General features: G+C 69.8%; 102 protein-coding genes (2 of these 102 running past the window's edge). 82 read left to right on the top strand and 20 right to left on the bottom strand.

Annotated elements, in window-relative coordinates; genetic code table 11:
• Together BKK81_RS20910 and BKK81_RS20905 are read left to right on the top strand one after the other, a co-directional pair.
• Positions 1–602, top strand: partial view of a LysR substrate-binding domain-containing protein gene (locus BKK81_RS20910; RefSeq protein ID WP_071017377.1) — the 3' portion only. 313 nt of this gene lie to the left of the window's left edge; the window shows 602 of its 915 coding nt (coding positions 314–915); its start codon lies beyond the left edge, outside the window; it ends in the stop codon at positions 600–602.
• Positions 603–740: 138 nt separating this feature from the next.
• The gene (locus BKK81_RS20905) at positions 741–947 is read left to right on the top strand and encodes a dodecin (protein ID WP_071017376.1); all 207 of its coding nucleotides are present in this window, start codon (positions 741–743) and stop codon (positions 945–947) included.
• 27 nt (positions 948–974) lie between these two features.
• Here the strand turns inward: BKK81_RS20905 and BKK81_RS20900 are convergent, their stop codons facing one another.
• From BKK81_RS20900 to BKK81_RS20885, 4 genes are all read right to left on the bottom strand, one after another.
• Complete coding sequence (locus BKK81_RS20900) at positions 975–1,748, bottom strand: tetratricopeptide repeat protein (RefSeq protein ID WP_083384313.1); 774 nt, start codon at positions 1,746–1,748, stop codon at positions 975–977.
• Between the two features lie 94 nt (positions 1,749–1,842).
• Positions 1,843–4,059, bottom strand: coding sequence for a TonB-dependent siderophore receptor (locus BKK81_RS20895; protein ID WP_083384312.1), 2,217 nt, complete (start codon positions 4,057–4,059; stop codon positions 1,843–1,845).
• Positions 4,060–4,398: 339 nt separating this feature from the next.
• Positions 4,399–6,063, bottom strand: coding sequence for a ShlB/FhaC/HecB family hemolysin secretion/activation protein (locus BKK81_RS20890; RefSeq protein ID WP_071017372.1), 1,665 nt, complete (start codon positions 6,061–6,063; stop codon positions 4,399–4,401).
• Between the two features lie 170 nt (positions 6,064–6,233).
• Entirely contained in the window at positions 6,234–7,769 is a 1,536-nt protein-coding gene (locus BKK81_RS20885; protein ID WP_071017370.1) for a collagen-like triple helix repeat-containing protein, read from the bottom strand.
• Between the two features lie 684 nt (positions 7,770–8,453).
• Between BKK81_RS20885 and BKK81_RS20880 the strand changes: the two genes are divergently transcribed.
• The 14 genes from BKK81_RS20880 to BKK81_RS20815 all read left to right on the top strand — a co-directional run bounded on the left by BKK81_RS20880 (position 8,454) and on the right by BKK81_RS20815 (position 23,052).
• The gene (locus tag BKK81_RS20880; RefSeq protein ID WP_071017368.1) at positions 8,454–9,758 is read left to right on the top strand and encodes a collagen-like triple helix repeat-containing protein; all 1,305 of its coding nucleotides are present in this window, start codon (positions 8,454–8,456) and stop codon (positions 9,756–9,758) included.
• Between the two features lie 371 nt (positions 9,759–10,129).
• On the top strand, positions 10,130–10,324 hold the full coding sequence (locus tag BKK81_RS20875; RefSeq protein ID WP_071017366.1) for a Flp family type IVb pilin: 195 nt from the start codon (positions 10,130–10,132) through the stop codon (positions 10,322–10,324).
• Between the two features lie 21 nt (positions 10,325–10,345).
• The gene (locus BKK81_RS20870) at positions 10,346–10,846 is read left to right on the top strand and encodes an A24 family peptidase (protein WP_071017364.1); all 501 of its coding nucleotides are present in this window, start codon (positions 10,346–10,348) and stop codon (positions 10,844–10,846) included.
• A gap of 195 nt (positions 10,847–11,041) precedes the next feature.
• Complete coding sequence (locus BKK81_RS20865) at positions 11,042–11,506, top strand: TadE/TadG family type IV pilus assembly protein (protein ID WP_071017363.1); 465 nt, start codon at positions 11,042–11,044, stop codon at positions 11,504–11,506.
• Between the two features lie 82 nt (positions 11,507–11,588).
• Positions 11,589–12,512, top strand: a complete 924-nt coding sequence (gene cpaB / locus BKK81_RS20860) for a Flp pilus assembly protein CpaB (protein ID WP_071017361.1) — start codon at positions 11,589–11,591, stop codon at positions 12,510–12,512.
• An 85-nt stretch (positions 12,513–12,597) separates the two neighbouring features.
• Positions 12,598–14,043, top strand: coding sequence for a type II and III secretion system protein family protein (locus BKK81_RS20855; protein ID WP_083384311.1), 1,446 nt, complete (start codon positions 12,598–12,600; stop codon positions 14,041–14,043).
• Positions 14,044–14,108: 65 nt separating this feature from the next.
• The gene (locus BKK81_RS20850; protein WP_071017360.1) at positions 14,109–15,338 is read left to right on the top strand and encodes a pilus assembly protein; all 1,230 of its coding nucleotides are present in this window, start codon (positions 14,109–14,111) and stop codon (positions 15,336–15,338) included.
• 1 nt (position 15,339) lies between these two features.
• A complete protein-coding gene (locus tag BKK81_RS20845; RefSeq protein WP_071017358.1) occupies positions 15,340–16,656 on the top strand; it encodes a CpaF family protein in 1,317 nt (438 codons plus the stop codon).
• The gene (locus BKK81_RS20840; protein WP_071017356.1) at positions 16,649–17,575 is read left to right on the top strand and encodes a type II secretion system F family protein; all 927 of its coding nucleotides are present in this window, start codon (positions 16,649–16,651) and stop codon (positions 17,573–17,575) included. The genes BKK81_RS20845 and BKK81_RS20840 overlap by 8 nt, the downstream gene beginning before the upstream one ends.
• An 8-nt stretch (positions 17,576–17,583) precedes the next feature.
• Positions 17,584–18,609, top strand: coding sequence for a type II secretion system F family protein (locus tag BKK81_RS20835; RefSeq protein ID WP_071017354.1), 1,026 nt, complete (start codon positions 17,584–17,586; stop codon positions 18,607–18,609).
• A gap of 2 nt (positions 18,610–18,611) precedes the next feature.
• Complete coding sequence (locus BKK81_RS20830) at positions 18,612–19,469, top strand: tetratricopeptide repeat protein (RefSeq protein ID WP_197524061.1); 858 nt, start codon at positions 18,612–18,614, stop codon at positions 19,467–19,469.
• Positions 19,470–19,512: 43 nt separating this feature from the next.
• Positions 19,513–19,893 carry a DUF3613 domain-containing protein gene (locus BKK81_RS20825; protein ID WP_071017350.1) on the top strand — a complete coding sequence of 127 codons (381 nt, stop codon included), beginning with the start codon at positions 19,513–19,515 and terminating at the stop codon, positions 19,891–19,893.
• Entirely contained in the window at positions 19,890–21,632 is a 1,743-nt protein-coding gene (locus BKK81_RS20820; protein WP_071017348.1) for a TadG family pilus assembly protein, read from the top strand. Before BKK81_RS20825 ends, BKK81_RS20820 begins: the two co-directional genes overlap by 4 nt.
• A 49-nt stretch (positions 21,633–21,681) precedes the next feature.
• The gene (locus BKK81_RS20815; protein WP_071017347.1) at positions 21,682–23,052 is read left to right on the top strand and encodes a sigma 54-interacting transcriptional regulator; all 1,371 of its coding nucleotides are present in this window, start codon (positions 21,682–21,684) and stop codon (positions 23,050–23,052) included.
• Positions 23,053–23,083: 31 nt separating this feature from the next.
• On the opposite strand, the gene BKK81_RS20810 is transcribed toward BKK81_RS20815, so the two are convergent.
• Positions 23,084–23,446, bottom strand: a complete 363-nt coding sequence (locus BKK81_RS20810; RefSeq protein WP_071017345.1) for a YgiW/YdeI family stress tolerance OB fold protein — start codon at positions 23,444–23,446, stop codon at positions 23,084–23,086.
• A gap of 190 nt (positions 23,447–23,636) precedes the next feature.
• Between BKK81_RS20810 and BKK81_RS20805 the strand changes: the two genes are divergently transcribed.
• The 7 genes from BKK81_RS20805 to BKK81_RS20775 all read left to right on the top strand — a co-directional run bounded on the left by BKK81_RS20805 (position 23,637) and on the right by BKK81_RS20775 (position 32,838).
• Positions 23,637–24,791, top strand: a complete 1,155-nt coding sequence (locus BKK81_RS20805; protein WP_071017343.1) for an exonuclease SbcCD subunit D — start codon at positions 23,637–23,639, stop codon at positions 24,789–24,791.
• Positions 24,788–27,847: an AAA family ATPase gene (locus tag BKK81_RS20800; protein ID WP_071017341.1), complete on the top strand. Its 3,060-nt coding sequence runs from the start codon at positions 24,788–24,790 to the stop codon at positions 27,845–27,847. Before BKK81_RS20805 ends, BKK81_RS20800 begins: the two co-directional genes overlap by 4 nt.
• A gap of 332 nt (positions 27,848–28,179) precedes the next feature.
• On the top strand, positions 28,180–28,863 hold the full coding sequence (locus tag BKK81_RS20795; protein ID WP_071017339.1) for a 3-oxoacid CoA-transferase subunit A: 684 nt from the start codon (positions 28,180–28,182) through the stop codon (positions 28,861–28,863).
• Between the two features lie 28 nt (positions 28,864–28,891).
• Complete coding sequence (locus tag BKK81_RS20790) at positions 28,892–29,536, top strand: 3-oxoacid CoA-transferase subunit B (RefSeq protein WP_071017338.1); 645 nt, start codon at positions 28,892–28,894, stop codon at positions 29,534–29,536.
• 44 nt (positions 29,537–29,580) lie between these two features.
• Complete coding sequence (gene pcaF / locus BKK81_RS20785) at positions 29,581–30,783, top strand: 3-oxoadipyl-CoA thiolase (RefSeq protein WP_071017336.1); 1,203 nt, start codon at positions 29,581–29,583, stop codon at positions 30,781–30,783.
• 227 nt (positions 30,784–31,010) lie between these two features.
• On the top strand, positions 31,011–31,742 hold the full coding sequence (locus BKK81_RS20780; RefSeq protein WP_071017334.1) for an SDR family NAD(P)-dependent oxidoreductase: 732 nt from the start codon (positions 31,011–31,013) through the stop codon (positions 31,740–31,742).
• A 79-nt stretch (positions 31,743–31,821) separates the two neighbouring features.
• Positions 31,822–32,838: a Bug family tripartite tricarboxylate transporter substrate binding protein gene (locus BKK81_RS20775; RefSeq protein WP_071017332.1), complete on the top strand. Its 1,017-nt coding sequence runs from the start codon at positions 31,822–31,824 to the stop codon at positions 32,836–32,838.
• 190 nt (positions 32,839–33,028) lie between these two features.
• Here BKK81_RS20775 and BKK81_RS20770 read toward each other — a convergent pair whose 3' ends face one another.
• Positions 33,029–33,241, bottom strand: a complete 213-nt coding sequence (locus tag BKK81_RS20770; protein ID WP_071017330.1) for a hypothetical protein — start codon at positions 33,239–33,241, stop codon at positions 33,029–33,031.
• A gap of 329 nt (positions 33,242–33,570) precedes the next feature.
• On the opposite strand from BKK81_RS20770, the gene BKK81_RS20765 reads away from it, so the two are divergent.
• Together BKK81_RS20765 and galE are read left to right on the top strand one after the other, a co-directional pair.
• Positions 33,571–34,581: a tyrosine-type recombinase/integrase gene (locus BKK81_RS20765; protein ID WP_071017328.1), complete on the top strand. Its 1,011-nt coding sequence runs from the start codon at positions 33,571–33,573 to the stop codon at positions 34,579–34,581.
• A 54-nt stretch (positions 34,582–34,635) separates the two neighbouring features.
• Positions 34,636–35,658 (top strand): UDP-glucose 4-epimerase GalE, encoded by a 1,023-nt coding sequence (gene galE / locus BKK81_RS20760; RefSeq protein ID WP_071017326.1) that lies wholly within the window; start codon positions 34,636–34,638, stop codon positions 35,656–35,658.
• Between the two features lie 292 nt (positions 35,659–35,950).
• On the opposite strand, the gene BKK81_RS20755 is transcribed toward galE, so the two are convergent.
• Positions 35,951–36,256 carry an H-NS histone family protein gene (locus BKK81_RS20755; RefSeq protein ID WP_071017325.1) on the bottom strand — a complete coding sequence of 102 codons (306 nt, stop codon included), beginning with the start codon at positions 36,254–36,256 and terminating at the stop codon, positions 35,951–35,953.
• Positions 36,257–37,143: 887 nt separating this feature from the next.
• Between BKK81_RS20755 and BKK81_RS20750 the strand changes: the two genes are divergently transcribed.
• The 17 genes from BKK81_RS20750 (at position 37,144) to cheZ (ending at position 54,726) form a co-directional block, all read left to right on the top strand.
• A complete protein-coding gene (locus BKK81_RS20750; protein WP_442873413.1) occupies positions 37,144–39,087 on the top strand; it encodes a putative bifunctional diguanylate cyclase/phosphodiesterase in 1,944 nt (647 codons plus the stop codon).
• Positions 39,088–39,295: 208 nt separating this feature from the next.
• A complete protein-coding gene (locus tag BKK81_RS20745; protein WP_071017321.1) occupies positions 39,296–39,679 on the top strand; it encodes a response regulator in 384 nt (127 codons plus the stop codon).
• A gap of 145 nt (positions 39,680–39,824) precedes the next feature.
• Positions 39,825–40,307, top strand: coding sequence for a chemotaxis protein CheW (locus tag BKK81_RS20740; protein WP_071017319.1), 483 nt, complete (start codon positions 39,825–39,827; stop codon positions 40,305–40,307).
• Between the two features lie 42 nt (positions 40,308–40,349).
• A complete protein-coding gene (locus tag BKK81_RS20735; RefSeq protein ID WP_071017318.1) occupies positions 40,350–41,993 on the top strand; it encodes a methyl-accepting chemotaxis protein in 1,644 nt (547 codons plus the stop codon).
• A 258-nt stretch (positions 41,994–42,251) separates the two neighbouring features.
• Positions 42,252–44,030, top strand: a complete 1,779-nt coding sequence (locus BKK81_RS20730; protein ID WP_071017316.1) for a methyl-accepting chemotaxis protein — start codon at positions 42,252–42,254, stop codon at positions 44,028–44,030.
• Between the two features lie 95 nt (positions 44,031–44,125).
• Positions 44,126–44,878, top strand: coding sequence for a DUF4088 family protein (locus BKK81_RS20725; protein WP_071017314.1), 753 nt, complete (start codon positions 44,126–44,128; stop codon positions 44,876–44,878).
• 389 nt (positions 44,879–45,267) lie between these two features.
• Complete coding sequence (flhD, locus tag BKK81_RS20720) at positions 45,268–45,585, top strand: flagellar transcriptional regulator FlhD (RefSeq protein WP_071017312.1); 318 nt, start codon at positions 45,268–45,270, stop codon at positions 45,583–45,585.
• Entirely contained in the window at positions 45,582–46,187 is a 606-nt protein-coding gene (gene flhC / locus BKK81_RS20715; RefSeq protein ID WP_071017310.1) for a flagellar transcriptional regulator FlhC, read from the top strand. The genes flhD and flhC overlap by 4 nt, the downstream gene beginning before the upstream one ends.
• A 115-nt stretch (positions 46,188–46,302) precedes the next feature.
• On the top strand, positions 46,303–47,166 hold the full coding sequence (motA, locus tag BKK81_RS20710; RefSeq protein ID WP_071017309.1) for a flagellar motor stator protein MotA: 864 nt from the start codon (positions 46,303–46,305) through the stop codon (positions 47,164–47,166).
• 18 nt (positions 47,167–47,184) lie between these two features.
• Positions 47,185–48,147 (top strand): flagellar motor protein MotB, encoded by a 963-nt coding sequence (gene motB, locus BKK81_RS20705; RefSeq protein WP_071017307.1) that lies wholly within the window; start codon positions 47,185–47,187, stop codon positions 48,145–48,147.
• A 65-nt stretch (positions 48,148–48,212) separates the two neighbouring features.
• Positions 48,213–50,264 (top strand): chemotaxis protein CheA, encoded by a 2,052-nt coding sequence (gene cheA / locus BKK81_RS20700; RefSeq protein ID WP_071017305.1) that lies wholly within the window; start codon positions 48,213–48,215, stop codon positions 50,262–50,264.
• A 34-nt stretch (positions 50,265–50,298) separates the two neighbouring features.
• Positions 50,299–50,793: a chemotaxis protein CheW gene (gene cheW / locus BKK81_RS20695; protein ID WP_071017303.1), complete on the top strand. Its 495-nt coding sequence runs from the start codon at positions 50,299–50,301 to the stop codon at positions 50,791–50,793.
• Positions 50,794–50,854: 61 nt separating this feature from the next.
• Positions 50,855–51,763: a CheR family methyltransferase gene (locus BKK81_RS20690; protein ID WP_071017301.1), complete on the top strand. Its 909-nt coding sequence runs from the start codon at positions 50,855–50,857 to the stop codon at positions 51,761–51,763.
• A complete protein-coding gene (gene cheD / locus BKK81_RS20685; RefSeq protein ID WP_071021927.1) occupies positions 51,763–52,410 on the top strand; it encodes a chemoreceptor glutamine deamidase CheD in 648 nt (215 codons plus the stop codon). Before BKK81_RS20690 ends, cheD begins: the two co-directional genes overlap by 1 nt.
• A 22-nt stretch (positions 52,411–52,432) precedes the next feature.
• Positions 52,433–53,515 (top strand): protein-glutamate methylesterase/protein-glutamine glutaminase, encoded by a 1,083-nt coding sequence (locus BKK81_RS20680; protein WP_071017299.1) that lies wholly within the window; start codon positions 52,433–52,435, stop codon positions 53,513–53,515.
• 169 nt (positions 53,516–53,684) lie between these two features.
• Entirely contained in the window at positions 53,685–54,080 is a 396-nt protein-coding gene (gene cheY, locus BKK81_RS20675) for a chemotaxis response regulator CheY (RefSeq protein ID WP_071017297.1), read from the top strand.
• Positions 54,081–54,090: 10 nt separating this feature from the next.
• Entirely contained in the window at positions 54,091–54,726 is a 636-nt protein-coding gene (cheZ, locus tag BKK81_RS20670; RefSeq protein ID WP_071017295.1) for a protein phosphatase CheZ, read from the top strand.
• Positions 54,727–55,014: 288 nt separating this feature from the next.
• Here the strand turns inward: cheZ and BKK81_RS20665 are convergent, their stop codons facing one another.
• Entirely contained in the window at positions 55,015–56,109 is a 1,095-nt protein-coding gene (locus tag BKK81_RS20665) for a porin (RefSeq protein WP_071017294.1), read from the bottom strand.
• Between the two features lie 596 nt (positions 56,110–56,705).
• Between BKK81_RS20665 and BKK81_RS20660 the strand changes: the two genes are divergently transcribed.
• The 15 genes from BKK81_RS20660 to BKK81_RS20590 all read left to right on the top strand — a co-directional run bounded on the left by BKK81_RS20660 (position 56,706) and on the right by BKK81_RS20590 (position 72,899).
• A complete protein-coding gene (locus tag BKK81_RS20660) occupies positions 56,706–57,146 on the top strand; it encodes a (2Fe-2S)-binding protein (protein WP_071017292.1) in 441 nt (146 codons plus the stop codon).
• The gene (locus tag BKK81_RS20655) at positions 57,130–59,328 is read left to right on the top strand and encodes a xanthine dehydrogenase family protein molybdopterin-binding subunit (protein WP_071017290.1); all 2,199 of its coding nucleotides are present in this window, start codon (positions 57,130–57,132) and stop codon (positions 59,326–59,328) included. The genes BKK81_RS20660 and BKK81_RS20655 overlap by 17 nt, the downstream gene beginning before the upstream one ends.
• Before the next feature lie 413 nt (positions 59,329–59,741).
• Positions 59,742–60,047 carry a recombinase-like helix-turn-helix domain-containing protein gene (locus BKK81_RS20650; RefSeq protein WP_071017289.1) on the top strand — a complete coding sequence of 102 codons (306 nt, stop codon included), beginning with the start codon at positions 59,742–59,744 and terminating at the stop codon, positions 60,045–60,047.
• A gap of 50 nt (positions 60,048–60,097) precedes the next feature.
• Positions 60,098–61,153, top strand: a complete 1,056-nt coding sequence (locus BKK81_RS20645) for an aromatic ring-hydroxylating oxygenase subunit alpha (protein WP_071021924.1) — start codon at positions 60,098–60,100, stop codon at positions 61,151–61,153.
• Positions 61,146–61,916 (top strand): SDR family oxidoreductase, encoded by a 771-nt coding sequence (locus BKK81_RS20640; RefSeq protein ID WP_071017287.1) that lies wholly within the window; start codon positions 61,146–61,148, stop codon positions 61,914–61,916. Before BKK81_RS20645 ends, BKK81_RS20640 begins: the two co-directional genes overlap by 8 nt.
• A gap of 18 nt (positions 61,917–61,934) precedes the next feature.
• Positions 61,935–62,474 carry a cupin domain-containing protein gene (locus tag BKK81_RS20635; protein WP_071017285.1) on the top strand — a complete coding sequence of 180 codons (540 nt, stop codon included), beginning with the start codon at positions 61,935–61,937 and terminating at the stop codon, positions 62,472–62,474.
• Positions 62,475–62,544: 70 nt separating this feature from the next.
• Positions 62,545–63,411: an alpha/beta fold hydrolase gene (locus BKK81_RS20630; RefSeq protein ID WP_071021921.1), complete on the top strand. Its 867-nt coding sequence runs from the start codon at positions 62,545–62,547 to the stop codon at positions 63,409–63,411.
• A gap of 37 nt (positions 63,412–63,448) precedes the next feature.
• Positions 63,449–64,279 carry an IclR family transcriptional regulator gene (locus BKK81_RS20625; RefSeq protein WP_071017283.1) on the top strand — a complete coding sequence of 277 codons (831 nt, stop codon included), beginning with the start codon at positions 63,449–63,451 and terminating at the stop codon, positions 64,277–64,279.
• 16 nt (positions 64,280–64,295) lie between these two features.
• Entirely contained in the window at positions 64,296–65,099 is an 804-nt protein-coding gene (locus tag BKK81_RS20620) for an SDR family oxidoreductase (protein ID WP_071017281.1), read from the top strand.
• Positions 65,092–66,819 carry a thiamine pyrophosphate-binding protein gene (locus BKK81_RS20615; RefSeq protein ID WP_071017280.1) on the top strand — a complete coding sequence of 576 codons (1,728 nt, stop codon included), beginning with the start codon at positions 65,092–65,094 and terminating at the stop codon, positions 66,817–66,819. Before BKK81_RS20620 ends, BKK81_RS20615 begins: the two co-directional genes overlap by 8 nt.
• 16 nt (positions 66,820–66,835) lie before the next feature.
• Positions 66,836–67,636 carry an aspartate dehydrogenase gene (locus BKK81_RS20610; protein ID WP_071017278.1) on the top strand — a complete coding sequence of 267 codons (801 nt, stop codon included), beginning with the start codon at positions 66,836–66,838 and terminating at the stop codon, positions 67,634–67,636.
• A 45-nt stretch (positions 67,637–67,681) separates the two neighbouring features.
• A complete protein-coding gene (locus tag BKK81_RS20605) occupies positions 67,682–69,157 on the top strand; it encodes an aldehyde dehydrogenase (RefSeq protein ID WP_071017276.1) in 1,476 nt (491 codons plus the stop codon).
• A 37-nt stretch (positions 69,158–69,194) separates the two neighbouring features.
• A complete protein-coding gene (locus BKK81_RS20600) occupies positions 69,195–70,157 on the top strand; it encodes a VOC family protein (RefSeq protein ID WP_071017274.1) in 963 nt (320 codons plus the stop codon).
• A 93-nt stretch (positions 70,158–70,250) separates the two neighbouring features.
• The gene (locus BKK81_RS20595; RefSeq protein ID WP_071017272.1) at positions 70,251–71,207 is read left to right on the top strand and encodes a PDR/VanB family oxidoreductase; all 957 of its coding nucleotides are present in this window, start codon (positions 70,251–70,253) and stop codon (positions 71,205–71,207) included.
• Positions 71,208–71,522: 315 nt separating this feature from the next.
• Positions 71,523–72,899 (top strand): MFS transporter, encoded by a 1,377-nt coding sequence (locus tag BKK81_RS20590; protein ID WP_071021918.1) that lies wholly within the window; start codon positions 71,523–71,525, stop codon positions 72,897–72,899.
• Between the two features lie 113 nt (positions 72,900–73,012).
• On the opposite strand, the gene BKK81_RS20585 is transcribed toward BKK81_RS20590, so the two are convergent.
• Positions 73,013–74,338, bottom strand: coding sequence for an NAD(P)/FAD-dependent oxidoreductase (locus BKK81_RS20585; protein WP_071017271.1), 1,326 nt, complete (start codon positions 74,336–74,338; stop codon positions 73,013–73,015).
• Positions 74,339–74,482: 144 nt separating this feature from the next.
• Here BKK81_RS20585 and BKK81_RS20580 point away from each other — a divergent pair, with 144 nt between their 5' ends.
• The gene (locus BKK81_RS20580) at positions 74,483–75,466 is read left to right on the top strand and encodes a LysR family transcriptional regulator (RefSeq protein WP_071017270.1); all 984 of its coding nucleotides are present in this window, start codon (positions 74,483–74,485) and stop codon (positions 75,464–75,466) included.
• A 34-nt stretch (positions 75,467–75,500) separates the two neighbouring features.
• Here the strand turns inward: BKK81_RS20580 and BKK81_RS20575 are convergent, their stop codons facing one another.
• From BKK81_RS20575 to BKK81_RS20560, 4 genes are all read right to left on the bottom strand, one after another.
• Positions 75,501–76,415 (bottom strand): HpcH/HpaI aldolase/citrate lyase family protein, encoded by a 915-nt coding sequence (locus BKK81_RS20575; RefSeq protein WP_071017269.1) that lies wholly within the window; start codon positions 76,413–76,415, stop codon positions 75,501–75,503.
• Positions 76,416–76,425: 10 nt separating this feature from the next.
• A complete protein-coding gene (locus BKK81_RS20570) occupies positions 76,426–77,070 on the bottom strand; it encodes an RraA family protein (protein ID WP_071017267.1) in 645 nt (214 codons plus the stop codon).
• 42 nt (positions 77,071–77,112) lie between these two features.
• Positions 77,113–78,465 (bottom strand): MFS transporter, encoded by a 1,353-nt coding sequence (locus tag BKK81_RS20565; protein ID WP_071017266.1) that lies wholly within the window; start codon positions 78,463–78,465, stop codon positions 77,113–77,115.
• A gap of 451 nt (positions 78,466–78,916) precedes the next feature.
• Positions 78,917–79,684, bottom strand: a complete 768-nt coding sequence (locus tag BKK81_RS20560) for a FadR/GntR family transcriptional regulator (RefSeq protein WP_071017264.1) — start codon at positions 79,682–79,684, stop codon at positions 78,917–78,919.
• A 510-nt stretch (positions 79,685–80,194) separates the two neighbouring features.
• On the opposite strand from BKK81_RS20560, the gene gabT reads away from it, so the two are divergent.
• From gabT to BKK81_RS20530, 6 genes are all read left to right on the top strand, one after another.
• Positions 80,195–81,457 (top strand): 4-aminobutyrate--2-oxoglutarate transaminase, encoded by a 1,263-nt coding sequence (gene gabT / locus BKK81_RS20555; protein ID WP_071021915.1) that lies wholly within the window; start codon positions 80,195–80,197, stop codon positions 81,455–81,457.
• 79 nt (positions 81,458–81,536) lie between these two features.
• Positions 81,537–83,003, top strand: coding sequence for an NAD-dependent succinate-semialdehyde dehydrogenase (locus BKK81_RS20550; RefSeq protein WP_071021913.1), 1,467 nt, complete (start codon positions 81,537–81,539; stop codon positions 83,001–83,003).
• Positions 83,004–83,089: 86 nt separating this feature from the next.
• Positions 83,090–84,844 (top strand): thiamine pyrophosphate-binding protein, encoded by a 1,755-nt coding sequence (locus tag BKK81_RS20545; RefSeq protein WP_071017262.1) that lies wholly within the window; start codon positions 83,090–83,092, stop codon positions 84,842–84,844.
• A 24-nt stretch (positions 84,845–84,868) separates the two neighbouring features.
• Positions 84,869–86,122 (top strand): Zn-dependent hydrolase, encoded by a 1,254-nt coding sequence (locus BKK81_RS20540; RefSeq protein ID WP_071017260.1) that lies wholly within the window; start codon positions 84,869–84,871, stop codon positions 86,120–86,122.
• A 39-nt stretch (positions 86,123–86,161) separates the two neighbouring features.
• Positions 86,162–87,661: an aldehyde dehydrogenase gene (locus tag BKK81_RS20535; protein ID WP_071017258.1), complete on the top strand. Its 1,500-nt coding sequence runs from the start codon at positions 86,162–86,164 to the stop codon at positions 87,659–87,661.
• Complete coding sequence (locus BKK81_RS20530) at positions 87,654–87,884, top strand: hypothetical protein (RefSeq protein WP_156811411.1); 231 nt, start codon at positions 87,654–87,656, stop codon at positions 87,882–87,884. The genes BKK81_RS20535 and BKK81_RS20530 overlap by 8 nt, the downstream gene beginning before the upstream one ends.
• Before the next feature lie 60 nt (positions 87,885–87,944).
• On the opposite strand, the gene alr is transcribed toward BKK81_RS20530, so the two are convergent.
• The 5 genes from alr to BKK81_RS20505 all read right to left on the bottom strand — a co-directional run bounded on the left by alr (position 87,945) and on the right by BKK81_RS20505 (position 93,862).
• Positions 87,945–89,078 carry an alanine racemase gene (gene alr / locus BKK81_RS20525; RefSeq protein WP_071017252.1) on the bottom strand — a complete coding sequence of 378 codons (1,134 nt, stop codon included), beginning with the start codon at positions 89,076–89,078 and terminating at the stop codon, positions 87,945–87,947.
• 100 nt (positions 89,079–89,178) lie between these two features.
• Positions 89,179–90,582, bottom strand: coding sequence for an N-succinylarginine dihydrolase (gene astB, locus BKK81_RS20520; RefSeq protein WP_083384310.1), 1,404 nt, complete (start codon positions 90,580–90,582; stop codon positions 89,179–89,181).
• Complete coding sequence (gene astA / locus BKK81_RS20515) at positions 90,575–91,633, bottom strand: arginine N-succinyltransferase (protein ID WP_071017250.1); 1,059 nt, start codon at positions 91,631–91,633, stop codon at positions 90,575–90,577. Before astA ends, astB begins: the two co-directional genes overlap by 8 nt.
• A gap of 18 nt (positions 91,634–91,651) precedes the next feature.
• The gene (locus tag BKK81_RS20510) at positions 91,652–92,677 is read right to left on the bottom strand and encodes an arginine N-succinyltransferase (RefSeq protein ID WP_071017248.1); all 1,026 of its coding nucleotides are present in this window, start codon (positions 92,675–92,677) and stop codon (positions 91,652–91,654) included.
• A 222-nt stretch (positions 92,678–92,899) separates the two neighbouring features.
• Positions 92,900–93,862, bottom strand: coding sequence for a GlxA family transcriptional regulator (locus BKK81_RS20505; RefSeq protein WP_071017246.1), 963 nt, complete (start codon positions 93,860–93,862; stop codon positions 92,900–92,902).
• A 449-nt stretch (positions 93,863–94,311) separates the two neighbouring features.
• Between BKK81_RS20505 and BKK81_RS20500 the strand changes: the two genes are divergently transcribed.
• From BKK81_RS20500 to BKK81_RS20425, 16 genes are all read left to right on the top strand, one after another.
• Entirely contained in the window at positions 94,312–95,100 is a 789-nt protein-coding gene (locus BKK81_RS20500; RefSeq protein ID WP_071017245.1) for a transporter substrate-binding domain-containing protein, read from the top strand.
• 72 nt (positions 95,101–95,172) lie between these two features.
• Positions 95,173–96,417, top strand: a complete 1,245-nt coding sequence (locus BKK81_RS20495; protein WP_071017243.1) for an NAD(P)/FAD-dependent oxidoreductase — start codon at positions 95,173–95,175, stop codon at positions 96,415–96,417.
• 123 nt (positions 96,418–96,540) lie between these two features.
• On the top strand, positions 96,541–97,227 hold the full coding sequence (locus BKK81_RS20490) for an ABC transporter permease (RefSeq protein ID WP_071017241.1): 687 nt from the start codon (positions 96,541–96,543) through the stop codon (positions 97,225–97,227).
• Positions 97,224–97,943 (top strand): ABC transporter permease, encoded by a 720-nt coding sequence (locus BKK81_RS20485; protein WP_071021907.1) that lies wholly within the window; start codon positions 97,224–97,226, stop codon positions 97,941–97,943. Before BKK81_RS20490 ends, BKK81_RS20485 begins: the two co-directional genes overlap by 4 nt.
• The gene (locus BKK81_RS20480) at positions 97,940–98,803 is read left to right on the top strand and encodes an ABC transporter ATP-binding protein (RefSeq protein WP_231908183.1); all 864 of its coding nucleotides are present in this window, start codon (positions 97,940–97,942) and stop codon (positions 98,801–98,803) included. The genes BKK81_RS20485 and BKK81_RS20480 overlap by 4 nt, the downstream gene beginning before the upstream one ends.
• Before the next feature lie 131 nt (positions 98,804–98,934).
• Entirely contained in the window at positions 98,935–99,588 is a 654-nt protein-coding gene (locus tag BKK81_RS20475; protein ID WP_071017240.1) for a helix-turn-helix transcriptional regulator, read from the top strand.
• Positions 99,589–99,676: 88 nt separating this feature from the next.
• Entirely contained in the window at positions 99,677–100,144 is a 468-nt protein-coding gene (locus BKK81_RS20470) for a RidA family protein (RefSeq protein WP_071017238.1), read from the top strand.
• A 431-nt stretch (positions 100,145–100,575) separates the two neighbouring features.
• Positions 100,576–101,763, top strand: coding sequence for an alpha/beta hydrolase (locus tag BKK81_RS20465; protein ID WP_071021903.1), 1,188 nt, complete (start codon positions 100,576–100,578; stop codon positions 101,761–101,763).
• Between the two features lie 77 nt (positions 101,764–101,840).
• A complete protein-coding gene (locus BKK81_RS20460) occupies positions 101,841–103,574 on the top strand; it encodes an AMP-binding protein (RefSeq protein ID WP_071017236.1) in 1,734 nt (577 codons plus the stop codon).
• Between the two features lies 1 nt (position 103,575).
• Entirely contained in the window at positions 103,576–104,484 is a 909-nt protein-coding gene (locus tag BKK81_RS20455; protein ID WP_071017234.1) for a VOC family protein, read from the top strand.
• A complete protein-coding gene (locus BKK81_RS20450; protein ID WP_071017233.1) occupies positions 104,481–105,638 on the top strand; it encodes an FAD-dependent monooxygenase in 1,158 nt (385 codons plus the stop codon). Before BKK81_RS20455 ends, BKK81_RS20450 begins: the two co-directional genes overlap by 4 nt.
• Entirely contained in the window at positions 105,635–106,132 is a 498-nt protein-coding gene (locus BKK81_RS20445; RefSeq protein WP_071017231.1) for an acyl-CoA thioesterase, read from the top strand. Before BKK81_RS20450 ends, BKK81_RS20445 begins: the two co-directional genes overlap by 4 nt.
• 25 nt (positions 106,133–106,157) lie before the next feature.
• Positions 106,158–106,913, top strand: a complete 756-nt coding sequence (locus BKK81_RS20440) for a maleate cis-trans isomerase family protein (protein WP_071017229.1) — start codon at positions 106,158–106,160, stop codon at positions 106,911–106,913.
• A 77-nt stretch (positions 106,914–106,990) separates the two neighbouring features.
• Entirely contained in the window at positions 106,991–108,250 is a 1,260-nt protein-coding gene (locus tag BKK81_RS20435; RefSeq protein WP_071017227.1) for an MFS transporter, read from the top strand.
• 111 nt (positions 108,251–108,361) lie between these two features.
• Positions 108,362–109,162, top strand: coding sequence for a TetR/AcrR family transcriptional regulator (locus BKK81_RS20430; RefSeq protein ID WP_071017226.1), 801 nt, complete (start codon positions 108,362–108,364; stop codon positions 109,160–109,162).
• A 407-nt stretch (positions 109,163–109,569) separates the two neighbouring features.
• Positions 109,570–110,745 carry a porin gene (locus tag BKK81_RS20425; RefSeq protein WP_071017224.1) on the top strand — a complete coding sequence of 392 codons (1,176 nt, stop codon included), beginning with the start codon at positions 109,570–109,572 and terminating at the stop codon, positions 110,743–110,745.
• 52 nt (positions 110,746–110,797) lie between these two features.
• Here BKK81_RS20425 and BKK81_RS20420 read toward each other — a convergent pair whose 3' ends face one another.
• A complete protein-coding gene (locus BKK81_RS20420) occupies positions 110,798–111,685 on the bottom strand; it encodes a hypothetical protein (protein ID WP_071017222.1) in 888 nt (295 codons plus the stop codon).
• A gap of 402 nt (positions 111,686–112,087) precedes the next feature.
• Between BKK81_RS20420 and BKK81_RS20415 the strand changes: the two genes are divergently transcribed.
• Positions 112,088–113,095 (top strand): helix-turn-helix domain-containing protein, encoded by a 1,008-nt coding sequence (locus tag BKK81_RS20415; RefSeq protein ID WP_071017220.1) that lies wholly within the window; start codon positions 112,088–112,090, stop codon positions 113,093–113,095.
• 253 nt (positions 113,096–113,348) lie between these two features.
• Positions 113,349–114,173 carry an alpha/beta fold hydrolase gene (locus BKK81_RS20410; protein ID WP_071017218.1) on the top strand — a complete coding sequence of 275 codons (825 nt, stop codon included), beginning with the start codon at positions 113,349–113,351 and terminating at the stop codon, positions 114,171–114,173.
• A 19-nt stretch (positions 114,174–114,192) separates the two neighbouring features.
• Here BKK81_RS20410 and BKK81_RS20405 read toward each other — a convergent pair whose 3' ends face one another.
• Positions 114,193–114,560, bottom strand: partial view of a LysR family transcriptional regulator gene (locus tag BKK81_RS20405; protein WP_083384308.1) — the end only. It continues 646 nt past the right edge of the window; the window shows 368 of its 1,014 coding nt (coding positions 647–1,014); its start codon lies beyond the right edge, outside the window — the gene reads right to left on this strand; the stop codon is at positions 114,193–114,195.

The raw sequence follows: 114,560 nt of genomic DNA, 5'->3' as shown, positions 1-114,560 counted from the left end.
TCGGCCGCAATGTGGTGGCACCGGCCATCTCGCAGCTGGTGCGGCAGTATCCGGCGCTGCAGGTGCGCTTCGAGGTGTTCGACCGCCTGGTCGACGTGGCCACCGAGGGCTTCGACCTCGACATCCGCGTGGGCGACGAGATCGCCCCGCACCATATCGCGCGGCGCCTGGGCTCCAACCATCGCGTGCTGTGCGCGGCGCCGGCCTACCTGGCCCGGCGCGGGCAGCCGCGCACGCTGGCCGAACTGGCCAGCCACGACTGCCTGGTGATCAAGGAGCGCGACCACCCCTTCGGGGTCTGGAAGCTGCGCGACGGACAGCAGGAGCAGACCGTCAAGGTGACCGGGCCGTTGTCGTCCAACAACGGCGAGATCGTGGTGCGCTGGGCGGTGGACGGCCACGGCATCGCGCTGCGCTCCACCTGGGATGTCGGGCCGCAACTGGCCAGCGGCGCGCTGGTGCAGGTGCTGCCGGACTACCGGCAGGACGCCAATATCTGGGCGGTCTATCCGTCGCGGCTGACCACCTCGGCCAAGATCCGCGTCTGCGTGGAGTTCTTCGAGGCTTATTTCCGCCAGCGCGGCGATCCGGCGGCGGCCTGAGCACGGCCGGCACGGCACGCTGCGGCTGGGCATTGTCCGCGACGCTGCCTATGATGGAGACGGCGCGGCGCGCGCGGCCCCATTGCTGTGGTGCGCGGCCGTGTGCCGTCACCGCATTGCAGCCAAGACGAGGGCGCCATGTCAAACCATACCTACAAGCTGGTGGAGATCGTCGGTTCCTCGCCGGAGGGCACGGACAAGGCCATCCAGAATGCCATCGCCAAGGCGAGCGAAACCATCAAGCATATCGACTGGTTCGAGATGGTGGAGATGCGCGGCCACATCGTCGACGGTACGGTGGCGCACTTCCAGGTGACGCTGAAGATCGGCTTCCGCGTCGACTGAGCGAGCGCGGCGGGAGCGGCGCGGCGCTCAGCCGCGCGCGGCGTGCGGCAAGGCGTCGTGCAGCGGGCCGTAGAGGCGGCGTAGCGCCGGCTGTGGCGCCTCGCGCAGGTAGGCCAGCGTCTTCTCGAGGAAGGCGGGCGTGGCGCTGTCCGGCACGCGCCGGATCCACCTGCCGGCCTCGGCCTCGCGGCCTTGCAGCGCGAGCAGGCGCGCGTGGTTGAACTGCCCGCGGAAGTCGCCGCCCTCGGCGGCGCGGCGGTAGTGCTCGGCCGCCTGGGCCAGGTCGCGCTCGACTTCCCAGCCGTCTTCGTAGAAGCCGCCGATGATATTGAGCGACTTGGCATGGCCGAGTGCCGCCGCGCGCCGGTACCAGTCCAGCGCCTGCGCGCGCTCGGGTGCGACGCCGCGGCCCAGCGTCAGCGCGGTGGCCAGGTTGTACATGCCCCAGTCCGAACCGCGCTCCGCCGCCAGCTGGTACCAGCGCGCGGCGGCGTGCGCGTCCTGCGGCGTGCCCCAGCCATTCTCGTAGCAGCGTCCCGCCAGATTGGCGGCGCCGGCGTGGCCGGCGTGCGCGGCATGCTTGAACCAGGCGAAGGCGCGCGCTTCGTCGCGCGCCAGTCCGCGCCCGGCGAGGAACCACTGGCCCAGCAGGGCCTGCGCGTCGAGATGGCCGGCCAGCGCGGCGGCGCCGAGCCAGGGCAGTGCCTGGGCGGCGGGACCGCACAGCTTGTCGCGCAGGGCGGCGGGGCCGAGCTGTTCGAGTTCACCAGGGGTGGCGGGGCGGAAGGGCAGGTCGAGCATGGCGGAGAAGGCAGGCGCCCCGGCCCCGCCGCAAGGCAGGACCGGGGCACCGGACACGCGGCGCGTGCCGCAGGCGGTCGGGCCGGTCGGGCGTTCAGAAGCGCACGTTGGCGCTGAAGATGAAGGCGCGGCCGGGCGCCATGGTGGCGTAGTGGCTGGCGTAGGCCTGGCTGTAGTAGACCTTGTCGGTCAGGTTCTGCACGTTGAGCTGCAGCGCCAGGTTCTTGTTGACCCGATAGCTGGCCATGGCGTCGAAGCGCCAGTACGACGGCACCCATTTGTTGGTCGACTCGTTGCCCCAGATCTTGGATACGTAGTAGGCGCCGCCGCCCAGCGTGAACTTGGGCAGCACCTGGTAGGTGGTCCACAGGCTGAAGCTGTCGTCCGGCGTGTTGGGGAAGGAGGTGCCGTTGGCGAGGCCGAAGGCCGCGCCGGCGCCGCCCGCGTTGCGCAGTTCACTCTTCAGGTGGGTGTAGCCGCCGAACACCGCCCAGTCGTTGGTGACGTTGCCGGAGAAGCCCAGCTCGAAGCCCTGCACGCGCTTGTCGCCGGCCATGGCCGCGGTGCCGTCCTGCAAGGTGATGCGGGCATTGGTGGTGTCGATGCGGAACAGCGCGGCGGTCAGGGCCAGGCGTCGCTGCAGCGGCTCCCACTTGGCGCCCACTTCGTAGGCGCGGTTCTTCTCGGGCGCCAGCATGGCGCCAATGTTGCCGCTGCGGTCCGGGCCCAGCGCATTGCCGTCGCTGCCCTGGGTCAGGAAGGAGCCTGCCGGGGTCGACGAGGTGCCGAAGGAGGCGTACAGGCTGACCGTCTCGACCGGCTTGAAGACGATGCCCAACTGGTAGTTGAACAGATTGTCGGTGCGGCCGAAGTCGGTGCGCACGCCCTTGCTGTCCGCGGCGGAGGTGAAGTTGGCGTCGTAGCGGTCGTAGCGGATGCCGCCGTTGACCAGCCAGTGCTTGCCCAGCTCGACCGAGTCGAACAGGTAGACCGCCGCCGTGTTGGTCTTCGAGTTGGTCGGGTTGTTGGCGCGCGAGATGGCGCCGGACCACGGATCGAAGGGATTCGGGTTGAGCAGCGTGGTGCAGTTGTAGCCGCCGGCGGCGCCCGGGCCGCTGGGGCAGCGGTTGCTGCCGGTGGCCACGTTGTAGCTGTCGTTCTCGCTCTTCTCCTGCGCGAACTCGATGCCGAAGGCGTACTTGTGCTTGGCGAAGCCCGTCTGCACGGTGCCGGACAGGTCGGTCTGGTTGGCGATGGTGTTGACCGTGGAGACGCGCGTGTTGGCGCGGCGCCAGACCATGCCGTAGTAGATGTTGCCCTGGCTGTCGTCGGGCTGGGTCCAGATGAAGTCCTGGTGGGTGCGGGCCACGCGCGTCTGGTTGCGGAACTTGAGCGCCGGGCTGAAATCGTGCTCGAAGCGGATCGTGCCCATGTCGGTCTGGTCCTTGCGGAAATCGCGGTTGGCCAGGCCGTAGTAGGTGTTGCGCGGCACGCTGATCGGCGAGCCGTCGCCGGCAAAGCTGGTACGGGCGATGCTGTCGCTGCGCCGGTTGAAGGTCGGGTTGTTGTACGGGATCCCGGTGTCCGGGATGTCGTTGGACTGCATGTGGTAGTACGCCAGCGTCAGGCGCGTGTCGGTGCCCAGGCCGAAGGCGACGGTCGGCGCGATGCCCCAGCGCGACTGGTTGGCCACGTCGCGGCCCGGCACGTCCTGGTCATGCACCATGGCGTTGAGGCGGAAGGCCCCGTGGTCGGAGAACTTCCAGTTGCCGTCGGCGGTGGCGCGCTTGTAGTCGGCGTTGCCGAGACTGACATTGCCCTCGGCGAAGTTCTCCAGGCGCGGCGCCTTGCTGGTGATGTTGATGCTGCCGCCGGCGGAGCCGCGGCCGTCGTAGGCGCCGGCCGGACCCTTGGTCACTTCCACCGTCTCGACGTTGAAGATCTCGCGCGATTGCGAGCCGATGTCGCGGAAGCCGTCGAGGAAGGTGCTGGCCTGCGCGTCGTAGCCGCGGATGAAGGGGCGGTCGCCGACCGGGTTGCCGCCCTCGCCGGCGCCGAAGGCGATGCCGGGCACGGTGCGCAGCACGTCGGTGAGGCTGGCCGAGGCGGTGCTCTGGATCACTTCCTGCGGAATCACGGTGATCGAGCGCGGCGTGTCGAGCAGCTTGTCCGGGTTCTTGATCGAAGAGGTGGAGTCGACCTTGAAGTTGCTGTCGCCGGTGCCGCTGACCGTCACCGCCGGCAGTTCAGCCGCGGCCACCGTGGCGCTGCCGGCCGACTGCGCGGCCACCGGTGCTGCCGCCACCGCCATGCCGACGGCGCCGGTCAGGCGCGGAACGGCGTGCTTCCTCTTGCTTCTGCTGACAACCACTGCAGTCGACACGATCCTTCCCTCTTTAGTTTTGTGAATCATATTAAGAATGAGAAGGATTATCATTTGCTGCCTGGATGTAAGTCAAGTGATACATCCAGGGCCGATGTGTCGTCTATGTATCGAGAATGGGTGACAAGGCCTGCACTTGACGTGGTGGTGGAAGCACGTGCGGGCATCCTGCGCCGGCCTGTGCCATCACCTGCCGCCACCACGTCATGCGCATGCCGCGAGGCGGGGCCGCCGGCCGAGGCAGCCGGCGCGCGGCCCCGGCGGGCCTCAGTCGAACTGGTAGGAGTAGATCGCGTTCAGCCGCGGCGAGCGGTGCGACGCGTTGATGGGCTTGTCGCCGACCGGTTGTGCGATCGACAGGTCCAGCGTGTAGTAGCGGCGGTCGGAGAAGCGCACGCCGAGTCCTACCGAGGCCAGCGAACGGTGCGTCAGCACAACGCTGTTGGAGAGCACGCGCGCCATGTCGCCGATGACGTAGGGCTGGACCGTCTTCAGGTAGGCCATGTCGAGCGTGAACAGACGATTGAATTCGAGCGAGGCGCCCCAGCCCTTGTCGCCCGCCACTTCGCCGGCCGGATAGCCCAGGCCGAACATGCGGCCGCCGAAGCTGATCTGTTCGCTCGAGGCCAGCCGCTGCGCGCTGAACTGGCCCGCCGCCGACACGGTCATGCCGAAGCCGGCCGGCAGGTCGTTCGACTGCGAGGCCTGCAGCCGGGTGCGGAAGAAGCTGAGGTCGTTGGTGGTGTTCTCGCGCGAGGCGCCGAGCCCGGCGATGCCCTGGTACAGGCCCAGCATCAGGGTGCGCGTCTGGCCCTGGCTGCGCTGCACGTAGTTGGCCTCGGCGCTGACCACGCGCACGCGCGTGCCCAGTGTCACCTGCTGCCCGGTGGCCGTGCCGGTATAGCGTTCGAACTGGTCGACGCCGTAGATGCCGCCGGTGGCGATCAGTGTCTGCGCGTTGCTGAGCAGCAGCGGGTAGGCGAGGCTGGCGCCGATGCGCTTGTTGTCGTTGACATAGCGCGGATCGATGCCGAGCGGCGCCAGCGTCGCGTTCTCGGGCACGCCGCGGTAGTGCGAGGCGGTCACGCGCGCCACCATGCCCTCGGTGCCGATCGGCTGCGCGTAGTTGGCCGCGTAGTACTCTTCCTTGTTCGGGCCCTTGGGAAACAGGGCTGACACCGAGACCTGTTCACCCAGCGGCGACAGGCTGTTGGCGGTGAGCGTGGAGATCGCGCGCAGCCCCGGCGACATGTACTCGATGCCGGTGCCGAAGGTGACGGGCTTGCGCTTGATGTCGAGCACCAGCTCGCAGGCGCCATCGGTGGTCTGCGGCGGCTGCACGGTGGCCGCCACCTGCATGCCCGGCTGCAGGCCGAGCACGTTGGCATAGTGTTCGAAGGTCTCGCGGCGCAGTGGCTTGTCCTGCATCAGCCGTTCGCCGATCGCGCGCAGGCGGTCCTCGGCCGCGCCGGCCTTGCCGCGGATGGTGATGGTCTTGACATAGCCTTCGACCACCGTGACCAGGACGTTGCCGTTCTCGAAAGTCTGCGCCGGCACGAAGGCGAACGAAAGCGGGTAGCCGCGCTGCTGGTACATCTGCGTGACTTCGTTGGCGGCTTCCAGCAGTTGTGCGACGGTGATCTCGTGGCCGGCCAGCGGCGCGAACTTCGCGGCGATCTCGGCGAAGGGGATGGTCTTGACCCCTTCGATCTGGAACTTCTGCGGCGTCAGCCGGCTTTGCAGCAGGTGCTGCAGCGCGGCATCGGGACGTTCCACCTGGATCGTGACGTTGCTGCCGGCGGGCCGGCTCGGCTCGATCTTCGGCAGGGTCTGGGTCGGGTCGCCCTGGACCGGGCTGCGCGGATCGGAATAAGAGGCCTGGCAGACGCCGAGGCCGATCAAAAGCGTGGCGACACGAGTACGTGCTCGCATGGTGATACCCCTGTTTCTAAAGTGTCGCGGCTATGACGCGATGTGCCGCTGAAGACGGGGGTGCCGCTGTCCCCGCCTTCTCCTTGCGGCCATCGCGCTGTTCTACGGATCGACTGCTTTCCTGATTGCCTTGCCGGTGACCGCCGGCGCCTGCGGCGCCGGCGTGCCGCCTAGTGCTTGCTGCCGCCCAGGCCGCCGAGCAGGCCGCCGAGCAGGTTGGTGACGGGCGCCAGCGCGCCGCCGCTGCCCGACGTGCCGGACGAACCGCCGGTGCTGCCGGTGCTGCCCGACGTGGCGGCGCCGACGCCGCTCGTGAGGCTGGAGACCAGGTTGGTCACCGGCGCCAGTGCACCGCCGCCGGCGCCGGCGGTGCTGCCGACCGACCCCACCGCTCCGACCGCGCCGGTGACCGTGCCGACCACGTTGCCGACCAGGCTGGTGACCGGCGCGAGCGCGCCGCTGCCGGTATTGCCGCCGGTGGCGCTGCCGAGGGCGCCGGTCAGGCTCGAGACCAGGCTGGTGACCGGCGCCAGGGGGCCGCTGCCGGCGCTGCCGCCGGTAGCGCTGCCGAGGCTGCCGGTCAGGCCCGAGACGAGGCCGGTGACAGGGGCCAGCGGGCCCGAGCTGCTGCCCGAGCCGCCGGCCAGGCCGCCGAGGCCGCCGAGGCCGCCCAGTAGGCTGGTCACCGGTGCCAGCGGGCTGCTGCCCGAGCTGCTGCCGTTGGCGTTGTAGAGCACGCCGCCCAGCGACGCGACCGTGGTGCCGGTGCCGGTCACGATGCCGCCCACGCCCGATACCACCGGCGTATTGGTCTGCTTGAGCGAAGTGCCGGCGACGGCGAGCGCGCCGCCGACCGTGGCCAGCAGGCCGTTGACCGGCTGGCCGAGGCCGGTCGCGGCGCCCAGCGTCTGGGTGGTGCTGGTCAGTTGCGAGGTCAGCGGCACGATGGCCTTGCTGACACCGCTGGTGAGCTGTTCGACCGGGCCGGTCGACAGCACGGTGCCGAGCTGGGTGCCCACGTTGCCCACCGTGCCGCCCAGCTGCGTCACCAGCGAGCCGACCGGCGTGGTCACCGGCGCCAGCGGCGAGAGCGGGCCGCTGCCCAGGCCGCTGACCGCGCTGCCGACGTTGCTGACGGCGTTGCCGACCTGGTTCACCACATTACCGGTGCTCGCCAGCGTCGTGCCGAGCGGGTTGGCCGCGTTGGGCATGTTGCCCAGGCCGTTCTGCAGGCCGGTCCCCAGCGCGTTGACGGCGGCGCCAAGCGAGCCGACCGCGTTGCCCAGGCCCGTCTGGGTCTGCGACGACACCACCGGCAGGCTGGCGCCGGAGATCGCCTGGCCGAGCTGGCCGACCGTGCTGCCGGCCGCGTTCACGACCGAGCCGGTGCTGTTGACGATGGAGCTGGTGGGCGTCAGCGAAGTGGTGGAGCCGCCATTGTTGCCGCCGTTGTTGCCGCCGTTGTTGCCGCCGTTGTTGCCGCCGTTGTTGCCACCGTTGTTGCCACCGTTGTTGCCACCGTTGTTGCTGCCGCTGCCACCCGTTCCGTTGCTGCCGCTACCGTTGCTGCCCGTGCCGTTGCTGCCCGTGCTCGAACTACCGCCGGAGTCCGTGCCGAGGGAGGTGGAGCCGCTGCCGCTGGCGCAGCCGCCCAGTGCCAGCAGCGTGGTCAGCAGCGATGCCAGGACGATGTGTTGTTTGCGCATGATGTTCTACCCCTCGAAATGGATGTGAATCTCTTGACGTGTGCGCGCCCTGTTTGCGGCGCGTGTGGCGGGGTAGAGCGCAAACGCTGTGCCAGCGCGTGCGTGGCGGCTGGCCGGGCCGGGCGGCGGCGCCGGGCGGTTGGCCGTAATGCCTTGTGCTGCAAGGGTTTACGGCTGGCAGGCAAGCATCGTTGAGGGTGGTTTGAAACGGTCGCGAGCGGTTGTTCCGCCGTTACGTGTTACGTAACGTCGCGGCCAATCTCCGAAACATCGGCGTGCTCGCAGGTCTGCTGCACACGGCGACGGCATGGCGGGGCTGCCGCATCGCCATGCGCTGGTGTGTTTCGTGGCGAGGGGAACATGTTACGTAGCACGTAACGTCCGCCGAGCTGTCGGGCACCGCTCTTTGCATGCCCGTGAGAACCCCCCTTAACGTCGGGGAAGCCGCATGGCGCAAGGCCGCGCGGGTAGCGGGCCGGGCCGCCGCCGATGCGCTCGGCGTGGTTGGCACGCTGCTTGCGGCTGTGGACTCCGACGAGTCTGCACCCCGGGGTGATTCGGATGCGAAACCCGCCTGACCAGGGCGATCGCGCAGGGGGCGGCGAACTCGCCCGCGGACCAGCCGCACCGATCAGACAGCGCCCCCTTGGCAAAGACGTGGCGGGGGAGACAAAGGAGAAAACCATGAACGCATCGATCCGACCCATTTCCACGCAACCCGCGCAGCGCGTGCTGGCACTTGCCTGTGCCGCGGCCCTCGCCATGCTGGCGGGCTGCTCTTCCGGCGGCTCCGGCAGCGGCGCGACGCAGGATTCCCAGACCACGCCGACCACGCCCGTCAATCCGCCGAACGTGACGACGCAGAGCACGCCGCTCGGCCAGGTGTCCAGCGGCGCCGGCAATACCGTCATCGCCGCCGGCAATGCCGTCACCGATATCGGCAAGCAGTTGCAGAACACCGCGCTGCCGGTGGTGCCGACCGCCGCGCGCAATGCGCTGGGCGATACCGTGGCCAATGCCGGCGGCGCGGTGGGCGCGCTCGGCGCCGGGGTGCGCGATGGCCTGGGCAAGATGGGCTCGGTCAGCGATCCGCTTGGCGTGACGGTGGCCAGCACCGGCAACGTCGTGACCAAGCTGGGCAACACGGTGTCGAGCGCAGGCAATGTGGTGACCGGCCTGGGCACCGAGACGCTGTCGCCGCTGGCGCCGGTGACCACGCCGGTCGGCAGCCTGGTGAGCCAGGTCGGGGCGGTCGTCGCCGATGGCGGCGGCAAGCTCGGCAGCGTGCTGTCCACCGGGCCGGTGGCGCAGCTCACCAGCACGGCCAGCAAGGCCATCGTACCGCTGACCACGCAGCTTACCAATGCCACCCAGGGCATCGGCGCCGCCACCGGCCTCGGCCAGCCGGTCAACAGCCTGCTGGGCACCGTGGGCAACAACCTGGCCAGCGTGGGCAGCCTGGTCACCAACAGCAATGCGCCGCTGGTGTCGAGCCTGGGCGGCGTCGTCACCGAAGCGGGCAGGACCGTGGCCGGCGCGGGCGTCCTGCTGCATGGCGACGGCAGCACCACCAATCCGCTCGGCGGCCTGCTCGGCGCGCTGCCGCTCAGCGGCCTGACGGGCAGCGGCGCCAGCAGCAATCCGCTGGCGCCGGTGACCGGCCTGCTCGGCGGACTCACCGGCGGCAGCACGGGCGGCAATCCTCTGTCTCCCGTCACCAGCCTGCTGGGCGGCCTCGGCGGAAGCTCCAGCGGCTCGAACCCGCTGGCGCCCGTGACCAACCTCGTGTCGAGCCTGACCAGCGGCCTCGGCGGTGCCGCCGGTGCCGCCGGTGGCGGCAGCGGTGCACTGCCGGTGAAGACCGTGCTCACGCCGGTCACCGGCCTGCTCGGCAGCGCCACCGGTGCGGCAGGCAGCGCCACTACGGGCACGACCGGCACCACCGGATTGCCCCTCGTGTCGAGCCTGCTGGGCGGCCTCAGCCACTGAGCGCTACCGCATCACCCGAATGCGGTAGACCCCGACGACTTCATGGTGCGTTGACGTCTTTACCCCGCGGCGGCGCATCCTTTTCTTCCCTCCCATGCATGCAGTGCCGGTCTTCGCGGGCCGGTACTGTGGCAGGGGTCCGTTCGCACATCATTCAAACTCTGATTTCAAACGGGTGTCCTCTTAGGTGTCCTCTTCTAAGCTGTTCCCCGCCCCCTCGACTAGGGGGTGTATAAGGCAGGCGGCGTGACATATAAAGATGGCACCAGTGGTATCGCTCGCTGTGACAGCCTGGCCATAAGAGCCAGGCGACAGCGAACAGATAAGCGGACGCTGGATGATGCAGTGCTTATTTTTGGGAGTGTGACCTCATGAAAAATTCCATTCAGCGTTTCCTTCGGGACGAGCGCGGCGCAACGGCCATCGAGTATGGTCTGATCGCCGGTCTGATCGCTATCGCGATCGCCACCGCAGTCAGCGGCCTCGGCACCAACCTCACGACATTCTTCAACGGACTGGCCGGCAAGGTTTCGGCCTGGGCATCAGGCGCCACCAGCGCAGGCTGAGGCCACGCCACTGTCGCCCTGATGCTGTTCGTTGCCGTGCTGTTCTGCGCGGCAATCGTCTGGACCGACTTCTTACACCGTAGAGTTCCCAACACCGTGCTGGCCGCGGCGCTTGCCGCCGCCTGCATGGCGCTGGTGTTCGGCCCTTCGTCGCAGCCGGCGCTGTCATCGCGCCTGCTGGGGATGGGGCTGGGCTTCGTCGTCACCTTGCCGGTCTACGCCCTCGGGCGCATGGGCGCGGGTGATGTGAAGTTCCTCGCGGTGGCGGGTCTGTTCAGCGGTGCCGCCGGCCTGCCTGCCGTCTGGATCGTGGGCAGCCTGCTTGCGCTGGTGCATGCGCTGCTGGCGCGATCCGACCGGGTCGCGCTGGTGGTTGCGCGCGCTTCGCAATGGCGCAGTCGCACGCACGGCAACGCGCAGCATCAGGTCCGCCTTCCTCAACCGTTCGACGCCCGGCGCGGCATTCCCTACGCGGCCTATCTCGCCATGGGACTGCTCGCGTGGCTGCTGCGCGCGCAGTAGCGCGTGCCGCAGCACATGCCGCGAGGTGCGCGCTGCAGCAAGGCGCGGCACCGCGCGGCGCCTGATGCGCGATGAAGCGGCACGATGAAGCGACACACCACGGAACGCGGTAAAGCCTGAACGATCCAGGCCGATATCTGCAGCAGGATCGGCGCCGCCGGTTCGGCGCGGCAAGACTCATCAACCGGATAGCGTATGCCTTTGCGGGGATCGTCAATCACGCGCGCACGCACCTCGGGCGTGGCGGCGCTGGAATTCGCCCTCATCCTGCCATTGATGCTGACCATCATCGTCGGCATTGTCTACTACGGCGTGGTGATGGCCTTGCAGCAGGTGCTGACGCTGGCGGCCGAAGAGGGCGCGCGTGCCGCGCTGCGCTACCCCAGCGGGGCCAGCGCCAACACGGCGGCAGCCACGCAGGCGCTGCGGGTCAGCGCCGCCTCGGCCACCGCGGTCGCCGCGCTGCCCACCTCGCTGGCTTCGCTGCTGTCGAGCAGCAACGTGGCCCAGGCCGCCAACTGCACGGCGCCGGCCGGCGCGGTCTGCGTCAACGTCACGCTGAACCTGCCGACCAGCAGCATCCTGCCCACCATTCCGCTGATGCCGGTGCCGGCCACGCTGACCGGAACGGCCGTGGTGCAACTGTCGCCAGACACATGATGGCCGGACACATGACGAAGACACCTGCCGCGGCGGCGCCTGGCCTGCCGCCACGAACCTGCTCCCCGAACCGGATTCCAGCATGACCAGCAAACAGATCAAGATCATGGCCATCGTGCTGCTCGCGCTTGCCGCGTTGCTCGCGCTGATGGCCTGGCAGGTGGGACGCAAGCCGCATGAGCCTGCGGCGCCGGCGCAGGCGGTGGCGGCACGGCATCCGGTGGTGGTGACCGCCAAGGCGATCGAGGCCGGCAAGCCGGTGCCGGCCGACGCCCTCAAGGTGGAGATGCTGCCGATCGAGCCGGCGGACTCCTACGCCGAGGTCGGCAAGGTGGCCGGCAAGGTGCCGCTGGTCGCGCTAGGGGCGAACGTGCCCGTGCTCGCTTCCCATCTGCTGCGCGGCCTGGCCGCGCAGGTGCTGCAGGGCGAGCGTGCGGTGGCGATCAACGTGGACGAGATGGTCGGCGTCGGCAACCAGGTCCAGCCGGGCGATTTCGTCGATGTCTTCCTGGTGCTGCGGCGCGACAACCAGGAAGTCGACGGCAGCCAGGCGCGCCTGCTGCTGTCGCGCCTGCGCGTGCTGGCCTATGGCGCCAGCACGGTGACGCAGACGGCCCAGCCGCAGGAACAGATGATGGTGCGCCAGGAAGGCGCCAAGACCGCCGTGCTGGCGGTGCCGGTGGAGCAGGTCAACAAGCTGGCGATCGGGCAGCAGGCCGGGCGCCTGCTGCTGGCGCTGCGCAATCCGAAGGACGAGACCACGCCCGATGCGGGCCTGTTCGCCGAGCCGCCGCCGGTGCTGAAGGCGAAGGGCAAGGCCGGCGACGACGGCCTCGCGCCTGCGGACCGCGCCGCCGCCGGGCTTGCGCTGAGCGGGCTGGTCGGCGCTTCCGCACCGCATGCGGCCGCGCGCCCGCTGCCGGCCGCTGTGCCGCGCCCGCCGCGTTCCGCCGCCGCGCCGTCGGGCGTGGAGGTGATCCGCGCCGGCAAGCGCGATATCGAATGAAGGCGGCCTTGCCATGACATACGCGGGCCGCCACGCCATCCACGCACCACACGATTCACGTTACGCCGCCCAGCGCGGGATACAGATGCTCCAGCCCAAGACACGACGGGACACCGGATCGGTCGGCGCCGCCTGCGCCGCCGTCTCTATCGCCATCGCCGCCGCCGCGGCGGCCTGCGCCTGGCCCGTGCTGGCCGCCACCGTGCAGGAAGCCCGCCTGCCCGCGCGCGCCATCAAGCTGCTGGCCGGCGCGCAGCAGGAAGTGCGCCTGGGCCAGCCGCTCGAGCGCGTGGCGGTGGGCAATCCGGCGGTGGCCGATGCCTTGCTGCTGAAGAACGGCACGGGCCCCGCCAGCGTGCTGGTGGTGGCACGCAGTCCCGGCGTGACGGACCTGATGATCTGGCCGCGCGGCGGCGCGCCGGTGCGCTACGCCGTCGAGGTGGCCGCGGTGGCGCCCGATGCCGACGCCCCGTCGGTCACGTCGTCGGCGGCGGGCGTCTCGATCGATGGGCAGTCGCCGGACGCGCTCGTGGCTGCGCGCGCGCAGGCCGCGGCACGCGCCACGCAGGGCGGCAGGGAAGGCAAGGATGGCAAGGATGGCAAGGGCGGCGGCGTCGTCGTTGACCGCTCCGTGGTGCCCCTGAGCGCTACCGTGCAGGTCGACGTCAAGGTGGTCGAGGTCAGCAAGTCGGTGCTCAAGGAGGTCGGGCTGAACTTCTTCCGCGCCAATGGCGGCTTCTCCTTCGGCACCTTCTCGCCGTCTTCGCTGAACAAGTTCACGGCGGGTTCCTTCAGTTCGGGCTCCAGCAGCTCCGGCAGCGGTTCCGCCAGCGTGGACAGCGGCCTGCCGATCGGCAACGCCTTCAACCTGGTGGCGGCCTCGGTCTCGCACGGCATCTTCGCCAATATCAGCGTGCTGGAAAGCAACGGCCTGGCGCGCGTGCTGGCCGAGCCCAGCCTGGTGGCGCTGTCCGGCCAGAGCGCGAGCTTCCTGGCCGGCGGCGAGATCCCGATCCCGGTGCCGCAGGCGCTCGGCACCACCACCATCCAGTTCAAGCCCTTCGGCATCGGCCTGACCGTGACGCCGACGGTGCTGGCCGCGAACCGCATCGCGCTCAAGGTCGCGCCGGAGGCGAGCGATCTCGACTTCACGCGCAGCGTGTCGATCAACGGCGCTTCGGTGCCGGCCATCATCACGCGCCGCGCCGATACCACCATCGAACTGGGCGACGGCGAAAGCTTCGTCATCGGCGGCCTGGTCAACCGCAACACCGTGAGCAGTGTCAGCAAGGTGCCCGTGCTCGGCGACCTGCCCATCATCGGCGCCTTCTTCAAGAACCTGAACTACACCCAGGACGAGCGCGAGCTGGTGATCATGGTCTCGCCGCGCCTGGTCAAGCCGCTGGCCAAGGGCTCGGCGGCGGCGGCAGCGGTGGGCAACGATGGCCGTACCAGCGCCGATCCCAATGTCTGGGGCTGGTACATGCTCGGCGAGTATGCCGATCCGACGCTGCCGGGCTTTTCGAAGTAGCAGGCGGGGGACACGTGCGGAATGACGGAATGGCGGCACCACAGAGAAGACAGCGGTAACGGTAGATGGACTATTTCCTGTTGAACTCCCCGCAGGGCGGGCTGGCGCAATGGCTGGGCGGCGTGCTGCACGGTGCCGGCACGCTGCTGCTGGACGACGGCGCGCAGGAGTCCTTCGTCGACAAGATCACGACGGCGAATCCGGCGCTGGTGTTCCTCGATTTCTCGCCGGCGCAGGCTGCGGACTCGGCACGCCTGGCCGCGCAGCTCGGCCGCCTGTTTCCCACCGTGCCGCTGGTGGCCGTGGGCAATGCCGCGGAGCCTGCGGCGCCGCTGGCCGCGCTGCGCGCCGGCATGAGGGATTTCGTCGATATCGGCGCGCCGGCGCAGGAGGCGATGGAGGTGATCCGGCGCCTGCTGGCCGCGCGGCTGCAGGTGCAGGTACCGGCGCTGGTCGCGGAGCCGTCCCGGCGCGGCAAGGTGCTGGCCGTGCTGGGCGCGCGCGCCGGCGTGGGCACCTCCACGCTGGCGGTCAACCTGGCCACCGCCGTGCGGCGCGGCTCCGGAGCAGAGGTGCTGCTGCTGGATCTCGGGCTGCCGGCGCGCGATGGCGCGCTCTACATGAACATCAGCCCAGGCTTCCACTTCGTCGAGGCCGTGCGCAACCTGCGCCGCTTCGACCAGGTCTTCGTGCAGACGGCACTGGCGCGCCATGCCAACGGCGTCTCGGTGCTGCCGCTGCCGACCACGCTGGCCGAGCTGCGCGACATCTCCTATTCGGAGGCGCTGGCGCTGCTGGAGCGCCTGCGCGGCTTCTTCGATCTGCAGGTGATCGATCTCGGCGGCTTCAGCAACGCCGACTTCATGGCGCAGATCGTCAAGGCGGCCGACACGGTGATGATGGTCACCGAACAGAGCGTCGGCGCCATCGTGTCCGCCGCCGAGCTGGTGCAGGAACTGAAGAAACGCGACGTAGAGCGCGAAGACATAGAGCTGGTGGTATCGCGCTTCGATGCACGCCTGGGGCTGGAGGCCGGGGAGATCGCGCAGCGGGTCGGCATGTCCGGCGCTGTCGAACTGCCCGACCGGCGCGAGGCCCTGGTGCTGGCGATGAACCGTGGCGCGCTGCTGGCGGATGACAAGCCGGGGGATCCCTACATGCTGGCTCTCGGCGGCTTGACTGAGCAGCTCGGATTCCGCGCCCCGCGCGCGTCCCAGGCCAGCCTGTTGCACAAACTGAAGGACAGGCTGCCAGACGCGCTGCGTGCGGTGCGCGTGGCAAGAACCGGAAACTGAAATGACGCAACCGATCGAATTCTCGGATAACGCCGCAGCGCCCTTTCCCGTCTCCCAGGAGTTCCACAACATCAAGGAGGCGGCGCACGAACACCTGCTGACGCGCATCGAGGAGCTGGGCGCCGAGTTCGGCCGCTGGTCGCGCACGGCCATCCAGCGCTTCGTCGACCTGGAGCTGGAGGGCTTCACGCGGCTGCGCCGCATCCCCATCAACGAATCCGAGCTGCGCCAGATCGCCGAGGCCTTGACCAAGGAGCTGGCCGGCTTCGGCCCGATCGAGGACCTGCTCAACGATCCCGCGGTGGAAGACATCCTGATCAACGGCCACATGGATGTCTATGTGTCGCGCCACGGCGTGCTCGAACGCATCCCGGTGCGCTTCGCCGACGCGGGCCACCTGCTGCGCATCGTGCGCCGCATCCTGGCGCCGATCGGGCGCCGGCTGGACGAATCGAACCCGATGGTCGACGCGCGCCTGCCCGACGGCGGCCGCATCAACGTGGTGATCCCGCCGCTGGCCCTGGAGGGGCCGGTGGTCTCGATCCGCAAGTTCCGCAAGGATCCGCTGACGCCGGCCGACCTGCAGCAGCTCGGCAGCATGAGCCCCGAGATCTGCGAGCTGCTGGAGGCCGCGGTCAAGGCCCGCTGCAATATCCTGGTCAGCGGCGGCACCAGTTCCGGCAAGACCTCGCTGCTCAATGCGCTGGCCACCTTCGTGCCGCTCACGGAGCGCGTCATCACCATCGAAGACACGGCCGAGCTGGCGCTCAACCATCCGCACGTGGTGCGGCTGGAGAGCCGCCCCGGCGGCTTCGAGGGTACCGGCGTGGTGTCCATCCGCGACCTGCTGCGCAACAGCCTGCGCATGCGTCCCGACCGCATCATCGTGGGCGAAGTGCGCGGCGGCGAAGTGCTGGAGATGCTGCAGGCCATGAGCACCGGCCACGATGGCTCGATGGGCACCATCCACGCCAGCAGCCCGCGCGAGTGCCTGTACCGCCTGGAGATGCTGGCCGGCTTCGCCGGCTTCCAGGGCAGCGAGGTCAGCCTGCGCCGGCAGATCGCCAACGCCATCGACTTCATCGTGCAGATCGGCCGCCTGTCCAACGGCAAGCGGCGCATCCTGTCGATCACCGAGGTGACCGGCCTGGGCGACAACATCATCTCGACGCAGGAGCTGTACCGCCACGAGGTCACGCCCGGGCCGGACGGCACCGAGAACGAGCGCTGGGTGTCGCTGGGCATCCTGCCGCATTCGCCCAAGCTGGCGCGCATGCGCCCGGCCAACTTCCTGATGGATGACCGCTTCGATGTCTAGCCCGGCCCTGTTCATCGCCGCGCTGGCCCTGCTGCTGCTGGGCCTGGGCCTGCTGCTGCTGGCCGGCAGCCGTGGCCGCGCGCGGCACGAACAGGCCAGCGCCCACCTGCAGGCGCAGACCGAGCAGGTGCGCGCGCGCTACGCGAGCGTGGTGGAACTCGACGTGCAGGCCGGCAACCGCAAGCTGAGCCATCACTGGAAGGAGTTGCTGCGGCGTGCCGACCTGGCGCCGACGCGCCGTACCTACCTGTTGTGGGGCGGGCCGGGCTTGCTGGCCATCGTGGCGGCGATGGCCACGGGCGGCCTGCTGGCCGGCGTGGCGGCCGCGGTGGTCTGCGTGGCCGTGGCGGCCTTCCTGGTCTGGAACCGCGTGCAGCGCATCCGCATGAAGCTGCTGATGCAGCTGCCCGGTTTCCTGGATGGCGTGGTGCGCTTGATGAGCATCGGCAGCAGCGTGCCGGCGGCCTTCCAGAACGCCATCCTGAACACCGAGGCGCCGCTGCGCCAATGTCTGGTACAGGCGGTGCACCTGCAGCGCGCGGGCAAGGAACTCGAGCAGGCGGTGCAGCTGATCGGCCGCATCTACCGGCTCGACGAGCTGGTGATGGTGGCCTCGGTGCTGCGCCTGTCGGTGCGCTACGGCGGCCGCGCCGACATCGTGATGGAGCGTACCGCGGCGTTCATGCGGGATCGCGAGTCGGCGCAGCGCGAGCTGCGCGCACTGTCGTCGGAGACACGCTTGTCGGCCTGGATTCTCGGACTGCTGCCGCTGGTGGTGGCCGGCGGGCTGTTCACGCTGAATGCCGGCTACATCCTGATGATGTGGCATGACTCGGCCGGCAAGGCGATGCTGCTGTCGGCCGCGGGGCTGGAAGTGGCCGGCGCGGTCATTCTGTACCGCCTCGCCAAGGCGATCTAGGAGCGCACATGGATGCCAACACGCTGATCGTGCTGAGCCTGGTCATCGCGGCCTGCGGAGTGCTTGCGCTGGCGCTGCCATTGCTGAAGCGCTGGCGCTTGCAACGGGGCGCAGCGCGCACGCTCGATTCGGCGCTGGCGCGCCAGCGGGCGGAAGCCCATGGCGCAGCAGCATCGGCAGCATCGGCGTCGGCATCGGCCCCGGGCGTCCAGGCCGATGCCGGACGCAAGGACGGCGCCGCGCTGAGCGCCAAGCTGGGCGCGCGAGTCGGCAACCGGCTGCTCGAACGCTTCAACCAGCGCTGGCTGGAATCACCGCTGGGCCGCGCCGTGGTGACCGCGGAGGAACAGGCGCTGCTCGAACAGTGCGGCTTCTATGGCGTGCGCGCGCGCGCGGTGTTCGGCGCGCTGCGCCTGCTGCTGCCGACCGTGGCCGCGGTGCTGGCTTTCCTCTGGCGCCTACCGCAGGATGGACTGTCAGCCGTGGTCTGGGCCTTCGCGGCGTTTGCCGCACTCTATCTGGGCAGCAAGGCCGCCTTGCGGCGGCGCGCCGCGCAGCGCCTGGTCCAGCTCGAAGAAGAGCTGCCTGTGCTGGTCGACATCCTCCGCCTGCTGCAAGGCGTGGGGCTGTCGATCGACCAGAGCCTGCAAGTGATCGTCAGCGAGTTCGGCAGCATGCTGCACGTGCTCGGCCCCGAGCTGAACCGCGCCAACCAGCAGTTCGCCTCGGGCCGCTCGCGCGAGCAGACCCTGCAGCGCATCGGCCGGCTGTTCGACAGCGAGGACCTGCGCAACCTGATCATGCTGCTCAGCCAGGTCGACCGCTTCGGCGGCGCGGTGCAGGAACCGCTGCGCCTGTTCGGGCTGAGGTTGCAGGAGACGCGCAAGGCCAACCTGAAGGACAAGATCGGCCGGTTGACGGTGAAGATGACGGCGGTGATGGTGGTCACGCTGCTGCCGGTGCTGTTGATCCTGACCGCCGGGCCCGGCTTCCTGGGCGTGATACGGATGATGTCGAAGGTGGGCGGAACATGATGATGAAAACCTGGATCCAGGGTATGCAGCGGCGCTGGTGGACCGGCCTGTTGCCGGTGGCGCTGGCGGGCTGCTCCGCCCTCGCCAACAGCAACTCGGCGGCCATGCTGGAGCAGCAGGCACAGGCGCAGTCCGAGCTGATCAAGGCGCAGAACAAGGAAGCGCGCGCCGAGTACAACGACAAGGCGCTTTATCTCGCGCTGATCGAGAAGATGCAGCAGCAGGACCTCTACTTCGCCTCGCTCGCGCATATCGATGCTTTCCAGCAGCGCTTCGGCGCAGGCCCGGAGATCCTGGCGCTGCGCGCCGAGGCCCTGCGCGAGACCGGGCAGGACGCGGCCGCCACCGAGGCCTACCAGGCGCTCGCCAGGCAGGGCGGGGCCGCGCGCGCCCACCATGGCCTGGGCCTGATCGCCGGGCGCCAGGGCGACTTCGGCAAGGCCGTGCAGGAACTGCGCCAGGCCAGTGCGGCGGACCCGACCAATCCGCGCATCGCCAGCGACCTCGGCTACGCGCTGATGCGCACCGGCGCGCTGCAGGAAGCGCGCGTGCCGGTGATGCAGGCGCTGCAGCTGGACGGCAGCAACCCGAAGGTGGTGGGCAATGCCGCGGTGTGGCTGATCGCGGACGGCAAGCGAGGCCAGGCGACCGCGCTGATGCAGAAGGCCGCGCTGCCGGAAGCATCGCGCAGCGCCATCCGGCGCGAGGCCGAACGCATCGCGCGGGCAAGCAGTACGCGCGAGCGCGCGGCCGTGGTCTGGCCGGGCGCCTCGGCGCTGGCGCGGCTGGCGCAGCCGGCGCCCGCCGCGGTGGCGGCCGGTGCCGCCGCGCCGGCAGATCCGGGCGGCAGCGGCCAGTGAGCCGGCGTCCCCCACAGCAAGATTCGAACAGGAAGAGAGCGAGATGACACGCAACCAACGCCATGCCAGCCGCCCGCGCGGCATCCGCATCGCCCTGCTGCTGGCGCTGGGCCTGCCCGGCGCGCTGGCCTGGGCGCAGGCGCCCGCCGGCGGCGGCGAGGCCGCGCCGCCGGAACTGACCGGCCGCCCGGCGCTGCGCCCCATCGGTGAGAACACGCGCTACGTGCTCGAGGTCCAGCGCAGCGGCGCGGAAGCCGGCCCGCTGCTGCCCATGCGCGGCGAGCAGGCCGCGCTTGGCTACCTGCGCTATATGCAGAGCTTCCGCTACCAGATTCCCGAGTTCTATAGCGGACAGACCTCGTCGAGCGGCCTGCGCGGCTCGGCCGCCAATTCGAGCGGCACGCTCCCGGCGACGGCGCAATGATCCGCAGGCCGCGTTCCGGGCAGCGCGGCGCCGTCAGCGTGCTGGCGGTGCTGCTGATCGCCACCATCGCCATGGCGGCGCTGGTGTCGATCGACCTCGGCAACGTCTTCTACCGCCAGCGCCAGCTGCAGAGCATGGTCGACCTGGCGGCGCTGAGCGCGGCGCAGCAGTTGAAGCAGGCGGGGACCACAGCCGCGCAGACGGCCAGCACCCTCGCCTCGGCGCAGGCGATCGGGCGTGGCAACGGTTATCCGGGGGCGGCCAGCACCGACTGCAGCTTGCCGGGTGCGGGCGGGGCCGATGGCATGAAGGTCTGCCTGGGGGTGTGGGATCCGAGCTATAGCGTGGCGGGCGATGCGTCCCATTTCAATGCGAGCTACAACACCAGCGCCACCACGGCCAACGCCGTGCGCGTCACCGCCACGCAGACGGTGCCGGTGCTGTTCGTGATCCCGGGCTCCTCTTCGCGCCAGCTGCGCGCGCAGGCGGTCGCGGTCGGCAGTCCGCCGACCGCCTCGTTCTCCATCGGCAGCGGCCTGCTCGATGTCGGCACGGCGAACAGCCTGTTGTCGCTGCTGCTGGGACGCACGGTGCAATTGTCGGTGGCGGACTGGAACGGGCTGGTCAATGCCAAGGTCTCGCTGGCGCAGCTGCAGTTGCAGGCGAAGGTGGGATCGATCCAGCAACTGCTGAACACCTCGCTGTCGATCAGCGACTTCTATGCGCTGGTGCTGGGGGCGGCCGGGCAGAGCAGCCTGCTCAGTACCCTGCTCGGCGGCGTGCCGGTGGTCGGTGTCAACGCTGCGCAGGCGACGGTCAGCCTGGCGCAGCTGCTGAACCTCGGCGTGCTCGCGCCGGCGCAGTCGGCGGCGGCGAATGTGGGCTTGAGCGTGTCCAGCCTGCTGACACTGGCGGCGCAGGTGGCCAATGGCGGATCGGCGGTGTCGGTGCCGACGTTGGGTCTGAAGCTGCCGACCAATGTGGCGAGCGTGCAGGCGCAGCTTTACGTGACGCAGCCGCCTGTGATGGCGGCGGGGCCGGTGCTGCAACTGAGCGGGGCTCCGCCGACTTGGGCGACGACGGCGCATACGGCACAGGTTGGAGTTACGTTGAATGTGCAGGGCAGCACCAACGTCGATCTGGGACCGCTGGGTCTTCTTGTGGCCCTTGTGAACCAGTTGGTAAGCGTCACTATCAACGTGCCACTGTATGTCGAAGTCGCTGCGGCTCAAGCATCGCTGCAAGGCTTGCAATGCACTTCCGACTTGAGTAGTCGACGCGCGACATTGGGCGTAAGTACAAGTATTGTGACCGCCTGTCTTGGGAAGGGGGATGGCACGCCGGGCTGCGGCACGCAGGCAACCCTGGTCGATGCGCCGGTGCTTGGTGGCCTCGTGCAAGTTACGATCACGGCAACGGGCACGCCTAGCAAGATTGGTTCCGCCAATCAAACGCTAGTGACCCTGGCGCCTGGTGGTACGGCACACGTTGGGACATCGCAAGTGATCGCTGGCCTTCTCACCGATGTGGTGGGGAACATCGTGCCCACCGTAACACTATCGGTAGCGAAGATTCCAATACTAGGCCTTCCGATCGCGTTGGCCCCCCTGCTGCAGCCCCTGGCCGCTCCCCTCGACGGCCTGCTCACCCCGCTGCTGAACGGTCTCGGTCTTCAACTCGGCACCGCCGACGTCTGGCTGAACGACATCAGCTGCAAGAACTCCGATTTGGTTTACTGAACATGGCATCAACGTTGCGCCTAACGACAGCATGGATGGCGGGTCGCTTATGAAAACAGATCGCTGGGCCTACGAGAATCTCGAAGTCTACGTATGGGAAGGCAAGCAGGAGATCGCCGATCGCATCACGCGCTTCCTGGCGCCGCTGGGCGTGGAGGTGATCCGCGCGGGGGCGCTGGAGGCGCCGCCGGCCGAGCCGCGGCTGAAGCCTGCCATCGCGGTGATCAGCGTGTCGGTGATCGGCAATGCCAAGTTCACCGCGCTGGACTGGGAGGCAGCGCATGGCATGCCGGTGGTGTGGGTGGCCGCGCCCGGGCGCGAGGGCGACCCGGGGCGCTTCCCGCCCGAGTATGCGCACATCCTGTCGGCCGACTTCTCCGGCGCGGACCTGCGCGGCCAGATCGGCAAGCTGCTGCCGCAACTGCTGGCGGCGAGCGAGCCGGAGACCGAGGTGGCCGACCTGGTGGCCGAGTCGCCGGCGATGCGCCAGTTGCTCGAGCAGGTCGATACCTTCGCCGACTTCCCCAGCAATGTGATGCTGTACGGCGAGACCGGGGCCGGCAAGGAGCGCATCGCGCGCCTGTTCCACGAGCGCAACCGCAGCTATGGCAAGGGGCCGTTCGTGGCGGTCAACTGCGGCGCCATTCCGGACGGCCTGTTCGAGTCGCAGTTCTTCGGCCATGCCAAGGGCGCCTTCACCGGCGCCATGTATGCGCACCAGGGCTATTTCGAGCAGGCCAACGGCGGCACGCTGTTCCTCGACGAGATCGGCGACCTGCCGATGTTCCAGCAGGTCAAGCTGCTGCGCGTGCTGGAGGAAAAGGCGGTGACGCGGCTGGGCTCGACGCTGCCGGTGCGGCTGGACTTCCGCCTGGTGGCGGCGACCAACAAGGACCTGCGCGAGGCGGTGGGCCAGGGGCGCTTCCGCGCGGATCTCTATTTCCGCCTGTCGGTGATCGAGCTGCGCGTGCCCAGCCTCGAAGAACGGGGGCCCGGCGACAAGGTGCTGCTGCTGCAGTCCTTCCTGCGCCAGATGATGGGGCGTGCCGAGCATGACGCGCTGCCGCCGGCGCCGGACTGGCTGCGCGGGGCGGTGGGCACGGCCTACTTCAACGGCAATGTGCGCGAGCTGCGCAATCTGGCCGAGCGCGTCGGCATCGTGCTGCGGCAATGCCGCGCCTGGGACGAGGGCCGCATCCGGCCGCTGTTCCGCTCGCTGCGCCCGGGTGCCTTCGAGGGCAACGAGCGCGCCGCCGACTGGCGCGGCGATGCCGAGGAGCGGCGCCGTATCATCGCCGCGCTTGACGCCAATGGCTGGCGCCGCCAGGACACGGCGGCCTGCCTCGGCATCAGCCGCAAGGTGCTGTGGGAGAAGATGCGCAAGTTCCAGATCGCCGACAACGAGGCTGAGCCGGCGTAAGCCTTGCCCGCCGGCGTGGCGGGCATGGCGTTCAGAGCGGGCGCAGCTGCTTGACCTTGAAGCGGCCCTCGCGCAGCAGCTCCTTGTCGTAGACGCCCACGAGCTCGACTTCGGTGGTCTCGCCGATGTTGACGCCGGCCGGCCACAGCGCCGGCTTGATCTTGACCACCATCTCGCCGCTGGCGTCGCGGAAGCGGTAGGTGTTGCCGCTCAGGCTGCCGACCAGACGGCCGCGCAGGCGCGCGGCCTGGTCGTCGCGGCCGGTGTCGGCCAGGGCCTTGACCGTGCTGGCAGGGATGACCGACGGGCCGACGTAGTCGGCGTGGGCGGGGGCGGCGGCGATGGCCGCGAAAGTGGCGAGGGCGAGGCAGGTGGCGGACAGGCGGCGTTGCATGCTGGCATTCTCCAGGAGGTGGGCGGTGGCTTCGGGACGGCGCCCGTGAGGGGCGCCGATGCCATGCATGATGTCCGGCCGGGCCTGAACCGAGGCTGAACACGGCCCGGCCGCGCGCGCGAGGCTATGATGCGGCATTGGCGCGGCGTTTCCGCCGCCGCGCCGCATCCATCCGCTTCAGGGAGTCACTTTGCGTTTCCTCCACACGGCCGACTGGCATCTCGGCCGGCTCTTCCACGCGCGCAGCCTGGTCGACGACCAGGCCTACGTGCTCGACCAGTTCGTCGACCTGGTGCGCGAGCAGCGTCCCGATGCCGTGCTGCTGGCCGGCGATGTCTATGACCGGGCGGTGCCGCCGCCGGAAGCCGTGGCCCTGCTCGACGACGTGCTGGCCCGCATCGTCGCCGGCCTGCGCGTGCCGGTGGTGATGATCGCCGGCAACCACGACAATGCGCAGCGGCTCGCCTTCGGCGCCCGCCTGATGCAGGACCAGGGCCTGCACGTGGCGGGGCTGGTCAGCAAGGACCCGCTCTGTGTGCGCCTGCGCGATGCCGACGGCGAGGTGCGGCTCTATGCGCTGCCCTATGCCGAGCCCGCGCTGGTGCGCGATGCCTACGGCGTGGAGCCGGCCGGACACGAAGCGGCGTTGGCTACCCAGCTCGATGCGATCCGTGCCGTCCATCCGGCGGGTGTGCGCTCGGTGGTGGTGGGCCATGCCTTCGTGGTCGGCGGCAGCGCCAGCGAGTCGGAGCGGCCGCTGTCGGTCGGTGGCAGCGGCGCGGTTGCGGCCAGCGTGTTCGACGGTTTCGACCTGGTGGCGCTCGGCCACCTGCATCGGCCGCAGACCCTCGGCGAGCGCATCCACTATGCCGGCTCGCTGCTGAAGTACTCGGTGTCGGAGGCCGGACACGCCAAGTCGGTATCGCTGATCGAACTGGATGCGCGCGGCGGCGTGCGCATCGAACCGATCGCGCTGCGGCCGCGGCGCGACCTGCGCGTGCTGCAGGGCACGCTGGCCGAGCTGGTGGCCGGGGCGGCGACCGATCCGGGGCGGGACGACTACATCCATGCCGTGCTGACCGATACCGGCGCCCTGCTCGACCCCATGGCGCGCCTGCGCCAGGGCTACCCGAACACGCTGGCGCTGGAACGCGCGGTGCTGGCGCGCAGCGGTACGGCCGGTGCCGCGGGCAGGCGGCTGCGCGAGCTGGACACGGCCACCCTGTTTGCCGATTTCTTCCGCGAGGTGACCGACGGCGAACTGGACGAGCCGCAGCGCGCGGCGCTGCAGCAGGCCCTCGGCGGCCTGGACCGCGATGTCCGTGGCGCGGAGGGTAGCGCATGAAGCCGCTGTGGCTGGCCATGCAGGCCTTCGGCCCCTTCGCCGCGCGCGAGGTGATCGATTTCACGCAGTTGGGAGAGCATGCCTTCTTCCTGATCCACGGTCCGACCGGCGCGGGCAAGACCACGGTGCTCGACGCGATCTGCTTCGCGCTGTACGGCGACACCTCCGGCGGCGAGCGCAGTGCCCAGGACATGCGCAGCGCCAATGCCGCGGCGGGGCTGCGCAGCGAAGTCGAGCTGGAATTCGCCCTGGGGGCGCAGCGCTACCGCATCGTGCGCTCGCCGGCGCAGGAGCGGCCCAAGCTGCGCGGCGAGGGCACGGTCAAGGAGGCGGCGCGCGCCCAGCTCGATGCCCTGGAGGGCGGCGAGTGGGTCAGCAAGGCCAGCCAGCCGGGCCGTGTCGACGAGTTCGTGCGAGGCCTGCTGGGCTTCGACAGCACGCAGTTCCGCCAGGTCATCGTGCTGCCGCAGGGCCGCTTCCGCGAACTGCTGACGGCGGATTCGAAGTCGCGCCAGGCCATCCTCGAGCGCCTGTTCCATACGGAGCTCTACCGGCGCGTGGAGGACCTGCTCAAGACCCAGGCAGGCGAACTGCGCCGCGATGCCGAGCGCATCGAGATCCGGCGCGCGGAACTGCTGCAGCAGCATGGGCTGGAAAGTACCGAGGCGCTCGATGCGCGGCTGGCCGAGGCGCTCGTGCAGGGTACCGCCCTGCACGAGCGCGAGGGCGCGGCACGCACCGCGCTGTCGCTGGCGACGCTTGGCCTGCAGCAAGGCGAGCAGGCGGCCGCGCAGCTGGCCGAGGCGGCCCAGGCCCATGCCGCCCACGCCGCCCTGCAGGCGCGCAGCGCCGAGGTCGACGCGCAGCGGGGGCGCGTGCGCGCCGCGCACCAGGCCCAGGCGGCGTTGCCCTGGCTGCAGCGCCAGCGCGACGCCGTGGTACAGGGCGAGCGCGCGGCGCAGGCGGTCGAGGCCGCCGCGCTGGTGCTGGCACGGCGGCAGGAGGCGGCGCGCGCGGCGGCAGCGGCGCTGGCGGCGCAGCGGGAGCGCGATCCGCTGCGCCAGCAGGCGCAGCAGCAGGTGGTCCAGCTGGAGGGTGCGCTGACGCATGCGCGCCGCCTGGGCCAGGTGCGCGATGCGCTGGCCGCCGCGCAGGCGGCGCAGGCGCGGGCCGCCACGGCGCATGAACAGGCGCAGGCCCAGCGCGAGCAGCAGGAGGCGCGGTTGCGGCAGATCGAGACGGCGCTGGAGACGGCGCGGGCGACCGCGGCCGGCGCCGAGGCTGCCGCGCTCAAGCTCGAAGCCGCCCGCCAGCGCACTGCCGTGCTGGCGCAGCACGGCGAAGCCGGCCGAGCCTGCCAACGGGCGCTGGCCCACCAGCACGCACAGGCCGGGCGCGAGCGCAGCAGCGCGGCGGCGCTGCGCGAGGCACGCAGCGCGCTGCGTGCCATGGAGGCGGCGTGGCTGGCCGGGCAGGCCGGGCGCCTGGCCGCGTCACTGCGCGCCGGCGATCCCTGCCCGGTGTGCGGCAGCCTGGAGCATCCATCACCGTCCCTGCCGCTGGAGGCCGGGATCGAGGATGCGGCGCTCGAGGCCGCACGCGCGCGGGTGGAGCAGGAAGAAGGCGAGGCCGGCGCAGCCGCCAGTGCCGCGCAGGCAGCCCAGGCCGAGTTGCTGGCGGCCCAGGCGCGCCTGGCCGAGCTGGAGCGTGCGGTGGGCGCGGCGGGTGACGCCGGCGCCGAAGCGGCCGCGCGGCTGGCGCAGCAGGTCGAGGCGCTGGAGCAAGGGCTGGCCGGTGCGCGTGCCGCGGCCGCGCAGGCCGGCACGCTGGAGGGGCAGGCCGCCACGCAGCGCGCCGCGCTCGCCGCGGCGCAGGAGCGCCTGGCGGCGGCGGACACGGCGCTGCGCCAGTCAGCCGATCAACTGGCGCAGCGGCAGGGCGAATGGCGTGCCGCCAGCGAGCACGTGCCGGAAGCATTGCGCGAGCCGGAGGCCGTGGAACAGGCCCTGCAGGCGGCGCGGGCCGGACTTGCCGCGGCCGAGGCCGCGCTGCAGGCCGCGCAGGCCGCCGAGCGCGAGGCCACCAGCGCCCTGGCGGCGGCGGGCGCCGCGCACGGCGCGGCCCAAGCGGAGGCGGCGCGCCAGGCGGCCCAGGTGGCACAGGCGCGCGAGGCTTTCGCGCAGGCCCTGGCGCGGGCCGGCTTCGCCGACGCGCCGGCCCTGGAGGCGGCGGGCATGGAGGCGGCCGCCCTGGAAAGACTGGAGGCGGCGCTGCGCGAGTTCGACCTGGCGCTGGCCGCCGCCGCCGACCGGCAGGCGCGCGCCGCCACCGTGGCGGCGGCGCTGCAGCCGCCCGACCTGGCCGCGCTGCGGGAGGCGCAGGCGCGCACGCAGCGCGAACTCGAAGCCCTGGTCGCCGAGCAGGCCGCGCTGGCGCGCGCGCAGCAGGGACTGCAGGCTTGCCGGCAACGCTTGCACGAGTTGACGGCCGAGGCGGGTGGCATCGAGGCGCGCTTTGCCGTTCTCGGCCGCCTGTCCGAGGTTGCCGCCGGCAACAACCCGCGTCGCATGAGCTTCCAGCGCTTCGTGCTGGCGACGCTGCTGGACGAAGTGCTGGAAGCGGCTTCGCTGCGGCTGGTGCGCATGAGCCGCGGCCGCTACGAGCTGCAGCGCGTGCGCGAACAGGGCGACAAGCGCGCGGCCGGCGGCCTGGACCTCGAAGTCTTCGACCACGATACCGGCCTGCCGCGGCCGGCCAGCACGCTGTCCGGCGGGGAAGGCTTCCTGGCCTCGCTGTCGCTGGCGCTGGGCCTGGCCGACGTGGTGCAGTCGCGCGCTGGCGGAATCCAGCTCGATACGCTATTCGTGGATGAGGGTTTCGGCACGCTCGATCCGGAGAGCCTCGACTTCGCCATCCGCACGCTGCTGGACCTGCAGCAGGCGGGGCGGCTGGTCGGCGTGGTGTCGCACGTCAGCGAATTGCGCGAGCGCGTCGATGTGCGGCTGGAGATCCGGCCGGGAGCCCAGGGCAGCCGCGCGGTTCTGCAACTGCCTTGAGCCATCGCCCGGCCGGCAGGGCGGGCGGGAGAGCGGACACGAGCGGGCCCGGGCGGGCACACTGCGGTGTCCGCTCGGGCGGGCGGGCGGCCGGTCCGGTGCCGCCTGCTGCGCTTGACCCTTGGTGCGGGCGGGCGTAACATGTTCATTTAGCGAATTCAAGTTCGCAATTAGAACAAAGTCGGAAAGACTGGCTGGCAGGGCAGCCGCCACGCCCGCTCGGGCGGCATCGGTGAGACGAATCGCCCGGCACGACATCCGGAGACTTCTTTGCGCGCTGCACTGCGGCGGGTTCCGGCTGGACGTCCGGAGTTTTCCAAACAGGAACGCAAGTGATCAACAAGATATATGACTCGGTGGAGGCGGCGGTCGCCGGCATCCACGACGGCGCCACCATCCTGATCGGCGGTTTCGGCCTGGCCGGCATGCCCGCCGAGCTGATCGACGCGCTGATCGCGCAGGGTGCGCGCGACCTGACCATCGTCAACAACAACGCCGGCAACGGCGACACCGGCCTGGCCGCGCTGCTGAAAGCCAAGCGCGTGCGCAAGATCATCTGCTCCTTCCCGCGCCAGTCCGATTCCTACGTCTTCGACGCGCTCTTCCACGCGGGCGAGATCGAGCTCGAGCTGGTGCCCCAGGGCAACCTCGCCGAGCGCATCCGCGCCGCCGGCGCCGGCATCGGCGGCTTCTTCACCCGGACCGCCTACGGCACGCCGCTGGCCGAGGGCAAGGAAACCCGCATCATCGACGGCCAGGGCTATGTGTTCGAGAAGCCCATCCACGCCGACTTCGCGCTGATCAAGGCCGATGCCGCCGACCGCTGGGGCAACCTGGTCTACCGCAAGACCGCGCGCAACTTCGGCCCGGTCATGGCCATGGCCGCCAAGTGCGCCATCGCGCAGGTCAACAGGGTGGTGGAACTCGGCGAGCTGGATCCCGAGCACATCGTCACGCCGGGCCTGTTCGTCAAGCGCGTCGTCAAGGTGGACTGCGGTCCGACCCGCATTTCCTGACCAGTCTGAGAGCGAAAGGAGAACCGATATGCAACGCCTCACCCGCGATCAGATGGCCGCACGCGTGGCCAAGGACATTCCCGACGGTGCCGTGGTCAACCTCGGCATCGGCCTGCCCACCCTGGTCGGCAACCACCTGCCGGCCGACCGCGAGATCCTGCTGCACAGCGAAAACGGCCTGCTCGGCATGGGCCCGGCACCGGCCGAGGACCAGATCGACGGCGACCTGATCAATGCCGGCAAGCAGCCGGTCACGGTCAAGCCGGGCGGCTCGTATTTCCACCACGCGGATTCTTTCGCGATGATGCGCGGCGGCCACCTCGACTTCTGCGTGCTGGGCGCCTTCCAGGTGTCCGAGAAGGGCGACCTGGCCAACTGGCATACCGGCGCCCCGGGCGCGATTCCGGCCGTGGGCGGCGCCATGGACCTGGCGATCGGCGCCAAGCAGGTCTTCGTCATGATGGAGCACCAGACCAAGAAGGGCGAAAGCAAGATCGTGCCGCAGTGCACCTATCCGCTGACCGGCATCGGCTGCGTCACCCGTATCTACACGGACCTCGCTACCATTGACGTGACGCCGGACGGACTGGTCGCGCGCGACCTGGTCGAAGGGCTGTCCTTCGAAGAACTGCAGCGCCTGACCGGCGTGCCCCTGACGCAGGGCGCCGCCTGAGCGGGGCGCCTCGGCATACACGACAACCGAACGAGAGACGAGACATGACCGAAGCCTTTATCTGCGACGCCATCCGCACCCCCATCGGCCGCTACGGCGGCAGCCTGTCCGCGGTGCGCGCGGATGACCTGGGCGCGGTGCCGCTGAAGGCGCTGATGGCACGCAACCCGAACCTGGACTGGCGCGCGATCGACGACGTGATCTACGGCAACGCCAACCAGGCCGGCGAGGACAACCGCAACGTGGCGCGCATGTCGCTGCTGCTGGCCGGCCTGCCGCAGGATGTGCCGGGTGCCACCATCAACCGCCTGTGCGGCTCCGGCATGGACGCCACCGGCACCGCCGCGCGCGCCATCAAGGCGGGCGAGGCCGGCCTGATGATCGCCGGCGGCGTGGAAAGCATGAGCCGCGCGCCCTTCGTGATGGGCAAGGCCACCAGCGCCTTCTCGCGCGATGCGCAGATCTTCGACACCACCATCGGCTGGCGCTTCGTCAACCCGGCCATGCGCGCGGCCTACGGCGTGGACTCGATGCCCGAGACCGCCGAGAACGTCGCCACCGACTACAAGATCAGCCGTGAAGACCAGGACCTGATGGCGCTGCGCAGCCAGGAAAAGGCCTCGCGCGCGCAGGCCGACGGCACGCTGGCCCAGGAAATCACCGCCGTGACGATCGCGCAGAAGAAGGGCGATCCGATCGTGGTCGAGCGCGACGAGCATCCGCGCGCCACCAGCATGGAAGCGCTGGCCAGGCTCAAGGGCGTGGTGCGCGCGGACGGCACCGTGACCGCCGGCAATGCCTCCGGCGTCAACGACGGCGCCTGCGCGCTGCTGCTGGCCAGCGAAGCCGCCGCCAGGCAGCATGGCCTGACGCCGAAGGCACGCATCGTCGGCATGGCCACCGCCGGCGTGGCGCCGCGCGTGATGGGCATCGGCCCGGCGCCGGCCACGCAGAAGCTGATGAAGCAGCTCGGCATGACGCTGGACCAGATCGACGTGATCGAGCTGAACGAAGCGTTCGCCGCGCAGGGCCTGGCCGTGCTGCGCGAACTCGGCGTGCGCGATGACGATCCCCGCGTCAACCCCAACGGCGGCGCGATCGCGCTGGGCCACCCGCTCGGCATGAGCGGCGCGCGCCTGGTGACCACCGCCATGTACCAGCTGCACCGCACCGGTGGCCGCTTCGCGCTGTGCACCATGTGCATCGGCGTGGGCCAGGGCATCGCCATGGTGATCGAGCGCGTCTGAGGCGTGCTGCGGCTGCCCCGGGCGCGCAGCCGGCGTCCGGGCAGCCTACAGATCACATTGCAGGCTGCCGTTAGCCAGTGAGGACCTGATCGGAGCACGGCCGGCCGCCCGCCGGCCGCCGGCGTTCCTTCCGGTCGCCTTCGCCTCCTGCGGAGCGTGAAGCCATGCGGCCGGGCCGGTCGCGTTTTTCAGCATTGCCCGGCACGCACGCCGGTGTGGAGTCCATGATGTCCCTTCCCGTTGCCACGCTGGTCACCGGCGGCAGTTCCGGAATCGGCCGCGCCATCTGCGAGATGCTGCTCGCCGACGGCGTGACGCAAGTGGTCAATGTCGACTATGCCGAGCCCGGCTGGTCGCACCCGAACATGACCTTCTTCCAGGCGGACCTGACCGACGCCGCGGCCACGCGCGCGGTCGGCGAGCAGGTCACGCAGCGCTTTGCCGTGACCCGCCTGGTCAACAACGCGGGCGCGACCCGCCCCGGCACCATCGACAGCGCCACGCTGGACGACCTCGACTACGTGGTGGGCCTGCACCTGCAGGCCAGCATGCTGCTGATCCAGGCCTGCCTGCCGGCCATGCGCGCGGCAGGTTTCGGCCGCATCGTGCAGATGGCCTCGCGCGCGGCGCTGGGTAAGACCGAGCGCGTGGTCTACTCGGCCACCAAGGCCGGCATGATCGGCATGGCGCGCACCCTGGCCATGGAACTCGGCGGCGACGGCATCACCGTCAACTCCGTGGCGCCGGGCCCGATCGCCACCGAGCTGTTCCGCCGCAGCAACCCGGAGGGCAGCGAGCGCACCCGGCGCATTCTCGCCAGCATCGCGGTCAAGCGCATGGGAACGCCGGAAGACGTGGCGCGCGCCGCCATGTTCTTCCTGTCGCCAGAAAACGGCTTCGTCACCGGACAGGTTCTCTATGTCTGCGGCGGAACCACGCTGGGCGTGGCGCCCGTCTGAAGAAGACCGCCACGCCGCCACGAAGGCCAGCCTTTCATGAGAGGGCGGGCCGGTATAACGATATTTCAGGAGCATTTTCATGAGTTTCGCCTCTCACACTTCGTCGGCGCGCCGCCGCCTGCTGGCTGCCGGCGTGGCGCTCGCGGCCGGCTTTGCCGGATTCGCCGGCGTGGCCGGCTCGGCCTTCGCGCAGGGCGGCTATCCGACCAAGCCGATCACCATGATCGTGCCGTTCTCGGCGGGCGGCACCACCGACATCCTGGCCCGCATCGTCGGCCTGCAACTGAGCAAGGTGCTCGGCCAGCCGGTGGTGATCGACAACCGGCCGGGCGCCGGCGGCAATATCGGCGCGGCGCTGGCTGCCAAGGCGCCGGGCGATGGCTATACCCTGTTCATGGGCACCATCGGCACCCACGCGATCAACCAGTCGCTGTACGCCAAGCTGCCGTACGACCCGGTCAAGGACTTCGCGCCGATCACCCGCGTGGCCATGGTGCCCAATGTGGTGGTGGTCAATCCCAAGGTGCCGGTGCAGAACGTCAAGGAACTGATCGCCTACGTCAAGGCGAACCCGGACAAGCTGTCCTTCGGCTCCTCGGGCAGCGGTTCGTCGATGCATCTGTCGGGCGAACTGTTCAACTCGATGACCGGCCTGCACATCCAGCACATTCCGTACAAGGGCAGCGCCCCCGCGGTGAACGACCTGCTGGGCAACCAGATCGGCCTGATGTTCGATAACCTGCCTTCGTCCTATCCGCACATCAAGGCAGGCCAGCTGCGCGCGCTCGCCGTGACCTCGGCCAAGCGCTCGCCGGCACTGCCCAATGTGCCGACCGTGGCCGAGGCCGGCGTGCCGGGCTACGAGGCGACCTCATGGTTCGCGCTGTACGCGACCGGCGGCACGCCGCAGCCGATCGTCGACCGCCTGAACGCCGAAGTGGTCAAGATCCTGCAGAAGCCGGAAGTGCAGAAGCAACTCGCCGAACAGGGCGCGGAAGCGCATCCGGAGAAGCCGGCCGACCTGGCGAACTTCATGAAGTCCGAGACCGCCAAGTGGTCCAAGGTGGTCAAGTCCTCCGGCGCCACCGTGGGCTGATGCCACGAGCCTTGGACGGGCACGGAAAAAGCCGGCGCGCAGCGCCGGCTTTTTCTTTTATCCTGCGGCAATGCCAAGGGACCGGGACAGGAACGGCAGAAAAAACCCGCGCATGGCGCGGGCGGAATCCTGGCCCAATGGGCAGGAGGAGACGCGATGGCGGCCCGGCGGCGGCGGCCGGGACATGCGCTCAGATGGTGTATTTGACGACCTGCTCCTCCACGCCGACGAAGCGCACGAGGATGCGCAGGCCGCTCGGGTATTCCTTGATATGGTGGCCGTCCGGCGTATCGGGCAGGCGGTAATAGACCGGTGCCGGCTCCCGAGACCGGGCAGCCGGCACCGAGCCGCCGCCCGAAGCCGGGGCGGCGGGGTCATGGACCTGTGGCTGATGTCCGGTCATCGTGGAACTCCTGACGAAAGGCATGCATGGACACCTTGGCCGGAAGTCGGCATCGTGCATGCAGGTGGCAATGTCTCGAATGTATTACGGGGCTGGAGAAAATGCCATTTAGCGTTTTTTAATTCTGTTGCAGCGATTTAACTTTATTGTCATTCCGGGGCGATTCTTCGCGCAGCCGGGGGTGGCAACGCCGGGGCGCGGCCGCGCCACGGTGGCGCCCGAATTCGTGGGGTACGCCGCCGCATGCTGTGGTGCATTGATTACAATGCCCCCATGCGAACACCCTTCAGCAAGGCCAGGCTCGGCCGCTACCAGCTAGAGGCGCGTCAGTGAGCACAAACTCTGGTGTCGACCGGACACAGCCGGCCCTCTTCGATGCCGACCTGGCGGCCTGGCGCAGCCAGCCGGAGCGCGCCTTCGATGGCTGGCTGGCCAGCCATGGCTTCGGCCAGGCGACCGCCGTCGTCTATCGGGCGATGTGGGGCAAGCTGCTGCGCTGGTCCGGCGAGCGGGGGCTGGCGCCGCTGAGCTGGTCTGCACAGCAGATCGGCGAATTCCTCGATGCCCAGCAACTGCACAAGCACCATCGCTACCGCTACGCGCGCCTGATAGAGCGGGTCTTCCATCACCTGTCCGCCTTGCAGCAAGGCCTGCACAATCCGGCCACCCAGGCGGTGCGGGCCCGCCTGGCCGATGGCGAAAACGATCCGATGGCCTTCCTGCTGCCGGCGGAGCGGGATTGCCTGATCTCGCAACTGGCCGCGGCCTGCGCCGGGCCCGAAGCACAAGGTGAGTACTCGCCCACGCAGTGGAAGCGCGCGCGCGACCTGGCCTTGCTGGCGGTGTTGCTGGGCGCCGGCCTGAAGGTCGGCCAGGTGCGCGCACTGGGTCTCGACCAGTTCACCGACGGGCTGCAGGCGGTGCGCATGGTGAGGCCGGACAATGGGCGTGCCTATGAGGCCCCCCTGTTGGCCTTCGCGCGGCCCGCCTTGGCAGCCTGGCTGGCGGTGCGCGCCAGCGGCGGCGCGCTGGGTTCGCTGGTCTTCCCCGCCACGCCCGATGGACGGGCCATGCATGCGGCGTCCGTGTATCGCCGCATCGAGCGCCTGCTCGGGCAGGCCGGGGTGCTGGACGGGCGCAGCGAACGCGCCTCGCCCCAGACCTTGCGCAACACCTATGGCGCCCTGCATTTCGATGCCGGCGCCGGACCGGCGGCGGTGGCGCAGTATCTCGGCATGCGCGACCTGGAGTCGGGCTGGCGCCTGCGCGCCGCGTATGAAGCGTGGATGGCGCGCAGCGGGCAGATGACCGACCACGATGCACCCGCGGCATCGGCCTGAATGCCGGCGCCCGTCACAAAATCCGACGAACATCTCATCAGGAATCGAAACTTCATGTCTGAAACCTTGTTGTTGACCGGCGCGACCGGATACATCGGCTCGCATACCTGGGTCGCGCTGCTGGAGGCCGGCTATCAGGTGATCGGCCTGGACAATCTGTGCAACAGCAGCCGGGTCGTGGTGGACCGTATCGCCGCCATCACCGGACAGGCACCCCGCTTCGTCGAGGGCGATGTGCGTGACGACTCACTATTGCGCCAACTATTCGCAGAGAACGAGATCAGCGGGGCGATCCACTTCGCCGCGCTGAAGGCGGTGGGCGAATCGGTGGCCCAGCCGCTGGCCTACTACGGCAACAATCTCGAGGGCCTCGTGACGCTGTGTTCGGTCATGGGCGAGGCCGGCGTCAAGCAACTGGTGTTCAGTTCCTCGGCGACGGTCTATGGCAATCCCCATGCGGTGCCGATCCTGGAGGATTTTCCGCTGTCGGCCACCAACCCCTATGGCCAGACCAAACTGATGGGCGAACAGATCCTGCGCGACCTGGAGCGCTCCGATCCTGCCTGGCGCATCGCCTACCTGCGCTATTTCAATCCGGTCGGTGCGCATGAAAGCGGGCAGATCGGGGAAGATCCGGGTGGAATTCCCAACAATCTGATGCCGTATGTCGCGCAGGTGGCAGGCGGGCGCCGCGAGAAACTGATGGTTTTCGGCGGTGATTATCCGACGGTCGACGGCACGGGCGTGCGCGACTATATACACGTTTGCGACCTGGCGGACGGCCATCTTGCCGCCCTGGAATATCTGCGCCGCGCGGGTGCTGGCCTGACCGTCAATCTGGGGACCGGACGCGGCTACAGCGTACTGGAGGTGGTCAAGGCCTACGAGGCAGCCAGCGGGCGGACCGTTCCTTACGAGATCGTCGCGCGTCGGCCGGGCGATATTGCGGCCTGCTATGCCGATCCGTCATTGGCGGGAGATTTGCTGGGGTGGCGTGCGCGCCATGATATCGAGCGGATGTGTGCCGACTCGTGGCGCTGGCAGTCGATGAATCCGCTCGGGTTTGCCGGCGCCTGAATGCCATCGGCAGGGCTTTTCCCGCAGCGGGTTCCTGCTGCGGGGCCCCGCAGCGGGCGCAAGCGGTAAGCCCCTGCATAATCGCGCGCAGAAAAAACAAAGGACAAAGGCCGGGCTGCGTTGACCAGGCGCCCGGCCCGTCCCCCCCGGAACGGAAACGCCGCGCCGCGTCCATTTGCATGAACGCGGCGCCGGGTCTGGGCATGGTCGCGGCAACCCGGCCTGGAGCCGGGGCGGCGCTGCTGGCGGCGCGGCACCAGCCGCTGCCACGCAGGCGCCAGCCGGTCGGAACTCAGCGGATCAGGAAGTCCTCGACCTGCTTGCCGGCGGCCAGGGCCTGGGTCAGCCAGCCCGGGCGCTTGCCGCGACCGGTCCAGGTGTTGCCGGCATTGTCGCGATAGCGCACCGGCACCTTGCGGCTTGCCTTCTTGCCGGCGACCGGCTTGGCGCCAAAACCGAGATCGTCGGCGGTCAGGCCATATTGCTCGATTTTCTGGCGAATATCAGCGATCACAGCAGCCTGTTCGCGCGCCTTGATTTCCTCTGCTTGCTTCTGCAGTGCGTTGATCTGCTGAACGATTTCCTGATATGTCGCCATTGCTTGCCTCGATTTTAGGGGTGGGAGCGTGAAGATTCGCATGAATTATAACGAGCCGGACGGGCCCTGCAAATGCCTTTAACCCGTTTGAGGATCGATACACAAAAAAATTGGTGCTGGCCGTGGGCAAATGAACTTTTGCACCGCCCGCGAGTCTGCAGGAATCGCGGTTTTTTCCGCGCCGCCAGCGCACGCAATGTGCATTTGAGATGGGGCGATCCGCGGCAGGCCGATAACGCCGGCTATTCGACCGCGGCCGCGTTCATAGGGGTTTGGGTGGAAGAATAGTGATTCCCGCATAACAAAGCCGATAAGTCTGACGTTGGCGGCTGGCGCAATGCCCCGCGCGGCTGGCTCGCCTCAAGAAAGATTCTGCCCAGCCGATATCCTGCGAGTGGATCGTCGATGTGTCGGTCCGACAACATGGGGCATTGGCGTGTCCCCCGGGGTCCGTCTTGTCCGAGGTGCATCATGTCCTTTCTTAAAAACATTGAGATCCAGGCTCAGTCGCGCACGGCATCGGCAATGCGCCCGGCCCTGCCATGCCCGCGGCCTGGCAGGGCGGCGCTGCGCGGCCCGGCGCGGGGCCCCGGCCGGCGGCTGGCGAACGCTGCCGGTGTCCTGGCCTCGGTGGTGCTTCCGGGAGAATGCCGGCGGCGTGAGGGGACTGGCACCGTATCCAGGGCGGCGCGCACCAGGGCGTCCACCGTGGCCGGCGGCGGCAGTTCCGGCAACGACTGGACGGCTTTCTGAGCACCTTGCAGCGGACGCCGGGTTCACACGGCGTAGCCGAAATGACATGATGCGAGCTTTTTCCGCACCGCCTGCTTCTTCGCGATCGTGCTCACCTTCAACGCGCGGCTGCCGTCGGCAGTCGTATGCCTGCAATGATTGACAGCCTCCTGTTACTCGTCATGCCGCTCTGCCTGGCCCTCGGGCTCGGGCTGGGGCTGGGCGCGGCTGGCGGGAAACGCATGCCGGGCAAGTGGGGGGTCCGCTACACACAGTGGATGTTCCTGCTGAGTGCCTGCGCCTCGGTCGGCATGCCCTCCTGGGTCGTGCTGGCTTCCGGCAGCCTGCTGCACCTCGGCGAGGGGCAGCAGGCCGCCGCTGCGGCGTTCGGCGTGGGTGCCGCGGCGGCCGCCATGGTCCAGTTGCTGCGGCGCGCGCCCTTGCACTGGCGCGGCACCGCCGTGGTGGCCGCCGCGCTGGCCACCGGCCTGATGGCCACCGCGGGTATCGAATTGGGCCGCGCGTGCGGCCGGCCGGGTGCGATGCCGCGTGCCTGCCTGGACGCCTTCACGCCGCTGTCGCCGGTCTGGCTCGCCGTCGGCGTGCTCATGCTGGCCAGCGTGGCCTGGTTGGCGCTGCGCGGGCGCGCCCACCTGGCCGCCGTGCCGCCGGCTCCCGGTGGCGCGGCTGACGCAGCCGCCGTGGCGCCATCCGGCGATGCCAGGGGGCTGGTGCGCCGCGCCCACGGCCGTTCGCCAGGCAGCCTGACGGTGCGCCCGAGCGCGCAGGGCGAGGGCCATGTCGGCGAATACAACGCCGCCGAGGAGCTTCCAGACCGCGCCGCCTTTGCGCGCTGGCTGGAACAGGCCATCGCCCATGCCCGCTTCGCCGACACCGGGTGCGCCGTGCTGCTGGTCCATATTGCCGATTTCCGCGAGGTCGACGAGGTGTTCGAAGTGCGCGCCGACGATATCCTGGCCCAGGATACGAGCGCCCTGGCCCAGGCCGTACTCGAGCCCCACGACTTCCTGGCCCGCCTGGCGCGCGACGAGTTCGCCGTCGGCGTGCCGGAACTGGTCAGCTACGGGCGCGCACAGGAGCTCGGATCGCGCCTGCTGGGCTCCCTCGGCGAGTTTGTCGCGGCGCGCGGGCTGCAGATGCAGATCGGCGTCAACATCGGCATCGCGATCTACCCGCGCGACGCCCAGACCTCGGAGACGCTGATGCAGGCCGCCCGCGTCAGCCTGGCCGAGGCGCGCGAGAGCGGTTCCAACCAGGTGCGCCAGTTCAACTCCGCGGCAGGCGAGCGCGCGCGCCGCGTGCGCGTGATCCGGCGCGACCTGTGGCCGGCCATCGAGGACGACGCCTTGTCGCTGGAATACCAGCCGAAGTTCGACGTGCGGCAGCGCCGCGTGGTCGGTGCCGAGGCGCTGTGCCGCTGGCGGCACGCCCTGCTGGGCGCAGTCAATCCGGCCGAGTTCATCATGGTGGCCGAGCAGTCGGGGCAGATCGACAAGCTCGACGACTGGGTGATCGCCGCCGTCTGCAGGCAGGTCCGGCAATGGCGCGACCTGGGGCTGCCGACCGTGCCGGTGGCCATCAACGTGTCGGGGCTGCGCTTCGCCAGCCGCAATTTCCCGCAGTACCTGATGGAGCAGATCCACCAGCACGACATCCCGCCGTCAGCCGTCACGCTGGAGATCACCGAGACGGCCGCGATGAAGGACATCGGCAAGTCGCTCGAAACGCTGGCCGAGCTGCAGTCGCTCGGCATCCACGTGGCGCTGGACGATTTCGGCAGCGGCTATTCCAGCCTGGGCTACCTGAAGCGGCTGCGCGTGGGCACGCTGAAGATCGACCGCACCCTGATCGGCGGGCTCGACGCCGACGCGCAGGGGCGCGCCATCGTCGGCTCGATGGTGGCGCTTGCCCATGAGCTGCGCATGCGCGTGGTGGCCGAAGGTGTCGAGTCCACCTCGCAGCTCGATATCCTCGCCGGCATGGGCTGCGACGAAGTCCAGGGCTACCTGCTCGCGCGTCCGCTCGAGCCGGGGGTGTTCGCCGAGCTGCTGCGCGACAGCGAGGTTGCCGCGGCCTGAGCGGCGCCAGTGCGGGACGGGTCGGGGACCGGCCCGCTCCTGGCTGCCGCGGACGGCGCCGCGACGGACCTGAAGACGGACCTAAAGACAGCGCCCGATGTGCCGATAAATACCGCAGGCGCGCTGGCACCGGGCCCATGCGCGCTGGCGCGGGCCGGCTGGAACGCGCTCCGGACCGGCGCCGACACGCCGCATCAATGGAGTCGTCATGTCTTCCCAGAGCATCCTCGTCGTCGACGATTCGCCCTCGCTGCGCGGCATGATCTGCGCCTGCCTGCGTGCTGCCGGCTATCCGGTGACCGAGGCCGGCGACGGGGCCCAGGCGAGCGAATTGGCCGCGGGCGCGGATTTCTCCCTGCTGGTCACCGATCTCGTCATGCCGGGCGTCGACGGTCTTGCGCTGATCCGTGCCCTGCGCGCCATGCCGCGCCACGCCGCGCTGCCGATCCTCGTCCTCAGCACTGAGGGCGACGACGGCGTGCGCGCCCGCGTGCGCGAGGCGGGCGCCTCCGGCTTCCTGCCCAAGCCGTTCGATCCTGCCCAGCTCCTGCACGCCGTCGGTGCCTTGCTATCCCCCTCTGACGTGGGGTGAGTGCGGCGGCAAGCCGGCCTTCAGACAGGCGCCCGCCTGCCGTTATCTCAGAGGCTGAACAGGGCGATGCCGTGCCGCAGCGGGCGCGCTGCTGCCTGCCGCGCGAGCGGCCGGCCGGGATACAGGTAGACAACAGGAGCGGAAGATGACGGACAACATCAAGGCCGATGGTGCGGGAGCGGAGTTCCTGGCATTCCGGCTGGGCCGCGAGGAATACGGTGTGGATATCCTCAAGGTGCAGGAAATCCGCGGCTACGAGACCGTCACGCAGATCGCCAACGCGCCCGCCTACCTGAAAGGCGTGATCAACCTGCGCGGCATCATCGTTCCCATCATCGACCTGCGCATCAAGTTCAGCCAGGCAGCGGTCAGCTACGACCAGTACACCGTGGTGATCATCGTCGATCTCCACGATCGCACCACCGGCATCGTGGTCGACGGCGTCTCCGATGTCCTGACGCTGGCCCCCGCGCAGATCAAGGCCGCCCCGCTGATGTCCGGCGATATGGATACCGACTACATCCGCGGCCTGGGCTCGATCGAGGACCGCATGCTGATTCTCGTCGACATCGAAAGACTGCTCGATACCGAAGAACTGGCCGCGCTCGACGCGGCAGCCGCGGCGTGATGCCGGCGGCGCGCCCGCGCCGCGGCAGCCGTTCCTGAAATCATGCGAAACAACCAGCCAGTCACCAGCCACGAGTACCAGCTTTCCCCCAACGATTACCTGATTTCGCGCACGGACCTGAAGGGGCGGATCACCTTCGCCAACCGGGCCTTCGTCGAAGTCAGCGGCTATTCGCACGAAGAGCTGATGGGCGCGCCGCACAACCTGGTGCGCCATCCCGACATGCCTCCCGAGGCCTTTGCCGACCTGTGGCACTCGCTCGAAGCAGGCCATTCCTGGCGCGGGCTGGTCAAGAACCGGCGCAAGAACGGTGATTACTACTGGGTCAACGCCACCGTCACGCCGACGCGCGTCGACGGCCGGGTCATCGGCTACACCTCGGTGCGTGCGATGGCGGCGCCCGAGCAGGTCGCCGCGGCCAGCGCGGCCTATGCGCGCATCCGCCAGGGCGGCAGCGGGCTGGTGGTCCGTGACGGCGCCGTGGTCCGCACCGGCCTGGCGGGCCGGCTCGCCAGCCTGTTCCGGCCCAATTTGAAGCGGCGCATCGTCTGGTCGCAGGGCACGGCGCTGGCCTGCTTCCTGCTGACGCTGCTGGCGGTGGAGTGGCAGGGCGGCACCGCCGCGGCGGCGCTGCGCCCGTGGCTGTGGAGTGGTTTCGGCCTGGCCCTGGCATGTGCCTTCGCCTCCGGCGTGCGCCTGCTGTCGCGCGTGCACCGGCCGGTCGACGAGATGCTCGACTTCGCCTTGCGCATGGGCGCGGGCGACCTCACCACGCGCTACGACTACCAGTCCGACGACGAGGTGGGCGCGCTGGCGCAGGCCATGCAGACCATGCAGCGCAGCCTGCTGTCCGTGGTCCACGAGATCCAGGAAGGCATGAGCAGCATCGCCACCGCCACGCGCCAGGTCGCGGCGGGCAACAACGACCTGTCGCAGCGCACGGAGCAGCAGGCGGCCTCGCTGGAAGAGACGGCGTCGAGCATGGAAGAGCTGACGGGCACGGTGCGCCAGAACGCGGACAACGCGCGGCAGGCGAGCGGACTGGCGGCGAACGCCTCGGAGACGGCGCTCAAGGGTGGCGAGGTGGTGGGCCGGGTGGTCGAGACGATGCAGGAGATCAACGAGGCGTCGAAGAAGATCGTCGACATCATCGGGGTGATCGAAGGGATAGCGTTCCAGACCAACATCCTGGCGCTGAACGCGGCGGTGGAAGCGGCGCGCGCGGGGGAGCAGGGACGGGGCTTCGCGGTGGTGGCGGGCGAGGTGCGCAGCCTGGCGCAGCGCAGCGCGAACGCGGCCAAGGAGATCAAGGGCCTGATCGGCGACACGGTGGCGCGGGTGGACAACGGCACGACGCTGGTGGGCCAGGCGGGCCAGACGATGGAAGAGATCGTGCAGGCGGTCAAGCGCGTGACGGACATCATGGGCGAGATCAGCGCGGCATCGGCGGAGCAGAGCTCGGGGATCGAGCAGGTGAACCAGGCGGTGGCGCAGATGGACGAGGTGACGCAGCAGAACGCGGCGCTGGTGGAAGAGGCCGCCGCCGCGGCCGGATCGCTCGAAGACCAGGCAGGCCGCCTGGGCGAGGCGGTGGCCACCTTCCGCATCAGCCTGCAGGCCGAGGCGCGGCCGCAGCGCGCCCGGCGCGCCGAGCCTGCGCTGCGGCCGGCCTCCGCGCAGGCCTGAGCCGCGCAGGCGGCGGATGCGGCGCCGCCGCGCCGGGGCGTGTCGGGGAGCGGCACCCAGGGCGGCGGCAGGCACCGGCGGGCGACAACGGGAAATAACAGGAAACAACGGGTAGCAGCGGGTAGCAGCGGGTAGCAACAGGTAGTAACGGGTAGCAAAGGCAACAAGAAGAAGCAACAAGAAGAAGCAAGAACGAGCAAACCTGCAGAAGGCGGCGAAACGGCCGCCGCACTTTTCAGAGACTAGGGGGTAGTTGTCATGCAATGGTTCAATCAACTGCGCGTCACGACCAAGCTGATCGTCGGCTTTCTGGTCGTGTCCGTCATCGGCGCCGCGATGGGGCTGCTCGGCGTGGTGAACATGGGACGCATGGCTGAGTGGACCGGCAAGATCTACAACGACGATCTGCAGGCGCTCAAGGCCGTCCAGGATGGCAACGTCAACCTCGTCTATGCCAGCCGCGCCCAGATCGGCCTGCTGTCCGCGTCGACCATGGGCGAGCGCTCGGCCGAGAAGGAACTGATCGAGAAGTCGCTCGCCACCGTGGACGAGCGCATCCGCAAGGCCAAGGCGGTGTTCGTCCAGCCCGAGGGGCAGGCCCTGGTCAAGCAGTACGATACGCTGATGCCGGCCTACCGCGAGCGTATGGCCAAGTATGTCGAGATGGTGGGCAAGCAGCCACTGGACACGTCGCAGTTCGACAGCCAGGTGTTCACCGAGAGCGCGGAACTGATCAAGGCGAGCCACGCGCTCGAGGATCTGATGGCCAAGATGGTCAAGCGCCGCGACGAGCGTGCCCGCGCCAATATGGACGAGGCGCGCGGCGTCTACGACGCCACCCGCGTCTGGATGCTGGCGCTGGTCCTCGGCGGCCTGGCGGTCTCGGTGCTGCTTGGCTACGTCATCGCGCGCCTGCTGTCGCGCCAGCTCGGCGGCGAGCCGGGCTATGCGGTGGCCATCGCCTCGCGCATCGCCGCCGGCGATTTCTCCACGGCAGTCACGGTCCGCTCCGGCGACAAGAGCAGCCTGGTGCATGCGATGAGCGAGATGCAGCAGGAGCTATCGGGCATGGTGCGTGACTTCAAGGCCTCGGCCGGGTCGATCGCTTCGGCCTCGCGCCAGATCGCCGCGGGCAACGGCGACCTGTCGCAGCGCACGGAGCAGCAGGCGGCCTCGCTGGAAGAGACGGCGTCGAGCATGGAAGAGCTGACGGGCACGGTGCGCCAGAACGCGGACAACGCGCGGCAGGCGAGCGGACTGGCGGCGAACGCCTCGGAGACGGCGCTCAAGGGCGGCGAGGTGGTGGGCCGGGTGGTCGAGACGATGCAGGAGATCAACGAGGCGTCGAAGAAGATCGTCGACATCATCGGGGTGATCGAAGGGATAGCGTTCCAGACCAACATCCTGGCGCTGAACGCGGCGGTGGAAGCGGCGCGCGCGGGGGAGCAGGGACGGGGCTTCGCGGTGGTGGCGGGCGAGGTGCGCAGCCTGGCGCAGCGCAGCGCGAACGCGGCCAAGGAGATCAAGGGCCTGATCGGCGACACGGTGGCGCGGGTGGACAACGGCACGACGCTGGTGGGCCAGGCGGGCCAGACGATGGAAGAGATCGTGCAGGCGGTCAAGCGCGTGACGGACATCATGGGCGAGATCAGCGCGGCATCGGCGGAGCAGAGCTCGGGGATCGAGCAGGTGAACCAGGCGGTGGCGCAGATGGACGAGGTGACGCAGCAGAACGCGGCGCTGGTGGAAGAGGCTGCCGCCGCGGCCGGATCGCTCGAAGAGCAGGCGGGCCGCCTGCAGGACTCGGTGGCGCGCTTCCGTCTCGCCGCGGCCGACCTGCAGGCCACCACGGTGGCGCGCACGCCGGCCGTCATCAAGGCAGCGCCGGCCAAGCCGGCCGCGCCGCGTCCGGCCCGCCGCGAGCCGTCCGTCGCCGCGGAGGCCCCGCTGGAGGCCCGCCCGGCCGCCAGTGCGCCGGCCGCACGTCCGGCCGTGGCCGGAACGGCGTCGGACCACGGCGACTGGAGCGCTTTCTGACCTGAAGCACCAGCCGTCCGCCCGGCCCATGCGGCGCCCGCCAGGGTGTCCGGGCCGGCGGCCAGGTGCGACCGTACCCGTTTCTGCGAGCCGACATGCATACCGACGTAACCCTGGCGCTGCCCGACGAAGCCGTCGCCAGGCTGAGAACCGCTTACGAGCAGTTCGTGCGCTTGTCCACCGGCATGGACCACGCGTTCGAGCCGCCGACCTTCGAAGCCTTCCTGCGCGCGCGCCTGCTCGAGCAGGAGTCGCCGTTGACCGAGCGCGCCGTCGGCCGGCTGCTGTCCAGCGGCGAGTACGCCTGGCTCAAGCGGGTGCTGGACAAGCAACTGCCCAACACGGTATCGGCGCTGATGCGCGATGCCGAGCGCTTCGGCTTCGCGCTGGCCACGCAATGCGACTGGACGCCGCAGCAGAAACAGGAGCAGGCGCGCCAGTGGTCGCGGCAGATCCTGGTCGATTCCGGTGTCGATGCCGCTTTCGCCGAGTCGCTGGCGAGCCAGATCGCGTCTTCCGCGGTCGATGTCCGCGTGGTCGAGCAACGCATGCTGACGCCGTCCTGGCGGCTTGCCGAGAGCCTGCGGCAGCGTGCCTATGACCTGATGTACGCAGTGCAGACCGAACGCAATGTGGTGCGCGCGCGCACCCATGTCGGCGAGGTCAAGGCACTGCTCGGCCTTGCGCTCGAATACGGCTCGGTCAGCGCCGACGAATTCGAGCGGGTGATGGCGCAACTCGCCCATGTGCGTCCCGAGCTGTTCCGCGACGAGCCGGATGACATCTTCTCCCGGCTCGCCGCCTGGTTCAGGCGCTTGCTAGTCTACGGAGCCCCCGCTCGTCAATAGAGGAATGCGCTTGCCCGCACACGCCGGAGGAGCTTCCGCCCGCGTGCCGCACCGCTAGATCCTTGATGTAAATCAGATGACGCGATGATGACGGCTGTCACAATTCCGCGCCTTTGTATGTTTGGTGCGACATTGCATTCATCCCAACGTTAGTGGGGATTGGCAGGCGGGTCCGATTGCCGATATAAAACGTACCAGCTGTGCTTACACTCTGTAACACTTGTAACGCATAAGTTAAGTGTTACAGACAAGTCCAGCGGGAAGCTGTTCCTTTTGTCGTACGTCGTACCCGTCGATTTTGCATACAAACGATCCGGCCGCCGGTTGCTTCTTGAGCCGTCGGTAAGCGCTGGACAAGCAATTCGCGGGTTTTTGGTAGCGGGGAAAAATTGGAAAGCAGTGAAGTTCTCCAGGAGATCAGGGAGGTTAACCTCGCCTATCTGCTGCTCGCGCAACGGCTGGTGCGTGAGAATCAAGTCGAAGCCATGTTCCGGCTGGGAGTCAGCAAGGAGATTGCGGACATCCTGGCCAAGCTGACCTCAGCGCAGCTCGTCAAGCTGGCGGCATCCAATATGGTGCTCTGCCGCTTCCGCTTCGACGATCACGCGCTCCTGTCGAGCCTGACGCATACCGCCAAGGGCCACGACATGCAGCAGACCCACGCAGCCATCCTGCTGGCGCGCCAACCGCTGGAGTCGCTCAATTGACCGCGCTGCTCCAGGCTCAGCCCGTCCGCAGCTTCACCGCGGCTCCGGTGCCCAACCGCAAGAGCGTCCTGCAGGACGCCAACCAGACCCAACTGGCCATCGAGCTGATCGGGCTCGGTGCCCGGCTCCAGGTACTCGAGGCGGAGACCACGCTGTCGCGTGATCGCCTGATCCGCCTGTACAAGGAGCTGCGCGGCGTATCGCCCCCCAAGGGCATGCTCCCCTTCTCGACAGACTGGTTCACCACCTGGCTGCCGAACATCCATTCCTCCCTGTTCTCCTCGGCGTACCAGTTCATGGTCCAGCAGGGCGAGACCGCGGGTATCCGCGCCATCATCGCCAGCTACCGGCTCTACCTCGAGCACGTGTCGCTGCTGGGAAGCGAAATTGTCTTAAGTTTCACCCGTGCCTGGACGTTAGTAAGGTTTTTCGAGAGCAATATGCTCCAGCTTTCCACCTGCACCTGCTGCGGTGGCCAGTTCGTGACGCATGCTTACGAGCCGCACGCTCGTTTCGTATGCAGTCTGTGCCGGCCGCCGTCGCGGGCGGGCAAAGCGAAGAAGCTCTCGAAGGACGCCCCGTCCACTCGAGCCGTCGCCTGAGCGCGGCTCGTCCGGGCCGGGCGAGCGCGGGACCGGAGTAGCGGCCGCTCGCGGCCGCCACCCCGGCCCCGGCGCGCCGCCGCGCGCCGGAGTGTTTATCTGACGGGGAATCATCGTGCTAGTTGTCATCGGCTATGTCATCGTGCTGGCGGCCGTGCTTGGCGGATACGCCATCACCGGCGGTCATATGGGCGCGCTTTACCAGCCGGCGGAGCTGATCATCATCGGGGGGGCCGCGCTCGGCGCCTTCATCAGCTCCAACAGCGGCAAGGCGCTCAAGGCGACGATGCGCGCCCTGCCCACGCTGTTTCGCAGCAGCCGCTACAGCAAGGCGCTGTACATGGAAGTGATGGCCCTGCTGTACGTGCTGCTGTCCAAGGCACGCCGCGAAGGCATCCTCTTCCTCGAGAAGGAAATCGCCGACCCCGCCGCCAGCAGCGTCTTCAGCCAGTATCCGCGCATCCTGGCCGATCCGGCCATGATGGAGTTCCTCACCGACTATCTGCGCATGATGGTCAACGGGAACATGAACGCCTTCGAGATCGAGGCCCTGATGGACCACGAGATCGAGACCTTCCGCCACGAGGCGGAAGTCCCGGCCCACGCGCTGTCGCGCGTCGGCGACGGCCTGCCCGCCTTCGGCATCGTGGCGGCGGTGATGGGCGTGGTGCACGCGCTGGCCTCGGCAGACCTGCCTCCCGCCGAACTGGGTGCGCTGATCGCGCACGCCATGGTCGGTACCTTCCTCGGCATCCTGCTGGCCTACGGTTTCGTCTCGCCGCTGGCCTCGCGCATCGAGCACCAGGTCTCCGAGACCGTGAAGATGTACGAGTGCATCAAGGTCACGCTGCTGGCTTCGCTCAACGGCTACGCACCGCTGGTGGCGGTCGAGTTCGGCCGCAAGGTGCTGTTCTCCAGCGAACGTCCCTCCTTCCTCGAGCTGGACGACCATGTCCGCGAGGTCAAGAGCCTTACCTGACGGGCAGGAGGTATTGCGATGAGCAATTCGCACGACAGCCACCCGATCGTGGTCCGGCGCGGCAAGGCGCGCGCCAAGCCGCACGGCAACCATAGCTGGAAGATTGCCTACGCCGACTTCATGACGGCGATGATGGCCTTCTTCCTGGTGCTCTGGCTGCTGAGCGCGAGCTCGCCCAAGACGCTGGTCGGCGTGGCGGAGTACTTCCGCACGCCGCTGAAGGTGGCCATCGCCGGCGGCGACAAGAGCAGCCTGTCCAGCAGCGTGATTCCCGGCGGCGGCATGGATCCGCTGAGGAAGGACGGCGAGGTGCAGCGCGCGACCGACAACGATCCGGACGCGGTGCAGAAGCGCCGCGACCAGCAGGAGGGCGAACGCCTGCGCGCGCTGAAGAACCGGCTAGAGCAGATCATCGAGAACAACCCGGTGCTGCGGCAGTTCCGTCCGCAACTGCTGCTCGACATCACCAGCGAAGGCCTGCGCATCCAGATCCTGGACACGCAGAACCGCCCGATGTTCCGTACCGGCAGCGCCATGGTCGAACCCTATATGCGCGTCATCCTGCGCGAGATCGCGCCGGTGCTCAACGAGCTGCCCAACAAGGTCAGCCTGTCGGGCCACACCGATGCGGCCAACTACAGCAATGGCGAGCGTGACTACAGCAACTGGGAGTTGTCGGCCGACCGCGCCAATGCCTCGCGGCGCGAGCTGATCTCGGGCGGCATGAACGAGGGCAAGGTGCTGCGCGTGCTGGGCCTGGCCGCGACCATGCCGCTCGATCGCAAGGACCTGATGGCGCCGGTGAACCGCCGCATCAGCATCGTCGTGCTCAACGCGCGCGCGCAGGCCCGCTTCGAGGCCGAGAACGCCAGCGCCGCGGACGTCGCGGTGAAAGCACGCGCGGGCCAGGCCGGCGAGGACATGAAGGAAGCGCTCGGGGCCGACGCGAGCGCTCCGGCAGCACAGGGCAAGAGCAAATGAGGCAGGCGACCCGCGCGTGCGGCGCGCCGCATTCCGCAATCTGGATCTAGAGAGTCAGGACGGCCATGTCTGTCGATATCGATATCACGCAGTTCTACCAGACCTTCTTCGAGGAGGCCGAGGAGCTGCTCGTTGAAATGGAGCAATTGCTGCTCGGCCTGGATCTGGAGGCGCCCGACGCGGAAGAGCTGAATGCGATCTTCCGCGCCGCGCACTCGATCAAGGGCGGCGCCGCCACCTTCGGCTTCGCCGCGCTGACCGAGACCACGCACTTGCTGGAAAACCTGTTGGATCGCACCCGGCGGCGGGAGATGGCGCTGTCGAGGACCATCATCGACACCTTTCTGGAAACCAAGGACGTGTTGCAAGATCAGCTGAACGCTTACCGCAACGGTACCGAACCCGATCCCGAAACGCTGGCGCGCATCTGCGCGGTCCTGCAGCAGCTGGCGCGCGAGGCGGGTGGCGAGCCTGCCGCCGCGTCGGCACCCGCACCGGCGCCTGCGCCGGCCCCCGTGGCGGCGGCCCCCGCTGCCGTGGCAGCCGGTGGTGCGCTCAAGGTGCGCCTGCTCAAGGTGTCGGCCGCCGACCAGGCCCTCTTGCGCGAGGAACTGGCCAATCTCGGCGAGATCACCGGCCAGCAGGAACGCGACGGCGAGCTCGCGATCTGGCTGTCGACGCAGTGCAGCGCCGACGACATCATCGCGGTGTGCTGCTTCGTGATCGACGGCGAGCAGATCGTGGTGGAGCCGGCCGATGCGGCGCCGCCGCCCGCGGTGGTGCAGGAGCCCGCCGCCGAGCCGGTCCAGGCCGCCGTGCAGGAAACCGCTGCCGTGGCGAGTGCGCCTGCGGCGCCGGCCGTGGCCGCAGCGGCCGCTCCCGCCAAGGAGAAGGCCAAGGCCGCGCCGGCCGCTGCCGCGCACGGGCACGAGTCCGGTTCGATCCGCGTGGCCACCGAGAAGGTCGACCAGATCATCAACCTGGTCGGCGAACTGGTGATCACGCAATCGATGCTGGCGCAGACCGCGTCCACGCTCGACCCGGTGCTGTTCGACCGGCTGTTCTCCGGCATGGGCCAGCTCGAGCGCAACGCGCGCGACCTGCAGGAAGCGGTGATGTCGATCCGCATGATGCCGATGGACTACGTATTCTCGCGCTTCCCGCGCCTGGTGCGCGATCTTGCCGCCAAGCTGGGCAAGCAGATCGACCTGGTCACCTTCGGCAAGGCGACCGAGCTCGACAAGAGCCTGATCGAGCGGATCATCGATCCGCTCACCCACCTGGTGCGCAACAGCCTGGACCACGGCATCGAGACGCCCGACAAGCGCGTCGCCGCGGGCAAGGAGCCGACCGGCCAGCTGATCCTGTCGGCGCAGCACCACGGCGGCAACATCGTGATCGAGGTCAGCGACGATGGCGGCGGCCTGCGTCGCGACAAGATCCTGTCCAAGGCCATGCAGAACGGCCTGGCGGTGTCGGAGTCGATGCCCGACGAGGAAGTCTGGCAACTGATCTTCGCGCCGGGCTTCTCCACCGCCGAGGCCGTGACCGACGTGTCCGGCCGCGGCGTGGGCATGGACGTGGTCAAGCGCAACATCCAGGAAATGGGCGGCCACGTCGAGATCTCCTCGCGCGCGGGCCAGGGCACCACGATCCGTATCGTGCTGCCGCTGACGCTGGCCATCCTCGACGGCATGTCGGTCCGGGTCGGCGCCGAGACTTTCATCCTGCCGCTGAACTGCGTGATGGAGTCGCTGCAGCCCAAGGCCGATGACGTGCGCACCGCCGCCAACACCGAACGCGTGATGCATGTGCGCGGCGAGTACCTGCCGCTGCTCGAACTGCACCGGGTGTTCGACGTGGCCGATGCCGTGCGCGAGCCCACGCAGGGCATCGCCGTGATCCTGCAGGCCGAGGGCAAGCGCTTCGCGCTGCTGGTCGACCAGCTGATCGGCCAGCACCAGGTGGTGCTGAAGAACCTGGAAACGAACTACCGCAAGGTGCCGTGCATCTCCGCCGCCACCATCCTGGGCGACGGCAGCGTGGCGCTGATCGTCGACGTGGGTGCGCTGCAGCGTACCGGCGTGCGCCGGCACGATGCGGTGGTGGTGCAGTAACCGCTCAAGCTCTGGATCTGGAGGAACCAACATCATGGCCGGCATCGGACATATCGACGCGCCCGGCAGCGAGGCTGCCGGGCAGGAATTCCTGGTGTTCACGCTGGGATCGGAGGAGTACGGTATCGACATCCTCAAGGTGCAGGAGATCCGCGGCTACGACGCGGTCACCCGCATCGCCAATGCGCCGGATTTCATCAAGGGCGTGACCAACCTGCGCGGCGTGATCGTGCCGATCGTCGACCTGCGGGTGAAGTTCCGCCTTGGCAATGTGCGCTATGACCACCAGACCGTGGTGATCATCCTCAACATCGCCGGTCGCGTGGTCGGCATCGTCGTCGACGGCGTTTCCGACGTGCTGACGCTGAACGGCGGTGACGTCAAGCCGGCACCCGAATTCGGCGTGTCGGTGTCGACCGAGTACCTGACCGGCCTGGGCAGCGTCGAAGGCCGCATGCTGATCCTGATCGACATCGAACGCCTGATGACCAGCCCGGAGATGGAACTGATCGAGGTCGCGCTGGCCTGAGGCCGGCGCTGCAGCACCCCGCGTTCCGCCCAACCAGACCACGCAGCATCGGAGCCAGCAAATGACGCAGCCACGCTCAGCAGTCCAGGCGGCCGGCGGCACCCGCAATGTGCTGGCGCCTGCCGCCGCGCGCCGCGACGAGCAGCGCGACTTCCTGCTGACCGAGCGGGATTTCGACAAGATCCGCGCGCTCATCCATCGGCGCGCGGGCATCTCGCTCGGCAGCCAGAAGCGCGAAATGGTGTACAGCCGGCTGGCGCGCCGGCTGCGCGCGCTGCAGCTGGTCGACTTTGCCACCTACCTGGAGCAGCTGGAGTCGGACGACCGCTCCCCCGAGTGGGAGCTGTTCGTCAACGCGCTGACCACCAACCTGACCTCGTTCTTCCGCGAGGCGCATCACTTCCCCCTGCTGGCGGAGCATGCCAAGAAACACGGCCGGCCCTACTCGGTCTGGTGCGCGGCGGCCTCCACCGGCGAGGAGCCGTATTCGATCGCCATCACGCTGGCCGAGGCGCTCGGTGAGCGCGCCGCGACCGTGCTGGCGACCGACATCGACACGCAGGTGCTGGCCAAGGCGCGCAGCGGCATCTACACCAGCGAGCAGGTCGCCAAGCTGCCGATGGAGCAGCTCAAGCGCTTCTTCCTCAAGGGCAGCGGACAGCGTTCGGGCGCCGTCAAGGTCAAGCCGGAACTGGCCTCGACCATCGAATTCGCGCCGCTGAACCTGCTGGCGCCGGACTGGGGCATCCAGGAGCGCTTCGACGCGATCTTCTGCCGCAACGTGATGATCTACTTCGACAAGCCCACGCAGGGTCGCATCCTGGAGCGCTTCGTGCCGCTGCTCAAGCCGCACGGGCTGCTCTTCGCCGGGCATTCGGAGAACTTCTCCTACGTCACGCGCGCCTTCCAGCTGCGCGGGCAGACGGTCTACGAGCTGGCCTCGCCGGCCAGCCGCGCGGGAGGTGGATGATGCGTACGCCGCAGATGCCGGAGGCGATCGCCACCCGTACCTATTTCGACCGTGAGTTCGGCAAGCAGGCGATCAAGCTGCTGCCCAACGAGTACTACGTCAGCAGCGAGGACGTGGTGCTGACCACCGTGCTGGGCTCCTGCGTGGCAGCCTGCATCCGCGACGAGGTGGCCGGTGTCGGCGGCATGAACCACTTCATGCTGCCCGACGACGAGAACGCCGGCGCCGACCGCATGCTGTCGCCGTCGATGCGCTACGGCTGCTACGCGCTCGAAGTGCTGATCAACGAACTGCTCAAGGCCGGCGCGCGGCGCGAGCGGCTCGAGGCCAAGGTGTTCGGCGGCGGCGCCGTGCTCGCCAACATGACCACGCTGAACATCGGCGACCGCAACGCCGACTTCGTGCTGCGCTACCTGAAGACCGAGAACATCCGCGTGGCGGCGCAGGACCTGCGCGGACCGCACGCGCGCCGCGTCAGCTATTTCCCGCGCAGCGGGCTGGCGCTGGTGCGCCGCCTGACGCGCCAGGACGACCAGGTGCTGGTGGCGCGCGACGAGCGCGCGCTGGCCCGAGCCATTTCCGCCGCCCCGGAGCGCGGCCGGGCCGAGCTGTTCGAGCGCCGCCCGACTGCCTTCACGACATCCTGAAGCGAAAGGACCCGAGACAATAATGAGCGCGGCAAAGATCAAGGTGCTGTGCGTGGACGATTCCGCGCTGATCCGCAGCCTGATGACCGAGATTATCAATAGCCAGAGCGACATGGAGGTGGTCGGGACCGCTCCCGACCCGCTGGTGGCGCGCGAGATGATCAAGCGGCTGAACCCCGACGTGCTGACGCTGGACGTGGAAATGCCGCGCATGGACGGCCTCGATTTCCTCGAGCGGCTGATGCGCCTGCGCCCGATGCCGGTGCTGATGGTGTCGTCGCTGACCGAGCGCGGCTCGGAGATCACCATGCGCGCGCTGGAGCTGGGCGCGGTGGACTTCGTCACCAAGCCCAAGCTCGGCATCCGCGACGGCCTGATCGAGTACACCGACGCCATCGCCGACAAGATCCGCGCGGTCTCGCGCGCGCGCGTGCGCACGGCCGCGCCGGCCGCCGCCAGCCCGGTCGCCGGCACGCCGCCCGCGCCGCTGCTGCGCAGCCCGTTGCTGTCCACCGAGAAGCTGATCATCGTGGGCGCCTCCACCGGCGGAACCGAGGCCATCAAGGAACTGTTGATGCCGCTGCCGCCGGACAGCCCCGGCGTCATGATCGTGCAGCACATGCCGGCCGGCTTCACGCGGTCCTTCGCGCAGCGCCTCGACGGCCTGTGCCGCATCACCGTCAAGGAGGCCGAGCACAATGAGCGGGTGCTGCCCGGCCACGCCTACATCGCGCCTGGCGACATGCATCTGCGGCTGGCCCGCAGCGGCGCCAACTACGTGGCGCACCTGTCGCAGGAGGCGCCGGTCAACCGGCACCGGCCGGCGGTGGATGTCCTGTTCGATTCGGCGGCCCAGCATGCCGGCAAGAATGCCATCGGCGTGATCCTGACCGGCATGGGCCGCGATGGCGCGCAGGGCATGCGGCGCATGCACGATGCGGGCGCCTATAACCTGGCGCAGGACGAGCACAGCTGCATCGTGTTCGGCATGCCCAAGGAGGCCATCGCGGCCGGCGGCGTCGACGAGATCGTGCCGCTGTCGGCCATGACGCAGCGCGTGATGGCGCGGCTGGCCACGTTCGGTGCGCGCGCTCAGCGGGTCTGAGGCACGCGGTGGACGCGACGGAGGGGTCGGCGCAGTACCACATAACAAGACGATAACAAGACGCCGGCAAGACGCCGGCAAGACGTACAAGGGCAGGGAGCCGGAAGCCTGGCACTCTCCGGAGCCTGCCGAGATAGCAATCATCCACAACCGTTTTGGAGCCGTTAGAGTGGACAAGAACATCAAGATCCTCGTGGTCGACGACTTTCCGACCATGCGTCGGATCATCCGCAACCTGCTCAAGGAGCTGGGCTTTTCCAACGTGGAAGAGGCCGAGGACGGCGCGGCCGGCCTGGAGAAGGTCAAGGATGGCAGCTTCCAGTTCGTCGTCTCCGACTGGAACATGCCCAATATGGACGGCCTGAGCATGCTGCAGGCCATCCGCGCCGAACCGGCGCTGGCCAAGCTGCCGGTGCTGATGGTGACGGCCGAGGCCAAGAAGGAAAACATCATCGCCGCCGCGCAGGCCGGCGCCAACGGCTATGTGGTCAAGCCGTTCACCGCGGCGACGCTGGACGAGAAGATCACCAAGATCTTCGAGAAGCTGGGCAAGGAAGGCACCTGAGGTAGGCACCATGGCGACGACACCGTCTTACAGCAACGATACCGCCGAGCAGATCATCCATCGCATCGGCAACCTGACGCGCATGCTGCGCGACAGCATGCGGGAACTCGGGCTCGACAAGGAAATCGAGCGCGCGGCGCAGGCCATTCCCGACGCGCGCGACCGGCTGAAGTACATCGCCGCCATGACCGAGCAGGCGGCCGAGCGCACGCTCAATGCCGTCGAACTGGCCCAGCCCATCCAGGCTCAGATGGAGAAGCAGGCCGAGGGCCTGGAGCAGCGCTGGGATGCCTGGTTCAAGGAGCCGGCGGAGCTGGCCGACGCGCGCGAGCTGGTGCTCGACACGCGCGCCTTCCTCACCGACGTGCCCCAGCAGACCCGCGCCACCGGCGCGCATCTGCTGGACATCATGATGGCCCAGGATTTCCAGGACCTGACCGGCCAGGTCATCAAGAAGATGATGGACATGATCCGCTCGCTGGAGCAGGAACTGCTGCAGATGCTGATCGACAACGTGCCGGCCGAGCGCCGCGCGGAGGCGCCGGCCACGCTGATGAACGGCCCGCAGGTCAATCCGGAAGGCAAGGCCGACGTGGTGTCGGACCAGTCGCAGGTGGACGACCTGCTCGCCAGCCTGGGCTTCTGAGTCTGCTGCCGGCCCGCGTCTTGCCCGCCGGGGCACGCGGGCCGCATGCTCTGCCGTCCCCGTCGTTTCCTCCTGTTCCCTGGCGCTGCCATGGCCGCACGGGCCGTCACGTGCTGCCCGCTTCGGGCGGCGGCGTGCCGGCGCACGTCCGCTCGTCGTCTGCGCGCCGGCCTCTCGCGCTTGCCCCTTACGCCCGAGCTTGCTCGCGCATGGCCTCGGAAAAGAAAAGAAGCGCCGCGCGCGCCGGCAGGCGGCGCGCGCGGCGGCTTTCCGGGCTTTCCCCGGCGCTCAGAACACGTGCTTGATGCCGATCATCGCGCCGAGCTGGTTCACGCCGGGTGCGGGATTGGAACCCGCGGCGCCGCCGCTGACCGATTGCGCGAGCTGCCCGCCGTTGTCGATGAAGCCGGCGGTGGCGTAGACCGAGGTGCGCTTGCTGAAGGCGTAGGTGCCGCGGATGGCGTACAGCCAGGCCTTGTTGGCGCTGTTGTGGTACTTCAGCCAGTAGACCTGGCCGGCCAGGTTGAAGGCGGGGGTGATGTCATAGGACGCGCCGGCGTACAGCAGATCGCTCTTGGGCGTGGGGCTGCCGCCATTGTCGCGGCGCAGCCAGCCGGCTCCCAGCTTGGTGTTGGCCAGCAGCATGTAGCCGCCCAGCGACAGGCGGTTGTCGGTCAGGCTGCTCTTGGTCAGGCCGCCGAAGGCGCCCGGACCGCCGCGCAGCGAATCATAGGCGGCGGACAGGCCCCACCAGTTGGTCTCGTACATCAGCATGGCCGACCATTCGCGGCAGGCGCGCACGTCGGCGGGATTCTCGCCGGCGCAGTTGGTGCCCGAGGGACTGGGGCCGGCGTTGACGGTGTCGCGGCCGAAGCTGTAGGTGGCGCCCGCCGTCAGGCCGCCGAACTTGCCCTTGTAGGCGATCGCGTTGTCGGCGCGCGTGTTGGGCAGGTAGCTGTCGAGCGAGCCGGAGCCATAGACGTTGGGTCCGAGGATATCGGTGTCCAGCGTGGCCCAGAACAACATGGTGTATTGGCGGCCGAAGCTGACCTGGCCCCAGTTGCTGCTGCTCAGGCCGACCCAGGCCTGGCGCCCGAACAGGCGGCCACCCTGGTTGGACGCGCCGCTGTCGGGCGCGAAGCCCGATTCCAGCGCGAAGTTCGCCTTCAGGCCGCCGCCCAGGTCCTCGGTGCCGCGCAGGCCCCAGCGCGACGGCACCGTGCCGGTCAGCGTGGGCACGCGGGCGAGGCCGTCCTTGGCCGCGCCGACGTTGTTCACATACTCGATCCCGGTGTCGATGACGCCGTACAGCGTCACCGACTGGGCCGCGGCGACGAGGGGCGCGGCGGCAAGCAAGCCGGCCACAAGCCTAGCAAGTTTCATTTCTCGATTCCTTCTCTTTTCCGATAGCAGATAGCGGTCAGTCGTGGTGTGGATGCCGTTCCCCGGCTCGGGAACGCGCGCCGCGCGGCGCCCTGGGGCAGTGGTGGTCTGGTGGCGGGATCCTCCTTGCGGATCGGCGGGTTCGGGGGCAGGCCAGGGTGCCGGCAACGCGCCGGCGGGACCTCGTCTTGTTCTCTCCGTGTTCCGTATATAAAACAACAATCCATATACGGAACGATTAACTCAATATAGCCGCCAATGCCGTGGAGGATGGACCCGGGATATCCCTAGTGCAGCGCGAATACGACGGCCATTGCGTCCGGCCGCCGGCTTGCCGGCTGGCGCCGGTGAATCCATGCGGGCGCGGCGGGTGAACGGGCAAGGCCGATGAATCAAGGCGGGCGGGCCGGCAGGCCGGAATCGGAGGGCAGCACGCGCCCGAGCCGGCCGGCTGGCATCGGGGTTAACCCGCGTGATTCTTCCCGGAAGCAGGCTCTATAGTCCTCGATGTTCTGCATAGGAATCAGTGTTTTATATATAAAACGCAGAGACAGCCTTGCCATGGGCGCGGGCTATCGGGCATCAGGAGAAAACGAGTGGAATTCGAGCTGAATGGGAAGCCCAGCCGCTTCGACGGCGACGGCGACACGCCGCTGTTGTGGGTCATCCGCGACGAGGCCGGGCTGACCGGCACCAAGTACGGCTGCGGCATCGGCATGTGCGGCGCCTGCACCGTGCACATCGACGGGGTGGCACAGCGCTCCTGCGTGACGCCGGCCAGCGCGGTGGCCGGCCGGCGTGTCACCACCATCGAAGGGCTGGCGCCGGAGCGCTCGCATCCGGTGCAGCAGGCCTGGATCGCCAAGGACGTGCCGCAGTGCGGCTACTGCCAGTCCGGCATGGTGATGGCGGTGGCGTCGCTGCTCAAGCAGCACCCGCATCCCACCGACCAGCAGATCGATGCGTCGATCAGCAATATCTGCCGCTGTGCCAGCTACCACCGCATCCGGGAGGCGATCCATGCTGCCGCGAAATGAGACTGCGCTGGAAGCGCCCGCCAGCCCGTCGCGGCGCGGATTCCTCAGGTTCGGCGTGGCCGCGGCCGGTGCGCTGTGCATCCCGTTGCCGGCGCTGGCCGGCCGCACCGTGGACAGCGGCCCGCACGGCAGCCACGAGCTGACCGACTGGATCTGGATCGAAGCGGACGGCAGGACGCGGCTCGGCCTGTCGCAATGCGAAGTGGGGCAGGGCGTCTACACCGGCCTGCCGCAGGTGCTGGCCGACGAGCTCGACGCCGACTGGCGCCAGGTCGAGGTGGTCTTCGTCACCGGGCGCGATGCCTACCGTACCGGGGCGGCCTACGAGGAGCCGCAGCAGTTCGTCGGCGCGTCGATGTCGGCCACGCTGTTCTACGAGCGGCTGCGCATCGCCGGCGCGCAGGCGCGCGAGGTGCTGTTGCGCGCCGGCGCACGCCGGCTCGATGTGCGGCCCAGCCAGTGCCACACCGAACTGGGGCGCGTGATCCACGGCGCCAGCGGACGCTCGCTCGGCTACGGCGAGCTGGCCGCCGATGCCGCCAGGCTGCCGCTCAACCCATCGCCCCGGCTGAAGAACGAGGCCGCCCACAAGCTGATCGGGCGCGACCTGCCGCGCCTGGACACGCCCGCCAAGGTCGACGGCAGCGCCGAATTCGGCATCGACGTCAAGGTGCCCGGCATGCTGGTCGGCGCGCTCAAGATGCCGCCCCAGGTGACCGGCAAGGTCACGGGACTGCGCAATGCCGAGGCGATCCGCAAGATGCCGGGTGTGCGCGCCGTGGTACAGGCGCCGGACGCGGCCATCGTGGTGGCGCAGCATTACTGGCAGGCCAGGAAGGCGGCCGACGCGCTGGAACTGGAGATCGACCCCGGCGCCGCCCAGGGATTGCACAGCGACGCCATCCTGGCTGCCCGCGTCGCCGCGCTCGGCGCTCCCGGGGCCGTCGTCGCCACCCACCTGGGCAGCCCGGAAGACGCGCTTGCCAAGGCCGGAGGCAAGATGGTCGAGGCCGACTACCACACGCCCTACATCGTGCACGCGACCATGGAGGCGGTGAATGCCACCGTGCACGTGCGCGACGATGCCATCGAGGTCTGGGGCCCGATCCAGGGGCAGGATTTCGTGCGCAACGCCCTCGCCAGGCTGTTCAACCGCCAGCCCGAATCGGTGATCGTCCACACCACCTTCCTGGGCGGCAGCTTCGGCCGCAAATTCCTGCCCGACTTCGTCATCCACGCCGCGCGCGCCTCGGCGGCGGTGGGCCAGCCGGTCAAGGTGATCCGCTCGCGCGAGGACGACATCCGCCATGGTTTCTACCGTCCCGGCGTCTCGGGCCGCTTCCGCGCCGTGCTCGATGCGCAAGGCATGCCGCTGGCCATGCATGCGCGCGTCACCGGCCAGTCGCTGTACGGTGTCATCAAGAAGGAGCGCATGGCGCAGAACGGCGGCTGGGACGAGACCATGCTGGAGGCGATCTATGACCTGGCCTACCAGGTGCCCAACCTGAAGGTCGACATGATCGACGTGAAGCAGCCGATTCCGGTCAGCTTCCTGCGCAGCGTAGGCAGTACCTCGAGCGTGTTCATGCTGGAGAGCTTCGTCAACGAGATGGCCGACGCGGCCGGCGCCGATCCCTACCGCTACCGGCGCAAGCTGCTGGCGCACGATCCGCTGGCCGTGCGCGTGCTGGACGCGGCCGCGGCCCGCGCCGGCTGGGACAGCAAGCCCAGGCCCGGCGTGACGCGCGGCTTCACCTTCAGCCTCTACACCGGACGCGGCGAGGCCTTCCAGACCTATGTGGCGATGGCGGTCGAACTGGAGCGGACGGGCAAGACGTTCCAGGTGCGGCGCGTGGTCTGCGCCGTCGACGCCGGCCGCGCCATCAACCCGAACCTGATCCGCGCCAATATCGAGGGCGGCATCGGCTTCGCGCTCAGCAACACGCTCAAGAGCGAGATCACCTTCCAGGACGGCGCGGTGCAGCAGAGCAACTTCCACGACTTCCGCGTCATCTCGCTGGCCGAGATGCCCAAGGTGGAAGTGGAGATCGTCGCCAGCGACCGCCCGCCCCAGGGCTGCGGCGAAGTCTCGCTGGCGCCGGTGGCACCCGCCGTGGCGCACGCCTTCTACCAGGCCACCCGGCAGCGCCGCCGCGCGATGCCGATGTCGCTGGAGGCCTGAGGGCAAGCGCCCGCCGGCCGCGGCGGCCTGGATCACACCATCGGCTTCGTCTCTGCGCTCGCGTGCTGGACCACACCGAGGGCTTCGCTGGATGTGGCGCCTTGCTAAACCACCCCTCTCCCCCGCCCTCTCCCATGCGGGGAGAGGGAGCCAAGACCTTGTGCTTGGCGCTCGGTGTTGGTGCATCTCGTCGGCTTCGGCAAGTGCATCAGAGTTCGCACCGCGCCGGTCTTGGCACATCAACGGGTTAACCCCAGTCTGCATTTCCCGATTCCTTGTCTATAGTTCTGCTTGTTCAATATATGAATCGCTGTTTCGTTAGTGAAACGAAACGCAAGGCAAGATCCCCGCCGCGATGATGTGGCGCCGAGCCGGCACCGAGCGCCGGCACCAGAAGGATAGGAGCAAGCGCAATGGACGACGCCGCATACAACCCGAACCTCGCGCCCTGGGAAAAGGCCGTGCCCAACAACGTGGCCGGCAAGGGCTATATCGAGCAGCCCGGCAAGGTCGCCAATCTCGTGTGGCAGACCCGCGCGGCGGCGCCGACCGCCTACGAGAACGCACTGGGCGACGCGCTGCAGGCCGCCTTCGAGGGCGGTGCCGAGACCCCCGAGGACATCGTGCGCGCCTTCAATGCCGCCGGCCTGCTGAGTGCCGACGGCCAGCGCTGGAACGAGGAGCGCTTCCTCGCCGAGATGCGCCGCCTGGGCGCCTGAGCGCAACGGCACCACGGGCACGACGGGTGATAAGGAACCGAGAGATGACGATGGAAACGAACAAGCAGGCACGCGTGGAAGAGCGCCTCGAGACGGGGCTGCGCAACTACTGGTACCCGGTGGCCGCCTCGTGGTCGCTGCGCCATGCGCCGATCGGCGTGACGCGCCTGGGCCAGAACCTGGTGCTGTGGCGCGATGGCGCCGGCCAGGTGCAGGCGCTGGAAGACCGCTGCCCGCATCGCGGCGCGCGCCTGTCGATGGGCTGGAACCTGGGCGACCGCGTGGCCTGCTGGTACCACGGCGTGGAAGTGGGCGGCGACGGCCAGGTCAAGAGCGTGCCGGCGGTGGACAGCTGCCCGATGGAGGGCAAGACCTGCGTGCGCAGCTACCCGGTGCAGGAGAAGGCCGGCGCCGTCTTCGTCTGGTTCGGCGACCGCGCCCCGGGCGAGGCCGACGCGCTGCGCCTGCCGGAGGAATTGGAAAGCGAGGAGCACAGCCACTTCCTGTGCGTGGCGCATTGGGACTGCAACTACCGCTACGCGGTGGACAACGTCATGGACCCGATGCACGGTGCCTACCTGCACGCAGTCTCGCACTCGATGGCCAGCGGCGAGAAGTCGGCCGTGATGCAGGTGGTCGAAACCGAGCACGGCCTGGTCTTCGAGAAGACCGGCCAGCGCGGCGTGAACTTCGACTGGGTCGAGTTCGGCGAGACCGGCGCGCTGTGGCTGCGCCTGTCCATCCCCTATCAGCGCAAGGTCGGCCCCGGCGGCCCCTTCGGCATCGTCGGCATCGCCACCCCGGTGGATACCGAGCACTGCATGGTCTTCTTCTGGCGCACCCGCCATGTGCAGGGCTGGCAGCGCGATGCCTGGCGCTTCCTCTACCGCAACCGCCTCGAGCGCCTGCACTGGGACGTGCTGGAGCAGGACCGCGTGGTGCTGGAGTCGCTGGCGCCGAACGCGCGCGACCACGAGACGCTGTACCAGCACGACATCGGCATCACGCGCGTGCGCCGCCTGCTGCGCCGCCGCGCCGAACAGGAAGTCGCGGAGCAGCCGATCGCCATGCTGCAGCCCGCCAGTGGAGCCGCCACCCATGCCTGACGCCGCCAACCAAGGCCTGCTGGCCGGCCGGCGCGTGCTGGTGACCGGCGCCGCGCGCGGCCTGGGCCTGGCCTTCGCCGAAGCGATCGCGCAGGCCGGCGCCGCCGTCGCCATGGCCGACGTGCTGGGCGAGCGCGTGCGCGCCGCCGCGGCCGGCCTGGCGCAGCGCGGCCTCACCGTGCTGCCGCTGGAGCTGGACCTGGCCGACCCGGACTCGGTGCGCCGCTGCGCGCAGCAGGCCATCGCCGGCCTCGGCGGCCTGGACGGCCTGGTCAACAACGCGGCGGTGACCGACTCGGGCGGCCGCGCCAGCGACGAGATCGACATCGCCACCTGGGACCGCGTGATGCAGGTGAACGTGCGCGGCACCTGGCTGATGACCAACGCCTGCCTGGACGCGCTGCGTGCCTCCGGACGCGGCGCCATCGTCAACCTGGCCTCCGACACGCCGCTGTGGGGCGCGCCCCGGCTGCTGGCCTACGTGGCGAGCAAGAGCGCCATCCTCGGCATGACCCGTTCGCTGTCGCGCGAACTGGGCGAGGCGCGCATCACGGTGAACGCGGTCGCGCCCGGCCTGACCCTGGTGGAAGCCACCGAGTACGTGCCGGCCAAGCGCCACGAGCTGTACCGCGAGCAGCGCGCGATCCCGCGCGAGCAGTTGCCCGAAGACGTATGCGGCGCGGTGGTGTTCGCGCTGTCCGACTTGTCCCGCTTCGTGACCGGCCAGACGCTGGCGGTCAACGGCGGTTTTGTGATGCATTGAATCAGCAAGGAGAAAGAGATGAGCGATCTGAGCGAAGCGACGCAGGTCAAGCGGACGTGGGAGCGCCCCGAGGGCGCCAGCTTCGACCAATGGATGGAAAGCCGCGTGGCGCGCTTCTCCACCCGCCGCTACGACTGGGACGCGCTGAAGTTCCAGGCCGACCACGATCCCAAGTACCGCCGCGCGCAGATGCGCTACCTGGGCACGGGCGGCACGGGCGTGGCGGCCGACACCAACACGGTGCCGTCGGAGCACTTCACCTTCTCGACCATGATCATCCCGGCCGGCCATGAAGGCCCGTCGCACCTGCATACCGACGTGGAAGAGGTGTTCTTCATCCTGCGCGGCAAGATCAAGCTGATCCTGGAGAAGGACGGCGAGCGCTTCGAGACCATCCTGACCGACCGCGACCTGGTCTCGGTGCCGCCCGGCGTGTACCGCGAGGAGATCAACATCGGCGAGGAGGACGCGCTGATGTGCGTGATGCTCGGCGCCAGGAAGCCGGTCACGCCGACCTATCCGCCCGAGCATCCGCTCGCCCAGATCAAGCGCGGGTGAGATCGTGAACGCTCCCGTGCCCGGCAGCGCGCCTGCCTCCGCAGCGGACCACGTCCAGGCCCCGGCGGCCCTGCTCGCCGAACTGGACGCGGGCTTCGCCGAGCGCACGGCCGTGCTGGCCGACGGCGCCCGCGTGGCCTACCGCAGCGGCGGCAGGCAGGGCCCGCTGGTGGTGCTGCTGCACGGCATCAGCTCCGGCGCGGCCTCCTGGCTGCCGTGCGCCAGCCTGCTGGCGGCGCAGGCGCGCGTGCTGGCATGGGACGCGCCCGGCTACGGCGCTTCCGCCGCGCTGGCGCAAGCGGCGCCGCGCGCGTCGGACTATGCGGCGCGGCTGGCGGGTTTGCTGGAGGCGCTGGCGCTGCATCCCGACGTCATCGTCGGCCACTCGCTGGGCGCGCTGATGGCCGCGGCCTTCGTCGCGCAGGCGCGTCCCGCGCTGCTGCCGTCGCGGCTGCTGCTGCTCAGCCCGGCGCAGGGCTACGGTGCGCCCGGCCAGCAGGAAAAGGCGCAACAGGTGTCGGCGCAGCGGCTGCAGGCGCTGGCGCAGCTCGGCGTGGGGGGCCTGGCCGAGCGCGGTCCGCAGCGCCTGCTGAGCGCGGCCGCCGATGCCGGCGCGCGCGACTGGGTGCGCTGGAACATGCGGCGCCTGAACGTGGACGGTTACCGCCAGGCGGTGGCCATGCTGTGCGGCGATGCCATCGAGCCCTACCTGCAGCGGCGAGCCGCCGGGGTGGACGTGCGGGTGGCCTGCGGCGGCGCGGACGTGGTCACCACGCCGGCGGCGAGCGAGGCGCTGGCACAGCGCCTGGGCCTGCCTTTCGGGCTGGTGCCCGATGCCGGTCATGTGTGTTATATCGAGCAGCCACAGGCACTGGCGCGCATGCTGCGCGGCCTGCTGCCCGCCGCGGCCGCTCCCGGCGCCGCCGTGTCACACTGACCCATCGCCAACGCCAACTGCAAGGATGAACACGACCATGAGCAAAGCCACCCTGCCCGAAGTCCTCCAGGAAAAGTACATCGTGCCGGGCCTGGAGCGCGGACTGCGGCTGCTGTGCGAATTCAGCCGCAAGGACAGCACGCTGTCGGCGGCCGAACTGGCGCGCCGGCTGCAGGTGCCCCGCTCGACGGTGTTCCGCCTGCTGACCACGCTGGAGATGATGGGCTTCGTCGAGCGTACCGACGGCGGGCGCGAGTTCCGCCTCGGCATGGCCGTGCTGCGCCTGGGCTTCGAGTACCTGGCCTCGCTGGAACTGACCGAGCTGGGCCGGCCGCTGCTCGACCGCCTGCGCGACGACATCCGCTACCCGTGCAACCTGGTGGTGCGCGACGGCCGTTCGATCGTCTACGTCGCCAAGTCGGTGGCGCCGACGCCGTTCGCCAGCTCCGTCAACGTGGGCACGCGCCTGCCGGCGCACGCCACCGTGCTCGGCCGCGTGCTGCTGGAAGACCTGTCGCTGGCCGAACTGCGCGAGCTCTATCCGGAGTCGCAGCTCGAGGTGTTCTCGGAGAGCACTCCGCGCACCGTCGAGCAACTGTTCGAGATGGTGCAGCACGACCGCCAGCGCGGCTACGTGCTGCAGGAGGGCTTCTTCGAAGCGAGCATCTCCACCATCGCGGCGCCGGTGCGCGATCGCAGCGGCAAGGTGGCGGCGGCGATGGGCGCGACGATCCCGTCCTCGCGCATCGATCCGGAGCAGCTCGGCCCGATGGTGGAACAGGTCCGTCATGCGGCGGACGAGCTCTCGCGCCTGCTGGACTACCGTCCGGCGGCGGAGAACAAGGTAGTCAACTTATACCGAGAATGATGAACAAGGTGATGGGATGCCGATGATCGATCTGGACGGCCGCGTGGCCGTGGTGACCGGCGGTTCGTCGGGCATAGGACTGGCCACCGTGGAGCTGCTGCTGGAAGCGGGCGCAGCGGTGGCACTGTGCGGCCGGGACGAAACCCGCCTGCGCGAAGCCGAAGCCGGCCTGCGCGCACGCTTTCCCGGCGCCAAGCTGTATGCGGCGCGCTGCGACGTGCTGGACCCGGGCCAGGTGCGCGCCTTCGCCGCCGCCGCCGAGGCTGCGCTGGGACCCGCGCAGATGCTGGTCAACAACGCCGGCCAGGGCCGCGTGTCGACCTTCGCGGATACCGAGGACGAAGCCTGGGCCGAAGAACTGCGGCTCAAGTTCTTCTCCGTGATCCACCCGACGCGGGCCTTCCTGCCGCAGCTGGAGCGCACGCGCGACGCGGCCGTCGTCTGCGTCAACTCGCTGCTGGCGCTGCAGCCCGAGCCTCATATGGTGGCGACCTCGGCCGCGCGCGCCGGGGTGCACAACCTGGTGCGCTCGCTGGCCACCGAGTTCGCCCCCAAGGGCATCCGCGTCAACGGGATCCTGCTCGGCCTGGTGGAATCCGGCCAGTGGCGCCGCCGCTTCGAGGCGCGCCCTGACGAAGACCGCCATCTCGACTGGGCCGCGTGGACCGCGCGCCTGGCCGGGCAGAAGCATATCCAGCTCGGTCGCCTCGGCCTGCCGGTGGAAGCCGCGCGCGCCATCCTGTTCCTTGCCTCGCCGTTGTCTTCGTACACCACGGGCAGCCATATCGATATCTCCGGAGGACACTCCCGTCATGCGTAACGAACAACCGCAAGTCACCGTCGGCGCCGCCATCGCGGCCTTTCTCGAACAATGCGGGGTCAAGGCCGCCTTCGGCGTGATCTCCATCCACAACATGCCCATCCTCGACGCGATGGGCGAGCGCGGCAAGATCCGCTTCGTGCCGGCGCGCGGCGAGGCCGGCGGCACCAATATGGCCGACGCCTACGCCCGCACCACCGGCGGCCTGGGCGTGTGCCTGACCAGCACCGGCACCGCCGCCGGCAATGCCGCCGGCGCCATGGTCGAAGCGCTGACCGCCGGCACGCCGCTGCTGCACATCACCGGGCAGATCGAGACGCCCTACCTGGACCAGAGCCTGGCCTACATCCACGAGGCGCCGGACCAGCTCACCATGCTCAAGGCAGTGTCCAAGGCCGCCTTCCGCGTGCGCAGCGCCGACACCGCGCTGTCGACCTTCAAGCTCGCGGTGCAGACCGCGCTGACCGCGCCGAGCGGCCCCGTCAGCGTGGAAGTGCCGATCGATATCCAGTCGGCGCTGATCCCGATGCCGTCCGACCTGCGTCCGCTCGCCGTGCCCACGCACGTGCCCTCGGCCGAGGCCCTCGATGCGATGGCCGAGCACCTGGCCCGCGCCAAGCGCCCGATGCTGTGGCTGGGCGGTGGCGCGCGCCATGCCGGCGCGCAGGTCAAGCGCCTGCTGGACCTGGGCTTCGGCGTGGTCACCAGCACGCAGGGCCGCGGCATCGTGCCGGAGGACGACCCGCGCTCGCTGGGCGCCTACAACCTGCACAAGCCGGTCGAGACCTTCTACCAGGGCTGCGACGCCATGGTGGTGGTGGGCTCGCGCCTGCGCGGCAACGAGACGCTGAAGTACGAGCTGAAGCTGCCGCGCCCGCTCTATCGCATCGACGCCGATCCCTCGGCCGAGGGCCGCTGCTATGCCAGCGATGCCTTCGTCTGCGGTGACGCCGCGCTGGCGCTGGCCGGCCTGGCCGACCGTCTCGAAGGCAAGCTCAAGGTCGACGCCGGCTTCGCCGCCGACCTGCGCCGCGCGCACGACACCGCGGTCGGCAGCCTGGTCGACGGCCTCGGCCCCTACGCCGCGCTGGTGCAGTCGCTGCAGGCGGCGGTGGGCCGCGCGTTCAACTGGGTGCGCGACGTCACCGTGTCCAACAGCACCTGGGGCAATCGCGAGCTGCGCCTGTTCGACTCGCGTGCCGGCGTGCACGCGCTGGGCGGCGGCATCGGCCAGGGCCTGGCGATGGGCATCGGCGCCGCGGTCGGCGCGGCGGCCACCGCCTCCGGCAAGAAGACCTTCTGCCTGGCCGGCGATGGCGGCTTCATCCTCAACCTGGGCGAGCTGGCCACCGCGGTGCAGGAGCGCGCCGACCTCGTCATCGTGCTGATGAACGACCGCGGCTACGGCGTGATCAAGAACATCCAGGATGCCCAGTACGGCGGCCGCCGCCACTACGTGGACCTGCACACGCCCGACTACGCCCAGCTGGCCCAGTCGCTGGCGCTGCGCCACTGCCGCGTCGGCAACCTGGCCGACGCCGCCGCCGCGCTGGAAGCGGCCACGGCCGAAGCCGGTCCCTTCCTGCTGGAGATCGACATGCTGGCCATCGGCAGCTTCAAGACCGCCTTCGCCGGCCCGCCGGTCAACAAGGCGACGCCGGCCGACGCGCAGGGCGAGCAGGAAGCGCGCGCCGCCGAGCGCGCCACCGTGACGGCCTGAGGCAAGGAGAGGCGAGATGCTGCACGTGTCGATGGTGGGCTGCGGCGCGATCGGGCGCGGCGTGCTGGAACTGCTCAAGGACGATCCCGACGTCGCCTTCGATGCCGTGATCGTGCCGGAGGCGGCGCAGGCCGAGGCGCGCGCGGCGCTGGCCGCGCTGGCGCCCGGCGCGCGCGTGGTCGACGGGCTCGGCGACAGCCGTCCCGACCTGCTGGTCGAGTGCGCCGGACACCAGGCGCTGGCCGAGCATGTGGTGCCGGCACTGGAACGCGGCATCGCCTGCCTGGTGGTCTCGGTGGGCGCGCTGTCGGAGCCCGGCCTGGCCGACCGGCTGGAAACCGCAGCGCGGCGCGGCCATACCCAGGTGCAACTGCTGTCCGGCGCCATCGGCGCCATCGACGCGCTGGCCGCGGCCCGCGTGGGCGGCCTCGACGAGGTGGTCTACACCGGCCGCAAGCCGCCGCGCGCCTGGCTGGGCACGCCGGCCGAGCAGGTCTGCGACCTCGGCGCGCTGACCGAGGCCCAGGTCATCTTCGAGGGCAGCGCGCGCGATGCCGCGCGGCTCTATCCGAAGAACGCCAACGTCGCCGCGACGCTGTCGCTGGCCGGGCTGGGCCTGGACCGCACGCGGGTCAAGCTGCTGGCCGATCCCGGCGAGCAGGAGAACGTGCACCACGTGGCCGCGCGCGGCGCCTTCGGCGGCTTCGAGTTGACCATGCGCGGCAAGCCGCTGGCTGCCAACCCCAAGACTTCCGCGCTGACGGTGTTCAGCGTGGTGCGGGCGCTGGGCAACCGCGCGCACGCGGTATCCATCTGAGGCGCGGCCCGCGGCCGGCCCGGACCAAGCAAGAGAGAGAGCGAGATGAACACGGAACAATGCCTGCCGATCTGCGTGGCGGGGGAATGGCGCCTGGGCACGGGCGAGCGCTATGCGACGCGCTACCCGGCCACCGGCGAGGTGGTGGCCGAGCTGCACGCGGCCAGCGTGGCCGACGTCGAGGAAGCGGTACAGGGCGCGCAGCGCGCCTTCGAGACCAGCGGCTGGGCCCGGCGCAAGCCGCATGAGCGCGCCGCCGTGCTCTACCGCGTGGCCGAGCTGATCCGCGCCCGCGCCGAGCCGCTGGCGCAGCGCCAGCGCCTGGACAACGGCAAGCCGATCAGCGAGACGCGCGCGCTGGTGGCCAGCGCCGCCGGCACTTTCCAGTTCTTCGCGGCGGCCTGCGAAACGCTGGAAGAAGCGCTCACGCCGTCGCGCGGCGACTGCCTGACCCTGAGCGTGCACGAGCCGATGGGCGTGGTGGCGGCCATCACGCCGTGGAACTCGCCGATCGCCAGCGAAGCGCAGAAGATGGCGCCGGCGCTGGCCGCGGGCAACGCCGTAGTGGTCAAGCCGGCCGAGGTCACGCCGCTGATGGCGCTGGAACTGGCCAGGATCTGCGAAGAGGCCGGCGTGCCCAAGGGCCTGGTCAGCGTGCTGCCCGGCAAGGGCTCGGTGATCGGCGACGCCATCACCCAGCATCCGCTGGTGCGCCGCGTGTCCTTTACCGGCGGCACCAGCACCGGCCGCCATATCGCCCACATCGCCGCCGACAAGATGATGCCGGTGTCGCTGGAGCTGGGCGGCAAGTCGCCCACGATCGTGTTCGAGGACGCCGACCTGGACCACGCCGTCAACGGCGTGCTGTACGGCATCTTCAGCTCCTCGGGCGAGTCCTGCATCGCCGGCTCGCGCCTGTTCGTCGCGCGCCCGCTGTACGAGGCCTTCCTGGAGCGCCTGGCCGCCGGCGCGGCGCGCCTGCGCGTGGGCGACCCGGCCGACGAGCGCACCCAGATGGGCCCGCTGATCACCGACCGCCACCGCGACAGCATCGAGTCCTACGTGGCGATGGGCGTGGAAGACGGCGGCCAGCTGCGCACGGGCGGCCTGCGCCCGGTCGTGCCCGGCTGCGAGAACGGCTACTTCTACACGCCTACCATCATCGAAGGGCTGGATAACCGCGCGCGCCTCTGCCAGGAAGAGGTCTTCGGTCCGGTGCTGGTGGCCATGCCCTTCGAAGACGAGGAAAGCCTGATCGAGCAGGCCAACGACAGCGTCTACGCGCTGGCCGCCGGCATCTGGACGCGCGACTACAAGCGCGCCTGGCGCTTCGCTCGCGCGGTGCAGGCCGGCAATGTGTGGATCAACACCTACAAGCAGTTCTCGATCTCCACGCCGTTCGGTGGCTGGCGCGACAGCGGCCTGGGGCGCGAGAAGGGCCGCCTGGGCATCCTGCAGTACATGGAGCAGAAGAGCGTGTACTGGGGCCTGAACGAGCAGCCGCTGCCCTGGGCCAACTGAGCCGGCGCCGCGCGACCCACAAGAGAGAGACAGCAAGATGAACACGATCCTGGGCATCGACGAAATCGTCTACGGTGCCGACGACCTGGACGCCTGCAAGCGCTTCTTCGCCGACTGGGGCCTGGCCCTCACGCGTGAAGACGCCGCCGGCCTGGACTTCGAGACCTTGAACGGCTGCCGCGTGCTGGTGCGCCGCAGCGACGACCCGGCGCTGCCGCCTGCCATCGAGGACGGCCCGACCCTGCGCGAGGTGGTATGGGGCGTCGATACCCCCGCCGCGCTGGCGGGCATTGCCGAGGCGATCCGCGGCGAGGCCGGCTTCACCGAGGCCGGCGGGCGCGTCGGCTGCACCGACCCCAACGGCCTGGCCGTGCGCTTCCAGCTCACCCGCAAGCGCGAGGTGCAGCTCGAATGCGCGCGCATGAACACCTGGAACGAGAAGCCGCGCCTGAACCAGCGCGCGCCCATCTACGAGCGCGCGCAGCCGGTCGAGGTCGGCCACGTGGTGTTCTTCGTCAAGGACGTGGCCGCCACCGAACGCTTCTATACCGGCAAGCTCGGCTTCGTGCCGTCCGACCGCTATCCGGAGCGCGGCGCCTTCCTGCGCTGTGCCCCCGAGGGCGGCCACCACGACCTGTTCCTGCTGCAGCTGCCCAACGGCAAGAGCGGCCTGAACCACGTCGCCTTCACCGTGCGCGACATCCACGAAGTGTTCGGCGGCGGCCTGCACGTCTCGCGCTGTGGTTGGGATACCCAGCTCGGCCCGGGCCGCCACCCGATTTCCTCGGCCTACTTCTGGTACTTCAAGAACCCGGCCGGTGGCCTGATCGAGTACTACGCCGACGAGGACCAGCTCGACGCGCGCTGGGAACCGCGTGAGTTCGAGCCCGGCCCCACCCGCTTCGCGGAATGGGCGGTCGAGGGCGGCCTGGACGGCAACACGCGCCGGCAGAAGAACGCGGGCGGCCCCGAGGGCAAGTTCCTCACGGAAAAGCGCTGAGCGGCCCGGCGAGGCGCGCGCAAGACAGCAGCAACGAGACAGCAGCAAGACAGCGGCAACGAGACCGCGGCAACAGCAGGAAGGAAGACAGTCATGAGTACCAGCCAGACCTTGACGATGCGCGTGCAGGCCATGCGCTACGAGGCACGCGGCATCGTCAGCGTGGAACTGCGCGCCGTCGACGGCAGCGAACTGCCGGCCTATACGCCCGGCGCGCATATCGACCTGCACCTGGGCAACGGACTGGTGCGCAGCTACTCGCTGTGCGGCGCCCCCGAGCAGCGCGACCGCTACGTGGTCGGCGTGCTCAACGACCGCGCCAGCCGCGGCGGCTCGCGCTATGTGCACGAGCAGCTGCGCGTCGGCAGCACGCTGACGGTGGGCGCGCCGCGCAACCACTTCGAACTGGACGAGGGCGCGGCCCACACCGTGCTGGTGGCGGGCGGCATCGGCATCACGCCGATCGCCTGCATGGCGCGCCGGCTGGCGCAGCTCGGCCGCTCCTTCGAGCTGGTCTACTGCGCCCGCTCGCGCGAGGAGGCCGCCTTCCTCGATGAACTGGAACAGTACGGCGATGCGCTGCGCGTGCATTTCGACGACGTGCAGGGCGGCCCGCCCGACCTGCCGGCGCGCCTGGCAGGCCATGGCGCCGACACGCATTTCTACTGCTGCGGGCCGGGCCCGATGCTGCAGGCCTTCGAGGCCGCCTGCGGCGGCCACGGCCACCAGCACGTGCACATCGAGCGCTTTGCCGCCGATCCGGCCGTGTCGGCCGTGCAGGACGGCGCCTACACGGTCGAGCTGGCACGCTGCGGCAAGCACCTAACGGTGCCGTCCGGCAAGGCCCTGCTCGATGCGCTGCTGGAAGCCGGCGTCGACGTCGACCACAGCTGCCGCGAAGGTGTTTGCGGTTCCTGCGAGACGCGCGTGCTGGAAGGCGTGCCGGAGCACCGTGACAGCGTGCTCAGCAAGAACGAGCGCGAATCCGGCAAGACCATGATGGTATGCGTGTCCGGCTGCAAGGGCGCGCGGCTCGTGCTCGACCTGTAAGGCTCGCGGAGACGCACGAGAGCAGCCACTCCAGGCATGAGACGCCGCCGGCCGCGCGCCGGCGGCACGATCCCGGCATCGGGACATCCGGCACGGCGGTTCCAGACCGTCAGTAGACCGGAGGCACGCGCAGGCATCCCGCCGATCGCGCAGGCCGCCCTGCCAAACGCCGCTCGCGCGCCGGCCCACCAGCCGCGCGCCCCCGGCCGACACCACGAAAGGCATAGCGTGTTGATCCAGAGACAAGAAACCGCCCCCCTGGCCGCCGACGGCGCCAGCGTGTCCGCCCCGCCGCCCGGCCTGCCGCGCGACGCGATGCCGGCCGGCCAGGCCGCGGCCGCCGGCACCACTCCAGGCCAGATCGTCGCGCGCATCGAGCGCATGCCCGGCAACGCCATGCATGTGCGCGCGCGCCTGCTGATCGGCCTGGCCACCTTCTTCGACGGCTTCGACGTCATCGTCATCGCCGCCACGCTGCCGCTGCTGATCGCCCAGTGGTCGCTGTCGCCGGCCCAGGTCGCCTTCCTGATCGGCGCGCCGGCCTTCGGCCAGCTGCTCGGCACCCTGCTGTTCCCGGCCTTGGCCGAGCGCATCGGGCGCCTGCGCACCATCGGCTGGAGCGCGGGCATCATCGGCCTGATGAGCATCGCCTGCGGCTTCTCCACCTCGTTCGAGATGTTTGCCGCGCTGCGCATAATCCAGGGCCTGGGGCTGGGCGGCGAACTGCCGGTGGCCGCCACCTACATCAACGAGGTCACGCGCGCCCACGGCCGCGGCCGCTTCGTGCTGCTGTACGAAGTGGTGTTCCCGATCGGCCTGCTGGTGTCCAATGCCGTCGGCGCCTGGCTGGTGCCGCGCTTCGGCTGGGAGATCATGTACTTCATCGGCGGCGTGCCGCTGGTGCTGCTCTTCATCCTGCCGCGCGCCGTGCCCGAGTCGCCGCGCTGGCTGGCCGAACGGGGCCGGCTGGCCGAGGCCGATGCCGCGCTGGCCGTCTTCGAAGCGCGCGCCAAGGGCCCGCTGCCGCCGCTGGACGGCGAGCGCGACTACGATGCCCTGATGCAGAAACACCCGCGCCGCAGCGTCAAGGACCTGCTCGGCCGCGCCTACCGCGGCCGCACGCTGGCGGTGTGGATGCTGTGGGCCACCTGCGGCTTCATCCAGTACGGCCTCTCGACCTGGCTGCCCACCATCTACAAGACCGTCTACCACGCGCCGCTGCAGCTCGCGCTGAACCTCGCCGCCGCCGCCTCGGTGCTGGGCGTGCTGGGTTCGCTGGCCTGCGCCATGCTGGTCGACAAGGTCGGGCGCAAGCCGGTGATCAATGTGTCCTTCCTGCTGTGCGCGCTGTCGCTCGGGCTGGCCGGCGTGTTCCACGACAGCTCGCTGTACGTGGTCGCCACCTTCTGCGCGCTGGCCATGGGCCTGCTGGCCAGCGGCTTCATCACGGCCTACGTCTACACGCCGGAGCTCTATCCCACCAGCATCCGCGCCACGGCCTGCGGCTTCGGCGGTGCCTGGCTCAAGCTCGGCGCCATCGTCGCCCCCACCTTCGTGGCGGGCACCATCGGCAGCGGCAAGATCGACCACGCCTTCCTGGCGCTGGCGCTGGTGCCGCTGCTGACCGCGGTGGTGGTGCATCGGCTCGGCATCGAGACCAAGGGGAAGGTGCTGGAGCAACTGGAGGCTTGAGGCCCCCGGGCAGCGGGTGCTGCCCGGGGCATCGGCGGCCGGTGGCCGTCCTGTTTTGCGCGCCTGCCTGCCAGTGTCCAGGGGGGCGCAGGCGCCGATGCCCGGCCGCCGGCTCAGTCGAGGCGATAGCCTGCCCCCAGCAGCCGCTCCAGCCCCTGGGACAGGGTCAGCGCGCAGGTTCGCGCGAAGCCCTGGATGGCGAGCACGTGCCGCCGGTAGACCGCCTGGTGCAGCACCGCCGCGGCCTTGCCGCGCACGTGCCAGCCGTCTCCCGCACCCGGGGTGACGAGGTGGCACAAGGCGAGATTGTCGGCCAGCGAGATCACCGAGCCCCGGTCGTGGAAGCGGAAGCCCGCCACCGCCTTGCCTTGCAGGCCGCGCGACAAGGCCGCCGACAGGTAGACGGCCTGCTGGTGGGCGACCTGGGCCCGCGTCGGCAGCTCGGCCTGCCCGGGCGCCGGGTGGAAGCTCGCGCAGTCGCCGATGGCGTAGACATGGTCGTCATCCAGGCTCTGCAGCGTCGGCCGCACGCGGATGCGGCCGTTGCGGCTGACCGGCAGGCCCAGTCCGGCCAGCAGCGGCGGGGCGGTGACGCCGGCGGCCCAGACCGTGACGTCGGCACGCAGCGGCATGCCATCCGCGACGTGCAGGCCGTCCGGCGTCACCCGCGTGACCCGGGTGTTCAGCAAGGTACGGATGCCCTGCGCATCGAGCTCGCGCCGCGTCTGCTCCGCCAGCCGCTGGTCCATGCCCGGCAGGATCGTGCCGGAGGCTTCGACCAGCAGGATCTCCGTGCCGCGCTCCGGATCCAACGCATGGATGTCATATTGGCCGAGCACGCGCGACATCCGGCGCAACTGGGCCGCCAGCTGGACACCCGTCGCGCCGGCGCCGACGATGGCGACACTGGCCTTGGCCGGGCTCCCCGGCGTCGCCGCCCGGGACGATACCCGGTGCAGCGCGGCGACGACCTGCTCGCGCACCTGCCGTGCGCCCGCCACGCTGTCGAGCGACAGCGCGTGCTCGCGCGCGCCCGGCACGCCGAAGTACTGCGTGGTGCCGCCGATGGCCAGTACCAGCGTGTCATACGACAGCGATACCGGTAGCGATGGCGGCAGCGACGGCGGCAGCGCCGGGTCGGCTGCGGCGCCCTGGCCCGGCAGGATCGACAGGGTCCGCGCGCGGCGATCGAGTGAAGCGAATTCCCCCTGCACGAAGCGGAAGCCGTGGCGCCTGGCCTGCAGCGCGAAGGCGGTCTGGTGGTGGAAGGGCTCGAGGCGTCCTGCGGCGACTTCGTGCAGCAGCGGCTTCCACAGGTGGGCCGCATGGCGGTCCACCAGGACGATGTCGGCAAGTCCCCGCTTGCCGAGGCGCCTGCCCAGGCGCGTGGCCAACTGCAGGCCGGCGGTCCCGCCGCCGACGATCACGATGGTCTTCATCCTATGCTCCTGAGTCACTATGAGATTGCGATGCCGCGATCACTGCGATCGCCGCGTGGCGAGATGTGCTTGACGGAGAAACTCTACGGTGGAAAATTCATATTGAAAAATTGATAAACAAATCCGACCAATAGGTTTTCTTCTATGTATAAGACGACCACGTTCCGCCAGCTCAATGCCATCGACGCCATCGCGCGCCTCGGCGGCGTCTCGCGCGCGGCGGAGGAACTGCACCTGACGCAGCCGACCGTGTCGCTGCAGTTGCGCCTGCTGGAAGAGGCCACCGGGACGCCGCTGGTGCAGAAGTCAGGCCGCGGGGTGCTGCTGACGCCGGCCGGCGAAGTCATGGCCGGTTATGCCGGACAGATCCTGAAGCTGTGGCGGGATGCGGTGGAGGAGGTGGCGGCCTTGCGCGGCGGCCTGGCGGGAACCCTGCGCGTGGGGGCGATCACCACGGCGGAGTACCTGCTGCCGCAGATGCTGGTCGCCTTCACGGAGGGGCAGCCGGATGTCAAGATCATGCTGCGCGTGGGCAACCGCGAGGAGATCGTGCGCATGCTGGCCATGCACGAGATCGACCTGGCCATCATCGGCAGGCCGCCCACGGAAGTGCGCACCCATGCGGTGGCGTTCGCCAAGCACCCGATGGCCTTCATCGCCGCCCCCGATCATCCGCTGATGTCGCGGCGGCAGCTTACGCTGGACGACCTGATGACGGAAAACCTGCTGGTGCGCGAGCGCGGCTCGGGCACGCGCACCACGGTGGAACGGCTGTTCCGCGAGGCGGGCCTGCGCCTGCCGCACGGATCGGAACTGTCCAGCAACGCGGCCATCAAGCGCATGGTCTCGGCCGGGCTCGGCGTCGCCTTTCTCTCGCTGCACGCCTGCACGCTGGAATTCGAGGCCGGCCTGATCGGCCTGCTGCCGCTGCCCGGCAACCCGGTCGAACGCGACTGGTATGTGCTGCACCTGCCCGCCGTGCGGCTGCCACCGGTGGCGGCGGCGTTCCGCGCCTTCCTGGTGGAGCACGGACAGGCGCAGATCCACCGCCAGCTGGAGACCTTCGACGGCATCCTCAAGCGCCTGCACGCGCAGGCCCGGCGCCGGCGCGCCGCGCGCGGGGCATGAGGCGGAGCGGGACGGCGCGCGGAAGCGTCCGGCGCTACGGCGCCGATCCCCGCTGCCATGCCAGCAGGCTGGCATGGCGGGCCAGCGTGCGCCGCGCGGTGTGGTAGTCGGGCGGATCGACCGCCGCGGCCTGGCCGCTGCCGCCGCCGTCCTGCTGCGCTGCCGCGTAGCGCCGCACCAGGTCTTCGGCAGCGGCGACCTGTTGCGCGGACGGCGTGAAGGCCGCATGGATGGAGGCGACCTGCGCGGGCAGGACCGTGCAGCGCGACTTCATGCCGATGCGCCGCGCCCATTCGAGGTCGGCCTGCAGGGCGGCGGTGTCGCGGTAGCTGAACGGGCAGTCGATCGGCACGCAGGCGGCGGCGATGCAATCGACGAGAAAGCGCGCGCGGATGTGCCGCAGTTCGATGCCATCCGGTCCGCGCACCACGCCCAGGTCGGCGCTCAGGTCTTCGGCGGCCAGCAGGCAGGCGCTGACGCGCGTGCTGGCCGACAGGATCGCGCCGGCATTGACGAGGCCGCGTGCCGATTCCAGGGTCGGCACGATCTCGGTGGCGCCGGCCGGCAGGCCGAGCGCCTGCTCCAGCGCGCCGATCTCGGCGTCCAGGGCACGGATCTGCTCGGCGCGCTCGACGTGCGGCAGCAGGATCGCCGTCGGCGCGCCCGGCATGACGCCGCGCAGGTCGTCGCCGCCATCGCGCTCGAGCAGGTTGATGCGCACGGCGCCGACCGTGCCGCGTTGGCGGCACGCCGCCATCAGCGCGACGATGCGGGTGCGCGCGGCGGGGCGGTCCTCGGCCGCGGTGAACTCTTCCAGGTCGGCGACCAGGACATCGGCGCCGCTGTCGAGGCCGGCCTGCTGCCGCGCCGCGTCCAGTCCGGGCACGAACAGCCAGCTGCGCCGCAGGATCGGCGGGCGCGGGCGGCAGGGGGTGTCTTGTGAAGGCATGGCGGACGCGTTACGGGGCAAGCTGAAGCACCGCCGAGGCGGGCTCGCCCGCGCGCAGGCGCGCGAGGATGGCCGGCTCGGCCTGGTCCGAGGCCAGCGCCTGGTCGACATGGGCGGCCGCCACCTCGGCGGGCAGGAACAGCACGCCATTGTCGTCGGCCAGCACCAGCCACCCGGGGTGGACCGTCACGCCGCCGCACTGCACCGGCACGTTGACGGCGCTGCCCCCGGCCTCCTGCTTCTTGGTGGTCAGCACACTGGTGCCGCGCGCGAACACCGGCAGCCGCATCCCGCCCAGCTCCGCGATGTCGGTCACGACGCCGTCGCTGACCACGCCGCGCGCGCCGGCGCATTGCAGCGCGGTGCCGGTCACCGCGCCGATCGCCGCATGCGCGCTGTCGCCGCAGGGATCGATCACCAGCACATCGCCGGGCCGCAAGGTTGCGATGGCGCGGTTGACGGCAAAGGCATTGGGCGTGGCCAGCCGCAAGGTGACGGCGCGTCCGACGATGCGCAGGCCAGGGACCAGCGTGCGGATCGCGTGGCTGGCAAAGCCGTCCTCGAGGAAGTGGCCGAGGGTGGGAAAGCTGATGCGGTCCAGCCGCTGCAGCAGGTCTTGGTCCGGGCCTTGAGCCGGGTCGTGGTCAGGAAGCATGATGAGGAATTCGGGGTAAGGACTGGCAGCGGGCTCCGGGCGTCAGCGCGGCGAAGCGCCCGAGCCGGCCAGCGCGCTGCCATTGGCCGCATTGCGGGCCAGGGTCTCGGCGAGCATCAGCAGGGCACCGGCCGACAGCGTCGCGGAGCCGATCATGTACCAGGCCACCGACGAGCCGCGGCCGGTAGCGGACAGCAGCGCGGTGGTGATGATGGGGGTGGCGGCGCTGCCGAGCAGGCCGGACAGCATGTAGCTGATCGACAAGCCGGAGTAGCGCACCTTGGTGCCGAACAGTTCGGCCAGGAAGGTCGCGATCGGGCCGTAGTTGGCGGCGAAGGCGCTCATCATCAGCAGGTAGCCGAGCAGGGCCAGGCCGAACACCTTGGTGTCCAGCAGCCAGAACAGCGGGAACGCCAGCAGCGCCTCGGCGATGATGCCGCCGACGATCACCGGCTTGCGCCCGACCTTGTCGGACAGCAGGCCGAACAGCGGCAGCAGCACGATGCACAGCGCGCAGGAGATCAGCGCGATGGCGAGCATCGCGTTGCGCGAGAAGCCCAGCGTCTGCGTGCCGTAGGTCAGGCCGAAGGCCACGATCAGGTTGAAGGCGGTGCCGGTCGACATGGTGGCGATGCCGCCCAGCAGCACCTGCTTCCACGATTTGGTCATCACCTCGGCCAGCGGTACCTTCACCTGGGCCGCGCTTTCCTTGACCTTGCTGAACGACGGGGTCTCGGCCGTGTTGAGGCGGATGTACATGCCGACGCCGACCAGCAGGATGCTGGCCAGGAAGGGGATGCGCCAGCCCCACGACAGCAGCGCCTCGTTGGACAGCACGGCGTTGCTGGCCAGGAAGGCCAGGTTGGCGATCAGGGTGCCGGCCGGCACGCCGATCTGCACCCAGGAGCCGTACAGGCCGCGGCGGTTGGCCGGTGCGTGTTCCACCGCCATCAGCACGGCGCCACCCCACTCGCCGCCGAGGGCCAGGCCCTGGATCACGCGCAGGGTCAGCAGCAGGATCGGCGCCCAGATGCCGATCGCGGCGTAGTCGGGCAGCAGGCCGATGGCAAAGGTCGCCGCGCCCATCATGACCAGGGAAACCAGCAGCATGGACTTGCGGCCGACCTTGTCGCCGAAGTGGCCGAACAGCGCCGCCCCGACCATGCGCGCGAGGTAGGCGGAAGCGAAGGTGCCGAAGGCCAGCAGGGTGCCGATCAGCGGATCGAAGGCCGGAAAGAACACCTTGTTGAAGACCAGGGCCGAGGCGGTGGCGAAGATGAACAGGTCGTACCACTCGACCGTCGTGCCGATGACGCTGGCGACAGCGATCCTGCGCATCTTGTCGGGGGCGGCGCCGCGTTCCGCTGGGGTCGGGGAGGCGTGGTCTGGGGTCATGACGATGTTTCCGGTAAGGCGGGATCCGGTGCGGGATCCAGGGGTTGAGGCAAGGCGCTGGCGCTGGCTGGCGCCGTCCGGGGCGGCCGATGGCCGCCGGTGGTCCGACCATTTGGTCCGGCCGGTTGTCGGGAAGCGCTGCTTATTTCACAATTTATGATGGAATTGAGCGGGTGGTCAGGCCAATATATCCTATACAAGCTGGTGTTGCTTGGTTATAGGTAGTTTCTCTAGGTCCGGTGGACAGGTGGTCAGGCCGTATGCAGCGAGACCGGGCTGCTGGTCAGACCGATTGCAAGACGTGTGCCAGCGTGAAGATCCGGCAAAGAGGCGGGGGCGGGACCGTGGCGCGCACGGCCGTGGTGCCGGCGGCCCGGCTTCGGTGCGTCGGCGCGTCGTCAGCGCTTCGCCAGCGGGTCGTTGCGGTGCGCGGCGCTGGCCGCGCCGCGGCTCAGGCGGTGATGTCTTCGGACAGCCGCGAGACGATGGCGAGCAGGTGGAAGGACATGGCGTGGCGGGCGCGGATGGGATCCCGCGCCACGATGGCGGACACGATGCGTTCGTGTTCGCCGATGGCGGCGCGCCACGCCGACGCATCGATGAAGTGCTTGTCGAGGCGCTTGTAGAGCGGGCTGGCCTCGCACAGGTCCCACACGTGCGTCACCATGGACGCCAGCGCGGCATTGCCGCAGGCCGCGGCGATGGCCTGGTGGAAGGCGCGGTCATGGGCGAAATCGCTGGCTTCCGGCGACTGGTCCGGATTCATCTGCCGATGGGCCTCCTCGATGGCCGCGATCTGTTCCTTGGAGCCCTGCTGGGCCGCCAGCGCCGCGCATTCGGGCTCGATCAGCATCCGTGTTTCCAGCAGCTCGAACGGGCTGGCCTCGCGCGCGGCGGCCAGCAGGGCGGCGTTGGCCGCGCCGTTGCCGTCGGCGCCCTCGTCGGCCGGCCGGCTGTCCGCGCTCATCGGCATGGAACGGTCCTTGGGGTCGACGACGAAGACCCCGCTGCCCACGCGTACCTCGATGTAGCCGCCGATCTCCAGGGCGATCAATGCCTCGCGCAGCGTGGAGCGTGCCACGTTGAGCTGCTCCGCCAGCTCCCGCTCGGCCGGCAAGCGCTCGCCCGGGGCGAACTCGCCGGCGGAGATCTTGCCGGCGATCTGGTCGGCGATCAATCGATACAGGCGCTGGGCGGAAACGGCTTGCAGGGACGACATGAGCGGTGTGGGCGGGAGGTGCGGCGCCGCCACGGCCGGTGGGGCGCCATCTGGACTCGGGTCTTGGCCGTGCCTGGGGCGTTCGGCCTGCGGATGGTCCGGCCAATTATAGGGCAAAGACAGGCCGAAGCGATCGGGTGGGCACCGCCTGCGGCGCGGCACCAGCCGGCATGTCCGGTGGGCGGACCGGCGCAGATCCGTGGGGCGCGCGCCGCGCACCACGTGATGCAGCATTGAGCACTTTTATCGCCTTGCAAATCATATTGGTCCGGCCATGCGGCATCTTTCCAAGAAAATCTTGCCACTTCCACAGGGTTCTGCTTAGAATTGGTCCGGCCACCAGCCCAATTAGAGGGTGGGCCATCCACGAAATCCAGATTGGCCCGGCCAGATCCCATCAGGCGCAGCATGGCCGGTCCTTCGCCGGCCGCCTGCCCGCCGCCCCGCCATCGAGACGGTGGCATGGACACGAGACAGCGGCTGCGCAAGCCGCAACGCATGGAGCAAGACATGAGGAATGCAGACCTGGTTCGCCGCAAGGACGCCGCCACCCCGCGCGGCGTCGGCGTGATGTGCAATTTCTACGCCGAGCGGGCCGACAATGCCGAGATCTGGGACGTCGAAGGCAAGCGCTACATCGACTTCGCCGCCGGCATCGCCGTGCTGAACACGGGCCATCGCCACCCGCGCCTGCTGCAGGCGATGCAGGAGCAGATGGCGCGCTTCACCCACACCGCCTACCAGATCGTGCCCTACGCCAGCTATGTCGAGCTGGCCGAGAAGATCAATGCGCGCGCGGTGGGGGCGTTCGCCAAGAAGACCGCCTTCTTCACCACCGGCGCGGAAGCCGTGGAGAACGCCATCAAGATCGCCCGCGCGGCCACCGGCCGCCCCGGCGTGATCGCCTTCTCCGGCGGCTTCCACGGCCGCACCATGATGGGCATGGCGCTGACCGGCAAGGTGGCGCCCTACAAGGTAGGCTTCGGCCCCTTCCCGGGCGAGATCTTCCACGCGCCCTATCCCTGCGAACTGCACGGCGTGTCGGTCGAGGACTCGCTGAAGGCGCTGCAGCAGCTGTTCAAGTCGGATATCGATCCGAAGCGCGTGGCGGCCATCATCTTCGAGCCGGTGCAGGGCGAGGGCGGCTTCAATGTGGCGCCCGCCGCCTTCGTCAAGGCGCTGCGCGCCCTCTGCAACGAACACGGCATCCTGCTGGTCGCCGACGAGGTGCAGACCGGCTTCGGCCGCACCGGCAAGCTGTTCGCCATGGAGCACTACGGCGTGGCGCCGGACCTCACCACCATGGCCAAGAGCCTGGCCGGCGGCATGCCGCTGTCGGCCGTGTGCGGGCGCGCCGAACTCATGGATGCCCCGGCGCCCGGCGGCCTGGGCGGCACCTATGCGGGCAACCCGCTGGCGGTGGCCTCGGCGCTGGCCGTGCTGGAGGTCCTGGAGCAAGAGAAGCTGGTGGACCGCGGCGCGGTGCTGGGCGACCGCCTGCGGGACAAGCTGGAAGGGCTGCGCTCGCGCGTGCCGCAGATCGCGCAGGTGCGTGGCGTCGGCGCCATGATCGCGGTCGAGTTCAAGCAGGCGGACGGCAGCCCGGATGCCGATTTCACGCGCCAGGTGCAGGCGCGCGCGCTGGAGCGCGGCCTGCTGCTGCTGTCGTGCGGCGTGTACGGCAACGTGATCCGCTTCCTGTTCCCGCTCACCATCCCCGACGCCGTGATGGACGAAGCGCTCGGCATCCTCGCCGACGCGCTGCTCGGCTGAGGCACCGGCCATCCGGCGCGGCCAGCCCCGCCCCGCGGGGCGCCGCTTCCCCAGGATTCGAACGACTCCCGAAATGATGATGCAACTGAAGGATCCCGGCCTGCTGCGCGCGCAGGCATTGATCGGCGGGCAGTGGCAGGACGCGGACAGCGGCGCCACCTTCGCCGTCACCAATCCCGCCGATGGCAGCTGCCTCGGCACCGTGCCGTGCATGGGCGCCGCCGAGACGCGCCGCGCCATCGACGCCGCGCGCGTGGCACAGGCGGCATGGCGGCGCAAGACCGCGCGCGAGCGCGCCCAGGTGCTGCGCGCCTGGTATGAACTGATGCTGGCCCACGCCGATGACCTCGCCCTGCTGATGACCAGCGAGCAAGGCAAGCCGCTGGCCGAGGCGCGCGGCGAGGTGGTCTACGCGGCCTCCTTCCTCGAATGGTTCGCCGAGGAGGCCAAGCGCGTGTCGGGCGACGTGCTGGCCACGCCCGCCGCCGACAAGCGCCTGCTGGTGGTCAAGGAACCGGTCGGCGTCTGCGCCGCCATCACACCGTGGAACTTCCCGCTGGCGATGATCACGCGCAAGGCCGGCCCGGCCCTGGCGGCCGGCTGTGCGATGGTGCTGAAGCCGGCCGAGGACACGCCGTTGTCGGCGCTGGCCCTGGCGCTGCTGGCGGAGCGCGCCGGCTTGCCGGCCGGGTTGCTGAGCGTGGTCACGGGCGATGCCGCCAGCTCGATCGAGATCGGCGCCGAACTGACCGCCAGCCCGGTGGTGCGCAAGCTCAGCTTCACCGGGTCCACCGAGGTCGGGCGCATCCTGATGCGCCAGTCGGCGCCGACCATCAAGAAGCTGTCGCTCGAACTCGGCGGCAACGCGCCCTTCATCGTGTTCGACGATGCGGACCTGGATGCCGCCGTCGAAGGCGCGATCGCCTCGAAGTACCGCAATGCCGGCCAGACCTGCGTCTGCGCCAACCGGCTCTACGTGCACGACAAGGTCTACGACGCCTTCGCGCAGAAGCTGGTCGCGGCCGTGCAGAAGCTCAAGGTCGGGCATGGCGTCGAGCCCGGCGTGCTGCAAGGTCCGCTGATCAACGAGGCGGCGGTGGCCAAGGTCGAACAGCACATCGCCGATGCGCTGGGCAAGGGCGCGCGCGTCCTGCTCGGCGGCGGGCGCCACGCGCTCGGCGGCACCTTCTTCGAGCCGACCGTGCTGGCGGACGTGACGCCGGCGATGCGGGTGGCGCGCGAGGAAACCTTCGGCCCGCTGGCGCCGCTGTTCCGCTTCCGCTCGGACCAGGAAGTGGTCGACATGGCCAACGACACCGAGTTCGGCCTGGCTTCCTACTTCTTCAGCCGCGACATCGGCCGCGTCTGGCGCGTGGCCGAGGCGCTCGAGTACGGCATGGTCGGCATCAACACCGGCCTGATCTCCAACGAGGTGGCACCGTTCGGCGGCGTCAAGCAATCCGGCCTGGGGCGCGAAGGTTCCAGCCTGGGCATCGAGGAGTACCTCGAGACCAAGTACCTGTGCATGGGAGGCGTGGACCGCTGAGCAGGCGGCACGCCACCGGGCAGGGCAGGAATTCACAGGCATCGCGTCCGCTGGGGGGCGATGCGCAAGGACAGCAGAGCACAGACATGAGCACAGACAACAGCACTCAAGCGCCGCGACTGCAACCGGCGCCGACAGAGCGCAACGGCGGCCAGATTCTTATCGATCAACTGATCATCCAGGGCGTCAAGCGCGTGTTCCTGGTGCCGGGGGAGAGCTACCTGCCCTGCATCGATGCGCTGTACGACCACCAGGACAAGATCCAGCCCATCGTCTGCCGCCAGGAGAGCGGCGCCGGCTACATGGCGGAGGCCCACGGCAAGCTGACCGGCGAGCCCGGCATCTGCTTCGTCACGCGCGGGCCCGGCGCCACCAATGCCAGCATCGCAGTGCACACGGCCTACCAGGATTCGACGCCGATGATCCTGTTCGTCGGCCAGGTGGGCAACGACTTCACCGAGCGCGAGGCCTTCCAGGAGATCGACTACCGCCGCATGTTCGGCCAGATGGCCAAGTGGGTGGCGCAGATCGACCGTACCGAGCGCATCCCTGAGTTCATCGCGCGCGCCTTCGCGGTGGCCACCAGCGGGCGTCCCGGCCCGGTGGTGCTGGCGCTGCCGGAGGACACGCTGTGGGGCAAGGCCAGCGTGCCGGACGTGCCGCGCTACCGCCGCGCCCACGCCGCGCCCACGCCCGACGCCATGGACGAACTGGCGCGCCTGCTCGCCGCCGCCGAGCGCCCCTTCCTGCTGCTGGGGGGCTCGGGCTGGACGCCACAGGCCGCGCGCAGCATCGAAGGGTTTGCCGAACGCTTCGGCCTGCCGGTGGGCGTGGCCTGGCGCCGGCTGGAATGCTTCGACAACCATCACCCGAACTTCGCCGGCCACGTCGGCTGGGGCATGCCAGAGTCACTGCGCCGCCGCGTGCAGCAGGCCGACCTGCTGATCGCGGTCGGCACGCGCATGGGCGAGGCCACTTCGGAGGGCTATTCGGTGATCGCCAGCCCGCTGCCGAAGCAGCGCCTGGTGCACGTGTATCCCGACGCCGGCGAACTGGGCCGCGTGTTCCACCCGACGCTGCCGATCGTGGCCGACGCGCCATCGTTTGCCGCCGCCGTCGACCGGCTCGCCCCCGCGCGCGAGCGCACGGGTTCCGACGCCGCATACCAGGCTCGCCGGGCCCACGAGGCTCATGAGGAGTACCTGGCCGAACAGGAGCCCAAGGCCGCGCCGGGAAAGCTGAACCTGAACAAGGTCGCCTGCCACGTGCGTGACCACCTTCCGGCCGACGCCTGCCTCACCGTCGGCGCGGGCAACTACGCCCTCTATCCGCATGCCTATCACCGCTTCCGCGGCGTCGGCACCAGCCTCGCGCCGACCGTCGGCTCGATGGGCTACGGCCTGCCGGCCGCCATCGCCGCCAAGCTGGAGGATCCCCGCCGCACCGTGGTCTGCTTCGCCGGCGACGGCTGCTTCCAGATGAACCTGCAAGAACTCGGCGTGGCCATGCAATACCGCGTGGGCATCGTCGTGCTGGTCTTCAACAACGGCATCTGGGGCACCATCCGTGCCCACCAGGAGCGCGAATTCCCGGGCCGCACCGTCGCGCTGGGTTTCGACAATCCCGAGTTCAGTGAACTGGCACGCGCCTATCGCGGCTACGGTGAAATCGTCGACAGCGACGAGGCTTTCGGGCCCGCGTTCGAACGCGCCTTGGCGTTCGCCAACGCCGAGCGCCTGCCCGCCCTGCTCGAACTGCGCTATGACCCCGATGGCATCGCGCCGGGCATGACCCTGTCCGGCATCCGCGCCGACGCGCTCGCGCGCCAATCCGAAGCCTGACGACCCGCAGCAAGGAGCACGGATATGAACACGCTGAACATCAACGGCGAGCGCCTGTGGCAATCGCTGATGGACCTGGCCGCGATCGGGGCCACCCCGAAGGGCGGCAATGCGCGCCTGGCGCTGACCGCGCTGGACGGCCAGGGCCGCGACCTGCTGGTGCGCTGGATGCGCGAGGCCGGGCTGGCTGTGACGGTCGACCAGGTGGGCAATATCTTCGGCCGCCGCGCGGGCCGCAACGACGCGCTGCCGCCGGTCATGACCGGCAGCCATATCGACACCCAGCCGACCGGCGGCAAGTTCGACGGCTGCTACGGGGTGCTGGCAGGGCTGGAGGTGATGCGCACGCTGGCCGAGCGGGGCATCGTCACCGAGGCGCCGCTGGAGCTGGCCATCTGGACCAATGAGGAGGGCTCGCGCTTCCTGCCGGTGATGATGGGTTCCGGCGTGTTCGCCGGCGTGTTTCCGCTGGAGACGGCGCTGGAGGCGCGCGACAGCGAAGGCAAGCGCGTCGCCGACGAGCTGGCCGCCATCGGCTATGCCGGCGGCGCGCCGGTCGGCCGTGAGGTCGGTGCCTACTTCGAGGCGCATATCGAGCAGGGCCCGGTGCTGGAGGCCGCCGACCGCGTGATCGGCGTCGTCACCGGCTCGCTCGGCGTGCGCTGGTATGACGTGACCGTGACCGGCATGGAGGCGCACGCGGGCCCCACGCCCATGCCGATGCGCCGCGATGCGCTGTTCGGCGCGACCTTCCTGATGCAGGAAGTGGTGAAGATCGCCCGCGACTTCGCCCCGCACGGGCGCGGCACGGTCGGCGTGGTCAACCTCCATCCCGGCTCCCGCAACGTGATTCCCGGCGCCGTCCGCTTCACCGTCGACCTGCGCCATGAAGACGCGGAGCAGCTCGCGCGGATGGACGCGCGTTTCCGCGCCGCCTGCGCGGCGGTGGCCGATGGCACCACCACCGGGGCGGTGCTGCCGGTCGACGTGCAGCAGGTGCAGTACTTCAAGCCGACTCCCTTCGCGCGGGAACTGGTCGAGCAGGTGCGCGCGGAAGCCGCCGCGCGCGGTCTCACGCACCAGGACATCGTCACCGGGGCCGGCCACGACGCTGTCTACATCGCCGGCGTGGCGCCCACGGCGATGATCTTCGTGCCCTGCAAGGACGGCATCAGCCACAACGAGATCGAGGACGCCAGGCCCGAACACCTCGAGGCCGGCGCCAATGTGCTGCTCGGCGCCATGGTGGCGCGGGCCGGCCTTCCCGCCGGCGCCTGAGGCGCCGCGCATGCGACTACCTTCCGCTGGAAACGCATCATGACTGAGACGAAAGACCTCGCTTACTGGCGTGCCCTGGCCGAGCGCGTGCCGTTGCGCACCCAGGCCTATATCGACGGCCGCTGGGCCGATGCCGCCGACGGTGCCACCTTCGACACAGTGAACCCGGCCACCGGCCAGGTCATCGCAGCCGTGGCCGCCTGCGGCGGCGCCGACGTGGACCGCGCGGTGGCGGCGGCGCGGCGCGCCTTCGACCAGGGCATCTGGTCGGGCCTGCCGCGCAACGCGCGCAAGGTCGCCCTGCTGAAGCTGGCCGCCCTGATCGACGCGCACCGCGAAGAGCTCGCGGTGCTCGAGACGATCGACATGGGCAAGCCGATCGCCGACACCCTCGGCTACGACATCCCGGAGGCCGCGCGCACCTACGCGTGGTATGCCGAGGCGATCGACAAGATCTACGACGAGATCGCGCCCACCGCGCCCGAGGTGCTGGCGACCATCACGCGCGAACCGCTGGGCGTGGTGGCCGCGGTGGTGCCCTGGAACTATCCGCTGCTGATGGCGAGCTGGAAAGTGGCGCCGGCCCTGGCCGCCGGCAACAGCGTGGTGCTCAAGCCGGCCGAGCAGTCGCCCCTGACGGCGCTGCGGCTGGCCGAACTGGCCGAGCTGGCGGGCATCCCGGCCGGAGTCTTCAACGTGGTGCCGGGCCTGGGCGCTGTCGCGGGACAGGCGCTGGGGCTGCATGCGGACGTGGACTGCGTGGCCTTCACCGGCTCGACCGCCACCGGCAAGCGTTTCCTGCAGTACGCCGGGCAGTCCAACCTCAAGCGTGTCTGGCTGGAGTGCGGCGGCAAGTCGCCGCACATCGTCTTCGACGACTGTTCCGACCTGGACCGTGCCGCGCGCGCGGCGGCGGTCGGCATCTTCAACAACCAGGGCGAGATCTGCATTGCCGGCTCGCGGCTCTACGTGCAGGACGGCATCTACGACCGCTTCATGGAAAAGCTCGAGGCCTGCGCCGCCGCGATGCAGCCGGGCGATCCGCTCGATCCCGCCTCGGCCATGGGCGCCATCGTCGACCGGGCCCAGCTCGACCGGGTCTTGTCGTACGTGCACGCGGGCCGGGAAGAGGGTGCCCGCCTGCGCCTCGGGGGCGAGCGGGTGCGCTCCGACAGCGGCGGCTTCTACCTGCAGCCCACCATCTTCGAATGCCCCAGCCAGGCGCTGACGATCGTGCGCGAGGAGATCTTCGGTCCGGTGCTGGCCGTGACCCGCTTCCACACCGAGGAGGAAGCGGTACGCATGGCCAACGATTCGCCCTACGGGCTGGGCTCCGGCCTGTGGACGGCGAACCTGGCGCGCGCCCATCGCGTGTCGCGTCGGCTCCAGGCGGGCCTGGTCTGGGTGAACTGCTACATGGACAGCGACGTCACGGTTCCCTTCGGCGGGGTCAAGCAGTCCGGCTCGGGGCGCGACAAGTCCCTGCACGCGCTGGACAAGTACACCGACCTGAAGACCACCTGGATCAGCCTTGCCTGATATCGCCGGGCGGGGCGCGCACCGGCCGTTGCGCGGGGAATCAGGCACGGTCCGCGCCGCAGCCGGCGCGGCGGAGGGCGCCGGCCCCGGCGCGCGCGCACCGGCGGCCCGCGGGCAGCTCCAGGCAGGCGCCCGCGCTGGCATCCCATCGATCGCGCATGTCCTGCTGCTGTCCGCGCAGGACCCCACGCTGCGCGATATCGCCGTGCTCGGCTACAACTGATCGCCTGCGCGGTTACGCGGCCCCGCCCGCCTGCCGGCGGGCGGGGCGCTTCCATTGCGCTCAAGCGCGCCTGTCCGCGCCGGACCCGCCGATCGCCACCCGCTCGACCGAGTTGCCCCAGCCGACGCACAGGTCCGGATAGATCGTGCCGGCCACCGCCTCGATATCGGCGACGCCGATGCGGCTCTCGCCCTGCATGCCGCACAGCACGACCTCATCGCCGGCCGCGATCGCCGGACAGGAGGTCACGTCCACCATCAAAGTATTCATGGTCACGCGCCCGACCACCGGGAAGCGCCGGCCCTGGATCAGCACCGTGCCACGATTGGAGAAATCGCGCCGGTAGCCGTCCGCGTAGCCGATCGGGATGTTGGCCAGCAGGGAGTCGCGCACCAGGGTCAGGGTACGGTCATAGGCCACGGTGTTGCCGGCCGGATAGGCATTGACGGAGGCCACGCGCGACTTCAGGCTGGCGATGGGCCGGAAGGCATGGTAGGCGGGCAGGCAGCCGTACAGGATGGCGCCGGTGCGCACCATGTCGAGATGGCTGCCGGGCACCTCGAGCGTGGCGAAGGAGTTGGCGCAATGCAGCTGCACGCGGCGGCGCTCGAGCCCGGCGTTCGCCACCACCCACTCCGCTTCGTCGCGGAAGCGGGCCAGGCCGCGCGCCACGTCGTCGACGTCGGGGACGGGGAAGTGGGTCATGATGCCGACCACGCGCAGATGCGGCAGGCGCGCGGCCGCCAGGGTACGGGCGCGCTCCTCGCCGGTCAGCAGGTCGAAGCCGTTGCGGCTCATGCCGCCGGAGTTGAGTTCGAGATGCACCGATACCGTGGTGCCGTGGCGTGCGGCGATCTCATCCATGCCGCGCGCGTACTCCAAGTTGCCCGCGATCTCCTCCAGCCGGTAGCGCAGGCCGTCTTCGATCTCCACCGGCGTGGCCGCGCGCACCCGCACCAGGCGGCCGCCGAAGCCGGCGGCGCGCACCTGGCGCGCCTCCTCGTTGCTGGCGACGCCGATGGTGGCGACCCCCAGCGCGATCACGGCCGGCACCAGCAGGCCGATGCCGTGGCCGCACGCGTCCGCCTTCATGACGGCGCACATCTGCGTGCCGGCTCCGATCAAGGACTGGATGCCGCGCACATTGGCCTCGAATTGCCGGAGATCGATCTCAAACCATGCATTGCTTTCCATAGATTCTGCTTTCTCTGGATGGTGTTCGCGCAGCCGCGCATGCCGGGAGCAGGCACGCGCGGTGCAGGGGGCTGGCCGGGCCGCCGCGCAAGGCGGCGGCTCAGCCGATGGCGTAGAAGCCGGGCAGGCGCAGGATGCCTTCGAGTTCGAGCAGCGCGCTGTGCACTTCGTCGAGCAGCCGGGGGTCGCGCAGGTCGTCGGCGACCAGCCGGTCGCGGTAGTGGCGCCGTACCCAGGCCGCCAGTTCGTCGTGCAGCGGCTCCGAGAACAGCACGCGGCTGTCCAGGCTGGCGAGTTGCGCGTCGTCCAGCACCACGCGCAGGCGCAGGCAGGCCGGACCGCCTCCGTTGCGCATGCTCTCCCGCAGGTCGAAGGCCAGCACCTCGGCGATCGGGCCGCCCGCGCCGGCGAGCCGGTCCAGGTAGCGCCGGCAGGCGCCGTGCTCCAGGCATTCCGCGGGCACCACCATCAGCCGGCGTCCGGCCGGGTCGCACAGCAACTGGCTGTTGAACAGATAGGTCGAGACGGCATCGTCCAGGGACAATTCGGCCTCGCTGACCCGGATGCAGTGCAGGGCGAAGCCCGCCGCGCCGCACGCGCGCTGCAGCGAATCGATCAGCAGACCTTCCTGCTCGAAGGCGGCGGCGTGATAGAGCAGGGTGTCGAGGTGGCCGACGGCGATCACATCGTTGTGGAAGACGCCGGCCTCGATGGCCGCCTGCGCCTGCCGCGCGTGGATCGTGCGGGACGGATCCAGCCGGTGCAGCCGTGCGACGGCACGCGAGGCCTGTGCGAACTGGCGCGGCGCGAAGCGTGCCGGCGCGGCCGGCGCCGCGAACGCGTCGCCGCCGTCGACGAAGAGCTCGACGCCCGGCGCGCCGTGGCGCGGCGCGAAGCGCGTGTGGTTCGCCGCGCCTTCGTCGCCGAGCGAAGCCGCGCACGGCAGCGCATCGTGCACGGCGAAATGCCGCGCGTCGTGGAAGATGCGGCGCAGCAGCCGCGCCGTGTCGGCATGCTCGCTGGCGCGGTGCAGCTTGGCGCTCAGGTTGGCGGGGGTGAAGTGCACCCGTCCGTCGGCACAGTCCGCCGCCGGACTCACCGTGGCGGCGTTGGCCGTCCACATCGACGAGGCCGAGTAGGCAGCCGACAACAGCCTCGGCTCCTGGCGGCCGGCGTGCCCGATCACCTCGGCATCGGTGCCGGCAAAGCCGAGCGCGCGCAGCCAGGCGAGGTTGGGGCGCGCCAGCGGGGGAAGCACCGCCTGCGCCACGCCCCGGCGGTGCAGGGCCAGCATCTTGGCCAGTCCCTGCAGTGCGGCCTGGCGCGGGTTCGCCGCGCTGCCGGCGCTCTGCATGGAGGCAACGTTGCCGCTGGCCAGGCCGGCGAAGTGGTGGGTGGGGCCGGCCAGGCCGTCGAAATTGACCTCCCGTACCCCCGCATCATGGCCTGGTGCGCCGGCTCCGGCCGCGGCGGCGCCGGGGCGCGCGTGACTGGTCTTATCCATGCAGTCTGTCTCCTGGCTTCAAGGCCACGGCGCGCACCGGCTCGCCGTCCTCGATGCCCAGCGCGGCGCATTCGCCGGCGCTGAGCGTGAGGCTGCCGAAGCGTGGCGACGCGTGGCTGACGATGGCGCGGAAATCGCCGCGCCGCGTGTTGCTGATGAGCAGGGGCGGCACCGTGGGCGGCGATGCTGCCGCCGACGCCGTGTCCGCATCGGCGCGGCGGGCGATGGCGAGGACGCTGTCCTTGCTGATGCGCAACTGCCGCACGTGGCCTTGCACCACCGGGCCGGCGTCGAAGATGTCCACATAGCCCTCGTAGGCCAGCCCTTCCTGTTCCAGCATGCGCTGCGCCGGTTCGGTGTCGGCGTGGACCCGGCCGATCACCTCGCGCGCTGCCGTGCTGAGGAAGTCCGTATAGATGGGAAAGCGCGGCATCAGCTCGGCGATGAAGGACTTCGCCCCGGCGCCGCTCTTGTCGTCGGCGGTGCGGAAATCCATCTTGAAGAAATGCTGTCCCAGGCTTTCCCAGAACGGCGAGGTGCCGTCCGGGCGCAGGTAGCCGCGCAGCTCGGCGCACAGGAGGCCGGGCAGCAGGTCGATGAAGCCGGCGGCGAACAGCAGGCGCCCCTTCGACAGCAGCTTGCCATTGGTGCCGCTGCGGCAGGCCGGGTCGAGGAACAGCGTGCAGAGCTCGGCGCAGCCGGTCAGGTCGTTGGAAAGGAAGAGGGTCTTCTTGCTGGAGTAGACGCCGAGTTCCTTGCACGAATGCACCAGCTGGCCGAGACGGAAGTTGTAGAACGGATCCTCCAGGCCCACCGCCGCTTTCAGCGCGCTGACGCCCAGCACCTGCGCGCTGGCCGTGTCCTCGAGGACGAACATGTAGTCGCATCGCGCGGGCGGCAGCGTTCCCTGGAACGAGGCTTCGGCGATGGCCAGGCGCGCACCCAGCGCGCCGGCATCGGCCTTGAGGGTGGTCATGCCGGGGCCGACCTTGCCGGCGAGGCGCAGCAGGGCCGCGAGGTCACGGGTGCCGGCCGGACGGAGAACGATCATGGGGTGTCCTGTCGCGGTTCAGTGGGCGGCGACGACGACGGCATCGCCGGGGGCGATGCGCAGTGCCGCCAGCGTCGGCGCCGGGAGCGCGATACGGCCCAGGTCGAGGGTGATCCGCGCATGCGCCAGGCAGCAGCGGAAGGTGGCGAGCGGGCCGGTGGTCGCCACCAGGCACGTCTCGCCCGGCGGGGAGGACGCCTCGGCGCATTGCGCGGTCAGGGTGCGCGCGGTGGCGAGGGTGCGCAGGCGCGAGGCGTGCGCTTCCAGCACCGGGCCGCCGTCGAAGAGGTCCACGTAGCGCTCGGCCTCGAATCCTTCGCGGCCGAGGAGCTCGAAGGGCTCGGCGGCGGCAGGATGCAACTGGCCGATGGCTTCTTGCGCCTCGGCCGGCAGCAAGGGCACGTAGACCGGGTAGTGCGGCATCAGCTCGACGAACAGGGTGCCGTGACGCCTGCCTTGCAGCGCGCGTTCGGCGGCCAGGTAGTCCATCTGGAAGAACTGGCGCCCGATGGCATCCCAGAACGGCGAGGAGTGGTCGGCGCGCATGCGGCCGGGCAGGCAGGCAATGAAGCGGTCGGCGAAGCGGCGGCGATCGGCGGCCGCCAGCATCAGGCGCGCGCGCGACAGCAGCGCGCCTGCCCAGGCCGCGCCGGGGCCGGTCTCGGCCAGGAAGCCGGAGAGCTGCGAGTGCGCGGTGAGGTCCGAGTTCAGCGTCAGGGCGTGGACGTTGTTGCTGACGCCGAGGTCGCGCGAGACATGATGGATGACGTCGTTGCGGTAGCAGAAATAGGCCCCGGCCGCGCCGGCGGTGGCGGCGATGGCGGCGGTGCCGGCCAGGCTGCCGTCGGGGCGCTCGAGCACCATCTGGTAGCGCTCATCGCCCGGCAGGTCGACCTCGCGGCCGAGTGCATCCGCCGAGCGCAGGACCGCCTCCTCGATGGCTTCGGGGGTGCGCGGGATGGTGTGGACGTGAGGCCTGGCGCGCGCGGCGAGCGCGAGCAAGGCGGGCAGATCCGGGCGGTTGGCAGGACGGGCGACCCACATGGCTTCTTCCGTGGTGGCAAACGAGCAGTTGAGCGTCGGGATTGGCGTGCGGCACCGCGCGGGCGGCCTCCGCTGGAGCGAGACTGTACGCAGGGCGAGCTGCGGGAGAAACCAGGAATGCGACACGGACTTACATGTCCGCGCCGTGCGGTGCGCGCCGGCGCCGCCGCCTGCGCTGCAGGCGCTTCAGGCGCTTCAGGCGCTTCAGGCGCTTCAGGCGCTTCAGGCGCCGGGCGGAAGGAGGCGCTGGCGCTCCTCGCGCGGGGTCAGGCCGAACACGGTGCGATACGCCGTGGAGAAGTGCGGGCCGGAGGAGAAGCCGCACATCAGGCCGATCTGGAGCAGCGAGTGGCGGGACTCGCGCAGCAGGCGCCGCGCGTGCGCCAGGCGGATTTCCAGGTAATGGCGCGCCGGCGCCGCATTGAGGTGCTGCTTGAAGAGGCGTTCCAGCTGGCGGCGCGAGATGCCGGTCAGGCTGGCGATTTCCTCCGCCTGCAACGGCTCTTCGATATTGGCTTCCATCAAGGCGATGGCTTCCGCCAGCATCGGGGACTGGGCGGCGAAGCGCGCCGGCATGGCGGCACGCTGGCGCTCGCCCGGTTCGCGGATGCGCTCGATGCACAAGCGGTCCTGCACCGCTCCCGCCAGTTGCGTGCCGAGCACGTCGCGCACGAGGCCCAGCGCCAGGTCGATGGCTGCAGTGCCGCCGCAGCAACTGCTCCAGCTGCCAGCATGTTCGATGATGGACGGCGACAGGATGGCGCGGCCACCGGCATCCTCGGTGGCCGCGTGATGCCAGTGCAGCGCGACGCGCCGGCCGTCCGCGCGGCGCGAGCGGAGCAGCCACAGTACCGCGTCGCCGACGAAGCAGGTGTGTGCGGCCCGGTCGACCATGGCGCCGAGCGCGGCTTGTGCACCGCTTTCCGCGGCTGTGCCGGCGGGCGGCTCCCACAGGACCAGGACGTCCGGCGTGCCGCACGCCTGTGCCTGCCCGCCGAGGACCGTGCGCACCTGCAGCCGGGAGAGGTTGCCGAGCGCCTGCGCGAGCTCGAGGACCGCGCGCATGAGGGCGATGTCCGGCGGCACGTCCGTGCCGCAGGCGAACAGGAGCACGTCCAGCCTGGCTGCGCCCTGCAGCCTTCGCCAGGGGCCGTTGCCAGCCTCGGCATCGATCCGTGCGCTCATCGTTGCTGTTCCCGCGTGGACGTGGAAGAAGTGGCGCGGCTACGCATGCCGCCGCGCGCCGAGGCTAGTACAAGCGCACCGGCGCGGCAAGGGCCAATTCAGGTGAGCCGGGGCGGGCCATTGGCGCCGGGTGCGGTCGTCTTACCCGCGAACCCGCGCCAGGACTGGCTGCGCGGGTGGCGAGGCCGGCCTGGCGCCCGCGACTAGAGTATACCCGATTGTCCATAATAGATTTTCTGTCTATATTTCGTCCGGCGTCGGGACGGTTGCCGGACCACGCGCAAGCCGGCGGCAGGTATCGCACGGCGTCGTGGCGGTACCTGCCGGGCGGCCTCGCGCCGCTTCCGGAAGGCGACCGCGCTTTGATCGGAGCCGATCGGATCGGAACCAGACGGCCCCCCGCGCCACGGGTGCGGAAGCCATGCTTACCCAAGGGAGAGGCAGCAGCCATGAAGTGGAACAAGACATTGGTCCTCGGACTCATCGCATCGTGCTCGATGCTGACGTCGGCCGGCGCGCAGCCGCCCCAGGTATTGCGCATGGGTCTCAACCCGACCTATCCGCCCTTCGAGAGCAAGTCCCCGTCGGGCGAGCTGCAAGGCTTCGACATCGACGTGGGCAACGCCGTGTGCAAGAAGATGAACGTCAAGTGCATGTGGGTGGAGAACGACTTCGACGGCCTGATCCCCGCCTTGCAGGCGCGCAAGTTCGACGTGGTCAACTCGGCCATGAACATCACGGAGAAGCGCAAGCAGATCATCGACTTCACGCCGCCGATCTACGTCGTGCCGATCCAGCTGGTGGCGCGCAAGTCGGCGCGCCTGCAGCCGGTCGCGGAGAGCCTGAAGGGCAAGAGCATCGGCGTGATGCGCGGCACCACGCAGGAAGCCTTCCTGCAGAAGCACTGGGCCAGGTCCGGGGTGGAGGTGGTGTCCTACCAGGACCAGGCCCAGGTGTTCGCGGACCTGGTCGCCGGCCGCATCGACGGCGCCGTGCAGGAATCCCAGACCGCTCTCGACGGCCTGCTGGCCAAGCCGGAGGGCCGCGAGTTCGACTTCGCCGGCGCGCCGCTGGTCGATCCGGCGACGCTTGGCGTCGGTTCCGGCATGGGCATCCGCAAGGGTGACGATGCGTTGCGCGAGAAGCTGCTGGCGGCCCTGGCGGCCTTGAAGCAGGACGGCACCCTGTCCGCGCTGTCGATCAAGTACTTCAAGCGCGACATCATCGCCAAGGACTGACGCGTCGCCGGCGATGACAGCGTCGCCGGCGATGACGGATCCGGTGCAAGCGCAATGAACGGGGGAACGGGAGTGGATGCGGAAGTGCTAGTGGTCGGCGCCGGCATTGTCGGTGTCAGTGTGGCGGTGCACCTGGTGCAGCGCGGGCGGAAAGTCATGCTGCTCGACCGGCGCGGTCCCGGCGAAGAGACCAGCCACGGCAATGCCGGGCTGATCGAGCGGGCGTCGGTCGTGCCGTACGGCTTCCCGCGCGACCTGGCTACCTTGCTGCGCTATGCCGGCAACGGGCAGACCGCGCTGCGCTACGACTGGCGCGCCCTGCCGACCTTCCTGCCGTGGCTGGCGCGCTACTGGCGCGAGTCGGCCCCCGCGCGGCTGGCGCGCGCCAGCCGCGACATGCTGCCGCTGATCGCGCACAGCGTGATCGAGCATGACCGCTTGATCGAGCGTGCGGGGCTGTCGGCACTGGTCAAGCCGGGCGGGTGGATGGAAGCCTTCCGCACCGAGGCGGCGTTCCAGGGCCGCCTGGCGGTCTGCGAGCGCCTTGCCGCCGCGCATGGGCTGGCGATGCGGGCGCTGGACCGGGACGGCCTGCAGCGCGCCGAAGCGGGGCTGGGCCCCGGCTTCATCGGTGCCATCCATTGGATGGACCCGAAGAGCGTGGTGGACCCCGGGCAGCTGACGCGCGGCTACGCCAGGCTGTTCCAGTCGCTGGGTGGAACGCTGGCCACGGGCGAGGCGACGCAGATCGCGCACCGCGGCGGCACCTGGCGGGTGCATACCGCCGGCGGGGAGCTGGCCGCCCGCGAGCTGGTGATCGCGCAAGGTCCGTGGTCGATGGAACTGATCGGTCCGCTGGGCTACCGCATCCCGCTCAAGGCCAAGCGCGGCTACCACATGCACTACGCGGTGGCGTCCGGAGCGACCCAGAGCGTGCCGATTGCCGACTGCGAGATCGGCTACGTGGTCGCGCCGATGCAGCGGGGACTGCGGCTGACCACCGGCGTGGAGATCGCGCGGCCGGGCAGCGCGCCGAGCCCCATCCAGCTGGCGCGCGCGGAAGGGTGGGCGCGCGATGTCTTCCGGCTCGGGCGCCGCCTCGACGACGCGGCATGGATGGGGGCGCGGCCGTGCACGCCGGACATGCGTCCTGTGATCGGCCCCGCCGGACGCCATCCGGGACTCTGGTTCGCCTTCGGGCACAACCACCACGGCCTGACGCTCGGGCCGGCGAGCGGGCGGCTGCTGGCGGAGATGATGACGGGCACCGGGCCCTATGTCGATCCGCGCCCCTACAGTCCGGCGCGCTTTGGCTGAAGCCGCCGGACCAGCACGGGATGGCCCGGCCGGACCGGGACCATCGGGACCATCGGGATCATCAGGATCATCAATCAGGGCCACGGATCGCCGAGCGGGATCCGGCGGCGGGAGGAGTCGACGATGTTGCAAGGATATGGCTGGGTGATCGCCTTGGGCACCTGGCAGACCATCAAGCTGGCGCTGCTGTCCCTGGCGCTGGCGATCGCGCTGGGCCTGCTCGGCGCCAGCGCCAAAGTGTCGAGGTTCGCGGCATTGAACCGGATCGCCTCGTGCTACACCACGCTGGTGCGGGGCGTGCCCGACCTGGTGCTGATGCTGCTGCTGTTCTACAGCATCCAGATGTGGGTCAACCAGCTGACCGACCATCTCCAGATGGAGCAGTTCGACATCGATCCCTTCTTCGCCGGGGTGATGACGATCGGCTTCATCTACGGGGCCTATTTCACCGAGACCTTCCGTGGCGCCTTCATCGCGGTGCCCGCAGGGCAGATCGAGGCCGGCGTGTCGGCCGGCATGAGCGGCTTCCAGGTGTTCCGCCGCATCCTCTTTCCCCAGATGATGCGCTTCGCGCTGCCGGGCATCGCCAACAACTGGCAGGTGCTGGTCAAGGCGACCGCGCTGGTCTCGCTGATCGGGCTGTCGGACCTGGTGAAGGTCGCGCTGGACGCGGGCAAGAGCACCTTCAGCATGTTTCATTTCATTCTCGTCGCCGCGGTCATCTACCTGGCGCTGACGTCCATTTCCAACCTGGTGCTGGCCTGGCTGGGCAAGCGCTATTCCGCCGGCGTGAGGGAGGCGAAGATCTGATGGAAATCCTGCAGGAATACTGGAGGGCCTACCTCTACTCCGATGGCGCGAAGATGACCGGACTGGCCATGACGCTGTGGCTGCTGGTGCTGTCGCTGCTGATCGGCTTCCTGGCGGCGGTGCCGCTGGCGGTGGCGCGTGTCTCCACCCATCGCGCGCTGTCGATGCCGGTCAGGCTGTACACCTACCTGTTCCGCGGCACGCCGCTCTATGTCCAGCTGCTGCTGATCTACTCGGGGGTCTACGGGCTGTCGCTGGTGCGGGAGGTGGACGTGCTGAACCACTTCTTCCGCAATGGCTTCAATTGCGCCGTGCTCGCTTTCGGCCTGAACACCTGCGCCTACACCACGGAGATCTTTGCCGGCGCGATCGCCAGCACGCCGTATGGCGAGGTGGAGGCGGGCAAGGCCTATGGCATGTCGCGCTGGACGCTCTACCTGCGCGTCATCCTGCCGTCGGCATTGCGGCGCGCGCTGCCGAACTACGGCAACGAAGTCATCCTGATGCTGCACGCGACCTCGGTCGCCTTCGTCGCCACGGTGCCGGACCTGCTCAAGGTGGCGCGCGATGCCAACGCGGCGACGTATCGATCGTTCGAAGCCTTCGGGCTGGCCGCCGTGCTGTACCTGGCGGTCTCGCTCGCCATCGTCCACCTGTTCCGCAAGGCGGAGCACAAATGGCTGGCCTTCCTGCGGCCGGCGGCAAAGCAACCATGACATCCTTGGCCATGAAGTCGATCCACGAATCCTCTGCCCTCCGCCAGGGCGCGGCAGCCGCAGCCAGCGGCCTCACCGGCGTCGGCGGCGTCGGCGCGGCGCTGACCGCCACCGACATCCACAAGAGCTACGGCAGCCACCAGGTGCTGTCGGGCGTTTCGCTGCAGGCGGATCCCGGCGACGTGATCTCCATCATCGGTTCGAGCGGCTCCGGCAAGAGCACCTTCCTGCGCTGCATGAACTTCCTCGAACAACCGGACGCGGGGCAGGTCGTGGTCAACGGGGAGGCCGTGAAGATGCAGCCCGGCAAGGACGGACGCATGTGCGTCACCGATCCCCGCCAGCTGCGCCGACTCCGCACGCGTCTGTCGATGGTGTTCCAGCACTTCAACCTGTGGTCGCACATGACCGTGCTGGAGAACGTGACCGAGGCGCCCCAGCACGTGCTCGGCGTGAAGAAGAAGGAAGCGCTCGAATGGGCCGCGCATTGCCTGGACAAGGTGGGCCTGACGCCGCAGGCCATGCGCGCCTATCCGGCCCACCTGTCCGGCGGCCAGCAGCAGCGCGTGGCGATCGCGCGGGCGCTGGCCATGAAGCCGGACGTGCTGCTGTTCGACGAGCCCACCTCGGCGCTCGATCCCGAACTGGTGGGCGAGGTGCTCAAGGTCATGCAGCAGCTTGCCGCCGAGGGGCGGACCATGGTGGTCGTCACGCACGAGATGGGATTCGCCCGCTCGGTCTCGACCCAGGTCATGTTCCTGCACCAGGGCAAGGTCGAGGAGGCCGGCCGGGGAGAGGCGCTGTTCGCCGACCCGCAGTCGGCGCGCCTGCGCCAGTTCCTGTCGAACAACCTGAAGTAAGGACCGCGCCGGCGCTTTCCTCCGGGGCACCGGAGCGGCCGGCCTTGCCGGCCATCCCCGCGCCATCAGGTATCGTTCCGGTTTCGGCCGCCTGCCGGGCGGCCGCTGCGCGGAATCGATCTGGGGGAGTGATGAAGAGGGCGAAGGACACAACCAGGAAAGCCATGCTGCTCAAGCGCTATGCGCCGATCGCGGACAGCATCGCCACGCTGTTTTTTCCCTATGCGGAGGTGGTCATCCACGATACCGTCGACCGGCAGGTGATCCATATCGCCAACAACCTGTCGCGACGTGAAGTGGGCGATGATTCGGCGATCGACGAGCTCGACATCAACGCCCGCAAGAAGATCTACGGTCCCTACGAGAAGATGAACTGGGACGGGCGCCGCATGCGCTCGATCAGCGTCACCATCGACGCCGAGGACGGCCATCCGGTCGGGGTCATGTGCATCAACTTCAATATCGCCGTGTTCGAGGACATCGGCGCGGCGCTGGAGCTGTTCGTCAAGGGCATCGGTGTGGCCTCGCGTCCGGTGGACCTGTTCAAGGACGACTGGCAGGAGCGTATCAATATCTTCCTGCACGAGTGGTTGCAGAAGCGGCAACTGGCGCTGAACAGCCTGAACCGCGACCACAAGCGCGAACTGGTGGAGGCGCTGTACCTGGAAGGCGCCTTCAACGGCAAGAGCGCGGCGAATTATGTGGCGACCATCCTCGGCATGGGGCGCGCCACCGTCTACAAGCATTTGAAAGGGCTGCGGGACGGCTCGGAGCCCGAACTGTAAGAGGCGAGGCCGCTGGGCCGCCTCGATCGAGTGCCCGCCGGCGACGCGCGTCGGCGGCGGGCAGGAACCGCAACGCATGGAGAAGACAATGAGTGAAACGGCCTACGACCGCCTGGCGGCATTGGGCATCGTGCTGGACCCGGTCAAGGTGACGGGGGCCGCATTCGAGATGGCTGCGCGTACCGGCAACACCGTGTTCGTATCCGGCCATATCGCCCGCAAGGACGGAGGAGCCTGGGTCGGCAAGCTGGGCAAGGACGTCGGCACGGAGGAGGGCCAGGCAGCGGCCCGGGCGGCCGCCCTCGACCTGGTCGCCACCCTGCATGCCTTTCTCGGCGACCTGGGCCGCGTCACGCGCATCGTCAAGGTGATGAGCCTGGTGAACTCGACGGAGGACTTCACGGAGCAGCACATCGTGACGAATGGCGCCTCGGCGCTTCTGCTCGACGTCTTCGGCGAGCGGGGACGCCACGCGCGCAGTGCCTTCGGCGTCGCGCAACTGCCGATGGGAGCCTGCGTCGAGATCGAGATGGTGGTCGAGGTGGCGGACGCCTAAGCCCCGCGCGCCGGGCCTTCGGCGGCGCCAGCCCGGCGTTTCCCTTGTCCTGTGCGGCCCGTCCTGGCCGCATTCCCCCCTGCCTGTCCTGCCGTTCCCCCGAGGCGGGCCGCTCCGGCCGCCTCAGGGGAAACCACTATTTGACATCCATTCAAATAACGTCGATATTTGACAGCATATCAAATAGAGCGTGACGCCGACTTCCACGGCGCAGGCCGTGCCGGATCCTGGCGCGGGCAGCGATGAGGCCGCTGGTGTCGTCTGTCGGCGACGCTGACGCGACTTCAGCGCGACTTTATTTGAGACTGTATCAAATCACGCCGGGCCGATGGGGCCGCGGCATCCAGAACCAAGGAGACGGCATCGTGACAGAGCAGGACAAGGCCCAGGTGACGGCGGGGATGCGCGGCGCATCCTGGGATGCGCGGCTGATGACACGCCCCTACCAGATGGTGCCGTATGCCTTGAGCACCGCCGACGGGCAGCGTACGCTGGGATTCCTTTTCACCGTCACCGGCAAGGAGCGCACCGTGGTCTCGCTGATGCATCCGCGCGAGATGGCGATCACGCACTATCTCGTGCCGTTCGTGCTGGACGCCGGCTGTGCCTGCTGGGTGCAGGGGCCGCGCTCGATCGGCAACGACCTGCGGCTGGAGCACGAGATCGCCCTGCTCGACGTGGCGGCGGGCATGTCGCACCTGCGCGACCTCGGCTACGAGCGCATCGTGCTGCTCGGCAACTCGGGCGGCGCGGGCCTCTACACCTTCTACAACCAGCAGGCGCTGACGCCGCGCGAGCTGCGCATCGCGCGCACGCCGGCGGGCCGGCCGACCCTGCTGGGCGAAGTGCACATGCCGGAGGTGGACGGCATGATCCTGGTGTCGCCGCATCCCGGCCAGGGCAAGCTGCTGATGAGCGGCCTCGACGCCTCGGTGGTCGACGAGCAGGATCCGATGCGTGCCGACGCGGCGCTGGACCCGTTCGCCGCGGCCAACGGCTACGACGCGCAGACGGGGCAGGCGCGCTATGCGCCCGGGTTCGTCACGCGTTACCGCGAGGCGCAGGCGGCGCGCGTGGCGCACATCGACGCGCATGCGCGTGCCTTGCTGCAGGCCAAGCAGGAGGCCCGCCAGCGTGTCAAGGCGGGCACTGCGAGCGAGCTGGAGCACCGCGTCGCCGCGCACGCACCGGTCTTCACCGTGTGGCGCACCGATGCCGACCTGCGTGCCTGGGATACCACGCTCGACCCGTCGGACCGCAAGCCCGGTTCGCTGTGGGGCAGGGACCCCTTCGTTTCCAACTGGGGCAGCGTGGGGTTCGCGCGCGTGGTGACGCCCGAATCGTGGCTGTCGACGTGGTCGGGGCTGTCGTCGAACGCCTCGCTGGACAAGACGCTCGGCAGCCTGCACCAGCCGACCCTGCTGATCGAGTACACCGGCGACCAGTGCACCTTCCCGGCCGAGATCCGCGCCATCTACGAGCAGATCCCCGCCGCCGACAAGCGCCACCTGCGCGTGCGCGGCAACCATCACGGCATGGCGCTCGGCCGCGACGAAGAGCCGGGCCAGCGCGTGGCCGGGCGGCATATCGTGGAATGGCTGCGCGAGACCATGGTTTAGGGCCGGTGTGCCGCCACGCCCCGGCGGGGCCATCGACCGATCGAGACACCGAAAACGACAGACAGAGGTAGACAGACATGCAGCAGATCGACAGCGTCAGGCCATCCGTGCTCCTGGAGGGGGTCCGCTATCCGGACGAGGCGCGCCTGCGCCGCTACATGGAACAAGGCGTGCTGAACCGCGAGACGCTCGCCGGCGGCTTCCGGGACGCCTTCCGCACGCACGCCGGGCGCCTGGCCCTGGCGGGCCCGGAGGGCGAGTACAGCTACGCCCAGCTCGACGAGGCCACCGACCGCCTGGGCGCGGCCCTGCTCGCGCTCGGCATGCGCCCGCTGGACCGCGCCATCTTCCAGTGCGGCAACTGCAACGAGCTGCTGCTGACCTTCTTCGCCTGCCTGAAGGCCGGCGTCATTCCGCTGTGCTCGCTGCAGGCCTTCCGCAAGCTGGAGATCGGCTACCTCGGCAATCTCTGCGAGGCCCGCCTGCACTTCGTGCAGGGCGACGATCCCAAGTTCGACGACGTCGCCTTCGCCGAGTCGATGCAGCAGGAGGTCGGCAGCCTCGCCTTCATCCTGCAGGCGCGCGGGCAGCGGCGCGGCCGCGCCGTGCTGCTGCAGGACCTGATCCGCGACATGCCGCTGGAGGCGGCGCGCGAGCGCCTCGCCGCGGTGCGCCACGAGCCCTTCCAGGTGGCGGTGTTCCAGCTCTCGGGCGGATCGACCGGGGTGCCCAAGATCATCCCGCGCTTCCACAACGAGTACCTGTACAACATGCGCGCGGTGGCCGCGTTCAACGGCTACACGCAGGAGGATGTGCTGTTCTTCCCCACGCCCTACCTGCACAACCTCAATATGGGCTGCTTCTTCGGCCCCTTCCTGCTCAGCGGCGCCACCGTGACGGTGTCGCCCGACATCGGCGAAGTGAACCTGCAGGGACTGGTGCGCGACTATGCGCCCACCTGGTTCGGCGTGGCGGGCCCGATCCTGATGCGCATCGCGCCGGAGCTGGCCAAGGGCGATGCGCAGGCGCGCGCGCGCCGCAACTTCATCGCGCCGAAGAACGCCACCAACCTGACCCGGCTGACCGGCTCGCCCACCCGCCATATCTTCGGCATGACCGAGGGCGTGATCATGTTCACCCGCCCCGACGACGCGCCGGAAATCCGCGACGCTTCGGTCGGGCGGCCGGTGTGCGCGCAGGACGAGGTACGCATCGTCCATCCGGGCACGGAGGACGAGGTCGCCGACGGCGAGGTCGGCGAGGCGCTGTTCCGCGGTCCCTACACCATCCGCGGCTACTACAAGTCGGAGCAGGAAGACGTGCACCGCTTCACCGCCGACGGCTTCTACCGCTCCGGCGACCTGATGAGCTCGCGCGTGGTCGACGGCCGCCGCTACTACTTCTTCTGCGGCCGCATCAAGGACGTGGTCGATCGCGGCGGCGAGAAGATCAACGCCGAGGAGCTGGAGAACGTGATCCAGGAACACCCGGCCGTGCTGGCCTGCGCGGTGGTCGGCATGCCCGACAAGGTGTACGGCGAGCGCGTCTGCGCCTTCATCATTCCCAAGCCGGCCGCGCCGGCGCCGACCCTGCCCGTGCTGACGCAGTTCCTGCAGGAAGCCGGTCTGGCCAAGTTCAAGTGGCCCGAGCGCCTGGAGGTGATCACGGAGTTCCCGCTGACCGCGTCCGGCAAGTTGAGCAAGGTGCTGCTGCGCCAGCGCATCGTCCAGGTGCTGGAGGCCGAAGCCCCCACCGCCTCCACCGCCCCCACCTCCACCGCCACCGCCTCTGCCATCACTGAAGGAAAGTGAGATGACCCAAGCCACGATTCCGTCCGACCTCCCCGTCCTCGCCCTGCACGGCGTGCACCATACCGCGCGCCCGACCTGGAAGCTTGCCGAGACCGTGCAGTTCTACCGCGACCGGCTCGGCCTGCCGCTGGTGCATGCGATCTCCGCCAAGGGCTGGGGGCCGGACAACCATGCCGACTTCCTGCACTTCTTCTTCGACAGCGGCAACGGCAGCACCATCGCCTTCTTCTACTACATCGGCACCGAGCGGCCCGACTGGCTGGCCGTGCGCGAGCACTACCAGGACCGCGCCACCCACACCGCCTGGCGCGTGCGCGACGAGGCCGAGCTGCTGGCCTGGCGCCAGCGCGCGGAGGCGGCCGGCATCCCGGTGCGCTACCAGATCCGCCACGAGGTGATCGAGTCGATCTATTTCAACGATCCGAACGGCTACCCGATCGAGATCACCTGGCAGATGCGGCCGTTCGGCACGGCCGACCGCGAGGACGCCGCGCGCACCATCGAGGCCGCGATCGAGCTGGAGCAGGCCGGGCGCGACGGCGCCGGCTTCGACTCGATCGAGCCGGTGTGGCAGCGCAAGGGCAGTCGCATCGATCCGGGACCGGAGGCCGGCACCGATGCCGGCACCGGCGCGGCCGCCGGCGCGCCGCAGCGCGCCTCGATCTACGTGCTGGACGTGCCCGAGTTCGCCGCCCTGGTCGAGGCCGCGCGGCACAGCGAGGGCTATGCCACCACCCGCCTCGCCAACGGCTACGTGCGCATCGACGGCAACCCCGGGCTGCGCTTCCAGCGCAAGGCGCTCGGCTTCAAGCCCGCGGTCTGGTACGGCGCGCTGACCGGCGGCCTGCGCGGTTCGATCCAGCAGTTCGACATGGACGCGCTGGTGGTCACGGCGGGAGAGCCGGCATGAAGATCGCAATCATCGGCGGCGGCCCCTCGGGCCTGTTCCTCTCGATCCTGCTCAAGGAGCGCATGGCCGGCGTCGAGATCGACGTCTACGAGCAGAATCCGGAAGACGCCACCTTCGGCTTCGGCGTGGTGCTGGCCGATACCGGGCTGTCCAACCTGCGCGCGGCCTCGCCGGTGGTGGTCGACGAGCTGGCGCAGGCGATGCGCTTCAGCGACCGCCATTCCATCGTCTGCCACGAGCATCCGATCACGATGAAGCGCCCGGGCGCGGGTGGCGGCGCCATTCCCCGCATCCGCCTGCTGGCCATCCTGCAGGCCAGGGCGCGCGCGCTGGGCGTGCGTATCGCCTTCCAGCAGCGTATCGAGGACTTCGACGCGCTGCAGGCCGACCTGGTGGTCGGTGCCGACGGCGTCAACTCGCGGCTGCGCGCCGCCCACGAGGATGCCTTCGGCACCACCCGCCGCCACCTGAGCAATCATTTCGCCTGGTATGGCGTCGAGAAGCCGTTCCCGAACCCCGCGCTGGTGTTCCGCAAGCACGACGGCGGCTACTTCGTCGCGCACTACTACCCGTACTCGGACACCATGAGCACCTTCGTGGCCGAGTGCGATCACCAGACCTGGCTGGACTTCGGCATGGAAGCGATGACGGACGCGGCGCGCCAGGCCCTGTTCGAGACCGTGTTCGCGCCGGAGCTCGGCGGCTACCGCCTGGTCTCGAACAATTCGGCGTGGCGCCAGTTCCCTGTCATCGTCAACCAGACCTGGCACGCCGGCAACAAGGTCCTGATCGGCGATGCGCTGACCAGCGCCCACTTTTCGATCGGCTCCGGCACGCGCATCGCCATGGAAGACGCGATGGCGCTCGCCGATGCCATCGTCGCACACCCGCACGATGTGCCGGCGGCACTGCAGCAGTACGACGACGTGCGCCGCCCGCAGAAGGCCAAGCTGATCAGCGCTTCGGAAGCCTCGTACAACTGGTACGAGCGCATCCGCGAGTGGATGGAACTGCCGACGCCGCACGAGTTCGTCTACCGCTTCATGACGCGCACCGGCCGCGTCGACCTGCAGCGCCTGCAGGCCCAGTTCCCCAATCTGATGGCGGAACTGGCCGCGGGCGGCGTGGCCGGCCTGGCGGCGGAGCAGCCATGATGCGCGCCACCGAGTATGTGCTGAGCGAGCGCCCCTTCGTCGTACGCCGCACCGTGCGCTGGGGCGATTGCGACCCGGCCGGGGTGGTCTATACCGGCCGCTTCACCGACTACCTGCTGGGTGCCGTGGGCCTCTTCACCGACCACCTCGCGGGCGGCGGCGGGCGCCTGGGCGCGGCGCATGGTGTGGGCACGCCGTGCAAGGCGATGCGCTTCGAGTTCATCGGCACGCTCTGGCCGGACGATGTCATTGATATCGCGTGTTCGGTGCAGGCCATCCGCACGCGCTCCTTCGACCTGCGCTGCGTGGCGCGGCGGCCCGATGGCAGCCCGGTCTTCGACGCCATCTTCTCGCCGATCTGCGTGCGGCTGGACGAACGGGTCGGCACGCCGATCCCGGACTCGCTGCGCGCGGTGCTGGCCGGGTGGCTGCAGCCGCCGTCGCCGGCGTCATCCGGGTCCTCCGCGTCATCCGCGTCCCCCGCATTCCCCTGAACCCCGGCCGCCGAGGCAATACGTCATGCAATACCGAATCGGGCAGATCGTGCCCAGCTCCAACATCACCATGGAACGGGAGATCCCGGCCATCTTCGCTGGCCGCATGCGCACGCGGCCCGAGCGCTTCTCCTTCCACGCCAGCCGGGTGCGCATGCACCGGGTGGTGGCCGAGGAACTGGAGCGGATGAACCGCGACATGGGGCGCTGTGCCCTGGAACTCGCCGACGCGCGCGTCGACGTGATGAGCACGGCCTGCCTGGTCGCCACCATGTGCATGGGCCGGGGCTACCACCGCCAGGTGGTCGACGACCTGTCCGCCGCCCTCGCCGGCGAGCCGCATGCGCCGGCCATCATGACCTCGGCCGGGGCCCTGGTGGAGGAACTGAAGGACTTCGGCGCGCGCCGCATCGCGCTGCTGGCGCCCTACAGCGACGCCCTCACGCACACCGTGGTCGACTACATCGAGGCGGAGGGCATCGAGGTCAAGGATGCCGTCAACTTCTCCATCCTCGATAACCTGGAGGTGGGCGCGCGCGATCCCATGCAGTTGCTGGACGATGTGCGCCGGCTCGACGTGGCCGGCGTGGACACCGTGGTGCTGTCGGCCTGCGTGCAGATGCCGTCTTTCGCCGCCATCGAGCAGGCGCAGGCCATGCTGGGCATCCCGGTCACCTCGACCGCGGTCTGCACCGCGCGGCAGATGATGCGCCGCCTCGGCATCGAGGCGGTGGCGCCGGCCGCCGGCGCCTACCTCGGCAGCCGCGCGGGCCTCGGCTGAGGCAGCGCCGGCCTTCCGCTTTTCCCCCGGGGCATGCGCCCGCAGAGGCGTGCCCGACCATCCTGGAGACAACACCCATGCAGCCCCCGAACGATACCCGGCCGCCGGCCGGCAAGTGGACCTATGCCGCCGTCATCCTCGGCGCGGCACTCGGCATGCTGGCCGGCTACGCACCGCTCTTCAACGCGACGGCCGGCGTCTTCGTGCGGCCGCTGGCCGCCGAGTTCGGCTGGGGCCGCTCGGAGGCCTCGCTGTCGTACGCGGCGTCGATGTTCGGCCTGGCGGTGGTCAGCCCGCTGGTCGGCTCGCTGATGGACCGCTTCGGCATCCGGCGCGTGATCGCCTGTTCGGCGGTGGTGTTCGGCCTGGCCACGGCGGCCATGGCGCTGCAGAACGGCAGCAAGGCGCTGTGGGTCTGGCTGTCGGTGCTGGTCGGCGTGTCGGGGGCGGCCACCTCGGTGCTGGGCTACCTCGCCGTGCTGCCGCAGTGGTTCGACCGCCGCCTGGGCCTGGCGCTGGGCCTGGCCATGTGCGGCCTGGGCGCGGGCACCGTGCTGATGCCGATGAGCGCGCAGTACCTGGTCACGGCGCACGGCTGGCGCGCTGCCTACGCGACGCTGGGCGGCGGCACCATCGTGCTGTCGCTGCTGGCCTGCGCGCTGCTGCGCGAACGGCACGTGCCGACGCGCGCCGCGGGCGGGCCTTCCGCCGCGGCGGACGGCATGACGCTGGGCCAGGCCCTGCGCAGCTACCGCCTGTGGGCGATCTGGCTGGTCTTCGTGCTGGCTTCGTCCGCCACGCTGTCGCTGGGGCCGCACCTGCCGGCGATGTTCGCCGACCGCGGCTTCACGCCGGCCGAGGCTGCCCGCAGCGCCTCCACCGTGGGGGTGGGCCTGCTGGTCGGCCGCATCGCCACCGGCATCCTGATCGACCGCATCCACGCGCCGCTGGTCGCCGCGGTCTTCTTCGCCGGCGGGGCGCTGGGCATCCTGCTGCTGCGCGCGGGCGGGGACTACGGCACGCTGCTGCTGGCGACCACGCTGATCGGCCTGACCATCGGCGCCGAGGGCGACCTGATCTCCTACCTGGTGCGTTCCTACTTCGGCCTGCGCGCCTTCGGCACCCTGTTCGGCATCGCCTTCTCGGGCTACGGCTTCGGCGCCGTGATCGGCCCGGTCGGCCTGGGCGCCTGGTTCGACCGCCATGGCGACTACGCGCTGCCGCTGCTGGTGCTGCCGGCCATGCTGGGCGTGGCCGCGCTGCTGGTGCTGTCGCTGGGGCGCTACCGGCGCCCGGCGGCCCACGGCGCGGCGGGCGAGGTGGCGGTGTCCGCTTGAGCGGGCGGCACAGGGCAGGGCGGCACAGGGCAGGGCCGGCACGGCGGGCGGAGTAGAATTGGGACCGGCGCAATTTCCATCCGCATCCCGTCGATCCCCCGCTTCCCCACCATGTCCGCCGCACGCAAGCCCGCCGCCGCCCAACCCGCACCCGCACCCGCACCCATCCCGCGCCGGCGCGGCCGCCCGCCCAAGAGCGATTCGCCGATCGGCGCCGAGCCCATGCTCAGCCGCACGGCCATCCTGCAGCACGCCATCGCGCTGACCCGGACCATGCCGCTGGACCAGATCTCGATGGTCCAGCTGGCCAAGGACTTCGGCGTCGCGCCCGGCCTGATCCACTATTACCTGGGCGGGCGCGACAAGCTGGTGTCGGGTGTGCTCAACGACTACTACCGCATGCGCATGAGCCGCACGCCCGCGCTCAGCGGAGACTGGCGCGGCGACGTGGAGCGCATCGCGCGGCTGAGCTTCCAGGTGGCGCTGGAGAATCCGGGCGTCAGCATCTACGTGGCCTCGCACAACCGCTTCCGCCTGTTCCAGGACGTGGAGCCCGGCGAGACCGACTACGGCATGGAGTTCTTCAACCGGATGACGTCCGCCATCATGCAGGGCGGATTCAGTGCCGAGCAGGTCGCGCTGGCCTACCACCTGATCGCCCAGTACCTGGTCTCGACCAGCATGGCGGAAGCCTCGCGCCAGCTGCCGGCCTACCACCAGGCCTTCATCGAAGAGAAGCTGAGCCAGGTGCCGGCCGGGCAGTATCCCGGCGCGCGCTTCGTGGCCAAGGCCTTCTCGCGCCTGTCGTCGGAGACGGCCTTCGAGGAAGGGCTGCGTATCACGCTGGACGGGATCGAGGCCTGGCGCACGGCTGCCGCGGCGCCGAAGAAGCGCAAGGCCAAGGCGGCATAGCTTCCTTCTCCTGCTCTTCCCCCTCGCTTGCGCGCGAGGGCAGGGCTGCCGGCCCCCGGCGCCGCTTCCTGCGCGCGCCTGCGTTCAGCGATCGGTCGCTGCCATGAGTCCCCGCCGTTGAATTCTGCTACCGCCGGCTAGTGGTATCCACTTATTTGAGATGCTGGCAATTAATTTAGAATCCTTATTTGCTACCGTATCAAATAAAACGGAAGCGGACCGGCGCGAGCCCGGCCGCCGCGCCACGCGGCAGGCGGCAAGCGATGACAACGCAGTGATCCCTAGCGACCGATAGCGATCCGTAGCACCCCGGGGCCCGCCCTGTTGCCGGGATGCTCCAGCCCCCGATCTTCCCGACCCCCCGCAACACCCGTCACCACCCCATCGATAACACCAGGAGGAGAAAAATGAAAAAACGTCATCGCATCGCGGCCGCCGCGCTGCTGGCCTGTTTGGCCTGTGCGGGCGCCGCCAGCGCGCAGTCCGGCGTCACGCTCTACGGCGTGGCCGATGCCAGCGTCGAGTTCGTCAACCACGCGGGCACGGTGCCGACCGCCGCCAACGGCTTCAATTCCGGGCCCGCCAACCAGGTCGTGCGCCTGAACTCGGGCGGCCTGTCGGGCTCGCGCTGGGGCCTCCGCGGCGTCGAGGACCTGGGGCAGGGACTCAAGGTGAACTTCGTGCTGGAGAGCGGCTTCAATCTCGACACCGGCACCCTCCAGCAGAGCGGCCGGCTGTTCGGGCGGCAGGCCTTCGTCGGCCTGCAGAGCGCGACGCTCGGCCAGCTTTCGCTGGGCCGGCAGTACACCTCGCTGTTCGACAGCATGGCGAACTTCGTGCCGGCCTACTTCGCCACGCAGTATGAGCCGGTGGTGATGCTGACCGGCGCCAATTTCCGCGAGGACAACACCATCAAGTACAGCGGCACCTTCGGCGCCCTGACGGCCGTCGCGCACTGGTCGTTCGGCACCGGGCTGGCCCTGCCGCAGGTGGTGGCGGGCGGCGCCGCCATCGGCGGCAACGGCGAGAACCCGGGGCAGTTCCGCCGCGACAGCGCCTACGGCGCCGCGCTTACCTATGGCGCCGGCCCCTTGGCCGCGGCGCTCGGCTACGACCAGTTCAACCCGAGCATCGGCAGCGGCAGCGGCAGCTTCCGCAAGGCCGCCGCGGCGCTCAGCTACAGCTTCGGCCCTGCGCGCCTGATCGGCGGCTACCGCTGGGGACAGAACCAGGGCGTGACGGGCGCGGTGATCGGGCGCGACGACTACTACTGGGTGGGCGGCATCTACCAGGTCACGCCGGCCCTCAGCCTGACGCTCGAGTACGCCTACGACAACCTGAAGAACCTGTACGGCAACAGCGCGCTCGCCAACCCCTGGCAGCTCAACCTGATCGCCGGCTACAGCCTGTCGAAGCGCACCGATCTCTACTTCACCGCCGCCTACGCCAGGAACGCCGGACTGGCGCTGGACTCGGCGTCGATCGGCTTTGCCAACAGCCTGTCGCTGGGCAACAGCTACGCGCCGGCCAGCGGCCAGTCGTCGATGCTGGGCATGGCGGTCGGGATCCGCCACAAGTTCTGAGCGGCCGGACGCGGGCCGATGCGCACGCCGGAGGTGCCGTCCGGGTGGCCGCTCAGGCGGCTGCGCCGGCGTGCATCGGCACGGCGCCGGCTGCCTGCGGGAACAGCGGTCCCGCGGCGGGCGCGCCGGGCTGCTCCACCTCGTCCAGCAGCGGCGGGAAGTCCGTCGCGCGCAGCCACTGGGCCAGGAAGGTGCCCAGCGCTTCCAGCAACACGTCCGAACTCAGCCCCTGCACGCCGCCGAAGGAGGGCGCCACCACCAGCGTGGTGCCCTCGTGCTGGAAGATCTGCAGGCGGTGGGTGGTGTCGGCCGGCTGCAGCACGGCTTCGCTGCCCGCCACGTCCTGGAAGCCGAAGGCACGCAGGTAGTCGTGGCGATGGCGCTCGCCCAGGCACAGCAGCACGCGCGGGCGGTGGCGCTGGCGCAGTCCATGCAGGAAGCGGAAGCGTCCGCCTTCGCGGCACAGGCGCAGGAAGGCCGGCCGCGAGCGCAGCTCCGGCTGCTCGGCGAAGACCTTGGTCCACGGCAGGGCGGCATCGAGCCGCTCGGGCAGCGGGAACAGGTTCAGCTTGAATTCCCAGCCGCGCGGCGCATAGAGGTGGCGGTGGAAATAGTCGGGCGCCGACATCAGGCTGCGCCCGGGGGGCAGCGCCGCGGCACGCGCCGACGCCATCACCCGCGCGATGCGGTAGTGCGTCTGCCAGCGCGGCAGCAGGTGGGCATGGCGGCGGCGGTAGGCGGCATCCCACGCGTCCGGCTCGGGGCGGCCCTGCAAGGCCAGCGGCAATGGCATGCCGAGGAAGAGCGGCATGGCGTCGCAGATCCAGACCGCCGCCGCCGGATTGCCCCCTTCCATGCCGGCGAACGTCGAGAATGCGCGGTCCAGCGCTTCGCGATCCCACTCTTTGCGGCCCGGCGCCGCGCTCCTGTTGTGCTGCATGACTTCCCGCCCCCTGACGCTTGACCCTTGGCCCTGGACCCGGGATCGCGCGCCGTAGGCCGGCGCGTCGTCCCGTCGTTGTTCCGCCGTTCTGCTGTTCTGGCTTGCGGAGGCCGCGCGCTCGTGGATGGCGCAGCTTGTCCTCCGCGTTCCCTGCCCGGCGCGCAGGCACCGGACCGGTGCACGCCTGGCTGGCTCTTGCCGCGGGCGCCGGAGTGAGGGAAGCATGGGGAAGCATGCAATCCCATCGCCGGAGGGCTTGACCATGCGTCTCAGTTTCTGTGGCGGCGCCGGGGGAAAAAATGCGTGGGCGCTCTTGACAGCGCCGCGCCGATGCCGCTACGGTCGTCCGGCTATCCCGGCCGACATATGCCCCCATCCCATCCGGCCGCGCCACGTTCCATGCCGAATCATCCGATCTGGCCAGGCCATCCCGCGCCGGACGCCGAGCGCGTCACCTTCAGCTACTTCGACGTCGCGGGCGAGCCGTTCCACCAGCAGCTGCTGGCATGGCGCGGCCGCGTCGGACACGTGATGGATGTGCTGCCGCTGCGCGACCAGCTCGCGCAGCCCTTCCGCGGCGCCATCGCGCGCTACGACGCCGGCGGCATCGCCTTCACCGACTGCGTGACGGATACGCTGCAGATCGAGCGCACCATCGCCCGCATCTCGCGCGACAGCGTGCGCAGCTTCGCCTTCCACATCTTCCTGTCGGGCGGCACCGGGATCCTGTCGGGGCGGCGCGCCAGGCGCACCGACGCCGCCGTGGCCGACGGCATCCTCGGGCTCGATATGGACCAGCCCGTGCGCATGATCCGCCACGCCTGCCGCGTCATCACCCTCTTCGTGTCCGGCCAGGTGCTGGAGGACCTGCTGGTCGACCCGGCCACCATCCATGGCCGGGCGATCGGCGCCGACGTGCCGATCGCCCGGCTCATCATCGAGCGGTGCGCGGCCCTGGCGGGCCGCATCCGGCACATGCCGGCGGCCGAGGCGGGCTTCCATCTGCGTGCCATCGTCCGCCTGCTGGCCGAGGCCTACGGCCGGCAGGCCGGATTGCTCGGCAACGCGCGCGCGGTGGAGCGCGCGCAGATGTACGGCCAGGTGCTGCGGCATATCCGGCACCACCTGCACGAGGCCGAACTGTCGCCGGACAGCGTGCTGGATGCGCTGGGCCTGGCGCGCCCCTCGGTCTACCGGCTGTTCCAGCACGAGGGCGGGCTGGCCCGCTACATCCAGCGGCTGCGCCTGCGCCTGGCCGCGCACGAGCTGGTGGCCTTCCCGCAGATACCGGTCAAGGACATCGCCTACGCCTGCGGCTTCAAGACCCCGTCGGACTTCTCGCGCGCCTTCCGCCGCGCCTACGAGATGACGCCGCAGGAGCTGCGCATGCCGGCCGCCCCGGTCTGACCCGGGTGCCTGGTACTGCGCTCGGCCCACGAAGGCGCGCAGTGATGGAAAATGTGCCCGGATGTGTCTTGATCGCCGTGGTCGCGCCGCCCTTGCTTGCGCGAGGCCGGCCGACCCGCCGGCACCGGCCCTGGCCGTGCTGGCGGCGGCGCGCCTGCCGCTGCTGCCGACCGTGATCGTCGGCGTGGCCGCCGCAGGCGTGCTCCGGCATCTGCTCGGATACGGGACAACAAATAGGGATCACGAAAGCACCATGGATGCACCGCAACTCATCACCGAGGACCACTGGATCGACACCGCCCACGGACGCGTCTTCGCGCGCAGCTGGCAGGACGGGGATGCCGCCGCGGCCGGCCTGCCGCCCATCGTGCTGATGCACGACTCGCTCGGCTGCGTGCGCCTGTGGGGCACCTTCCCGGCCACGCTGGCGCGCCACAGCGGGCGCCGCGTGATCGCCTACGACCGGCCCGGTTTCGGCGAGTCCGAGGCACGCGCCGACCGGCTCGGCCCGGACTTCGTACGGGCCGAGTCCACCGAGGTCTTCCCGCGCCTGCGCGCGCAGCTTGGCATCGGGCGCTTTGTCGTGATGGGGCACAGCGTCGGCGGCGGCATGGCGACCTATTGCGCGGCGGCGGCCGGCGATGACTGCGAAGCCCTGGTCACCGAAGCGGCCCAGGCCTTCGTCGAAGAGAAGACGCTGGCCGGCATCCGCGATGCCAAGGTCCAGTTCGCCCAGCCCGAGCAGTTCCAGCGCCTGGCGCGCTATCACGGCGGCAAGACGCAGTGGGTGCTGGATGCCTGGATCGGGACCTGGCTGGGACCGGCCTTCGCCGACTGGTCGCTGGCGGACACGCTGCCGTCGGTGCGCTGCCCGCTGCTGGCCATCCACGGCAGCGAAGACGAGTACGGCTCCGACGTGCATCCGGACATGTTCACGCGCCTGGCCGGCGGGCCGGCGCAGATGGAGCTGATGCCCGGCACGCGCCACGTGCCCCATCGCGAACGCGAGCAGCAGGTGGCGCAGCGCATCGCGGCCTTCCTGGACGCCGTGCCCGGCATGCGGGCGGCGGCGCGCTGAGCGCAGCGCCGCGCGCCGGCTAGCGGGTGGGGCGCTGCCTGCCTTGGCGCGCCGTACGCGGCGGCCGCGCGCCGGAAGCGCCGGAAGCGCCGGCCGGCCCGATGCCGGCGGGCTCCCGCACCGGGTCCGGCGCTGCCGCCGCGCTGCGCTCGAGGAAGCCGACCAGCAGTTGCGCGGCGGGAGAGAGCAGGGCGACGTCGCGGAAGCAGATGGCGAAGCGGCGCCGTGCCCAGCCGTCGCGCAAGGGGATGATGCACAGCCCCAGCGCCGGCGCGACCTGCCGCGCGATTTCCGCCGGGAAGACGGCGATGCCCAGTCCGGCCCGCACGCAGCGCAGCGCGGCCTCGAAGGTGGACACCACGGCACGGTAGGCGATGCGCCGGCCGA

This window comes from Cupriavidus sp. USMAHM13, from assembly GCF_001854285.1.
Lineage (GTDB): Bacteria > Pseudomonadota > Gammaproteobacteria > Burkholderiales > Burkholderiaceae > Cupriavidus > Cupriavidus malaysiensis.
The sequence above is the reverse complement of the archived record's forward strand: the minus strand, read 5'-3'. Positions and strand labels throughout refer to the sequence as shown.

Bases quoted from the DNA above. Each gene is read 5' to 3' on its own strand.
- cheZ (WP_071017295.1), top strand. From the start codon at position 54,091: ATGGCGACGACACCGTCTTACAGCAACGATACCGCCGAGCAGATCATC.
- BKK81_RS20505 (WP_071017246.1), bottom strand. From the start codon at position 93,862: ATGAGCGCACGGATCGATGCCGAGGCTGGCAACGGCCCCTGGCGAAGG.
- BKK81_RS20420 (WP_071017222.1), bottom strand. From the start codon at position 111,685: ATGCAGCACAACAGGAGCGCGGCGCCGGGCCGCAAAGAGTGGGATCGC.
- BKK81_RS20560 (WP_071017264.1), bottom strand. From the start codon at position 79,684: ATGTCGTCCCTGCAAGCCGTTTCCGCCCAGCGCCTGTATCGATTGATC.
- BKK81_RS20410 (WP_071017218.1), top strand. From the start codon at position 113,349: ATGGATGCACCGCAACTCATCACCGAGGACCACTGGATCGACACCGCC.
- BKK81_RS20455 (WP_071017234.1), top strand. From the start codon at position 103,576: ATGACCCAAGCCACGATTCCGTCCGACCTCCCCGTCCTCGCCCTGCAC.
- BKK81_RS20620 (WP_071017281.1), top strand. From the start codon at position 64,296: ATGCCGATGATCGATCTGGACGGCCGCGTGGCCGTGGTGACCGGCGGT.
- BKK81_RS20445 (WP_071017231.1), top strand. From the start codon at position 105,635: ATGATGCGCGCCACCGAGTATGTGCTGAGCGAGCGCCCCTTCGTCGTA.
- BKK81_RS20750 (WP_442873413.1), top strand. From the start codon at position 37,144: ATGATTGACAGCCTCCTGTTACTCGTCATGCCGCTCTGCCTGGCCCTC.
- BKK81_RS20435 (WP_071017227.1), top strand. From the start codon at position 106,991: ATGCAGCCCCCGAACGATACCCGGCCGCCGGCCGGCAAGTGGACCTAT.
- BKK81_RS20600 (WP_071017274.1), top strand. From the start codon at position 69,195: ATGAACACGATCCTGGGCATCGACGAAATCGTCTACGGTGCCGACGAC.
- BKK81_RS20735 (WP_071017318.1), top strand. From the start codon at position 40,350: ATGCGAAACAACCAGCCAGTCACCAGCCACGAGTACCAGCTTTCCCCC.
- BKK81_RS20790 (WP_071017338.1), top strand. From the start codon at position 28,892: ATGCAACGCCTCACCCGCGATCAGATGGCCGCACGCGTGGCCAAGGAC.
- BKK81_RS20480 (WP_231908183.1), top strand. From the start codon at position 97,940: ATGACATCCTTGGCCATGAAGTCGATCCACGAATCCTCTGCCCTCCGC.
- BKK81_RS20545 (WP_071017262.1), top strand. From the start codon at position 83,090: ATGAGCACAGACAACAGCACTCAAGCGCCGCGACTGCAACCGGCGCCG.
- BKK81_RS20615 (WP_071017280.1), top strand. From the start codon at position 65,092: ATGCGTAACGAACAACCGCAAGTCACCGTCGGCGCCGCCATCGCGGCC.
- BKK81_RS20835 (WP_071017354.1), top strand. From the start codon at position 17,584: ATGGATGCCAACACGCTGATCGTGCTGAGCCTGGTCATCGCGGCCTGC.
- BKK81_RS20450 (WP_071017233.1), top strand. From the start codon at position 104,481: ATGAAGATCGCAATCATCGGCGGCGGCCCCTCGGGCCTGTTCCTCTCG.
- BKK81_RS20655 (WP_071017290.1), top strand. From the start codon at position 57,130: ATGCTGCCGCGAAATGAGACTGCGCTGGAAGCGCCCGCCAGCCCGTCG.
- BKK81_RS20830 (WP_197524061.1), top strand. From the start codon at position 18,612: ATGAAAACCTGGATCCAGGGTATGCAGCGGCGCTGGTGGACCGGCCTG.
- BKK81_RS20430 (WP_071017226.1), top strand. From the start codon at position 108,362: ATGTCCGCCGCACGCAAGCCCGCCGCCGCCCAACCCGCACCCGCACCC.
- astA (WP_071017250.1), bottom strand. From the start codon at position 91,633: ATGATCGTTCTCCGTCCGGCCGGCACCCGTGACCTCGCGGCCCTGCTG.
- BKK81_RS20570 (WP_071017267.1), bottom strand. From the start codon at position 77,070: ATGCTTCCTGACCACGACCCGGCTCAAGGCCCGGACCAAGACCTGCTG.
- BKK81_RS20440 (WP_071017229.1), top strand. From the start codon at position 106,158: ATGCAATACCGAATCGGGCAGATCGTGCCCAGCTCCAACATCACCATG.
- BKK81_RS20565 (WP_071017266.1), bottom strand. From the start codon at position 78,465: ATGACCCCAGACCACGCCTCCCCGACCCCAGCGGAACGCGGCGCCGCC.
- BKK81_RS20575 (WP_071017269.1), bottom strand. From the start codon at position 76,415: ATGCCTTCACAAGACACCCCCTGCCGCCCGCGCCCGCCGATCCTGCGG.
- motB (WP_071017307.1), top strand. From the start codon at position 47,185: ATGAGCAATTCGCACGACAGCCACCCGATCGTGGTCCGGCGCGGCAAG.
- BKK81_RS20415 (WP_071017220.1), top strand. From the start codon at position 112,088: ATGCCGAATCATCCGATCTGGCCAGGCCATCCCGCGCCGGACGCCGAG.
- BKK81_RS20890 (WP_071017372.1), bottom strand. From the start codon at position 6,063: ATGCGAGCACGTACTCGTGTCGCCACGCTTTTGATCGGCCTCGGCGTC.
- galE (WP_071017326.1), top strand. From the start codon at position 34,636: ATGTCTGAAACCTTGTTGTTGACCGGCGCGACCGGATACATCGGCTCG.
- pcaF (WP_071017336.1), top strand. From the start codon at position 29,581: ATGACCGAAGCCTTTATCTGCGACGCCATCCGCACCCCCATCGGCCGC.
- BKK81_RS20635 (WP_071017285.1), top strand. From the start codon at position 61,935: ATGAGCGATCTGAGCGAAGCGACGCAGGTCAAGCGGACGTGGGAGCGC.
- BKK81_RS20580 (WP_071017270.1), top strand. From the start codon at position 74,483: ATGTATAAGACGACCACGTTCCGCCAGCTCAATGCCATCGACGCCATC.
- BKK81_RS20650 (WP_071017289.1), top strand. From the start codon at position 59,742: ATGGACGACGCCGCATACAACCCGAACCTCGCGCCCTGGGAAAAGGCC.
- BKK81_RS20900 (WP_083384313.1), bottom strand. From the start codon at position 1,748: ATGCTCGACCTGCCCTTCCGCCCCGCCACCCCTGGTGAACTCGAACAG.
- BKK81_RS20875 (WP_071017366.1), top strand. From the start codon at position 10,130: ATGAAAAATTCCATTCAGCGTTTCCTTCGGGACGAGCGCGGCGCAACG.
- BKK81_RS20465 (WP_071021903.1), top strand. From the start codon at position 100,576: ATGACACGCCCCTACCAGATGGTGCCGTATGCCTTGAGCACCGCCGAC.
- BKK81_RS20745 (WP_071017321.1), top strand. From the start codon at position 39,296: ATGTCTTCCCAGAGCATCCTCGTCGTCGACGATTCGCCCTCGCTGCGC.
- alr (WP_071017252.1), bottom strand. From the start codon at position 89,078: ATGGAAAGCAATGCATGGTTTGAGATCGATCTCCGGCAATTCGAGGCC.
- BKK81_RS20880 (WP_071017368.1), top strand. From the start codon at position 8,454: ATGAACGCATCGATCCGACCCATTTCCACGCAACCCGCGCAGCGCGTG.
- BKK81_RS20885 (WP_071017370.1), bottom strand. From the start codon at position 7,769: ATGCGCAAACAACACATCGTCCTGGCATCGCTGCTGACCACGCTGCTG.
- BKK81_RS20740 (WP_071017319.1), top strand. From the start codon at position 39,825: ATGACGGACAACATCAAGGCCGATGGTGCGGGAGCGGAGTTCCTGGCA.
- BKK81_RS20590 (WP_071021918.1), top strand. From the start codon at position 71,523: ATGCCGGCCGGCCAGGCCGCGGCCGCCGGCACCACTCCAGGCCAGATC.
- BKK81_RS20855 (WP_083384311.1), top strand. From the start codon at position 12,598: ATGCTCCAGCCCAAGACACGACGGGACACCGGATCGGTCGGCGCCGCC.
- BKK81_RS20815 (WP_071017347.1), top strand. From the start codon at position 21,682: ATGAAAACAGATCGCTGGGCCTACGAGAATCTCGAAGTCTACGTATGG.
- BKK81_RS20535 (WP_071017258.1), top strand. From the start codon at position 86,162: ATGACTGAGACGAAAGACCTCGCTTACTGGCGTGCCCTGGCCGAGCGC.
- cheA (WP_071017305.1), top strand. From the start codon at position 48,213: ATGTCTGTCGATATCGATATCACGCAGTTCTACCAGACCTTCTTCGAG.
- BKK81_RS20725 (WP_071017314.1), top strand. From the start codon at position 44,126: ATGCATACCGACGTAACCCTGGCGCTGCCCGACGAAGCCGTCGCCAGG.
- BKK81_RS20550 (WP_071021913.1), top strand. From the start codon at position 81,537: ATGCAACTGAAGGATCCCGGCCTGCTGCGCGCGCAGGCATTGATCGGC.
- BKK81_RS20825 (WP_071017350.1), top strand. From the start codon at position 19,513: ATGACACGCAACCAACGCCATGCCAGCCGCCCGCGCGGCATCCGCATC.
- BKK81_RS20500 (WP_071017245.1), top strand. From the start codon at position 94,312: ATGAAGTGGAACAAGACATTGGTCCTCGGACTCATCGCATCGTGCTCG.
- BKK81_RS20645 (WP_071021924.1), top strand. From the start codon at position 60,098: ATGGAAACGAACAAGCAGGCACGCGTGGAAGAGCGCCTCGAGACGGGG.
- BKK81_RS20585 (WP_071017271.1), bottom strand. From the start codon at position 74,338: ATGAAGACCATCGTGATCGTCGGCGGCGGGACCGCCGGCCTGCAGTTG.
- BKK81_RS20905 (WP_071017376.1), top strand. From the start codon at position 741: ATGTCAAACCATACCTACAAGCTGGTGGAGATCGTCGGTTCCTCGCCG.
- BKK81_RS20460 (WP_071017236.1), top strand. From the start codon at position 101,841: ATGCAGCAGATCGACAGCGTCAGGCCATCCGTGCTCCTGGAGGGGGTC.
- BKK81_RS20680 (WP_071017299.1), top strand. From the start codon at position 52,433: ATGAGCGCGGCAAAGATCAAGGTGCTGTGCGTGGACGATTCCGCGCTG.
- BKK81_RS20610 (WP_071017278.1), top strand. From the start codon at position 66,836: ATGCTGCACGTGTCGATGGTGGGCTGCGGCGCGATCGGGCGCGGCGTG.
- BKK81_RS20540 (WP_071017260.1), top strand. From the start codon at position 84,869: ATGAACACGCTGAACATCAACGGCGAGCGCCTGTGGCAATCGCTGATG.
- BKK81_RS20475 (WP_071017240.1), top strand. From the start codon at position 98,935: ATGAAGAGGGCGAAGGACACAACCAGGAAAGCCATGCTGCTCAAGCGC.
- cheW (WP_071017303.1), top strand. From the start codon at position 50,299: ATGGCCGGCATCGGACATATCGACGCGCCCGGCAGCGAGGCTGCCGGG.
- cheD (WP_071021927.1), top strand. From the start codon at position 51,763: ATGCGTACGCCGCAGATGCCGGAGGCGATCGCCACCCGTACCTATTTC.
- BKK81_RS20840 (WP_071017356.1), top strand. From the start codon at position 16,649: ATGTCTAGCCCGGCCCTGTTCATCGCCGCGCTGGCCCTGCTGCTGCTG.
- BKK81_RS20425 (WP_071017224.1), top strand. From the start codon at position 109,570: ATGAAAAAACGTCATCGCATCGCGGCCGCCGCGCTGCTGGCCTGTTTG.
- BKK81_RS20665 (WP_071017294.1), bottom strand. From the start codon at position 56,109: ATGAAACTTGCTAGGCTTGTGGCCGGCTTGCTTGCCGCCGCGCCCCTC.
- BKK81_RS20490 (WP_071017241.1), top strand. From the start codon at position 96,541: ATGTTGCAAGGATATGGCTGGGTGATCGCCTTGGGCACCTGGCAGACC.
- BKK81_RS20865 (WP_071017363.1), top strand. From the start codon at position 11,042: ATGCCTTTGCGGGGATCGTCAATCACGCGCGCACGCACCTCGGGCGTG.
- BKK81_RS20775 (WP_071017332.1), top strand. From the start codon at position 31,822: ATGAGTTTCGCCTCTCACACTTCGTCGGCGCGCCGCCGCCTGCTGGCT.
- BKK81_RS20755 (WP_071017325.1), bottom strand. From the start codon at position 36,256: ATGGCGACATATCAGGAAATCGTTCAGCAGATCAACGCACTGCAGAAG.
- BKK81_RS20640 (WP_071017287.1), top strand. From the start codon at position 61,146: ATGCCTGACGCCGCCAACCAAGGCCTGCTGGCCGGCCGGCGCGTGCTG.
- BKK81_RS20625 (WP_071017283.1), top strand. From the start codon at position 63,449: ATGAGCAAAGCCACCCTGCCCGAAGTCCTCCAGGAAAAGTACATCGTG.
- BKK81_RS20895 (WP_083384312.1), bottom strand. From the start codon at position 4,059: ATGGCGGTGGCGGCAGCACCGGTGGCCGCGCAGTCGGCCGGCAGCGCC.
- BKK81_RS20870 (WP_071017364.1), top strand. From the start codon at position 10,346: ATGCTGTTCGTTGCCGTGCTGTTCTGCGCGGCAATCGTCTGGACCGAC.
- astB (WP_083384310.1), bottom strand. From the start codon at position 90,582: ATGGATAAGACCAGTCACGCGCGCCCCGGCGCCGCCGCGGCCGGAGCC.
- BKK81_RS20770 (WP_071017330.1), bottom strand. From the start codon at position 33,241: ATGACCGGACATCAGCCACAGGTCCATGACCCCGCCGCCCCGGCTTCG.
- BKK81_RS20780 (WP_071017334.1), top strand. From the start codon at position 31,011: ATGTCCCTTCCCGTTGCCACGCTGGTCACCGGCGGCAGTTCCGGAATC.
- BKK81_RS20845 (WP_071017358.1), top strand. From the start codon at position 15,340: ATGACGCAACCGATCGAATTCTCGGATAACGCCGCAGCGCCCTTTCCC.
- gabT (WP_071021915.1), top strand. From the start codon at position 80,195: ATGAGGAATGCAGACCTGGTTCGCCGCAAGGACGCCGCCACCCCGCGC.
- cpaB (WP_071017361.1), top strand. From the start codon at position 11,589: ATGACCAGCAAACAGATCAAGATCATGGCCATCGTGCTGCTCGCGCTT.
- BKK81_RS20470 (WP_071017238.1), top strand. From the start codon at position 99,677: ATGAGTGAAACGGCCTACGACCGCCTGGCGGCATTGGGCATCGTGCTG.
- BKK81_RS20595 (WP_071017272.1), top strand. From the start codon at position 70,251: ATGAGTACCAGCCAGACCTTGACGATGCGCGTGCAGGCCATGCGCTAC.
- BKK81_RS20810 (WP_071017345.1), bottom strand. From the start codon at position 23,446: ATGCAACGCCGCCTGTCCGCCACCTGCCTCGCCCTCGCCACTTTCGCG.
- BKK81_RS20800 (WP_071017341.1), top strand. From the start codon at position 24,788: ATGAAGCCGCTGTGGCTGGCCATGCAGGCCTTCGGCCCCTTCGCCGCG.
- BKK81_RS20690 (WP_071017301.1), top strand. From the start codon at position 50,855: ATGACGCAGCCACGCTCAGCAGTCCAGGCGGCCGGCGGCACCCGCAAT.
- BKK81_RS20605 (WP_071017276.1), top strand. From the start codon at position 67,682: ATGAACACGGAACAATGCCTGCCGATCTGCGTGGCGGGGGAATGGCGC.
- BKK81_RS20850 (WP_071017360.1), top strand. From the start codon at position 14,109: ATGGACTATTTCCTGTTGAACTCCCCGCAGGGCGGGCTGGCGCAATGG.
- BKK81_RS20730 (WP_071017316.1), top strand. From the start codon at position 42,252: ATGCAATGGTTCAATCAACTGCGCGTCACGACCAAGCTGATCGTCGGC.
- BKK81_RS20820 (WP_071017348.1), top strand. From the start codon at position 19,890: ATGATCCGCAGGCCGCGTTCCGGGCAGCGCGGCGCCGTCAGCGTGCTG.
- BKK81_RS20510 (WP_071017248.1), bottom strand. From the start codon at position 92,677: ATGTGGGTCGCCCGTCCTGCCAACCGCCCGGATCTGCCCGCCTTGCTC.